We start from the raw sequence: 114161 nt of genomic DNA, 5'->3' as shown, positions 1-114161 counted from the left end.
ATGAGGGGGATTTCGCCCATGTAAACGCGTTCCTGTTTCGCACCCTGCTCGTCTTTGAGCTCATAGGTCACGTACAGCGGAGCGCTGAAAGTCTCGGCCTCATGGATGGCTTCGAGGGAGCTGAGCTTGGGTTCGCCGATTTCGTACATGGCGAAATCGAGCGTCATCTTCTCATCGTAACTGGTGATGGGGAAAACTTCCCGGAACACGGCCTGCAGGCCGAGATCTTTGCGCTTCGAGGGCGTGATGTTTTTCTGGAGAAATTCCTCGTATGAGCGGAGCTGGATCTCGATGAGATTCGGTGGCTCGGCGACTTCGTGGATTTTGCCAAAGTTGGTGCGCTGGGACATAAGGCAGTGATGAGGCGGTTAGGGGGCGATTGGCGGTGGCAGGATGCGGAGGGGTGAGTTCCGCGAAGCAACAAAAGCAGCGATGTCAGGCGGCCAGCCCGGCATCACTTACGATTGTCGCGAAAACGAAGCAGCCAGAACCCGGGTGTGAACCCAGACTCAGGCCATGAAAATTGTCAGAAGCAGCCGCAACACCGCGAGCAACCCCGGAACCGAAGCAACGGCTTCGGAAATTCAGGAGGTCACGGACGGTTGCGGGCATGCGATGGAACGAAACAAACGGGGGATTGGACTGACACTGACTTTGAGGCTCCTGACCGCGTGGCGCTGCTGTTGAGGGCAACCGCCACGCGGCAAAGAGCAGGAGGAACGTGAGATTACTTGATCTCGACTTTGGCGCCGGCGGCTTCCAGCTTCTTCTTGATTTCTTCCGCCTCTTCCTTCTTGACGCCTTCCTTGACCTTCTGCGGAGCGCTCTCAACGAGCTTCTTCGCTTCGGCAAGGCCGAGGCCTGGGACAACGCCGCGGACTTCCTTGATGACGCCAATCTTGTTGGCACCAGCTTCAGTCAGGATGACATCGAACTCGGTCTTCTCTTCAGCGGCAGGTGCAGCAGCACCACCACCGCCAGCAGCGGCGGCAGCCACGGGAGCGGCAGCGCTCACGCCCCACTTCGTTTCGAGGGATTTCACAAGTTCAGCGACTTCGATGACGGTCAAGCCACTCAGTTCTTCAACGATTTTATTCAGGTCAGCCATATTAGTTTGTCGGTGTCGCCGCTTTCCGAAGCTTCGGATGATTTAAGAGCAAAAGCTTTCGCTCCGGCGAGGAACCATTGGGTGTTTGGTTATTCAGGCCGTTTCACGGGCCATCTGGTCAAATTGGGGTGGGTTTAGGGGGCGACAGTTTCAGCAACAGCTTCAACCGGGGCGGCTTCGACGGGAGCAGATTCGGCAGGAGCACCTTCCAAATCAGCCTTGGCCTTGAGCACGCGGGCGAGGGCCGAGGCCGGAGCCTGGAGAACGCCAAGGAGCTGGGAGAGGAGGACCTCGCGAGAAGGCAGGTCGGCAAGTGTTTTGATGGTTGCGGCATCCAAAAGGCTGCCTTCAAGAACGCCGACTTTCATCACCGGCTTCTCAAACTCGGCGGTGAAGTTCTTCAAAACCTTCGCCGTGGCGCAGATGTCCTTCACGCCCGTCACATAGGCGCTCTGGCCGGTGAGATGGGCACCCAGTTCACCCGGGTAGCCGGCCTTTTCAGCGGCTTTCTTCACCAGGTTGTTTTTGAAGACGTGAATCTCCGCGCCAACGCCACTGAGGCGCTTGCGCAGCTCGGCGAATTTATCGACCTTAAGGCCGGTGTAATCGACGACGAGGAGAAACGGGGAGGCATTGACCCGGCGCAGCAGGTCATCAATGAGCAATGTCTTTTCAGCTTTCATGTGTCAGTGCTGCGAAGGTTAGAGTTTGATGTATTTCGACACGTCGATGCGGAGCGCGGGCGACATGGTGGCGGCGAGGGTGATGGTCTCGACGTAACGGCCGCGCGCGGAGGCGGGCTTGGCACGCACGACGGCCTCAATGAGTGAGGTGGCGTTTTCAGCGATCTGGCTCACCTCGAAGGAGGCTTTGCCGACGGAGGAGGCGATGTTGCCATTCTTGTCGAGCTTGAAGTCAGCGCGACCAGCCTTCACGGCCTTCACGGCAGCGGCGGTGTCTTCGGTGACGGTGCCGGTACGCGGATTGGGCATCAAACCACGAGGACCGAGCTGCTTGCCGAGCTTGCGGACTTCATTCATCGCGGCGGGCGTGGCGATGGCGACATCGAAATCGAGGAAGCCATCCTTCACCTTGGCGATGAGGTCTTCATTACCGACGATGTCAGCACCGGCGGCCTTGGCGGCATCGGCGGCGGCACCTTGGGCGAATACGGCGACACGCACGGTCTTGCCAGAGCCATGCGGCAGCGGGCAGGTGCCGCGGACCATCTGGTCGCTCTTCTTTGGATCGACACCCATGCGGAAAGACAGGGTGACGGTCTGGTTGAACTTCGTGCCAGGGAGTTTGCGCAGGAGTTCGGCCGCTTCTTCAAGCGTGAATGTCTTTCCTGCCGGAACCATCTCGGCGGCTTTCTTGTAGCGTTTGCTTCTCTTTTGCATGGTGGGTGTGCAGTGGTGGCGAACTGTGACGTTCTCCTGCTTCGGGTTGAGTGATTAGTCGATGATTTCGATGCCCATCTGGCGTGCGGTTCCTGCCATGATGCGGGAGGCGCGCTCGAGGTCGGTGGTGTTCAGGTCGGCAAGCTTGAGCTTGGTGGCTTCGAGAAGCTGGGCCTTGCTGATCTTGGCGACCTTCTTCTTGTTCGCCTCGCCGGAGCCGGAGGCGATGTTCGCCACCTTCTTCAGGAGGTTGGAAGCCGGAGGCTGCTTCGTGATGAAGGTGAAGCTCTTGTCCTTGTAAACGGTGATGACGGTGGGCAGCACATCGCCGCCGGCTTTCGCGGTGGCGGCGTTGAATTCCTTGCAGAACGCCATGATGTTCACACCGGCCTGACCGAGAGCAGGGCCGATGGGCGGTGCGGGGTTGGCGGCTCCAGCCTTGATCTGAAGCTTGATGAGTTTGACGATTTCCTTGGCCATGTGTTTGTGTTCCTTGCTTGCTTGTGATGAAATTCTGCGGACCTGACCGCTTTATGCCTTTTCCACCTGCCAGTATTCGAGATCGACCGGGGTGGAACGGCCGAAAATGTTGACGGAGACGCGCAGCACGCCGCGCTCGGGATCGATCTCCTCGACGATGCCGGTCTGGCTCTCGAAGGGACCGTCGGCCACGCGCACGGTGTCGCCGAGATTGAAGGCGATCTTGGGCACGGCTCCTTCGTCCTTGTCACGAACTTGGGCGAGCATGGCCTCGACTTCCTTCTGGCGCATCGGGATCGGATGATCCTTCGTGCCGGCGAAATTGAGCACGCCGTCGGTTTCCTTCACGAAATACCAAGTGCGGTCCATCAGGCGGTTGTGCTCGTCGAGCAGGTGGCAGTTGGCGATGACGTAACCGGGGAAAAACTTGCGATTGCTTTCGGAGCGCTTGCCTTTTTTAACTTCGGCCACACGCTCCATCGGCACGAGAACCTGGAAGACTAAATCGCCCATCTCCTCCTTTTCGATACGGCGGAGCATGCTGTCACGGACCTTCTGTTCAAGGCCGGAGCGTACGTGGATGACGAACCACTGATCGCGGGGTGCAGGGATGGCTCCCATAAGATTTCGGGGGAAAGAGGGGGTTGGGAAATGAAGACTACATGCCCAGCTTCTGCGCGGCCTCAAAGGCCCACTTGAAGCTGATGTCGAACGCGGCCACGAATGCTCCGAGCAGGATCATCGCGATGAAGACCACCACGGTGGATTCATTCAGTTCGCGGTATTTGGCGAAGCCCTTTTCCTTGGGATCCCACGGCCAGGTGGCCTTCTTGAGTTCGAGGATGACTTCGCTGATGTATTTGCGGATGCGGCTCATGTGAAGCGTTGCGACTTTCTGGGATGTTCTCGGGATGTTCGCTGGCAGGCCAGGAGGGACTCGAACCCACAACCAACGGTTTTGGAGACCGCTACTCTACCAATTGAGCTACTGACCTGTGTGAGCGAAAACGCTTCCCGGAATGAATAACGATGGATGGCGGTTTGGCAAGTCGCGGTCTCCTTCGTCCCTCCTGAGAGACGAAACCGCCGCCGGGTCTGTGCGCCAGACCCGGCGGGGCTCGAGACAAACGAACTGCGCGGACTAGTCGAGGATGTTGGCGACACGGCCAGCACCCACCGTCTTGCCGCCCTCGCGGATGGCGAAGCGGATGGTCTTTTCCATGGCGATCGGGGTGATCAACTCGACTTCGATCGAGACGTTGTCCCCAGGCATCACCATTTCCACACCTTCAGGGAGCTTCACGCTGCCGGTCACGTCCGTGGTGCGAAAGTAGAACTGCGGACGGTAGTTGTTAAAGAACGGCGTGTGACGGCCGCCTTCATCCTTGGAAAGCACATACACCTCAGCGGTGAACTTCTTATGCGGAGTCACGGAGCCGGGCTTGGCGATGACCTGCCCGCGTTCCACGTCGGTCTTCTTCGTACCGCGAAGCAGGAGGCCCACGTTGTCGCCAGCACGACCTTCGTCGAGCAGCTTGCGGAACATTTCGATGTCCGTGACGGTGGTCTTGACGGTGGGGCGGATGCCGATGATTTCGACTTCACCCATCTTCTTAATGATACCACGCTCGATACGACCCGTGCAAACGGTGCCACGACCTTCAATCGCGAACACGTCTTCCACAGGCATGAGGAAGTCTTTGTCGATCGGACGCTCAGGGAGCGGGATGTAGCTGTCCACGGCATCCATGAGCTTCAGGATGTTGGCTTCATGCACAGGATCGCCTTCGAGTGCCTTGAGCGCGGAACCCTTCACGATCGGGATTTCGTCACCTGGGAAGTCATACTTGGAAAGGAGGTCGCGAACTTCCATCTCGACGAGGTCGAGAAGTTCCGGATCATCCACCATGTCCACCTTGTTCATGAACACCACGAGGGCAGGCACGCCAACCTGACGGGCGAGCAGGATGTGCTCACGGGTCTGGGGCATCGGGCCGTCCGCGGCGGAAACAACGAGAACACCACCGTCCATCTGGGCGGCGCCGGTGATCATGTTCTTCACATAATCGGCGTGTCCGGGGCAATCGACGTGTGCATAGTGACGCTTGTCGGTTTCATACTCCACGTGGGCGGTGTTGATCGTGATGCCGCGCTCTTTTTCTTCAGGAGCCGCGTCGATTTGATCGTATGCCTTCGCCTGGGCAAATCCCTTCTTGGAAAGGACGGTCGTGATGGCGGCGGTCAGGGTGGTCTTGCCGTGGTCAACGTGGCCAATCGTGCCGATGTTGACGTGCGGCTTGTTGCGTTGGAATGCTTCTTTAGCCATGGGTGGAGTTAGTTGAGGGGGTGCGCTTGGGACTGGTTCGTTTGTCGTGTTTCGAAGATCCCCACGGTTCTGCCACTGGAGCTGTTAGAGGGATTTGAACCCTCGACCTCGTCCTTACCAAGGACGTGCTCTACCACTGAGCTATAACAGCTTAACCGGCGGCGGCCCTGTGAGAGACCTCCTCCTCTTTCGACAATAAAACCGGGACATGAAAATCTCTTACGCTGGCGTCAAGAGACAATACATCCCGGCCTTTTACCGAAAAAGTGGGGCGAAAGTAGGACGGCTGACATGACTGTCAAAGGTTATTTCCAAACTTTGCGAAAGACTCCAAAACCCTCCTCCGTGGCTCGAAAATCCCCCGTCCCTCCTGTGGGCCATTTTAGGCTTGGCTTGGCGGCGCCAGCTTCATATCCTTGCTGGAAAATCAACCCATCCAGCCCATGAAAACACTGCTTCTTGCCAGCTTCGCCCTTCTTGCCACCACCGCCTCTTCCCTGGCCAAAACCGGCTGGGATGACGATTATGAAAAGTCCCTCGCCAAGGCGAAGGAGGAAAAGAAAATGGTGCTGCTGGACTTCACCGGCTCCGACTGGTGCGGCTGGTGCGTCAAACTTGATGAGGAGGTTTTCTCCAAATCCGCCTTCAAAAAGTTCGCCAAGGAAAATCTCATGCTCGTCGAGCTCGATTTCCCACACGGAAAGAACCTGCCCAAGAAAACCAAGGAGCAAAACGACACCCTGAAAAGCAAGTTCGGCATCAACGGCTATCCCACCATCATCCTGCTCGACAACGAAGGCAAGGAAGCCGCGCGCTGGGTGGGCTACAAAGCGACGCTTCTCGATGAATTGAAGGAAAAGGCAGGCAAGCACAAATCAGACTCTAAATAAATATTCGCTCCAGCCATGCGCCGTGTCCTCCAATTCAGCGCGATGAGCATCGCGCTGCTCGCGTTAGGCTTGTTCGCAGCAGATGATGGCGAGGTTCTGCTGAAAGGCATCGTCAAAAATGTGCGTGCCGGCAATGAAGAGGCCCTGACACCGCTCAAAGATCTCCACGCCCACAAACTGGCCGGTGATGCTGTGCTCAGCCTCGTCGGCGATAAAAAAATGGGCACTGGCATCAAACTGCGCCTCGCCGAAATCGTCGCCGCATGGCCTGCGGGTGAGGCACGCAAAACGCTGGGCGACTGGCTGGCAAAACATCCCTCATGTGATAATGATGCCTTGATGTTCTTTGCCGGCATCGGCCACCTGGAGGCGCGTGCCTTCTTCTGGAACCTGCTCACCCAGATCAAAGGTCCGCTCTCCGAGGTGCGTGACCCCGAACGTGCAGCTCTCGCCGCGAAGGCGCTCGGTGCTTTCCAAGACAATCCCGAAATCGTCGTCTCCCGTATTGGCACCATGCTTGATCCTGCCAACGCCCATGTCATGCGTGCCTGCGCAGCAGAGGCGCTGGGCGGCATGCACCATGCACTGGCGATCCAGTCGCTCCTGCCACACCTCAACGATGACGCCATTGGAGGCATTGCCCGCTGCTCCCTCTACAGGCTGACCAGTCAGGATTTCGTGGACGATACTGACAAATGGAAGGCCTGGCTCGCCGAACAGGGAGCGAACGTCCCGTGGAAAATGCTCACCCGCACCGACTTTGGAAACCACCTTAAACTGCAGAAACTGCTCAAGCCCCTCGATGATGATCCCACCATGAACATGGCGTCATTTTACGGCGTGGAGCTTCGCGCCAAAGGCGCTCTTTTCATCCTCGATGTCAGCGGCAGCATGACCATCGACGACCGCATCAGCAAGCTCAAGGCGCAGATGAGCAACCTGCTCATCGCCATGCAGAACAAATCCAACAAACTGCGTTACGGCATTCTCACCTTCGGCGAAAACGTCGATTCTTGTTTCCCCGCCCGCGGTATTTCCGTGAATGATGAAAAGAACCACAAACAGGCCGTGCGCTTCGTCGAGCGCATCCAGGCCGATGGTGGCACGCCCATGTGCGAGGCGCTCAATCATGCGCTGACAAAGGTTCTCCCTGATGGCAATATCGACACCATCTACTTCCTCAGCGACGGAGCTCCCAGCGATGGCACGCCCGATCAGGTGCTCGATCTCGCGCAGCGCATCCATCAAAAGTTCCAGACGCGCATCCACACCATCGGCATTGGCGAAGAACCTGCTCAGAGCAGCGACAAACCCTCGCTGCTCAATCAAATCGCCAATGCCTGCGGCGGTACCTTCACCATCCCGCCATGAGAACACGTCGTGACATGCTGCGTTCAGCGCTGGCCGCCGTCCCTGCGGCCCTCACCGGCTGCATGCTGCCTGATTTGCAGGAAGTCCGCCGCACCAGACTCATTTCGCAATCCTCCGGCCCGTTCAGCGGCGCTCCCCTCCTTGTTGCAGGCAGACGTGCCGCCGCCCTGAGCGAATACAAACAGCGTTTCCTCGTCTCAGGAGCCACTTTCCGCTTCCCGGCCAAACCCGCCTTCGGCATGGCCTGGACTTCTGAAGCCCAACGCGGCTACGAAAGCATCAAACATGACACGCGTCTCGGCTACGCCGTGAAAAACCTCAGCACAGGCGCATATCTGGCCGAATGCCAGGCCGATCGCGTCCTCATCGGTGCCTCCATGCCCAAACCCGCCGTCTCCGCAGTGCTGTTGGAGTCCCGGCAGGGCCGTCTCACCCACGAAGAATTCCAGCACATCGTCAATGCCTGCGATCTGAGCATTAACGCCTCCTGGCGTGCAATGCTCAGCCGCTTCAGCGACTCCGACGAACGCGCCTTCGAGCAGAAATACAGCCTCCCCGATGTGCCCATCCGCGCCAACGGCCAGTCACCTCGCTTCTATGCCGAGTTCTTCGAGCGCCTGGTGAACTACAAGTTCGACTACGGCTGCGAGATGCTCATCGAGTCCTGCCGCCGCAATCAGTTTGGCCGTGGCCGTTGGTATCTGCCCGCCGAGATCACCTACATTGGCGGCAAAACCGGCACCGACGGCCCCTACAAGCACGAAGGCCTCTTCTTCGACTATCGCGGCACCCGCTACGCCATTGTTATGTACAGCGATGGCCATTTTGGCCGCCACGAGAATTTCTGGCGTGTCGGAGCCGTCTTTGGCGGACTGTTCCGAGAGTACATTGCGTAGCTATGCCACACTTGAGCGGGACATGTGATGCGATATTATGTCGTATGAAAACGCTGCTCATCCCCCTCTTCCTCGTCACTCTCACCCTGACCGCCTGCCGTGGCGGTGGTGGCCCCGCCACCCGTGTCGGGCGTGGAGTGGATCATGCATTCTCCAAAGTCGGCCACGGCGTGCAGAAAGCTGGCCAGGCCATCGAGAATACGGCCCACTGATGCCAGCATTCGCATCACGCGCATGCTCCCACCCTCTACATTCCTCATCGCCGGCCCCACGGCTTCCGGCAAATCGGCGCTTGCGCTCGCTTTGGCAGAGCGTGTCGGAGGAGAAATTGTCAATGCGGACGCTTTCCAGCTTTACGCAGGTATCGTCATCCTTTCCGCGAAACCCTCCGCCGCTGAAATGGCCCGCGTGCCTCATCATCTCTACAGCGTGGTGCCGCTCACCGAGTCCTGCGATGCCCAGCGTTACCACTCGCTCGCGCTGCCAGTGATCGCAGACATCGCCGCCCGCGGCCGGGTTCCAATCGTCGTCGGCGGCTCGGGACTTTACCTCAAGGCGCTCACGCACGGCCTCTCGCCCCTGCCTCCGGCCTCAGCAAGATTGCGTGAACAGTTCAGGCACCTCAGCCCCGGAGAAAAAGTCGTGTGGCTGCTACAGCGCGATCCCGAGGCCGCCACCACTGTGAACCTGCGCAACCCGCGTTATGTCGAACGCGCCCTCGAAATCTGCCTGCTCACCGGACGCCCGCAATCTGGCCTGCGGCGTTCGTTTGTGGAAAAGGAGCCGCAAGTGAACGGCGTCATCCTCGACACGGATCGCGAGACACTCTACGCGCGCATCAACCAGCGCACACTCGCCATGTTCGAAGCTGGCTTGATCGCTGAAGTCGCCGCGCTCGGCAAACTCTCGCCCACCGCTGAAAAAGCCATCGGCATCCGTGAGGTGCGCGAACATCTTGCCGGGCACCTGACCCTGGATCAGGCCATCGACGCCATCCAGCAGGCCACACGACGTTACGCCAAGCGTCAGGCCACTTGGTTCCGCCGTGAACGCTGCTTCCAAACGATTTGCCTCGATTCCCTTCCGACGACAGAGTACGCGCTGACACGCATCCTCGAACTCTTTCCATGCCTCCGCCCGTCCAGCCAGTCCGTCCCGTCTTTGTCAACCTAGGCCCGCGCAGCTACCTCGTGCAGGTCGGTCGTGATCTGCTCAAAACGTTGGGCGAAGAGGTGAACAAGAAACTGCCGGATCGCACGAGTTGCGCCGTCGTCACCGATTCCAATGTCGGTCCGCTGTATGCCGAGAAAGTCCTCGAAAGCCTGCGTGCCGTCGGCAAACAGCCGCATCTCATCACCGTGCCCGCTGGTGAGTCCTCCAAGTCGCTGACGTGGAGCGAATCCGTGCTCACTGAGATGGTACGTGCAGGGCTGGATCGCAAGAGCTTCGTCGTCGCCCTCGGTGGCGGTGTCATTGGCGATCTTGCGGGTTTCTGCGCCTCGGTTTACCAGAGAGGCATCCCCTACGTGCAGGTGCCCACCACTGTGCTGTCCCAAGTGGACAGCTCCGTGGGCGGCAAGACCGGCGTGAACCTGCCCAATGCCAAAAACATGGTCGGCTGCTTTCACCAGCCTGTGCATGTCATCGCTGATCTCGACACGCTCAGCTCCCTGCCTGAACGCGAATGGAACGAGGGCTTCGCCGAAATCATCAAGCATGCCTGCATCCGCGATGCCTCGATGTTTACCGCCATCAAAGATGTGGCGGAAGGCAAAGGCGACATCGTCGGCCTCATCCGTCGCAACATCGCCATCAAGGCGGTCATCGTCGAAGCTGATGAATACGAAACCATCGGCACACGTGCGTTGCTCAATTTTGGCCACACGCTCGGCCACGCCATCGAGGCCGCCGCCGGTTATGGCAGGCTGCTGCATGGCGAGGCCATCAGCCTCGGCCTGCGCGCCGCCGCCTGGCTCTCCGCGCAGATTTCCGACCTCACCAGCGAGGACTACGAACGCATCGTGACGCTGCTCAAGCTCTGCGAGCTTCCCATCAAACTCCCCGATGACCTCGACACCGAGGAGATCATGCGCATCGCCCGCATGGACAAAAAATTCGAGAACGGCAAGATTCGCTTCGTCCTCCTCCGCAAGATTGGTGAGGGCTATGTCAGCAAAGACGTGATCGAAGGCCATCTGAAGCAGGCACTGGATGAGTTGCGGAAATGACGCATGCGCTTCCTGAACCCCAGCTACCTGCACTTCGCATGGCTCGCGCTGATCCCGCTGGCGCTATGGTTGTTCCGTCGGCAGGCGAAGCGGGTGCCGGTTTCGACGCTGCTGTTCTTCAAATCGCTCGCGCGTGAGCATCAGGAGTCTGCGTGGCTGCGGCGCATCAAAAAATGGCTCTCGCTCCTCCTCACGCTGCTGGTGCTGGTCTTTGCCATCCTCGCCCTCGCACGCCCCAGTGGCAACCTCTCGGCCGATTCACCCGGCGCGGTCGTCATCGTCGTCGATCGTTCCGCGTCGATGTCTGCCAAAGACAGTCAAGGGCGCACACGGCTCGATGAAGCAAAACGTCGTGTTCAAGAGCGCGTCCGCTCGCTGCCTGATCAGGTCGTGCTTTCCCTCATCTCCTTCGATGCACGGCCTCATGTGCTGCTCTCCCGCAGCCGCAACCGCCGCGAATGCCTGCGCTTGCTCGATGAACTCACGCCATCTCCCATCGAAGGCAAAACCGAGGCTGCCTTGAACGTCGCCAAACGCCTCGCCGATCTCGAATCACGCTCCCGCATCTGGCTGGCGGCTGATTCCAGCGCTGCGGATGCTTCAGTCGATTCCATTCCCGTTGCATTGCCCGAACCGCTCAACGTCGGCATCACCGGCTTCCAAATCCGCCACAGCCCGCTAGCACGAGATCGCTACGAGGCCTTTGTCAAAGTCAGCGCTGCCGCCAGCAACAAGGACAAGACCACCTCAACCCTCGAAATCACCATCGCTGGCCGCATCGCCCAACTGCGCGAGCTTGAACTCGCACCCGGCACATCATCTTCACTCATCCTGCCGCTCGAAGGCGTGCGTGGTCAGCGTCTGGAAATGCGCTTGAAGACCGCAGGCGATTGTTTCGGCTGGGACGATGGCCTTGCGGCTCCGCTGCCCAAAACGAAGCCGCTCACCGTCGCTTGGTTTGCTGAAAAGCCCGACCCTTTCACCGAACTCGCACTCTCATCACTCATCGAGGCCGGGCGCATCGATATGAGGAAGGGCGATCCCGCTGCATGGCCGCCGAAGGAGCAACCTGATGTCTATGTCTTCGAAAACTGGCTGCCGAAAGAATGGCCCACGGACCGTCCTGTCATCGCGCTCACACCTTTGACCAACTCCGGGCCGCTGCGCACCCGACCGCTCAAAGGCCTGCCGCATGACAGCGTGCGCGCTGTGCAGCCCGATCATCCCGTGCTCTTTCGTGCCAGCAGCAGCCGCATCGCCGTCACGCAAACCACCGTGCTCGAACTTCCCGCATCGTTAGAGCCGTTGTGGATCGCTGGCACAGAGCCCGTGCTTGCTGCCGGTGAATCCGGCGGTCAGCGGATCGTCGTCACCGCCTTCTCACCCTCGCAGTCCGAGCAACTCGCGCTGTTGCCCTCCTTCCCGCTCATTCTCGGCAACGCTCTTTACTGGTGCGCTGAAAACAGCGAGGCCCTCGCTGACATGCGCACCTTGCACACTGGTGAGATGCTCAACGCCAGCAACCTTGTGCAATGGCATGCTTGGGATGGCGACACCTTCATCGAAGCCTCCGACGATCCCGCCAACGACCTGCTCGCCCTCAATCGCATTGGTGCCTGGGAAACAGGCGACCGCAGCGGCACCTGTGCCTTGATCTCCGACGCTGAAACGAATCTCCCTGCCCCGCCCTCCGATGTCGCAACTTCCATCCAGCCCGCCGCTCCCATCATCACTGCTTCAGCCTTCAGTACCTGGCCGCAGCGTTTGATCTGGCTGGTGATCGTCGTGCTGCTGCTTGAAAGCTTTCTGTTTCATCGCAAAGCGGTGTATTGAAACTTGTTCACACCTGCTGCGTTTATTCACAGCGAAACAGCTCGGAAAAAGCCCACATATTGTTTCGGAAGCATTAATTAACCCCAAGATAGGGTAAAAAAATGCCTTCAGCCTTGCGGGTAGTGGCTGTGGAATGGTTCAATCCACCTTAGCACTTCTTTTTCGCAGCCTTTTCCCTCTCCAGCCATGTATCTCAAGAGCCTCACCCTTCACGGCTTCAAGTCCTTCGCCGACAAGACCCACTTTGAATTCCACAAAGGCGTCACCGGCATTGTCGGCCCCAACGGCTGCGGCAAATCGAACGTGGTTGATGCCATCCGCTGGGTGCTCGGTGAAACGTCCGCGAAAGCACTGCGTGGTGATGAAATGGCCGACGTCATCTTCAATGGCACCGACAAACGCAAACCCGTGGGCCTCGCCGAAGTCACGCTCACGATGGCGGACTGCGAAGAGTCGCTGAAGGTCGATTTCAATGAGGTCGCCCTCACACGCCGCGTGTTCCGCGATGGTCGCAGCGAATACCGCCTCAACAACACCGTTTGTCGGCTCAAGGACATCCACGATCTCATCGCTGGCACCGGCATCGGTCGTGCGGCTTACTCGATCATGGCGCAGGGTCAGATCGACATGCTTCTCAGCTCGAAGCCTGAAGATCGCCGCACCGTCTTTGAAGAAGCCGCTGGCATCACCAAGTTCAAATCGCAGAAGCGGGAAGCGCTGCGCAAACTCGAATACACGGAAGCCAATCTGCTTCGCGTCGCCGACATCATCGCCGAAGTGAAGCGTCAGATGGGCACCTTGCAGCGTCAGGCCGCCAAAGCACGTCGCTATCAGGCCTTGCTCGAAGACACACGCCTGCTCGACACCCACCTCGCACACAAACAATACACCGAGTTCAGCGGTGAGAAATCCGAGGCCGAAACACAGGTGCGCATACTGGCGAATCAGATCGAAGAATTACAGCGCAAACTACAGGCCGCCGAAACGGAAGCTGCACAAACGCGCGAGGCCTACCACGCGCTCGAATCGCAGATCAGTCAGGCACGTCAACAGGCCCAGGAACTCCGCTCACAGATGCAGAGTGCTGAAGGGCGCATTGGTTTCAACAAAGAGCGCAGCGAGGAACTCGAGGGACGCATCCGTCAAAACGAGGAGCAGATCGCCGCGAACGAAGAACTGCTCGATCAGGCCCGCCGCGATCTCGCCAATGCCGATGAGCAACTTCTCGCGATCACCGACAACATTCAGACGCGTCAGCTCGCGATGAACGAGCACGCGAGCGTGCATCAGAGCATCCTGCCGGAGCGCAACCGCCTGGAAAGTGACCGCCGCGCCATCCGCGAGTCGATCCGCCAGTTTGAAGGCCAGATGGCCGCTAGTGAGGCCCGTGCGCAGTCCTTGAGCAATCAAATCTCCGCCGACCGTCAGCGTCACGAATCGCTCGCGCATGATCGTCAAACCGCCGCGCAGGCCCGTGAGAGCAGCCAGATCGAATACGACGAGTTGCAACGCAACATCCAGGAACTCGAGGAAACGCGCAACCAGCTCGACGAGAAGGCCAAGGACTGCGCCCGTGAGATCATCGAACGCCGCCGCCAGCGCGACGCGATGAACAACGAACTCAACGACCTCCAGCGCAATCTCACGCAGCGCAAGTCACGCCTCGAAATCCTCGAACAACTGCTGCAAAAAGGCGAGGGTCTCTCCTCCGGCACGCAGAGCGTCCTCAGCGGCCTCGACAATCCGGAAGTCTATTCCACCGGCGTTCGCGGCCTGCTCGCCTCCAGCATTGAGGTCGATCCCGATTTCATCCCCGCCATCGAAGCCGCGCTCAAAGATCATCTTCAGGCCGTTCTGCTCACCGAGAGCGAACTCGCCGCGCAGATCATCGACCGCCTCACCGATCACAAAATGGGCCGTGCCTCGCTGGTGCCGCATGATTTCTGCAATCTGCGCAATGCTGCGGATCGTGAACTCATGCCCGCCGGCGCCATCGCCTGGGCCACGGACAAAGTCCGCGTCAAAACTGGCGTGCAGAGCCTCATTGATCACCTGCTGCACAACGTGATCATCGTCGATGACCTGCACACGGCGCTGCGCTTGAAGCGTGAGATGCCGCACCTCGCCATCGCCACCATGCGCGGTGAATTCATCTCCACGGACGGCATCATCAACGGCGGTGCCAGCAAGGAAGAAGGCTCCTCGACCCTGCGTCGCGAAGCCGAAGTGCGCCAGCTCCGCACCGAGGTCGAGGCACTCGAACTCCAGTTCATGGAGAAGGAGGACGCGGTGAAAGCCGTCAGCGCCCAGCTCGAAGACATGCAGCGCGAGGAAGTTTCCCTCCGCGAGCAAAGCCAGCGCGCGCGTGAAGGCTTCTCGCAGTTCCAAGGCAAGATCAGCGTCGTCCAGCGCGCGCTGCAACAAGCCACGGCGAAGCTGGAGAGCGTCGAGTGGGACCAGAACCAGATCCAGGAGCGCATCGGCGGCTCTGAAAGCCAGATCAATCAACTTCGTGAGGCCGCCGCCATCGCGCAGGAGCAGCTTGAGTCTTCCCGCGTCCGCGAAGGCGAGCTCGAACTCGAAATGGAGTCCTTTCTCCGTCGCGAACTCGAATCCAGCGAGCGCCTCAATGAACTCCGCACCGCGCTCGCCCTCGAACAAAGCGCGCTGCATTCCATCGAACGTCAGAAAGCCCCGCTCGGCGTGCGTTTGCAGGAACTTCAGGCCGGCATGAATCGTTTCTCCGAAGAGATCAACACTTGGCGCGTCCGTATTCAGCAGAGCGATGCTGAAAACGCCCGCTTCCAAGAACAGATCGAATCCCAGCGCGGTGCCATTGCCGCCATCGAAGAACATCTCCATGCGCGCACGGAAGAACGCGCTGGATTGTTCGAGCAGGTCAGCCAGCTCGAAACCCAGCTCACACAGCTTCGTCAGAGCTACAACGGCCTCAACGAATCTCGCAACCGCGCCGAAGTCGCCCTCACCCGCGTCGATCTCCGCCTCGAAAACCTCATCAATCAGGTTCAAGAGCGCTACAGCTTCCACATCGACGCCTTCGAGCCCGATTACCACGTCCTCATGGTCACTATCGAGGAGCAGAAGAAAAATCGCAGTCGTGGCAAGAAGGCAGCCGCGAACGCAGCCGAGACTTCTGAGTCATCTGAAAGCACTGAAACAACGGTGTCTGAAGCGTCTGACCAGTCAGAAGTGTCCGAGGAGCCGGAGGCTAAAGAAATCCCCGCCGTCTCCAACCGCGATGAGGACGAAGAACTCGAAAACATCGTCATCCCCGGCGAAGAAGCACAACCAGACTGGGCGTTCGTCATGGAGGTCGTCTATGAACTGCGCCAGAAGCTGGAAGGCATCGGCCCGGTCAATCTGGATGCCATTCAGGAATTCGAGGAACTCGAAGAACGTCACAACTTCCTCGACACCCAGCACAACGACCTCGTCAAATCGAAGGACGAGCTGCTCCAGGTCATCGCGAAGATCAACGAGACCACGAAGACCATGTTCGTCGAGACGTTCACGCAGGTGCGCGGCTTCTTCCATGACAACTTCCGCGAGCTGTTTGGCGCTCAGGCCAAGGCCGACCTCATGCTCATCGACGAAAGCGACCCGTTGGAGTCCGGCATCGAAATCATCGCCAAGCCGCCGGGCAAGAAGCTGCAAACCATCAGCCTTCTCTCCGGTGGCGAACGCAGCATGACCGCCGTGGCGCTGCTGTTTTCGATTTACCAAGTCAAACCCAGCCCGTTCTGCGTGCTGGACGAGCTGGACGCCCCGCTCGATGAAACGAACATCGGCCGCTTCCTCAAGATGCTCGACAAGTTCATCGACAATTCCCAGTTCATCATCGTCACCCACAACAAGCGCACCATGAGCCGCGCGGACGTGATCTACGGCGTCACCATGCAGGAATTCGGCATCAGCAAGCCCGTCGGCGTGCGCATGACGACCGAGGACACCCGCAACACCACCAAATCCGTGGAGGAACTCCAGCTCGATGCTCCAGCCGACAGGCCACGCCTCGAAAGCATGGACGAACAGCAGGAACGTCTCACCGAGATTGAGGAGCAGGAAGAAGAGTCGCCTGCGGTGTTGGTTTGAGGAGGCGGAGCCTCGTCAAGAGGTCAAAAGTCAAGTTGGTCAAGGGTTGTGATCCTTGACTGCTTGACGCCTTGACCGTTGACGCTCCTTTCCTGCATGACCTTCACCATCGAGTCCTTCCAGTTTCATGTGCTGCCGATGCACACGCGGTTCCCGTTCAAGTACGGCATCGCCAGCATGAGCGCGCTGCCGCATCTGTTTGTGACGGTGAATCTGGTGGTCGATGGCAAAGCGGTGGCCGGACTCGCGAGTGAAGGACTGCCGCCGAAGTGGTTCACGAAGGATCCAGACACGCTGTTTGAGGTCGATCTGGCCGAGATGATCGCGGTGATTCAGAATGCGTCACGCATTGCACGACTGGCAGCGGAAAAACCGACGGAATTCTTCGCGTGGTGGCAGAACCTGTATGCGGAGCAGACGAACTGGGCACAGGTAAAAGCGGTGCCGCCACTGCTGGCGAATCTGGGTGTGAGTTTGATCGAGCGTGCGGTGCTCGACGGTCTGTGCAAGGCGCTGGGACAGCCGCTGCATGCGGTGTTGCGCTCCGACGTGCTCGACATTGATCTCGGTGCGGTGCGTGAGGAACTGCGTGGCATGCGCGTGAGCGATGTCATCGCGCCACAACCGCTCACACGCGTCTTTGCACGCCACACAGTCGGTCTCGGTGATCCGCTCACCGCTGCCGATGGTGCTTTGAATGACGGGCTGCCCTACACGCTGGAGGAAAACATCCGCGCCTACGGCCTGCGTTACTTCAAGATCAAGGTCTGCGGCAAACCGGAGACCGATCTGCCGCGTCTGCGTGAGATCACCCGCATCCTCACCACCCACTGCCCCGATGGCTTTCATGCCACGCTGGATGGCAACGAGCAGTTCTACGATCTGGCGAGCTTCCGTGATTTTTACGCGACACTGAGCGCCGATGCCGCGCTCGCGCCGTTGTTCCGCAGCCTGCTGCTCATTGAGCAGCCGCTGCATCGTTCCAAGGCGCTGAACGAAGCGGTGGGAGACAGTTTGGGCATGATCATTGATGAAAGCGACGGCTCCCTGGCCGATTTGCCACTCGCGCTGGACCTCGGCTATCGCGGCACTAGCCATAAGAACTGCAAAGGCATCGTCAAAGGCCTCGCCAACGCCGCCTTGCTCAAAAAACGCGCTGCCAGCATCCCCGGCGGGCCGATCCTGAGCGGCGAAGATCTCGCCAACGCGGGACCGGTGGCCTTGCTGCAAGATCTGGCTGTGATGGCCCTGCTCGGCGTCACCCATGTGGAACGCAACGGTCATCATTACTTCCGAGGTCTGAGCATGCACTCCTCCGCCACGCAAGACGCGATGATCGACAAGCATGCCGGCCTGTATCAACGCCACGTCGAAGGTTTTGCGACGCTGCGCATTGAGAAGGGCACGCTCGATTTGCATAGCGTGAATGCCGCACCGTTTGGCTGCGGCATCACGCTTGATGTGACGCAGTTCGAGCCGTTGAATGACTGGATCAAGCGGGGCGGAATGGGGGAGCTATGAAATGATGAATGGCATCACTTCGCAGGCCGGTTCACGCGCAAGAGCTGCCCATCAAGCACACCGGCTTCGCGAATGGCCTGATCAATCCGCTGCGCCAAGGCTGCCGTGTCGTGATCGGTCGTGCAGACGATGATTCCCGCGTGTTCGGCATTCGTGCTCCGGTGCAGGCGCAGAAAATGCAAGCGGTTGAAGGTCAGCACTGCCCGGCCTTCGCGCTTCGCAAACTCGATGACTGCCTCATCGGGGATGCGTTGATTGGCACGTCCTGCTTCCACGGAAGTGAGCACGTCATGCCCAAGCTCCCGCAAAGCCAGCACGACCTGCCGGTGAAAATTCTCGTTGGAGTAGAGGCGGGCTGGCACCGTTAATCAGGCTTCCTCGTTGTCGCGAATGGCTTGCTCGACCTCCACCTTGTGGCTCGTCACATAGGCCCAGGCGGCGGTCAGATCGCTGCCCGTGAGGCTGGGATAGTTGTCCAGCAGCTCGGCATCCGTGAAGCCGAGCCGCCGCGCCTGCTCCAGCGACCATACCGGCACGCGAGTGCTGGCGATACAGGCATCGCCGCCGCAGACGTTCGCGGTTTTCTCAATGCCCGGCCCGACCTCACTGTCATCAGCCATCACCAGCAGCACATGGCTGCGGCCTGGCCGCAGCCACGCAGGCATGGGTGCCAGCAGCTTCATGCTGCCATCGGTGCTGATCTCAATGTCCGTTTCAAGGGTGTTCATTTCTGTCCACAGTATCCCCAACGGCCAATCCAGTGTCAACTGCCGCAGCATCACGCTCCATGCGTTGGCTGATCCGTTCGCACAGAATGGCCTGCTGGATTTTCAAAGCGTGAACGCAGCGCCGTTTGGCTGCGGCATCGCGCTGGATGTGCCGCCGTTTGAGCCGCTGAATGACTGGATCAAGCGGGGCGGAATGGGTGCGTTGTGATGCCGGAGTCAGGAGACTCCGGCTTCTTAGTTGCAGCAGTTGCAAAGACGAAGCGGTGGATGCCTGGGAGGTCAGGGGCGGTGGTGGCGTTGAGGTAGCCGAGGGCGGCACAACGGATGGAAACAGGCGCACCCTGATCGTGGCCGACTTCGAGGGCGATGAGGGCGTTTGAATTGAGATGCGGCAGGGCGTCGGTGAGGAAGCGTTCGACGATGCGGAGGCCGTCGGGGCCGCCGTCGAGGGCGAGGGCGGGGTCGCGTTTGACTTCGGGGCTGAGGCTTTGGATTTCGGCGGTGGGGATGTAGGGGAGGTTGGCGGCGATGAGATCGAAGGTGCCGGTGATTTTTTCGAAGAGGTCGCTGCGCAGGAGTTTGATGTTGGCGCTGAGGCGCGAAGCGTTGAGGCGGGCGAGGTCGAGGGCATCCTCGCTGATGTCGGCGAGGATGATTTCGCTCAAGGGCCAGGCTTTGGCGAGACTGAGACCGATGCAGCCGGAGCCGGTGGCCATGTCGAGCACTCGTGCCGGTGGTGTGGCGAATTTTTTGAGGATGAGTTCGACGAGGGTTTCGGTCTCAGGGCGCGGAACGAGGGCACGATGGTCGCTCACAAACTCGTGGCCGCAGAATTCGACGGTGCCGAGGAGGTGCTGGAGCGGCTCGCCTTCGCCACGGCGGCGGAGGAGTTCGCGCAGGGTGGTCAACTGGGCCTCGGGAACGGTTTCGTTGAAGCGGAGGTAGAGATCAAGCCGACGGCAGCCGAGGACGTGGGCGAGGAGGTGCTCCATGTTGAGCCGGGCCTCCTCGATCTTGCGCTTCTCCAGGTAGGCGGTGCCGGACTGGATGATTTCGAGAAGGGTCTTCATGGAAGAAATGTCGAATGACGAATGCGGAATGACGAATGGCCTGCAACAGATGTTTTGAACCACTGATGGGCACTAATGGGGCACGGAGGAAGCAATCAAACTGGATTCGGTGATGATTTGGTGGACGCGCTGATCGTGGGGTTCGACGGGAATGGAATCAACGATCTGGAGATCGAAGGCGATGGCGATGCGTTGGGCGCGGCAGGCGGGATTCGCAAGAAGGCGGTCGTAGTAGCCGCCTCCGCGACCGAGACGGAGTCCATCACGAGTGAAGGCGAGACCTGGAACGAGGATGATGTCGAGGGCGTCGATTTCGATTCGTGGACAGTGCGGTTTGGGCTCCCAGACGTTCATCTGGCCGCGTTGGAGATCATCAAGCGAGCGGACTTGGCGAGGTTGCAGTTCAGAGGCTTCGATTTGGAAGAAGCATAAGCGGACTCCTTGCGCATTGAGGGCGGGAAGGAGATGCGGGAGGATATCCGGTTCGTTTTTGAGGCCGCCGAAGAGGGCGATGGTGGTGCCGGATGGCCACGCAGCAGCGAGGTGCAGGATATTGTCTGAGATTTGCTGGCTGGCACTGGCGATGAAGGCGGGATCGAGGGCACGAAGGCGTTCGCGCATGTGCTGGCGAAGCGTGGGTTTGTCGTGCATGCGCTGCTTTGATGCGGGCAGGAGTGCCCGCGCTCCCTTCTCAGAGCAGTTCGGGTTTTTGCAGGAGTTCGGCGACGCGTTTGAGAAGGCGGCCGGCTCCGCCGCCGTCGAGGACGCGATGGTCGAAGCTGAGGGTGAGTTCGGCTTCGGTGACGGGGATGAATTGCTTCACCTCTTCACTCCAGTGCGGGACTTTGCTGCCGGCGCCGAGGCCGAGGACGAGGTTTTGCTCGGGCAGCGGAATGGGCGTGGCCCAGACGATGCCAAAGGTGCCGAAGTTGGTGACCGTGGCGATGCCGGGGCGGTTGACGTCGTTGGGCAGGCGGCGGGCGCGGGCCTGCTCGACGAGTTTGTTGTAAGTGGGCACCAGTTTGACGAGCGGAGTCTTTTCGACTTCGCGCAGGGTGGGAACCATGACGCCGTCATCGACTTCGACGGCGAAGCCGATGTCGATGGCGAGAGGATGGACGATGCGGTTGCCGACGAGGCGGCCAGCGAAGGCGGTGTTTTCAGCGAGCGCCAAGGCGAGGGCGCGAATGACGTAGAGGGCGGGGCCGGGCTTGGGATCGGTTTTTTTGCGATGCGCGAGCATGGCATCCAGCATGATGGGACTGCCGACGGTGGCGAGAGGGCGCGTCCAACTGCGGCGCATGGAATCAGCAACAGCAATGCGCATGGGCGAGGCAGGCGTCATGCGATGCTGTTCGAGAGCACGAAGGAAGGCCTCGAAGTCTTCAACGGTGACACGGCCACCAGCGCCAGTTCCGGGAACGCCGGCGAGGTCGGCGGCGTTGAGGCCGAGCTCAAGCATGCGCGCGCGCATGCGCGGTGAGATGTAACTGGCACCGGTGGCACCGGCGGGCACTGGCAGGCCGCCAACGACGGGTTCGACGGTGGGCTGGCGCGTGGAGATGACGTCGGTGTCGCTGATCTGGAAGTGGAGATTCTCGACGACGTCGGTGGAACCTCGAACATTCGGCGCTTCGGAGGAGGGCTTGGTTTCTTCCCCCATGCCGAGCGACTGTGCGTCTTCTTCGGTGATTTCGAGCGCGGCAAGCGTGGCGCCAACGGCGTAGCTGGTCTGCGTGGTGGCGACGATCTGGCCGATCTTTCCTGCGCAAGGTGAGCTGACGGCCATGGTGGCCTTGTTGGTCTCCACCTCAAAGAGATCGCTGCCTGCCTCGACCATGAGTCCCGGCTCGATCAGGATGCGAATGATGGTGGCTTCGGCGATGGATTCGCCGAGCTGGGGCATCAGGATGGGGATGGTGGGCATCTCGAGAATGTTGAATGACGGAATGACGAATGCCAAATTTAATACCGGAGCAGACGGCGGAGCGCGCCGGCGATGGTGGAGGTGGTAGGGCGGTGCGACTTCCAGAGGTTCGGATGATACGGGATCGGCGTGTCCTTGGAGTTCAGGCGCATGGGCGGTGCGTCGAGCAGATGGAAGCCTTCGGTGGTGACGCGGGCGATGATTTCGGCGGTGACGCCGCCCCAAGGGAATGCCTCACCAAGAGCGAGCAGACGACCCGTGCGAGCGACGGAGGCGAGGATGGTGTCTGTGTCCATCGGCTTCACCGAACGGAGATCGACGACTTCGATGGAATAGCCATCGAGCTGGAGTTCCTCGGCGGCGCGCAGGGCCTCATGCACCATGGCGCTGTAGGTGACGATGGTGGCGTGACGTCCGGGGCGTGCGATGCGTGCTTTGCCGATGGGCAGTTCGTGATCGCCGATCTGGTCGGCCTTGAGATGGTAATAGAGGAACTTGTGCTCGCAGTAGATGACGGGGTCGTTGAGCTGGACGCTGTCGAGCAGCATCCAGTAGGCGTCCTCGACGGTGGCAGGGGTGACGATGACCAGACCAGGATAGTGCGCATAGATGGCCTCCATCGACTGGCTGTGAAACGGCCCGCTGCCCGCCGTGCCTCCGGAGGGCATGCGGATGGTGATGGGACAAGGCACATTGGTGCGCCAGTAGAGCGTGGCGGCCTGATTGACGATCTGATTGAAGCCGACGGAGGAGAAGTCGGCGAATTGCATCTCGATGATGGGCCGTGCTCCCTCCACGGCGGCACCGACGGCCATGCCGACCATGGCGTCCTCGCTGATCGGCGCGTCGAAAACGCGGTTGGGGAATTCTTTGCTGAGGTTCTTGGTGGCCTTGAACGCACCGCCGAAGGTGGCAATGTCCTGGCCGTAGAGGAAGACGGCGGGATCATTGCGCAATGCCTCGTACTGCGCCTCACGAATGGCTTCGAGGTAGGTGATGCTCATGCCTCGTGCTGGCCCTCCACGAGATCGGCGCTGGACAGCGCCTGCCAGTTTTCTTTGAAGGGGTCAGGCGCGGGTTCGTTGGACACTTTGGAGATGGTTTGATCGACGTTGAGGCGCACTTCCTCGTTTAGCTCACGCAGGTCCGTGGAGTTCATCCAGCCATGGTCGAGCGCGAATTTTTCCGCCACCGCGAGGCAATCACGAGCCGAGGTGCCCTGGCGTGCTTTGTCGGGGATGTAAGATGCGTCATCGTGCTCCCCGTGTCCTGCTAGGCGCAGCAGCGTACCAACAATCATCTGCGGGCCGCCACCGCTACGCGCACGGGCGACAGCAGCCCGGAAGGCTTTGAGACAGGAAGCAAGGTCCGTGGCGTCCACGCTGACACCTTCGATGCCGTAGCCTGCGGCGCGATCCACGAGATTCTCGCAGGCGTACTGGCGCGTGTTGGGCGTGGAGTAGGCGTATTGATTGTTCGCAATGCTGACGATGATGGGCAGCTTTTCCACCGCCGCCATGTTCAGACCTTCATGAAAAGCACCCGTGGAAGTGCCGCCGTCACCGATGCTGGTGGCGCCAATGCTGTCCCCCAGCGTTCCAGCCTGCCGACGTGCGAACAACCCACCGGCCACGACTGACAGCAGACTGCCGAGGTGGCTGATCATCGCCAGCAGGCCTTCTTTCGGGCGACCACGATGGATATTGCCGTCACGTCCGCGCATCGGACCCGTGATGGTGCCCAGATAAGTCCGTACACAATCGAGAATCGGCTCCCCATAGGCGATCCGGCCCGCCTGGTCACGAATCAGCGGACCATAGATGTCCGAACCCTTGCGAAGCTGCACCCCGAGCGCGGCACTGAACGCCTCCTGGCCTTTTCCGATATACACCCCGCCGACGATGCGCCCGCCAGCTCGATAGAGCGATCCGAGCTTCTCCTCCAGCACTCTGGCCAGCAGCATGTGCTGGTAAGTGAGGAGGAATTGGTCGCGAAAATCGGCCGTCAGGTCGGTTTCGGCGCAGTTGATCGATGGAGCAAGTGCCACGAGGCATATTTGGTATCAAGGGCGACAGATTCGTCAACACCCTCACCATAAGGAATCCTTCGAAAAAGCAGGATTTGCTATGTTGTGGCATCTCTTCCGCTTCTGGGAGGGGTAAAATTTTTTAGATTAGAAGTGACAAAATGTGAGCATGTGAATAATTTGTTTGAAATTTCAATAACAGGGTGCAAATTTAATAAAGAAAGCTGAATTTTTTAGAAATCCATGGAATCGCTTCTCGCCACAGCCGCTGCCGACCCTGTGTTCTCAGGCTTCCAAGTTCAAAGCTATGGGAGTCTGCTGCTACCCGATCACCCGATCCGCTTTGGGTTCCAAGTGGACATCGTTCCAGACAACTGCCCTTCGAGCATTATCTTTGGGCTCGTCAGCCGAGACCCCGTCAACGGCGGCCATGCCAAGACCACCGGGTTCGCCGTGCGAGTGGATTTGGAGATGCGTGAAATCTGGGATGTCTTGAACGGCAGCGGGCTTGTCGGCTGGGTGGAGCATCCCAACGGACTCGCAGGCTTCACGGACGAAGAGCCCCTATTGCTGGGATGGGAGATCGAGTGCCACGGCCAAGCATTGATTCCCAAGCTTGTAGTGGCCGACCAGCAGTGGCTTTACCCGGCCATCCAATGCCCGCATCCCATGGTCATGGAGACCGTGATCGGCTGGCAAGGAGAATGGGACCGCGATCCTCGCAGCACCTTCCTGCATCCGGCGCTCTGGCGTGAGCAACTGCCCGTCTTGACCGCTCAAGAGCCCGAGGCCATGGCCGCCTGATCAAGCTCCGGCTTGAATCCCGCCGGTTTTCCCGTTACCGGCAGGTTGCATGAACAACACGGAAAGTCGCATCCTCATCACCGGCGGAGCCGGATTCATCGGCAGCGCCCTCGTTTGGGAGCTGAACCGCCGGGGCTGCGAAAACATCGTCGTCTGTGATCGCCTCAGCACCGACGAGAAGTGGAAAAACCTCGTTCCGCTCAAATTCGCCGACTACATCGACGGTAACGACCTGCTTCAACGCGTGCTGAATGCCCCCGAGAAACTTGGCCGCTTCGACCTCGTGCTCCACCTCGGTGCCTGCTCCGCCACCACGGAACGTGACGCCGATTACCTGATGCGGAACAACTACGAGTTCACCAAGCAACTCTGCCAGTGGTCGCTCGCGAACCAGACCCGTTTTGTCTATGCCTCATCCGCAGCGACTTACGGCGACGGTGCCCACGGCATGGACGATCAAATGCCCGACATCCACGCGCTGCGCCCGCTGAACATGTACGGCTACTCGAAGCACCTCTTTGACCTCCACGCCAAGCGTGAAGGCTGGCTCCCAAACATCGTCGGCCTCAAGTATTTCAACGTCTATGGCCCCAACGAAGACCACAAGGCCGACATGCGCAGCCTCGTCCACAAGGCCTGCGGCCAAATCCTCGCCACCGGCAAAGTCCAGCTCTTCAAATCCCACCGCCCCGACTACAAGGACGGCGAGCAGATGCGCGACTTCCTCTACGTGAAGGACGCCATCCGCATGACCCTCCACCTCGCGGAGACGCCCAGCGCAGGCGGCCTTTTCAATCTCGGCTCCGGTGAAGCCCACACTTGGGTCGAACTTACCACCGCCATCTTCACCGCCCTCGGTAAGGAGCCAAATATCGAGTTCATCGACATGCCCGAGCATCTCCAGTCGAAGTATCAATACTACACCTGCGCCGACATCGCCAAACTCCGCGCCTCCGGTTTCACCACCGAAATCACCCCTCTGACCGAAGCCGTCCGCGACTATGTTCAGGGCTATTTGGTGCCAGATCGACGACTCGGAGACGAAGCATCTTAAGGCCGGATTTGCAAAGGGCCCCGGTTCACGCTAAACACCCGGCCCCATGTCCGCCCCAGCCAACCGCATCGACGCCCGTTTTGCCCAGCTTCGCACTTCGAAGAAGAAGGCATTCGTGGCCTATGTCTGCGCCGGTGATCCCACGCTCGATGCCACCATCGACATCGTGCTCGCGCTGGAACGTGCCGGAGTCGATATTGTCGAACTTGGCGTACCCTTTTCCGATCCGCTGGCCGATGGCGTGGTGAATCAAATGGCCGCCGACCGCGCGTTGAAGGCCGGAGCCTCCATGTCCGGCGTTTTGGAGATGATCCGAAAGCTCCGCACCAAGTCTCAAGTGCCGCTGGTGCTCTTCACTTACCTCAATCCCGTCTATACCTACGGCTACGAGCGATTCCACATCGACGCGGCTGCCGCCGGGGCCGATGGCGTGCTCGTTTTGGATCTCCCGCCCGATGAAGCGGCCCAAAACGCCGAACTCAAGCCCACCGCCGAGTTGCGTCATATCCAGCTCATCGCACCAACCTCGCCGCCGGAGCGCATCGCCAGCATCGCTAAGAGCGCCGAGGGTTTTGTGTATTATGTGAGCCGTCTCGGCGTCACCGGAGCGCAGGCGGAGATCGCCACCGGCATCGCCGAGCAGGTCGCCATCATCAAATCGGCCACTGAAGTGCCCGTCTGCGTCGGTTTCGGTGTCTCGAATCCTGCCCAAGCCGCCGAAATCGCGAGCAAGGCCGATGGAGTTGTCGTTGGCAGCGCTATCGTAAAGTTGATCGAACAAAACGGCTCCAGTCCCGATTGCGCTGTGAAAGTCGAAGCCTTCGTCAAACCGCTCGTGGATGCCGTCCATTCCCTCTGATTTACCCTTATGACACTCTCCTTCACCAAAATGAACGGGGCCGGCAATGACTTCGTCATGCTGGACAATCGCGATCTCAGCCTCGCGCTGACCAAAGACCAAATCAAACGCCTTTGTGATCGTCATCGCGGCATCGGTGCCGATGGTTTGCTCGCCGTCGAACCCGCAACGAACGGCGGCGATTTCAAAATGCGCTACTACAACGCCGACGGCGGCGAGGCCGAGATGTGCGGCAATGGCGCGCGTTGTTTCGGTCGTTTCGTCAATCATCTGCACGGTGACAAGCTGGTAAAAATCCAGTTTGAGACCCTCGCTGGCATGATCTCCGCCGAATTCGAGGGCGATCAGGTGCGCATCAACATGAGCGCCCCGCACAACCTCAAACTCGCGCAAAACCTGCCTGTGGTTGACACCAATCTCACCGTCCACAGTATCAACACCGGCGTTCCGCATGCCATCGTGTTCGTGGAAGATCTCGAAAGCGTGCCCGTGCACGAATGGGGTGCCGGTCTGCGCTATCACGAAGCCTTCAAGCCCAAAGGTACCAACGCCAACTTCGCTAAAGTCGTCTCTCCCGGCAGCATCTCCATCCGCACCTATGAACGCGGGGTGGAAGGTGAAACCCTCGCCTGCGGCACCGGCATGGTCGCCTGCGCCTTGATTCATCACGAACTCACCGGCGCTGCCAGCCCTGTAAGTGTCCTCGTCAAAGGCGGTGACACACTCAAAGTCGGCTTTGAGGAGCCATCGAAGAGCGAATACACAAATGTAACCCTGTTCGGCCCGGCAGATTTCGTTTTCCAAGGAACCGTTCAACTCTAAGCTCCACGCCCTTCGCTCCCCGCTTCCCATGTTCGCAGGCACCCACACCGCAATCGTCACCCCCTTCAAAAACGGCCAAATCGACGAGGCCGCGCTCAAATCCATCGTCGATTTCCAGTTCGACAACGGTGTGTCCGGCATCGTGCCTTGCGGCACCACGGGGGAATCGCCCACGCTCGATTACGACGAGCATGAGCGCGTCGTGAAACTCAGCGTCGAGTTCGCCAAAGGCCGCGGCATCGTCATGGCGGGCACGGGATCGAACTCCACGCGTGAAGCCATCGAACTCACCCAAGAAGCCGAGGCAGCCGGCGCCACCGCATCTCTCCAGGTCGCCCCTTATTACAACAAGCCGACGCCTGAAGGCCTGTATCAGCATTTCAAGGCCATCGCAGACAACACGAAGCTGCCGCTCATGCTGTACAGCATCCCCGGCCGCTGCGGCATCGAGATCGGTCTCGATGTGCTCGTGCGCCTCGCGGAGAATTGCCCGAACATCCGCTCCATCAAGGAAGCCGGCGGCAATCCCGAACGCGTCAGCCAGATGAAGCAAGTGCTTCCCGCTGATTTCGAGATTCTCTCCGGCGATGACGGTCTTACCCTGCCCTTCATGTCTGTGGGCGCGGTCGGCATCGTCAGCGTGGCAGGCAACTTGATCCCGAAACCACTCAGCGAGATGGTGCAGCTCGCCCTGAAGGGCGATTACACCGCCGCGTTGAAGATCCACACACGCTACTACCCGCTCTTCGCCGCGTTCCTGAAACTCGCCACCAACCCCATCCCGATCAAAACGGCGATGGCCCTTGCTGGACATTGCACGGACGAGTTGCGCCTGCCGCTCGTCGGCATGGAGAAGGAAAAAGTGGCCGAACTGACCGCCACGCTGAAAAAGCTGGGCATCATCAAGTAATACAGGCCATGAACCCGGCGCGACCTCCGGCATTTTTCATTCGGGGAGTGTGTTTGCTGGTGGTGTCACTGCTTTCCATCTCGTGCGCCACGCGTTCGAAGCCGGAAGCTGATTGGAACAGCCTCAAAATTTGGCAGCAGATCGCGACCCATCCGCCGACTTACATACCGGCGGGTTATGGCACCAGCCAGCCACGAACCGATCGTGACGGCACTTGGTTCACAGATCAGCGGGATGGCAAACGGCTCTTCGTTCCCAAACAAGCCGTGAGCGGATTAGAACCAGGTGTACTTATGGGCGAGGCGAAAAAGGCGACAGGCTACGATGGCAAACCGCGCCTGTCTCCAGGGCAGAAAATTTGCTGGGGCCTTCTCGCATTCATCGCCGCTTTGGGTCGCACAAACCTCCCTCCGCCAGACTGACGTCAAACCGGGCATCATCTCCTGAAAACCGGCAGCAACAGTGCCGCCATCACCGCGAGCACCAATAGCATCACGACAAAGAGCAGGCATAGGGACACGACTGACGTGCGTGGATTCACGTCAGGCGTGAAGGCGATGACGGCCTGATATTGCAGGGAGAAGATCATTCTGCCCTTGGCGGACAACATCAACCAGCCCACATACCCGTTCATCAACGGCAGCAGCACGGTAAAAATCGTGACCGCTCCCAGCAGACCCGAAACAACAGCCATCGGAATCCGCGCCCAAGCCCGCAGACGAAAAACGCCCGCTCCGAGAACCAGCCCACACGCTCCGATGATCGCAGCGAGTCCCATCGCGGCAAAATCGCCTTTGCTGGATGCCGCGCTCAAAGCCTCCAGCATTCCGATAATAACCGGCAGCAACATCAACCCACCAAAGAGCGCATACAAACCTCCAACGGCCTTGATCGAGGTTTCATGGCCGATGTGAGCACGCCGGATTGCCTCGGGTGATTCATCAACCAGCCTCGCCGCCTGTGGTGGCGCGTAGGGGTTGAACTCCGTTTCTTCCGTCATCATGCGTCGTTTTATCAGGAGCCGTCCGCGTTCAGCCAGCAAAACCGGTCCCGCCTCCAGGCTGGACAGCATGCCAAGCGTGCGCATCAATGCTGCATGCCGTGTTTTCGCATCATCTGCATCCTCGTGCTGCTGGGACTGCCCAGTTGCAGTTTTCTCATGGGCAAGGCGGTTGGTTGGAAGCTTTCCTCCAAAAAACTGCCTGCCGACAACCGCATGGGCGAGGCAAAACTCATCGGCGTGATCGAACTGGTGAATCCCGAGCAGAACTACGTGCTCATCAACTGCGAGCAGCGGCTGAACATCCCCGCAGGCACCGAGATCGTCTCGCAAGGCGCTGATGGTTCCAAGACGAAGCTCAAGGTGACTCCGGAACGCAAAGGCAACTACATCACCGCAGACATCACGGAAGGCACGCCGCAACTGCGAGACATCGTGTTATACAAGGTCAAGCCGGGGGATGTCCCCGCACCCGCTCCAGCCACTGTCTCGGCAAGTGGCGCGGTGGTTCCGCTGACGCCGGTCATGCAGGCGGATGTGATTCCACCGCTGGATGCGCCGTTTCAGCCGATAGCGCCGCTCAAACCGTCTCCAGCACCAACACAGCCACCCGCCAACTTGCCGACGGAAGAACCCGCTCCTGACCTCAGCAAGCTGCCGCCCGTCATCCGATGATTTCCGAAAGCGAGGCGCTCGAACGCATTCTGGCAGCAGTGGCACCGCTGAACGCTGTGCCGGAGTCGTTGTTTGCAACACTCGACCGTTTTGCCGCTCAGGATGTGACCGCCACGGTGCCGATTCCCGCCTTCGATCAATCGTCGATGGATGGTTATGCGCTCGTCGCGGCTGAAAGCGACAGCAAAACCGCGCTGCGCGTTACTGGCGAGCAGCCTGCGGGCCTGGATCGTGGATTGAAGCTCGAATCCGGCTGCGCCATTCGCATTTTCACCGGTGCTCCGCTTCCCGCCGGAGCCGACTCCGTGATCATGCAGGAGGATGTGCAACGTGACGACGATCACATCGTCTGTCAGGAGCCGGTCATCGTTGGTGAAAACATTCGTCGTGCAGGAGCGGATCTGTGCCAGGGCCAGTTCGTGATGAGGGCGGGAGAAAAAATCACCCCCGGTCGCATGGCGGTGCTCGCCTCCCAAGGGCTCGACCGGATCAACGCGCATGCGTTGCCACGTATCGCCGTGCTGAGCACCGGCGATGAACTGGTGCATCCCGGCGCAGGCCCGCTGCGAAGCGGACAGATTTACAACACAAACGGCCTCATGCTACGCGGCATGCTGGCGCGCCTCGGCATTCGAGAAAGCACGCACGCTCATTGCCGCGATGATCTGCAGGCCACCGTCGAGACGCTGCGGCGGTTGATGGATGAAAACGATGTCGTGCTGCTCAGCGGCGGCGTTTCAGTCGGCGACCACGATCAAATCAAGCCCGCTCTGAAACAGCTCGGCATCGAGCCGCAGCTCTGGCGTGTCCGTGTGAAGCCAGGCAAGCCGTTCCTTTTTGCCTCACGTCGTGAACCATGCACCACGCACCTTTTTGGCCTGCCCGGCAATCCGGTGTCATCCTTCGTGACCTTCCTGCTGTTTGTGCGCCCCGCCCTGCTCAAGATGATGGGCGCGTCAGACATGGCAGCGAAACCGCGCTGGTTTCCGGTGGTGGCCGGAACTGCTCTCGAGAATCCTGGTGACCGCCCGCACTATCTGCGTGGCACGCTCACGAACGGCCAGTTCATGCCTTTCGGCCTGCAACAAAGCCATGCTTTGCTTTCCTTGAGCCGGTCAGAGGCGTTGTTGCGGCTCGAAGCCGGTCAAAGCCTCCAAGCAGGCGAGGCGGCGCAGGCGTGGTTGCTGGATTGATTGGTTGCGCGCACAGCAAGGCCATTCATTCTGCGCGCTCTTCAATCATGGAACACGTTCTCGTCATCACCCGCCAGCTCTTCGATGAGCTGGGCAGTTTTCAAGGCTTTCAATCCGATGCACCGCGTTACTTGCATGCGATGCTGGCTCCCGGTGCCAATCACTTCATGGAGCGTCCTGCCGCTGAAAAAGATCCCACGCACAAGCAACTCATCCCCTACACGATCTTTCATCACGCAGGCCGCTATATCAGTTACACGCGCGGTGGCAGTTCCGGTGAAAAACGCCTGGTGGCAAAACGCTCCATCGGCATCGGTGGTCATATCAATCCGGTGGATGCCAGTCAGGACGAACTTGGCGAGACGATGTATTACAACGGCGTCGAGCGTGAGATGGCCGAGGAACTGGTCATCGGCGGCACACACACTCAGAAAGTCATCGGTTTGATCAACGACGATGCGACGGAAGTCGGCAGCGTGCATCTGGGCGTGGTGCATTTCTTCGATCTGAGCAGTGACGACGTGAAATCGAACGAGGACGCCATCCAAGACTTGCGTTTCCACACACTGGAGGAGCTGCACGCCATGCACGATCAGCTCGAAACTTGGTCGCAGATTTGTGTGGATCACCTCTGGCAGGCAAAGCATGGCTGAAATCAGCAACTTGGGAAGAAATGCTTGTCTGTTTGGGCAACGAGTGTTTTTCTTCCCTTAATGCAAGATTCATCCCTCAGCGCTCCGGCGGCCCCCATCGCTTCGCTGCCCGGGCCTGCACAGAACAGCAGCGCCGCGGAGGATCGCATCCTCGTGGACAGGGCGCAGGCGGGCGACACACACGCGTTTGACGACCTGGTGCGCAAATACACGCCGAAGCTCTACGGCCTCGTTTACAACATGACCTCGAACCGGGAGGACACCGCCGACCTGCTGCAGGATGTGTTTGCCAAGGCCTACCGCTCCATCAAGCGCTTCATGGGCAAGTCCTCGTTCTACACATGGATCTATTCCATCGCGGTGAACATGACTTTGAACTTTCTTAAGAAGCGGGGCCGCCATCACAAGGTCAGTCTTGACGATGTAGATACGGGCATTGAGAACGACCCGGAGTTCATCCGTGTGACCACGGCCAACACAGGCACGCTCCGCGAAGTGAACATCCATGAGCTGCAAAAAAGGTTGAACACAGCCATGATGAAGCTGTCGGAAGATCACCGCACGGTGGTGACCCTTTACGATGTCCAGGGTCTCCAGCATGCCGAAATCAGCAAGATACTCGGAGTCTCGGAAGGGACAGTCAGATCAAGGTTATTTTACGCTCATCGATTGCTCCAGACCTATCTTGAAGATTTTGTGAAATAATCACGCACCATTGACGAAATTAGAAATCAGAACCCACAGCACGCCATGAGTGAGTTTGAAGACATCCAACGGTTGATTCGATTGAAGCGGTTTGAACAGCCAGGGGAGGGATTCACCGAAGACTTCCTCCGCCAGTTTCACCAGCGCCAGAGGGCGGAAATGCTGAAACAGTCATCTTTGGAGCTTCTCTGGGAACGCACTACCACTTGGTGGGGCAATCTCTTGGTTCCCAAGTGGGGCATGGTGGGAGCAGCCATGGCTGTATGCGCCATGAGTGTCTGGATGCTCTCGCGCCCCGCCGGACAGACCTCTCCTGCTCTCACCTCAGTTCCTGTGATCGATGAGAAGCCCTTCATCCTCAAGATGGATCTCAGCGACCTGCCCTTGGCGCGCATGGCCGAACATGACGAGGCCACCCTAGCAGACATGCTGCTCCGCAAGCATTTGGAAGTGCGTCCCGCCCTCGAAGGGAGCGTCTCTCCGCTGCCCGCCAACGGCTGGCAGGTGCCTAGTCTCCAGCATGCAGTCCCTGCCATCCATGATGGCGCCGATGGCGGCTTGGGCAGGTAAACTCCCAATACTCCAACAGGCAAAGAAGCAGCAGATCACGTGTCTGCCCCTCAAACTTCTCTTTGCCATCAGGGCGGGCAGCGGTTAATCGTCGCCTCGCTCATGGGAAACCGCCCTGACATCTGCCAAATCATCCGAATTAGCATCGGACTCCTCCGCGCCTGACGCTGCCGGAAGAGTCCGTTATTGCATGCCTGCGCTTCAGGCACTTTTGGCATCCGGCGTCCCGGAACCTTTGGCAACCGCCATCCGGCCTGTTTTCTCATTGCACCCCCTTTCACCCTCTCCATTTCCATACCCACATGTCTCCAGTTACCATCTATGACACCACCCTGCGTGACGGCACCCAGGGCACCGGCATCTCCTTCAGCACCCTCGACAAAATCCGTGTCGCCGAAAAGCTCGACGAATTCGGCGTGCACTACATCGAAGGCGGCTGGCCCGGCTCCAATCCCAAGGACGCGGCCTTCTTTGAAGAAGCCGCCAAGCGCACCTGGAAAACCGCGAAAATCACCGCCTTCGGCATGACCCGTCGCGGCAAAATGAAGGTCGAGGACGATCCGCAGGTCAAAATGCTGCTCGATGCGAAGACCCCCGCCGTCACCGTGGTCGGTAAAACCTGGGCGCTGCATGTCACTGAGGTCTTCCAGGTCAGTCTGGAAGAAAATCTTGCCATGATCGCCGACACCGTGGCCTATTTGAAAAAACACGGCCGCGAGGTGCTCTACGACGCCGAGCATTTCTTCGACAGCTTCAAGGAAGACCCCGAATACTCGCTCAAAACGGTCAAAGCCGCCCAGGATGCAGGTGCCGACCTCATCGTGCTGTGCGAAACGAATGGCGGCGCGCTGCCGGAGTTCGTCGAAGACACCACACGCAAGGTCATCGCCCATCTCGGCCGCCCGGTGGGCATTCATACGCACAACGACGGCGGAGTCGGTGTCGCCAATGCCCTCGCTGCCGTGCGCGCCGGAGCCTGTCAGGTTCAAGGCACGATCAACGGCTACGGTGAGCGCGTGGGAAACTGCAACCTCACCACCATCATGCCCGCACTCCAGCTCAAGATGGGCGTCGCACTCGGCCTCGACCTCACCCGTCTGCGCGAACTCGCCCATTTCGTCGATGAACTCGCCAACGTGCCGCATGACATCCGCGCTCCATATGTCGGTCTGGCCGCATTCACGCACAAAGGCGGTTTGCATGTGCATGCGGTGCAGAAACTGGCCCGCACTTACGAGCACATCGATCCCGCACTTGTCGGCAACCAGCGCATCATCACCATCTCTGACATGTCTGGCCAGTCGAACGTGCTGGTGAAGGCCGAGGGCATGGGCTTCAAGTTCGCCAAAGGCGCCCCTGAAGTTCAGAACATCCTTTCCGAGGTGAAACGCCTCGAAAGCGAAGGCTATGAATTCGAAGCCGCCGAGGCCTCGTTCGAAATGCTCATCCGCAAGCAGACCGGCCAGCACGCACCGGTCTTCAATCTCATCGAATACCACTCCACGCACCGTTTCCACGGGGGTGCGCATGGTTTTGAAACCTGCGAGGCCACCATCAAGCTCGAAATCGGCGGCACGCGCGTTTACACCGTTGATGAAGGCGACGGCCCCGTGAATGCGCTCGACAATGCGCTGCGCAAGGCCCTCCTGCCCTTCTTCCCGGCGCTGCAACACATGCGCCTGGCGGATTACAAGGTGCGCATCATCGACGGCGGCACGGGAACAGCCGCAAAGACACGCGTGCTCATCACCAGCACCAACGGCAACGCCACCTGGAGCACCGTCGGCGTGAGCTGCAACATCATCGACGCGAGCTGGAAGGCGCTCGTCGATGGCATCGAGTACTTCCTGCTCAAGAAGGCGGCTTAAACTGCTTTCATCCCCGCTGCCTCCAACACCGCATGCAGATCTGGAGGCAGCGGTGCCTTCACACTCAGCGGCTGGCCTGATGCGGGATGCTTCAGGCTCAGTTCATGCGCATGCAGGAACAAGCGCTTCGCGTTGATCGTCTTGCGCAGTTTGCGGTTCAAATCGAACGAGCCATAGACATCATCGCCCACCAGTGGGAGCTGCCGTGAGGCCGCCTGCACGCGAATTTGATGCGTCTTGCCGGTGATCAGCTCGATCTCGATCAGCACGACGCGATTGGCCGCATTGACTTCGATCACACGATACTTGGCCTCCGCATTGGGGCGTGTGCCATGCCGGACCGTCGTACGTACCTGATGCTTGGCATGGGTCGTGACCAGATGATCCAACCAAACGCCTTCAGGTTTCAATCCGCCGCCGCTGCTCAAGGCGAGATACTTTTTCCGCACCTTCTCGGCTTCAAACGCCTCGCGGCATGCGGTGGCGGTTTTTTCATCTTTCGCACCGAGCAGAACGCCAGAAGTGTCCTGATCGAGACGGTGAATCAGCCACACGTTGCCCATAGATGTTTTGAAGCAGCGTCGATCATGATCATAACTGCCCTCAAACGCCGCAGGCTGCGGTTTGGCTGCCTTGGGATTCGGATGCGAAAGTACGCCATGCGGTTTGTTCACCACGATGATGAAGCGATCTTCGTGAAGAATCTCACAGCGCGTGATGGCAGGATTGGAACTCATTTCTGGCGGTGTTTTTCGACCAAGTGCTCCTCCAAAGCCTCTCTCCAATGGCGAATCTCGATGCCGAGCCGATTTTGCAGCCGTTCATTGCACATCACCGTCATCAAAGGTCGTGGTGCTTTGAGTTGAGTGAGGTCGGCCAGCTTGATGGGTTTCACATGGGTCGTTTTGACCGGCAAACCAAGTCCTGCAGCCACCTCCAACGCCGTCTCAGCCCACGAATGCCAGGAAGCGCTGCCGGTGTTGCACAGGTGCAGCACTCCGCTGGTTTCGGGATGCTCGTGAATGATGCGCTCAATCCAGTCACAGATGTTCACAGTGCTCGTCGGCACGGACACTTTGTCTGCAACGGCGGCCAGATCGTCCGTCTGCAAGGCACGTTGAATGATGTGGTCGGGATGACTCGGCTTGTCAGGACCAAAAAGCCACGAAACGCGTGCCACCAGGGCATTGGGTGACGCCTGAAGCACCGCCAGCTCCCCTTCACGCTTCGTCCGGCCATACACATTGACCGGGTTTGTCTCGTCATCCTCTTTCCACACATCGCGCGGCTCTCCACTGAAGACGTAATCAGTGCTGAAGTGAATCAGGCGCGCGCCGAGGGCGTGGCAATATTCGGCGAGCACCTGCGGACCAATGACATTCGCCATCCGCGCCTTCTCGGGCTGCATTTCGCAGACGTCCGGGCTGGTCATGCCGGCAACGTTGAGCAGAACATCAAAGGGCTGTGCTTTTAATTGGGCAGCAATGGCCTCAGGCCGCTCAAAATCCAATTCGGCCCGTCCCCAGAGCACCGTTTCGTGATCGGGGGCCAAATGCCGGTTCAGCGCACGACCCAGGCCGCCGGTGGCGCCGAGGATGAGGATACGTGGTGCTGGCATGATGCATGCTTGCCACGGCTCCCGCGCTTGCAAAGGCAAAAGGCACGCACAAGGTGGCGCACGATTTTTTTTGGATGAGTTCTCCCGAGCCTAGGATTGTGATTGTCGGCGCTGGCCTTGCAGGGCTGGCGTGTGCACGTGTACTGGCGGCGGCAGGCCGTCCCTTCACGATTCTGGAGGCTTCCAATGCCGTCGGCGGCCGGGTGCGCACCGATTCCGTCGATGGTTTCCTGCTCGACCGCGGCTTCCAGATATTTCTGCCGGCTTATCCCGAGGCGCGCCATGTGCTGGATTATGAGGCTCTCGACCTGCGCCCGCTTTACCGCGGTGTGGATGTGTTTGTGAAAAATCGTTTCCATCGCATGGCCGATCCGTTGGTCCATCCGCTGACCGCGATGAAGAATTTCCGCGATGAGATCGTCACCCTGCGCGACAAGTGGACGACACTGCTGCTGCGCAAGGAGGTCTTCGGCCTCCGTGTACCTCCGCGTGAAATCGCTGAAATGGAAGCAGAGGACTACTTGCGCGTTTTTGGCTTTTCCGAAGGCATGATCGACAAATTTTTCCGCCCCTTCTTCGGCGGGGTGTTTCTGGAGAAGGATCTGCGCACCAGCGCGCGCATGCTGCTCTTTTTGTTCGCCATGTTTGACCGTGCTGGCAGCGCGCTCCCTGCGCGCGGCATGCAGGCGATTCCCGATCAACTGGCAATGGCTCTCCCGCCGGGCAGCCTGCGTTTGAACGCACCCGTCTCCGCCATACGTGCTGGTGAGGTCACGCTTGGCAGCGGGGAGGTGTTGCACGCCGATCATGTCATCGTCGCTGTCAGCGAAGAGGTGGCGCATCGCCTGCTACCGTCCGCTGAAAACACAACTCTGCTGCCCAGCCGTTCGACCACTTGCATGTACTTTGCGGCCCATGAAATGCCTCCAGGCGATCCGATCCTGCACCTCGATGGTGATGGTCGCGGCCCCGTGAACAGCGTCGCCGTGCTCTCTCGCGTCTCACCGCATTATGCGCCGCCGGGACAGCACCTGATTTCTGCGTCGATCCTAGGTGCGCCGTCGAGCACCGAGCTGGAGCAAGTCGTACGCGAGCAGATGAAGGGCTGGTTTGGTGAAGCCGTGGTCGCGAAGTGGCGGCATCTGCGCACGTATCAGATCCGGCACGCGCAGCCGGAGGCCAGGCAATTACGATTGGGTGACGGCCCGCTTGCTGCCGTGATCGAGTCTGGATTGTATCGCTGCGGCGACTGGTGCGAGGATGTCTCGATCAACGGAGCGCTGCTCAGCGGCCGTCGGGCAGGAGAGGCGGTAATGAGAGCGTTGGGAGAGCCGATCCCGGGTTGACCGTGGCCGGACTCGACTCCGTGGGCAGCACAAAGGGATTGATCGTCGGCGCGGCATTGTTGAGCCGAATCTCGACCTTCGTGGGACCAAATTTCTCCGGGCTCTTCTCGGCGACCGTCCTCAATTCCTGCGCGACTCCCTCGGCATCAGCACGGTTCTTGAGCTCCTTGATGATCACCGTGGTGAATCCGGCACCTGCCTGCACCTCGATTTTGCGCGCCGGCACGCTCATCTTCACATGAATCAGCTCCTCCCATGCGCTGGCGTGCTGCAAATCGGGAAGCAAGATGAGTCCGGCCTTGTGCAGCCGCTCCTCTTCCTTCAGATCGCGGGCGGACGTGGTGGCGGCCGGTTTGCTCTGGCAGGCGGCGAGAGTGGCGATGAAGGCGAGAAGAAAAAAACGTGGGATCACAGCTTGAGGAAGGCTTTTTGCCGATACAGCCAAAAACAGACAAGCCAAAGGACAAACAGAACACCGCAACGTTCGATCACAGGCGTCCAATAAGCCGGGAAGGCGGCGTCTGGCAGATGCTTGTGCAGATTGTCCCGAATCCATCCGCCGCACAGGCTGTTCAGCAGATAAATCGTGATGCTGTTCATGCCGACGACCACCAGCGGAAACACCAGCCGACGCATGCCGATGATCTCGACCAGCCAGTGAAAGATCGAAAGCAGGATGAGCACCCAACCACCGCTGAGGATGGCCCATGAAGGCGTCCAGATGCGTTTCACCACCGGCAGCACCGTGAGGTGATCAAACTTGGCCCCAACAACCGGCAGCACCTTCAAATCGAGCGCTGTCCCCACCAGCACCAGCACGATGCCCGTAATGAATAGCGTGGCACACTTGCGTTTGTCCGTGTGCTGGCTGCGCATGAGAAAATGACCCGTCAACGCACCGCCGAGCATCGTGGCGAGTGCTGGAATAAAGTTCAGCGTCTGATAGCCCCCAAGATTGTATTGAAACGGCTGCGCCTGCGGCAGTTGATTCAAAAACCAGCGGTCGAACGCGGCGGCAGCATTCGTGTGGATGTTCCAATGACCGGAGAAGCCCTGCAGAATCGCATTCTCCGTGCCCTTCATGCCCGCAATCGAGGCGAGATCCTGCGCTGACGGCAGCGGATGCTGGATGAAGAACCACGAATAACCCGCCAGGATCAGAATGATCCCCGCCATCATGTATTCCCAGCCCATGCGCGAGAGCAGAAACAGGAAAAAGTAACCCAGGCCGATCTGCGCGAGCACGTTGGCAAACATGAACACCGTGTGCGTGTCACTCGCGCGTGTGGCCAGCATCACACCCAGCGCAACCAGCAGGATCGAGCGTGACAGCGCGTGCCAGGCCATGCCAAAGAACGACTGGCCGTGCTCACGCCGCTTCGCATACGAGAACGGCACCGCCACGCCGACCATGAACATGAAGCTCGGCTGAATCAGATCCCACAGCGAGCAGCCCTGCCAGGCCTGATGCTCAAACTGCGGCTTGATGAACTCCCAAACTGACCCCGGATTCGCCGCCGCCATCTGCACAATGCCAAAGCCTGAGGAGGCCATCAGCAGCATGATGAAACCTCGAAACGCATCGAGGGAAAGAAGACGGTTGGTGGTGGTCGGGTTCATGGCGTGAACCAGAACGCCATTTACCAGCACCTGCTATCGCAAGCCCGACAGGTATTGATTAAGCAGCCTTGAGCACTTCGTGCGTGTGAATTGCCGGGTTCACGATGTCGCGTACAAACTGCGCGGGTTCGGCCCCCTCGCCAAAGACGTAGATGCGGGTGCGCAGGGTGAGTTTTTTGATCTCAAAGCCCGGATTCGGCGTGCTGCGATAGTAATTGAGGATCGTTTCCTTTTCGAGATCGAGTGCGGCACCTTTCATCCCGTATTCGAGGACGAAGGAGGCTTTTTCAAAGGCTGGCTGGCCGCCCATGCGGGCCTCCTGGCTGATGGAATCGATCAAAACTTTCTCCACAAAGGCCTTCAGCGCCGCCTCATCGCCCTCGAACTCGATCTTGTACACACGCCCTTCCCGATACTTCAGCGGCAGCGGGTGTGGGGCGTAGAGCAGCTTGTGGCAGTCGCTTTCGGTGTCGAACTTGCCGAGAATTTCAAAGATTTGGGTCACAGAGGTGCGGGGATGGTTTCCTGCCTCCCTAGCGAGAACCCCGGTCCGCGCAAGCCCGCAGCCGCCGCGAACTCCCCCTTGCCTCCCCTGCCCCGGCCTGCTAGAACTTCGGCGCTATGCCTCGCATCCAATTCACCACTCCTGATGGTGCCTCCGGCGCTCTCGATCTCGACGCCGAACGCATGTCCCTCGGTCGCGCCGATGATAACCAGCTCATCATCTCTGATGATTCGGTGTCCAGCCATCACGGTGAAGTCGCCTTCGACGGCAGTTCCTGGACGCTGACCGACCTCGGCTCCACCAACGGCACCAAAGTCGGTGGAGCCCGTGTCGAAAGCGTCGATCTCACCTCTGGAGCCGCCTTTCAACTCGGCAATGTGAACTGCGTCTTCGTCGGCGATGGCGAAGAAGCCGCTTATGCCGCGCCGACCATGACGGTCTCCACACCGTCCAGTGGCTATGGCAGCCATCCCTACAGCAGCAAACTGCGCCGAGGTTTCGGCCCCAAGGTGAAGGAAAAAAATTCTGGCGGAGGTCTGCTCACATTGCTCGGCTTCGTCGGCCTCCTGGCCTGTGGAGCGGCCGTCTATTTTGCCATGCAAATGGGAGCCTCCTAAGCCAGCACAACGCACGCGTTCGCGGCCACGCTCCCGGTTTGGGGCATTCCTGCGGTCCCACCGGCCGCGATGGCACGGCTTGCGCGTCATGAAACCAACCCTTGCGGCCTTCTGAGTCCGCCACCCGAAGAAAAGAGAAATCCCATGTCTAACACGATCATTGTCGGCGCCCAGTGGGGCGATGAAGGAAAAGGAAAAATCGTCGATTACCTCACCGAGGGCACCGACGTCGTCGTACGTGCCGCAGGCGGCAACAACGCCGGCCACACCGTCATCAGTGGCGGCCAGAAATACATCCTGCACCTCATTCCCTCCGGTATCCTCTGGAAGGACAAAGTCTGCGTCATCGGCAACGGTGTCGTCATGGACCCCATCGGCCTGCTCGAAGAAATGGCCAAACTGCGCGGTCAGGGCGTCACCATCACGCCGGAAAACCTTCTCATCAGCGAAACCGCCCACCTCGTCATGCCCTACCACCGCGGACTCGACAAGGCCCGCGAGCTTCAGCGCGGCGACAAGAAGATCGGTACCACCGGTCGCGGTATCGGCCCCGCTTATGCTGACAAGGTCGAGCGCGACGGCATCCGTACCATTTTGATGACCCAGCCCGAGATCCTCGAAGAAGAACTCCGCGAACGCCTTGCCCGCCACAACGCCACTTTCGAAGCGCTTGGCGTAGAAATCGTCCCCGTCGAAGAAACCGTCAAAATGATCCTCGAAGCAGCCAAGACGCTCGCCCCGCACATCACCAACACCACGGTGTATCTGCATGAGGCCATCAAAGCCGGCAAAAACCTCCTCTTTGAAGGCGCTCAGGGCACCTACCTCGACATCGACCACGGCACCTACCCCTTCGTCACCTCGTCGAACACCACCTCAGGCGGAGCCTGCACCGGTTCCGGCGTCCCGCCGCGCATGATCGACAAAGTCGTCGCCGTCGGCAAAGCCTACACCACCCGCGTCGGCAGCGGTCCCTTCGTCACTGAAAACGAGGCCATCGGCGACATGCTCCACAACATGGGCCGCGAATTCGGTGCCACCACCGGCCGCGCCCGCCGCTGCGGCTGGCTCGATGCCGTCCTCGTCCGCTATGCCGTCATGATCAACGGCGCTGACGAACTCGCCATCACCAACCTCGACGGCCTCGACGGCCTCGAAACCATCCAAATCTGCACCGCCTACACCCTGCGTGGCAAAACCATTCATTACCCGCCGAGCACCGCTGCCGATCTCGCCGCTTGCGTCCCGATCTATGAAACCCACCAGGGCTGGAAGCAGGACCTCAGCGGCATCAAAAAGTTCGCCGATCTGCCCCAGTTGGCCAAAGACTACCTCAAGCGCCTCGAAGAACTCACCGGAGCCCGCGTCAGCCTCCTCGGCGTCGGCCCCGACCGTGAACAGACCCTTGTGGCATAGCCAAGAACGCCCCCTACATTCCATTTGACGGAAGCCGTCCTGCCCCTACTCTTTCTGCCCTTTTCCCAAACCATCCCAGACCCGATTTATGACCGAAATTCAGATCCGCAAAGGCGAACCCGTTGACCGCGCTCTCAAGCGTCTCAAGACCCGCCTCGAAATGGAAGGCATCCTTGAAGAAGTCCGCCGCCTGCGTGCCCACGAAACGCCGAAAGAGCGCACCAAGCGCAAAGCCCGTGCCTCCGCCAAGCGTGGTAAGATTCGCTATCGTTTCACCCTCCCCAAGGCCCCCGGCTCTCCTGAGACAACGTCTGCCGCTTAATCCGGCACTGGGAAAAGTCAGTTTCAAAAAGGGCGGGTTCATCCCCGCCCTTTTTTGTGCCCGCGTGCCTCAAGCATGCACCGGCATCGTAGCCACACTCGCCAGAGTGTGGTCTGTCTTCGCCACCTTACGTGACGCCCCACGAAAAGTAAACGCCACCAGCGACAGCGTGCAGAGCGAGCTCAGCGGCATCAAAATCGCCGCCGCAAGCGGACTCAGGTGCCCCATCAGCCCTGCCACTGCTGTGACGAGGTTGTAAGTCACCGAAAATGCGAACACACGCCGCGTTGCTCTGCGGTGCAGCTTCGCCACATGCATGAGGCCGCTCACAAAACGCAGACTGTGGCCCAGGAAGAAGAAATCCGCCTTCTGCTCCAGGAAACTGCGCCCCGTAACCGGGCTGCCCGCGCACAGCGCCTCGTCAAAGGCCAGGCTGTCATTCGCGCCATCGCCGACATACAGCGTGTCATCGCGATTTCGTTCCCTCAGCCACTCGGCCTTCGCTTCCGGCGTCAATGCAGCCCGCCAGCAAGATTCAGGCAGTTCCAGCTTTCGTGCGATGTCCGCCACCTTCGGCGCACGATCTCCGCTGAGCACGCAGACCTCGATTTGACGCTCCCGTAGATGCCTCACTTCCTGCAACGATTCAGCGCGCAGTTCATCGCGGAAACGAAACGCCGCCAGCACCAGACTATCCCGCGTCAGCACCGCATCACCAGCGATGGCCGCCTCCGGCCTGCCCAAGCGCCATTCGCGACCGCTCGTATCATGGAAGGCCAACCCATGCCCCACGGTTTCCTTCACCGTGCAGTCATCCAGCGCATGCGAATCGCCCTCAAACGCCACCGCGTCATACAAGCTGCGGCTCACCGGATGCAGATTCCCCGTCACCAGATGACGCAACGCCGTGCGGGATTCCGCATCCAGCGCTCGCAGCACCTCGGGATTCTCCAAAACGGGATTCTCCAGCGTTAGCGTGCCCGTTTTATCAAACACCACGCGCTTCATGCGCATCAGCCGCTTCCACAGGCCCAGCGTGCGCACAAACACGCCCAGTTTCTCCGCGCGTGACGCCGCCATCTCTTCCGCCAGCGGCACCGCCACACCCAGCGCGCACGGACACGACACCACGAAGATCGAAATCATCACCTGCAAGGCCTGCACAATGCCAGAGCCATGGCTCCACCACCAAATCGCTCCCGCGATGCCGACGATCACCACAACGGCCAGATACACCCGCAGCAGTTTCTCCAGCCGCACATCGCGAAACTCCGCCTCACGTCGCGCATCCAGCAGACGGCGCAAGGTCGAATCCTCCCACGTTTCCACTGCCTCGACGGTGAGAGCCTGCGTGCCGATGTTCAACGCGCCCGAAGGCAGCAACTGCCCCTCTTCACGCGACTGCGCCTCGCTTTCGCCATTGATCCATTCCAGGCTCACCGAAGCGCTCTCACTGACCAGCTTGGCCGCCACCGGCACGGTTTGTCCCGGCTTCACCACAAACTGCACGCCTGTCTTCAAGGCCGCCACGGGCTGCATCTCTTCCATGCCGGTTTCGTTGATCACGCTCACCGCGTCCGGGATCGACGTGTCACGCATCAAGCGCCTGCGATTGCGATCCACCGCCGCCTGCTGCGCCCAGCGGCCCGTCAGCATCAGGAAGATGAAGATCGCCACGAAATCAAAATACTTCAGTCCCTCCACTCCAGCGATCCAGCCGCCCATCGATCCCACATACGCCGCCGACACGCCCAGCGCGATTGGCGTGTCGATGTGCAGCACGCCTGCACGCAAACTGCGCCACGAGCGCTCGATGAAGTAACTGCCGCCCACCGCCATCGCCAGCGTCGCGGAGAATGCCGCGATCAGATCAAACCAATGCGCGAAGGCAAAATCACGCGGCATGCCGAAATACGCCGGCAGCGAAAACGCCATCGCATTCATCGCAAAGGCACCGCACACGCCCATGCGCCGCTCCAGGCCGGAGGATTCCTTTTTCTCGCCACCCTGACGCGGCGGACCGAGTAGATAGCCAAAACTTTGCAGATCACGCGCCACCGCCACGGCATCAAACTGCCCGCGCTGCCACGTCAGCCGCACCTCGCCATGCACCACGTCCACATTCACCCGCAACGCGCCCGCATGCCGCGCAAACAGCCGCTCGATCAGCCACACGCAGCCCACGCACGACAGCCCCTGCACCGCCAGCCGCAGTTCCACCGCCTCCTCTTCGCCAGTCACATCCGCCTCAGCCTGCAACAGCTCCAACCATTCATAATCCCGCTCCCGCAATGCCTGCGGTGCCACGGGCGGCAGCGCGGCGTTGCCTTTGAGGTCATAGAAGTGATCCAAGCCCTCCTGATGCAAAAGATCGTGGACATAGCTGCATCCAGCGCAGCAAAACCCATCGTCACGGCCCGCCGGAACCGGCGAGCCACAATGGGTGCAGTTAACTTGAGTGTGAGGCGCGTTCATCACACCTGCACTATCCACAGGAAGGCGTTAGGCTCTCGTCAGCGCTTGGCATTGAGAGTGCGTGTCTTGTGCGCGAAACAGGTCAAGGCTTCGCCTGTCAAGACGTGGTCAAGTGTCGTGCCAGCCCCCTTCTTGACCACTCCTTGACCTCTTGACCATCCCTTGACCGGCCCGCCGTTCCTCATCTTCCCAACGCACCCAAATACGCCACCAAATCCCGCAACTCCTCCCGCGTCATGTTCATGATCAGCCCCTCCGGCATCAGCGATCCCGCCTCCTGCTTCTCCGCGATTTGCGCCGCCGTGAACCGGCTCGTCTGGCCGCTCGCCAGCTCCCGCAACTGCAGTTCCCCGCCCGCCTCGCTCACCTTGTAGCCTTGCAGCTTGCGACCGTCCTTCAGCGTCAACGTTGTCGCCACATAGCCCTCCTTGATTTGTCGATTCGGCCACACCACGGCCTCGATCAAGAGTTCCACCGGCACGCCACGTCCTACCGCGTCCAGTTCCGGCCCCACGATGCCGCCCTGGCCGCCGATCTTGTGACACGCGACGCAGCCCGACAGCGGCGCATGGAAAACGGCCTTTCCCTTCACCGCATCACCATTGGCCTTCACTTCCGCCGCCAAAGCGATCACCCAGGTCGCGTCATAAGCCGGCACCACATTCTTCACGCCCAAAATCTTCCCGAACGCCGTCGTCAGCACCGCATCGCCACGGCCTGCCGCTGTCAGCACGGTCATCGCCAGCTTCGCCGCTTCAGAGGAGCACGGCTTGGTATCCAAGGCCTTCGCCAAGGCCGCAAGGGAGGCCTCACGCGACAACAACGATGCCAGCCACGCCCGCATCGCTTCCGCGTCTGTGATGCTCGAAATCGTCTCTGCCGCCAATTGACCTGCTACCACCGGCTTTTTCTCCGCCAGCACCGTCAAAGCCGCTGTGCGCACCGGCCACGATTGCTTTGCGTCCTTTACGAAGCCTTCAAACGTCTCCACCGGCTCACCCAATCGTGAGAGCGCCATCAAAGCCGGAGCGCGGGTGCCCTCACCCGCCTTCAAAAGCTCGCGGATGAGGGCATCCGCGCTCCTAAGCCGCCAAGCGCCCGCCAGCGCGCACGCCGCCACCTTTTGCGCCTCGTTCCCGTCCTTCAAAATCCCCAGCAGCACCGCTTCCGCCCCTTCCGGCGTCTTGAGGTCACGTTGCGCAGCCGCAGCCGCCAAATCCTCCAGCACCGCCTGATCTTTCACGCCCAGCTTCAGCGCCATCAGCATGTCATTCGGCTCACCCTTGCGCACCAGCGCCACCACCAGCCCACGCCGCGTCTCGGGCGGCATCGTCTCGCCCTTCTGCGCCAGCATCGTGCGCACCACGCCCAGCAACTCCGCGCTGCCCTCCTTCTCCACCAAAAACGCCAGATGCTTCGGCGGCAGCGAGTTCAAAATCTCGAACGGCGGCCTCTTCCACTGCGGTGCCGTCGCATGCACCGCCAGCCACAACGCCCGCTCAATGAAACTGTCCATCGGCTTGTCCAGAACTTCCAAAGCTGTTTTAATGGCTGTGGGTGAATCGATTTTCGCAGCGGCAACAACGGCTTCGAGACGAACAATGGCTACATCATCCAAAACAAGCCTCCTGAGATTGTAGTCGCCATCATCGACAGGATACCATTGTCCCAGACAACGGGCCGCCAGCACGCGCCGCCAGGGATCGTCGGAATGCAAACCTATTCGCAATTGCTCATTGGGCTGTTCATGAATCATGTGCATCTGCCATGCAACCCGGGTGTGGTCGTATCCAAGTGTGCCTTGCTCCCCAAACAGGTCGGATTCCGATACAACCGCCCGCTCCTTCACAACCTCAGTACCCGACCGCCCCGCCAACTCCCGCTGCGCTTGATACTGATGCCAGCGATCACCCCGTTCCAACGTCTTCAGCAGTTCCGCATTGCTCAACTGCGAACCGAGAACTGAGAACTGAGAACTGGCTCTCCCCTTCGCCACCACGCGCCAAATCCGTCCATGCTTCGCATCCCGGTTCGGATGCCGGAAACTCGCCTGATAGTGGCCGATGATCGGATCATACCAGTCGGCGATGTAGAGCGCGCCTTCCGGGCCGAAGCGCACGTCAATCGGCCGGAAGGCCACGTTGTCGCTGGTGATGAGCGCGGGCTGCTCCACCGCCTCCATGCCGCTGGGGAATTCGCTGTGCGGTATGAGCTTGTGGCGATACACCGCGTTCTCAAAGAACCCGCCGCTGATGACTTCCTCCTGCATCGACTCCGGCCAGTGCGTGTTCCCCACGATGTCTACGCCGCAGAACTTCCGCAGGCCGTCCGTCTTGATGATCTGGCCGCTGTAGGGCAGTTGAAAGCGCTCCAGCAGGAAATGGGGGATGCCGTGGCGATTGGAAACATGCGAGTCTTCCTCCAGCGACGTGCTCACCTCCATCGGCCGCGCCCAAAACATGCCTGCCGCGCCCGCCACCATGATTGGCTGGCCCCATTTCGTGAAGGCCGTGCCCCAGGCATTCGCCGGCATGCCGGTTGGATACGGATTCAGCCGACCGCTCTTCGGGTAGTAGTGCCAGAAGCCCGCGCCGTAGAGCGTCTTCGTGCCATGCACCGTTGTCACGCGCGAGTAGCAGTGCAGCCCCTGATGCATCACCAGCGCCCCATCCGGCGCCCAGATGAAGCTGTTCAGGCACTGATGTGTATCCCCCGTGCCGAAGCCGCTGAACACCACCTCACGCCGGTCCACGCGATCATCGCCATCGTCATCGTGCATCAGCCACAGCTTCTCGCCCTCGCCCACATACACCGAGTGCCCGTTGGGCGATTTCACCCCCGCATCACGCGGCGCGAGCTCCATGCCCATCGGCTGACTCAGTCCACCGGTGAAGACTGTGCTCTTGTCGGCGCGACCATCGTGATTCGTATCCTCCAGAATGATGATCTTGTCATCCGACACTGTCCCCGGCTTCGCCTGCGGATAGTCACTCGTCTGCAACACCCACAAGCGCCCGCGTTCATCCCAACGGATCGCGATCGGATTCGGAATTCCGTCCGCCTCGCTCGCAAACAGGTTCACCTCGAAGCCATCGAGCACCTTGAACGATTTTAGCTCCGCCTCCGGCGAATGATCCGCCGGTGGTTCGCCGACGGAGATGCCTTTCTTCTTCGCTTGCTGGGCGAACGCGATGCTCATCGAGAGGAGCGCGGGCACTCCTGCCCGCCACATAACGCTTCCAAAAGCGGACAGGAGTGCCCGCGCTCCCTTCATGAACTTCACGGCAGCTTGCCTCCCAGATCGTTCGCCAGTTTCCATATCTCGTTCTCCTTCGCTTCGATCAGCGGTTTGAATTGCTCCACTTCACCCGGAAACCAGCGCTGCGTCGGATCGGTGTGATCCCGGCTGCTCGGCTGCGCCGTGCGATCCCCATGCAGGAATGCCCAGTTCGCCGGACGCCAGTAGCGATGCCAAAGCGTGTTCTTCTCGCCGATCAGCGCCTTCAAGCGCGCATCCGGCGTTTGCAAATCGCCGCCCCGGGGTGGCGATTTTGAATCGCCATTCCACAACGCCGCCACACTCATACCAAGCTGTGCCGCTCCAGTGGAAGTCAGATTCAGGCCATCTCGTGTCGATCCCGGTTTCAAATCAGCATCTTGAGCCGCGAACAAGGCCGCATGCTGCTTCGCGATCTCAGCCATGACCCCCGCATACCTCTTCAGCGTCGCGTTGTGCTTGGTCAGCTCACCTTCAAACGCCAGCGGCTCCACCAACACCAATCGAGGTGTCACCTCCGCGCAAACGGCCACGATTTTTTCCAGCGCAGCCCGAAACTCCGCCAAACCGGCCTCGCCACGTTCTAAACACTCCTGTCGTCCGAACATCAGCATCACGGAAGTCGTCTGCGCTCGCTGAATCTGCTGCTTCAAGCCGCCGAAGTTCATCGGACGATCCATGCGGAACACCGTGTCCGCTTCCCATGCCAGATTCCGCACTTTCACGCGGCTGCCGGGAAACTGTGTCATCAGCATCGCCTCCATCGTCCCGTCTTCCATCATCGCCACAGCCTCCGTGCCACCGAGCACGGCGATGACTTCTTCCGTCATCAGCTTCATCGAACCTGCATAAGGCTCCAGTTTCGGCTTCAAACCCGCCATCGGCGGCATGGAAGCGAGTTCGAGGATTTCCGGGCGGGTCAAAGCGCGATTGTAGAGCCGCAGGTTGGCGATCTGGCCGCCCAGTCCTCGACTGGACGGATCAAACAAGGCTTTGGCGAGCACGATGGGAACAAGGGCTTCACGCCAAGAACTCATCTCGACACCGTTTACCCAAATGCCAGAAAGCGCCTGTCTGGCGTCTCTTTTCACATTGAGCACCACATGCCACCACCGGCCTTCCATCGGCGATGAGACGGAAACAGGATGCCCCAATCCCCGGCCTTCGAGCGTGATGGAAAAGCCCTTCGGACCAAGATGCCAGTCCAGCAGTCCGTTCTGAGATTCGTTGGCCATGGCCATAATGTGACTGCCGTGTTCGATGTCTGGCTGCTTTTCGACTTGGAACACAAACGCCACGGAGAAGTCCTCCAGCTTCATTCCCTCAGCATCCGCAGGCAGTCTCAAAATCTTTTCCGTGTCCAATGGCATCACCTCATCCCACTTCGCCACCAGCCCCGCCTTCAGGTCCGAAACATCACCGCTCACCTGCGCCATGGCGCTGCTGGCGAGAAGGAAAGTGATTGCGAGGAGACGGCTGAGCATGAAGGCGACAAAACTCGCGGCGTGGCCGCCTTCTTGCAGTTCGTTCTGTTCATGACGCGGCATTGCTGTTATGCCTGAGGAGCTCCGATCTCACTCTCATGAAACTCAAGCTCGATCTCGAAGACTTCCGCGTGCCCGATGGCAGACCGTTTCGCATCAAGAAGGCGCGGACCAAGGTGAAGGATGTGTACCGTGATGACGCGCACTACGAATCACTCATCGCCGAGTTCCGCATGGAGATCGACGACTTGCAGCAGAAGATGTATGCGCAGAACCGGCAGGGCTTGCTGCTGGTGTTTCAGGCCATGGACGCCGCCGGGAAGGACAGCACGATCAAGCATGTGATGAGCGGGGTGAACACACAGGGCGTGGAGGTGCATGCCTTCAAACGGCCCACGGATGACGAGCTCGATCATGACTTCCTCTGGCGCACCACCCGCGTGCTGCCGCCACGCGGGCGCATCGGCATCTTCAACCGCAGCTACTACGAGGAGGTGCTCGTCTGCCGCATTCATCCCGAGATTGTGACCAAGATTCAACGCCTGCCAGGCGCGACGACCAAGAGCTTGAAGAAACTTTTCGCCGACCGGCTCAAAGACATCGGCAATCTGGAAAGCTACTGTCACCGCAATGGCATCCGCATCGTGAAGTTTTTTCTGCATGTGTCGAAGGAGGAGCAGAAGAAGCGTTTTCTGGCCCGCATCGACACGCCCAGCAAGAACTGGAAGTTCGAGGAGGGCGACGTGAAGGAACGTTCCCACTGGAAGGACTACATGGTGGCCTACGAGGACGCCATCCGCACCACCGCCACCGACGAATGCCCCTGGTATGTCGTGCCCGCCGACGACAAGAAAAACATGCGCCTCATCGTCAGCGCGGCGATTCTGGCCGAGATGCAGACGATGAAACTGAAGTATCCCGAGCTGCCGGAGGAGCAGAAGAAGCATCTCCAGGCGGCGAAACGGCTGCTGCTGTCAGAGTGAAGCGTAGCACGGGCTTCCAGCCCGTGATTCGGACACGGACAAGAATGTCCGTGCTACTTCAAACTCCGCAGCCACGCCACGAGATCGAGCAGTTCCGGCTCGGGCAAGGTTTGATCAAGGCCCAGCGGCATGAGGCTGGTCGTGAGTGTTGTGTCTCCTGTGATGGCTTGATGGGCGATGGTTTTCTCCTGGCCGGCGACGTCCACGACGAGCAGGCCTTCGGCAGTGTGAGATTTAATGACGCCCATGGTGCTCTGGCCGTCACTGGTTTCGATGACGTGTGCTTCGTAATCGCGAGAAAGCGTATTGCTGGGAAAGAGGATGCTTTCGAGCAGATCGCGCTCGGTGCGGATCGCGCCGATGTGGGAGAGATCGGGACCGATGGGGCGGCCGACATCGCCGATCTTGTGGCAGGCGATGCAGGTGCCTTTGCCGGTGTCGAAATGCTTCCTGCCATTCACAGCGTTGCCGCTGGCGAGGACTTTGTCGGCCAGCGGACCAAGCTGGCGTTTTTTGGCTTCGGTGGCGGCGGCGGCGGCAGTGTAGGCGGGCAGGATGATCGTTTCGAAAATCTCCGGAGGCAAATCGGCGAGCGCGGTGCGGTACAAACTCTCCTGCTGGCTGGCAATCGCCGGATTCTTGGCGATTTCACGAGCGAGTGTCTTGGCGATCTCGGCGTCTTTGTGGCGTTTGAGCAGCGGCAGCAGCGTTTTCAGCTCCACCGGTCCCACCGAGGCCAAAAGCGGCGCGATGGCCGCCATCTGCTCCTTCGCGATGGGCGCAGTGGCGAGCATGCCCGCCGCCTGAATTTTCGCCGCAGAGGATGATCCAGCATCGGCGAGGACGTTTTTGACCATGTCGAAGGTTTCGCCAGTGAGTTTCACCGATTTAGCGGAGTCGAGGGCCTTCAGGCGAATGGCGAGCGGGCGTTTGGCGTCGTTCGCGATGGCCTGGAGCGCGGCATCGAAGTGCGGGGACTTGAGTTTCTTGATTGCATCGAGAACGAGCGGCGTGGGGGCGTCGGCCAAGAGTTTGTCGAGCGTGGGGAGCCAGGCGTCGTTGGTGGTGCCGGTGGTTTGGGAGGCGAGGATGTTGAGGCCTGCTGTTCGCGCAGTGGTGCTTTTATGAGCCAGGAGTCGCGCCACCGCGATATTGGCATTTGTCTGACCGATCAGTTTTACGCCTGCCACAGTCAAGGCATGCAGCTCAGCATCTGAGATCGAAGCCTTTGACGACCATTTTGCGATTTGTGCGCCGACGGTGTCGTCTGCATTGGCTTGGTTGAGGAGCATGTTCAGTGCGTTCGTGGCGGGATCGTCGATGAGCTGAAGCGCCGCATTTAAAAGCTGCCGATGGCCTTCCGATCTCTCCTTTTCGGCGATCTGGCTGGCCACGCGAAGGTAGCAACGCAGTCCTGAGGCACTGCTTACCTCCTTCGGATTGAGACCCAGTCGGACCGTGATGGCGGCATGAACGGCTGAATGTTCAGCGGGAGAATCGAGTTTGCCGCTGGCAAGGAGTCTTCTCAGAGCCTTTTTCTCGTCGTCGAGGATGCGGCCTCGGAAGGCAATGGCATCGCAAGCTCTTCTCACATCGAATGGGGCATCGGACGATATCGTGGCTGCCACAGATTGATCTAAGGGTTTACCGAGTGACGCTGCGATTTCATGGAGTTCGGGTGACTTGATCCTATGTTGCTTCGGCTTAATGCGATACACGGCACCAAGCAGATCCGACTTCGCCATCAGGCTGCTGGGGCAGCCGATGCGGAACCAGCCGCCGGTGTCGATGAGGAGGAGGGAGCCGTCGCGCGGGTCTTCCATCACGTCGGTGAGGTGGATGTCGGGGTTGTGGAGTTTGAGAAATTCGTTCTCGACGGCCTTGTAGGTACTGCCGCTGGGGGTGAGCTCCATGCGGACGAGGCGCTGGGTGTTGAAGTGGGTGACAAGAAAGTTCTCGGTTCGCTGTTCGCTGTTCGCTGTTGGATAGCCGCGCCAGAAGCAGCAGCCGCTCACGGCGACGTGGCCGAAGTTGTACATGACGGGCATCGTCTCCAGCGTGCGTGGCAGATGGGCGATGGCTTTGAGCTGGTCGGGGCGCTCATAGACGCCGCCGTAGAGCCAGTGGACAATGGTGTCGCCGCGTGGTTGCGAGTAATAGAGATTCTGGACTCCGATGATGTCGCCTTCGGGAGTGAAATCGACTTCGACGGGGTTGTCACCGCAACCAAGCGAGTGCCAGGCAACGTCGCTGCCATCGGGTTGGCAGCTCCAGATGCCGCAGGCGAGCGAGGCATCGACGGGCGTGCCATCCTTCTGCTTCACGTCGTGGCCTTTACGACCGTGGCACCAGTAGAGACGGCCGTTCGGATGCAAAAAGGGGCCGTGGATGTCGGCGGCGTTGCCGGTGTAGTCGAAGCCGCCGACGATCATCTCGCGCTGGTCGGCGACGCCGTCGTTGTCGGTGTCGGTGAGTTTCCAGATGCCGGGAGGAGAGCCGACGTAGAGGCTGCCGTTCAACCAGCACGCGCCCTGCGGGAAGGTCATCTTGTCGGCGAAGACGGTGCTTTTGTCGAAGGTGCCGTCGTGATCGGTGTCTTCGAGCATGAGAACGCGGTTGGGCGGACTCTCCTCGAGCTGTTTCTTGTTCCAATTCACGCCGACGCCGTCGCCGACGAAGAGACGGCCCTTGTCATCCAGACAGCCCATGATGGGATGGGTGACGAGCGGCGCGGCGGCGGCGACGCTGAGTGTGTAGCCTTCAGGCAGGTCGTGCTTCGGCAACGCGAGCGATGATTTGCCGGTCAAGACGACGGGACGTTTGCCGCTTTCGGGAATGGTGTTGCCTTTGTCGGGCGGGAGGTCGGCGGCGAGGGCAGGAACGCTGAGAAGGAAAAGGAGGCGGCGCATGATGGCGAGTCATACGCATGCAGGGGGGCACATGTGTCGGCCGGGCAGATGTGAATTGACAGTTTTAAACTGGAATGGGAGTGGTACCGATGGAGTTCAATCCCTACGCCGCACCGCAGTCCCAGGTTCTTCAGGTCACATCTCAAGCTGAGCTCGACCGCAGGCAGCACATCAACACCGAGGCGACGATCAAGTCAGTGGGCACCTTGTACTACCTCGGTGCCTTTGTGCTGATTCTGGTGGGCATCGCCGGGCTGGCAGGCAGCAGATTGGACAAGGATGTGTCTCCGCTGTTGCTGGGCGCGATACTATTGGCGGTCGGTGTCGGGCAGGGCGTGGTGGCTTATGGTCTGAACAGGCTGCAAAGTTGGGCGCGCATCCCAACCGTCATCTTTTCCTGCCTTGGTCTGTTCGCCTTCCCTCTGGGAACGCTCATCAATGCCTACATTTTGGTCAAAGTGCTGGGCAAGCAGGGGAAGTTTGTGATGACGCCCGAATACAAGGAAATCATTGCCGCGACACCCCATGTAAAACGAAAGACCTCCGTTGTGACATGGGTGCTGCTGATTCTGCTGATCATCGTACTGATCGGAGTCATCGCCGCCGTCACGATCAAATAATCTCCAAGCTACAACCGCCGCACTTCCTGAACTTCGAGGCCGGTGAGCTTCCATTCGCCCTTGGCGGGCGTGATGGTGATGCGGGCGTTGTAGATGTTCACACGGGGATGGCTATGGCCCCAGTGGCCGACGATGCCACGGGCCATCCAGTTGCAGTCGGCCATGAAGCCATCGCCTTTGGGATTCGCCTCGACTTTATCCACCGTGGCGGAAAATTCAGCGATGGTGACGCGGGTTCCTTCACGCCCATCAAGCGTCAGCGCCTGGATGGTTTCGAGATAAAGCCGGCGCAACAACTCGCCATCGACGCTGCGGGCGAGCACGTCATACACGTCGGATTCGGCATGGTGGTCGAAGGCGCGGTACACATTGCGCAGCAGTGGAGAGACAATTTTCTGCGCTTCTTCGACCTGCGTGATCTCCGGGCTGGCGGAGCCGCTTTGAACCGGAATCACCAGCAACTGGCTCATGAGCACAGCCCCGAGCAGCCAGACGGCGACAAAGGGCAGGCTGCCACCGGGAAGCTTGTGGTCCGTGATCTTGAGATAGAGGTAGAAGATCAGGCCCCCGAGCAGCCAGAGAATGCCACCGAGCGGGAGACGCATGGGCTGCGGAACTTCAAACTGCGGCACTGCTGCCAGCGGTGCCGGACGCGGCAGACGGCCCTGATTGCGCCAGCGATAGCTTTTGACGGTGGAATGAATTTCCCCCGTTTCACTCAACGGGCCAAAGAACGCACGCACAGGCAGTTTCGTGGTGCCTTGAAGCCAGCCTTTCCAGGTGACATTGAGCTCATCCGGACCGGGCGGCGTGGCGAACTCCCACATGAACCCAAGCATCGCCTGGTTCAGCGCCACCTCCTCATCTTCCTTGAGCGGCAGGGTGTTTCCCGGCAGGCCTTTGATCACAGCGACCAGCGGCTGAGGGACGGGCAGCGTTTCATCAGCGGTGCTGAGGGCGCACCATTCGGCGGCACGTGACGCCGCCTGCTGGCTCAACTGCTGCTGCTGTGCAGGCGTGAGTGTTTTCGGCAGCGGCTCGCCCGGTGCCAGCCATGCCAGCATGGTGGCGGCATCGAAAAGCACTTCAAACCGCGTCTGATACGGTTCCACGTAGAGATAGGCCTGCGCCACCGGCCCGGTGATGACGAGCGAGTTGTTTGTAGGCAGCGGCGGAGGCGCGGGCTGGACTGCGGGAGCCGCCGCTTGGGTTTCCGTTTTCGGTGCCGCCGGAATGGAAGGCGCGAGCGAGGGCAGCGTCTCCATGGGTTTGAGCGGACCGATCTTGATCGTCTCCGGCACCTGCGCTCCAGCACGCGAAGCCATGCCCGCGACCAGCATGGCCGCCAGGAAGGCTCCGCGCATGATCAGAGGCAGGAAAGGTTTCGACATGCGTTTGATGGGAGGATGAAGGGCGCGTAACACTGCATCAAAGCGTCCACGGCTTGCGCCATTCCTTGGAGAGCAGCTTCGATGCCGCGGCGTTGTCGGCGATGGTCTCGGTCTTCGGATCCCACTTCAGACCGGTGCTGCCGCTGCGCAGAGCGACGTTGGCGAGATGCGCGATGGTGATGCTGCGATGGGAGACTTCGACCGGTGTGGCGGTCGGCTTGCCGTCGTAGATGCAGGAGAGGAAGTTGTCGGAGTGATCCTTGCTCTCATAGAGATGGATTTCTTCCGGGCGGGTCTTTTCACGCAGGATCTCGGGGCTGCTGGAGGTGATCTTGCCGCGGTTCACGTAGATCCATTTGCCTTCGTCGCCTTCAAACATCACGCCGACATGGTCGAAGGGCTTCTTCGCGTTTGGAGCGGCCAGGGCGGCCTCGACCTCGGGCATGAGCTTGTGATCCGGGCTGGCAACGTGCATGACAACGCCGTTTTCATACACGCACTCAAAGGAGAACGCGGTGGCGGTGTTGTAGAGCGCCGCCTTGTCCAACGTGCCGCTGATGTTGCGCAACTCGACCGGGCCGGTGAGCTGCGTGCCCATGCCCCACTGCGCGATGTCGATGTGATGCGCGCCGAAGTCGGTGATCATGCCGCCGGAGAAATTGAAATTGTGACGCCAGTTGAGCGGCAGCAAGGCCGGGCGGTAGTCCATGTGCTCCGCAGGGCCGAGCCACATTTCATAATCGAAGTCAGCAGGCACGGGGGCGACGTTGACTTGATCGGCCATGCCGTTCCAGTTGGAATGACCGCCAGGAAGGCCGACGCGGACGCGCTTGAGTTTGCCGATGCGGCCGTTTTGCGTCATCTCACAGGCGAGACGGAAATACTGATCGCTGCGCTGCTGGCTGCCGGTCTGCCAAGTCACGCCCGCTTTGGCGACTTCATCGCTCATGAGGCGGCCTTCGGCGATGTTCAGCGCCAGCGGCTTCTGACCGTAGATGTGCTTGCCTTTGCGCGCGGCATACACGGCCATGTAAGCATGCCAGTGATCGGGTGTGGAAACCTGCACGGCGTCGAGGTCTTCCTTCTCCATCATCTCGCGGAAATCGGCATAGCTGGCGCAGGCTTTGACCGGCTTGTTCGCGGCTTTGGAATAATGCTCGTCGATGATCTTCTTTCCGGCCTCACGACCACCGGTTTCCTTGCCATCATAGCCGTAGTGGCCGTATTCCTTCATCGGATCGGCCACGGCGATGACCTGGCACTTGTCATTGTTCAAAAAGGAAGGCGTCCAGTCACCAGCGATGGTACCCCAGCCGATGGCGCCGATCGTGATGCGCTCCGAAGGCGCCGGGCGCCCTCCTTTGCCGAGCGCAGTGGCTGGAATGATCGTGGGAAAACCCAACGCAGCAGCGCTGGTGGTCAAAAAACGACGGCGGGAGAAGGTGGACGGGCTGGATTGCATGGTGGCGAACTTTATAGCGAGCCGTCCTCATGAGGCCAAGAAAGATTTCGTGATGAGGTTGCGGCAGAGGCCGCGCTCAACACCTTTCGCCCCCATGTCCCGCATCCCGGAAGAAACCATCCAGCAAGTGATTGCCGCCACTGACATCGTGGCGCTGGTGGGGCGTTCCGTGAAGCTGCGCAAGGCGGGCACGAACTACCTGGGGCTCTGCCCGTTTCACAACGAGCGCACGCCGTCCTTCAACGTCAGCCCCTCACGCAACACCTACCACTGCTTCGGTTGCGGCGCGGGCGGCACGGCCATCCGCTTCGTGATGGAGCATGACGGCCTGTCATTCGTGGAGGCGGTGAAACGACTCGCTGACGCGGCAGGCATCCGCGTGGAGGAGGAAGTGTGGGATGCGAACGCCGAGGCGGAGGCGAAGCAACGCAGCCTGCTGCTGCGCGCGAACCGCGAGGCGGCGGAGTGGTTTCACCAACTGCTGATGAAGCACCAACTGGCCGCTCCCGCCCGCGAATATCTCAAATCTCGCGGCATCACCGCCGAGGTGGCGAAGAACTGGCAGATGGGCTACGCGCCGCAGAGCACCACGTTTTACCGGGAATGGATGGCCCAGCAAAAACTCCCCGAGCAGGTGATGGTCGAGGCGGGCATCTTTGTGCAGCCGACCGAGGATGAAAACGGCCAGATCGGCCGCCCTTACGCCCGATGGCGGCACCGGCTGATGTTCCCGATCCGCAATGACAACAGCGACGTGATCGCCTTCAGCGGCCGTATCCTCAGCGCGGAGCAAAAAGGCGGAAAATACGTCAACTCGCCTGAGACACCGCTCTTCAGCAAGAGCAGGGTGCTCTTCGGTTTCGACCGCTCGAAACGCCCCATCTCAAAAGCGGGCGAGGCCATCGTGTGCGAGGGGCAGATCGACATGATCATGCTCTACGAGGCCGGATTTCAGAACGTGGTCGCCGGCCAGGGCACCGCCTTCACCGATCTGCATGCGAAGCTGCTCAAGCGCGTCTGCAACGAGATCGTGCTCTGCTACGACTCCGACAACGCCGGTTACGCGGCGGCCGAGAAAGCCTTCAAAATCCTCTCCCCCATTGGACTCACCGTGAAAGTGGCCGCGCTGCCGCAGGGCGAGGATCCAGACTCCCTGCTGCGCAAGCAGGGCAAGGACGCGCTGCAGGCCGTGCTGGGCAATGCGACCGATTTCCTGGAGTATCAGATCCGCCGTCTGCGCTCCAGCGCCAAATCCGACGGCATGGTCGAGCGCGTGCGCATGGCCGAGCAGGTGGCTGCCGCGATCAGCATCTTCACCGGCGTGGCCCAGCGCATCACCGCCGTGAACAAGGTCGCCAAGCTGCTCGAAATCTCGGAGGAGCAGCTCAACGCCATGGTCAAACGCGCGGCCAATGAGCAGAAAAGGAATGCCGGCCAGCAGAAGGCGGATTCCACCGTAAACGTCGTGGATGAGGCTAAAAAGCTGCTCTCCTCACAGCACAAGACCGCCGTGCTGCTCTGCCAGATGGCATTGAACGACGCCGAAGTGATGCACTGGCTGCGTGAATCGAACTGTGAGGACATGCTGCGCGAGGTTCCGGGCACAGAACTGCTCTCCCTGCTGGTACACAGCCGCCACAACCCCTCGGATGAGACTTCGCAGCTCGCATTCATGGCCGGGCTGGAGAAGCATCAGGAGGCGGCGTTTGCCCAGCTCCAGGCTGGTCCACGTCTGCCTGGCAGTTTGGAAGACGCAAAAGCGTCGCTTTACGCGCTGGAATTCGCCCGACTGCAAAGCCTGATCCAAGGCGCGCAGTCGAAACTACGCCAGCCGGGCCTGTCAGAGGCGGAGATGGAGCGTCTCCAGCAGCAGGTGGTGGAACTCAGCGCTCTGCGGAAAGAATGCCTTGACCGTACGAAAGGCACCCCGAATAGTTTCGTTCCCTGACCTGACGCAGTTCCCGGACCCCACCGAGGCATGTATGGCCGTCTCTAAAAAACACCCTAACGGATCCCATTCTTCAACCGCAGCCGGACAGGCAGGCGCTTCTGCCGCTGTCGAAGGTGTGGACGTTACTATGAAACGCGGCCGCGGCAGACCGCGCATTCATCCACCGAAGGAAAAGCCCGCCGTTTTGCTCGGACCCGATGGACAGCCCCTCAGACGCCGCCGCGGCAGGCCGCCGAAAAACGGCTATGCCGGAGGCATCACCCAGTTTGCGAACACCACGCACGATGACATTCACTCGCCCGACGTGCAGGCCCGCCTGCGCGATCTCATCCGCACCGCACGCGAACATGATCATCTGACCTGGGATGACATCAATGACGCCCTGCCCGCCGGTTTCGTCACGCCGGATCTCATGGACGCCCTCATCACGCGGCTGCGCGCGATGGAGATCAAGATCACCGACGAGGCCGATGTGGACGGTGTCGCAGCGCGCCACACCGCCGCCCGTGAGCGTGTCGCCGCAGAACGTGATGCCGCATCGGCCAAGCTGGATGTGTTTGATGATCCTGTGCGCATGTACCTGCGTCAGATGGGCCAGGTGCCGCTGCTCACGCGCGAGCAGGAAATCCTAATCTCCAAGCGCATCGAAAAGGCCGATCTCAGCCTGCGCCAGTGCTTGCACACCATCGGCTTCATCGGCCACGCCTACCTCCAGTTTGCCGAGGCCCTGTGCAACGGCGTCGAACGCTTCGATCGCCTCGTCAGCGACCGCAAGGCCGACGAACGGGATGCGTACTTCAAGAAACTGAAGCCGCTGCTGGATCAGGCCCGTGAGACGCATGAAAAGTCCACCAAGGCATTTGAATCCCTCTGCAACGCCGGGCCGCGCAAACGTGCCACCAGCCAGGAAGAGTTTGACACCTTGCGCACAGCGTTCTTCCGCCTGTGCGAAAAGTTTTACTTCAAATCCAAGATCACCGAGGACTTCGTCACGCTGCTGCAGCAGCGATTGACGGATCTGGACGGCCTGGAGCGCCATCAGCGCGAGCACCCGCGCAGCGAGGCCGCGAAAGAGACCGTGCGCACTTTCGAACGCGAATCATGGATGACGGCGAAGGACTACCGCACGCTGATCACCGACACCTTGAAGCACGTCAGTGATTCCACGAAGGCGAAGACCGAGATGATCGAGGCGAATCTGCGTCTGGTCATTTCCATCGCTAAAAAATACACGAACCGCGGCCTGTCCTTCCTCGACCTCATTCAGGAGGGCAACATGGGCCTCATGCGTGCCGTGGAGAAGTTTGAGTATCAGCGCGGCTACAAGTTCAGCACCTACGCCACCTGGTGGATCCGTCAGGCCATCACCCGCAGCATCGCAGACCAGGCCCGCACCATCCGCATCCCGGTACACATGATCGAGACGATCAACAAGCTCATGCGCGTGCACAAGCAACTGCTGCAAGAGCTTGGCCGCGATCCGACGCCGGAAGAGATCGCCGAGGAGATCCACCTGCCCGTCGAACGCGTGAACGCCGTGCTGCGCCTCTCCCAGCAGCCAGTTTCCATGCAGGCCAAAGTCGGCGAGAGCGAAGGCGACACTGAGTTCGGCGACTTCATCGAGGACAAAGAAGCGAGCAATCCCATGGAACTCACCGCCATGCACCTGCTGCGCGACAAGCTGCGCGACGTGCTCGACACGCTCAATCCGCGCGAGCGTGAGGTGCTGGAGCAGCGCTTCGGACTCGCCGACGGCGCGGGACGCACGCTGGAAGAAGTCGGCAAGCAGTTCCAGGTCACCCGCGAACGTATCCGTCAGATCGAAGCCAAGGCCCTGCGCAAACTGCGCCACCCCACGCGCATCCGGAAACTCGGCGGATTTTTCGGGGCGGCCTGATCACCAGTTCGCACCCGCATCCGGCCTGCCATCGACACTGCGCAGATAAAGATAGCCTTCCACGCGATCTCCTTCGATCTCGATCATCACGCGCTCGTATTCGCCACCTTCGATGTCTTCCAGCACGTCGAGCCGTGCCAGGCCGCCTTCATCGACCTCCCAAATCTCGCCTTCGACCGCCGCGCCGTTGTCATCGCGAGTCATGCCGGGATAACCGCCCATGTCGAACAGCCGGTAAACCGGCTTCGTGCGTGCTTCAGCGATGAATCGCTGCCCGGCGAGCCAGTGGTGGTTTTCTCGGCCACGTTTCAGCGTGCCATAGACAAAAATTCGCGTCATCCCAACTGATCCTCCCGTTCGTTGAGCCACGAACTCAAGCGGTAGCGCTTCGCGGTGAGTTCATCGGCACGTTGAATCATCGCGGGTGTCATCTCCGGCTTCACAAGCACGTTACCAGCCAGTTGCGCCGCCCAGCGCGGCCAGAAATCATCCTTCAACACCACCTGCTGCACACTGCCTTGATGCAGCAGTCCCAGCTTGCCACGCCGCTGCCCTGCCCCGGCGATTTTCACCTTCCCACGCACCACATCGTGCAAAGCTGGTGCCACAAAACAAAACGGTGCCTCGATCAAATCTTCCGGCCCTGCCAGCCTGCTGCCATCAGCCAGAGCCCTCGCCAGTGATTCATGGATCAACCGATAACTGTCCAGCGGGTTCGTTTGCGACCACGGCTGGCAGCCCGGCACGATCACGGAATACGTGAAATCGTTCTCATGCAGCACCACGCCTCCGCCCGTCCAGCGCCGCACCACCGGCCAGCCCGGCAATGCCTCGGCGAGTTTGGACAGATTCTGCGCATACCCAATCGTCACCGTCGGCTGATCCCAGCGATATATCCGCAACACCGGCAGCTCGCTCTGTTCCAACCATGCCTGGTCCGCCGCCATGTTCCACGCTCCGTCATGCGGCGAAGGATCGAAATGCAGGATGAGTTGGTCAAAGCTGGGAGCTAAACGGTTCACCGGCGCATCATGGCGCGAGTTTTTGGGCTTGCAGCCGCGATGTTAAACCCGTTCAATGACTGCATTCACCCCAGTCGGCGATGTCAGCCTCGATCTTCGAACTCCAAAATCACCTCAGCACTCATCCTGAGGACTGGGAGGCACGCCTCGCGCTGGCGGACGCATTGACTGCGGAAGGCAAGAATGACATGGCGGCAATGATTGTGTCGCTGGCTCCCGCAACTTCGGCGGCACCAGAACTGCTGGTTCGAGCCGGACGTCACCTGCTGCCAATTCATCCCGAAGAAGCGCTCCAATACGCGACCTTGGCCATGCAGGCCAATGAGATGGACGCCGAGGCCGCCCTGCTGGCCGCCGAGGCCTGCCGTGCTCTTGGCGACGGTGATGAGGCGGAGAAACACTACCTCGTGGCTGCGCAGCTTGATCCTGCGATCGAAGAACGTGCCACCGGCCTGAAAGAATGGATCGCAGGAAACACCACCGCTTTCGTCTCCAAGGCCACTGTGCCTGTTAAACTTCAGGTGCTGCGCCGCGAACATTCCATGCCCGCGCGGGATGCTGCCGTGGCGGTGGCGGTACTCGCAGATGACGATACGGAAGATGCCACTCCGGTGACTGTCGCACTGCCTGATCCGAGCAGCATTGCCATGCCCGCACCTGACATTGAGGAAGCGGCTCCGGTCGTGGCCACTCAAGAGGCGGACACTCTTGATGTACGTCCAAAACAACGCCGCCTGCTCGGCCCGAAGCTCGCCGCCGCAGCAGCAGCCATTCTGGTGCACGCGGGTTTGTTTTTCCTCCTTGGCATCGTGATGATCGTCCTGCCTCCGCCGCCTGCGGCCGAAATCACGGCCACCACCGCCACGGAGCAGGTGCAGGAGAAGCCCGAGACGAAAAAAATCGTCGTCCCGCAGCCCACGCCGGCCACCGCCGCCGTCGCCCGGCCCACCACCTCCGCCATGACTGCCGCAGGTGTGTCCGCCATCTCGTTGCCGGACTTTGATTTCAAAGCACCCAGCGAGGCCGTCGCTGAAGTCGCCACCACGGACCTTGGTTCGAGTTTTTCAGTCGCCTTTCAGCCCAAGGGCACGGTGCAGGTGAACTTCTTCGGCATCAAATCCAAGGGCCGCCGCATCGCTTTCCTCATCGAGGCGGAGCGTTACATGCTCACCGATCCCAAGGGCGGCATCCCGGCTTATCAAATCGTCAAAGAGGAGATCGCCAGCATGATCGGCAAATTCGGCGTCAGCACCGCCTTCAACGTGCTCATGTTTGACCACTTCCATCTCTCCGCCTTCAGTGAGAAACTCGTTCCCGGCACCACCGCCAACGTGAACATGATGAGGGACTGGCTGTATCCCGTGAACCGCGAGTTTGAAAAAATCGGCCTCGCTGCCACGAAATACCCGCCGCTCAAGGCCGCCCAGGAAATCGAGCCCATCCGCAACAAGCTGCTGCAAGGCTACATGCTCGCCATCCAGTACGCGCTCGAAAGTGATGTCGATACCGTCTTCATCATCACCAGCGGCTGGCGTCACATGGCACGCTGGGAGACCAAGGAGGAGTATGAAAAGTATCTCAAGGATGTGCGTTGGACGGATCGCGATGAGAAGGCATGGGTGGAGGCCGTGACGAAGGCGAACGCGTGGTTGAAAAAAGAAAACGAGGAGCGCAAGGCCAAGGGTGTCCCGCAGCGCGTGATCCGAAGCATGGGTGAAATCATTGCCGAGATGGGCATTCAGGTGCGTCACAAACCCGGGCCGAACATCGACGCCGAGGAGCGCGAAAAGCAGGTCATCAACGCCATCCGCGCCATTTACTCCAGCCAGGGCAAGACCAAGCCGCAGATCAACTTCGTGCTCTTCGTCGGCAAGGACGAAAAAAACATCCCCATGCAGGAACACTTCGAGGAAATCGGTTCCCGCGCCCGCGGCGGCAAGGTCCGCGTCCTCCAGGGCATGGCGGCCTTGAAGAACGTCACCGGCAGGAAGTAGAGAGGCACGCTCTCTTGGCGGCTTCGCCAAAACTTTGCCGGACTGGCGGCGTTTCGCCACGCTTCATGCCGCGTTCAATCCTCCACGGCGAAGCCGATTTTGAGAGTCACCTGCCAGTGCTGCACCTTCCCTTTGACGATGTTGCCGCGCGTTTCGATCACCTGGAACCAGCTCAGGTTCTTGACCGTTTTGTGCGCACGTTTGATGGCCTTTTCAACGGCATCCTCAATGGAGGTGGCCGAAGTGCCGGTGAGTTCGAGGAGTTTATAGACGTGGTCTTGCATGGTCGGTTGCTTGGGTTAGTCCACCACCAGCGTAACTTTGGCATCGCCACGCAGAGCCTTGGAATACGGGCAGGTCTGATGCGCTTCCTCCATGATGCGCTGCACCTGAGGACGATCCGTGCCAGGAATGTGTGCCTGAAGCTCCACGGCCAGATGATAGCCACCGTCATCATCCTCCAGCAGGCTCACCAGCGCCCGCACGGTGGAGTCCGCGACCGGTGTGCCGAGCTTTTTGGCCGCGCCTCTCACGGCACCGTGGAAGCAGGCGGAGTAAGCCGCTGCAAACAATAGCTCGGGATTGGGTCCCAGTTTCTCCGCGCCTTGCTCCAACGGATTGCCCAACGTGATGTTGAGCAACTGGTCCGGCGTCTCAATGGTGCCCGAACGTCCGCCTTTGGAAATCGCTTCGGCTGTGAACAAGGTTTTCATGGTGCTTGGAATGGTTGGTGTACACCACCTTGCGCCGTGAAGCACGACGGCGCGATGGGGTGTTACCCCACCGCGACGTTTTCCGCATGCTCAGAGCTTCAGGCTTCTCAGCCGCAGCGCGTTCGCGATGACGGACACAGAACTCAGGCTCATGGCGGCACCGGCGATCATCGGGCTGAGCAGCACGCCGAGCCACGGATAGAGAATGCCAGCGGCGATGGGGATGCCGAGGGCGTTGTAGAGAAAGGCGAAGAGCAGGTTCTGCCGGATGTTCCGCATCATCGCGCAGCCGAGCTGGATGGCGTGGACGATGCCGCGCAGATCACCACGTACGAGTGTGACGGGGGCGGTCTCCATGGCGATGTCCGTGCCCGTGCCCATGGCGATGCCGACATCGGCTTCGGCCAAAGCGGGTGCGTCATTGATGCCATCTCCCGCCATGCCGACGACAACTCCAGGCTTCTTCATCTGAGTGATGAAGGTGTGCTTCTCCTGCGGCGTGACACCAGCGTGGAAACGCTCGATGCCCAGTGTGCTCGCGATGCGCTTGGCAGTACGTTCATTGTCGCCGGTGAGCATGACCACGGAGATGCCAAGCGCGCGAAGTTGAGCCAGCGCTTCGGGCGTGGTTGGCTTGATGGGATCGCTGACGACGATGACCGCCGCCGCCTGACGATCCACCGCGAGGAAGATGGCCGATTTGCCTTCGCTTTGATGCGGCGACGCGAGCGCCTCGAGTGCGGCGAGGTTTTCGATGCCTTGTTCGCGCAGGAAGTCGGCTTTGCCCACCATCACGGGCTTGCCATCCACCTTGCCGCTGACACCAGCCGCAGGCGTGGCCTGGAAGTCGGGCACGTCAGGCAAGGCGATCTTCTTTTTCTCCGTTGCCTGGATGACGGCATAGGCCAGCGGATGCTCGCTATGACGCTCCAAAGCTGCTGCGAAACGAAGTGCGTCGTCGATGCTGAGCTGGCTCGTTGGCGAGAGGATAATCTCGGTCACTTCGGGTTTGCCGAGCGTGAGCGTGCCGGTCTTGTCCACGGCCAGCGTGTTCAGCGCGGCCAGCTTCTCGATGGCTTCCGCCTGACGAATCAGTACGCCCATCTTCGCCCCACGACCGATGCCGACCATCACGCTCATCGGCGTGGCAAGGCCCAGTGCGCAGGGACAGGCGATGATCAAAACAGCGACCGCATTCGCGATGGCATACGCCAGCGATGGTTCCGGCCCGAGCCACAACCACAACCCAAAGGTCACCGCCGCCGCGACCAGCACCGCAGGCACAAACCACGCCGCCACTTTGTCTGCCAGCGCCTGGATCGGTGCACGACTGCGCTGCGCCTGGCCGACAAGCTGGACGATCTGCGCCAGCATCGTGTCTGCGCCCACGCGCTCGGCCTGCACCATGAGACTGCCGTGTTGATTCAGAGTGCCGCCCGTCACTTGGGCTCCGGCGGATTTCTCCACGGGATCGGGCTCGCCGGTGAGCATGGATTCATCCACATGGCTGCTGCCCTCGATCACCACGCCATCGACGGGAATCTTTTCGCCAGGACGCACGCGCAGACGCTGACCGACCTGCACGGCATCGAGCGCGACATCCACATCGCCTTCGGGCGTGACGAGCCGCGCTGTTTTGGGCTGAAGCCCGAGCAGTTCCTGGATCGCGCTGCCAGTTCGCGCTCGTGCGCGAAGCTCCAGCACCTGACCGAGCAGCACTAGCACGATGATCACCGCTGCGGCTTCAAAGTAGAGCGGCACCTGACCATGCATGTCACCGAGTGATTTCGGAAACCAGCCCGGTGCCAACATGGCCGCGACGCTGAAGGCATAAGCCGCTCCGACCCCCAGCGCGATCAGCGTGAACATGTTCATGCTGCGATGCAGAAGCGACTGCCACGCGCGCACAAAGAACGGCCAGCCAGCCCACAGCACCACCGGCGTCGCGAGCACGAACTGCATCCAGCGAGTCGCCATGCCATTCGCCCATTCCGAATGACTCCACGCGGGCACGATATGCGCCATCGCCGTGACAAACACCGGCAGAGTCAGCAGCGCGCTCCACTTGAAACGCCGCGTCATGTCACGCAGCTCGGCGTCATCGTCCGCATCATCGGTCTCCGTCGCCGTCATCGGCTCAAGGGCCATGCCGCACTTCGGACAAGTGCCCGGATGATCCTGCTGCACCTCGGGATGCATCGGGCAGGTGTAGATCGTTTTCGCCGCTGGTTTCCAGGCCGGATTGCGCTCCAAGGCCATGCCGCATTTCGGGCACGCCCCAGGTTTGTCCGACTCCACACCGGGGCACATCGGGCAGAAATACTTCGCCGTTGATGGCGGCTTCACGGCTTCATCATGCGCGTGATGATCGTGCTGACAGCAGCTTGGCTTGGCAGGTTTGGGGGGCGCGTGGCAGCAGGAAGCCGTAGCCTGAGGTTCGTGCGAGTGAGAAGGCGTTTTCATGGAGTGAATGGGTGATGATGTGAGGTGGAGCCTGCATGGCCCTTCATCCTGTGCCCACGCACGAGGTGTAAACTTGTTACGCGCTGGTTTGCCGCGTGTCTGTGCGTATCTTGGATTCGACTCCCCGCCCCATGTCCACCGCTCCGCTCCTCCAGCATCTCGATGCCTTCATCGGTTTCGCCCGTTCCCGCACCGGTGATCCCGAACTCGCCGCTGATCTCGTCCAAGAATGCCTCATGAAGGCGCTGAAGGCCGACAACGTGCCCGAGGATGCTGAAGGCATCGTCACTTGGTTCTATCGTGTGCTGCGTCATGCCATCATCGACGCGCATCGCCGCCGTACCACGCGAGATCAGGCTTTGGAAAAGCTCGTGCATGAGCTGCCTGAGGCATTGGAGCCTGAAGACGAAAAAACACTCTGCCAGTGTGTGATGAAGCTCCTCCCCGCACTGCCGGAGGCGGATGCTGAGTTGCTGCGCCGCATCGACCTCGGCGGCGAATCCGCCACCGAGATCGCGAAGACGACGAATCAACGTGTGAACACGCTCAATGTGCGCCTGCTCCGCGCCCGCCGCAAATTGCGCGAGCAGGTGGAGCGCGTCTGCCGCACCTGCGCCACGCATGGTTGCCTCGACTGCGATTGCGGGTAAAAAACCGACGGCAGGGACAACCCGCCGATGGCTCAATGAATTCAAGCAGGCTGAGTGCCTTCCTCGCTGATTTCACCGCCGTAGCATCACGATCAGCTCATCCATCTTGTTCGCGATCTGCTGCACCTCGCTCTGCGTCGGTGGATCGCTCACCGGCATCCCGAGCGTGGCCACGTTGTTACTGTTGCTGCTGGTGGTGGCGATGGCGGCGGTGAGTTGCTGGAGCGAGACCTCGCCGGGAGCGCCCTGCCCGCCATCACTGCCGTTGGTGCCGTTGCTGCCATTCGTGCCGTCACTCCCACGCGGCAGCGCAAAATTCAGCCTTACGGCGGTACCGTCATAGCTCGCGCTGGCCGTCGCTGGCTCGCCGGGGTTGAGCGTCGTCACGCCATCGACGATGAAGTTGGTGAACGGCGGTCCTGTGCTGCCGTCATTGCCATGGGGAATTTGAAAACTGATATGAAGCGTACCGTCAGCCACGCTCAGCGTTACCACCGCCGGATCACCGGGATTGACGGTGGTCACCGCATCGACCTGCGCAGCGGTGATGCTCTGGATCGCGTCGATGAGGTCTTTGAGGCCGTTGAACTGCGCACGCAGTTCCTGCGCTTTGACCTGCACGTTGTTGGGAGGAAGATTGGGATCGTAGGGCATGGAGAGGGGGAAGTTTGCAATGGTTGACAGTGGTTGACGCTGGTTTGCAGTGGTTTCAAAACCACCGTCAACGGCGCGCCCGCCTGCATCGCTATGCGAAGCATTGCGGGCAGGTAGCGCCCTCAACCATGGCCAACCACTGCAAACACGAGCGCAGCGAGACTCACGGCACAATCTTCGTCGCAGGATCGCTCCAGGCACCGGGGCCGTTGGAGCCGATGGCACGCACGCGCGTCCACACGCGCTGGCCGCTGGTCAGGCCGGTCAGTTTGGTATACGACGTGGTCGGCTGCGCCGACGTCGTCCAGGGGCCGTCGATGGGATGGGTGGTGGTGATCTGCACTTCGTACGTTTTCGCCAGACCATCGGGATCGAAGGTGAGGTCCAGGGTGCCGGCGGCATCGCCTGCCGTGAGAGAGAGGTTGAGGATCTGTGCGGGTGGCGTGGAGGACTGCACCGCCGCCGAAGCCAGCGGATAGCCGGAGGCACCCAGCAGGGCGGCATCGCCGCGAGCCTCGGACTCGACGGCGCTGATGACGACGGTATGCTCATCACGCAGTGCGTCGGCGGCGGAATCACGCGTGGCTTTCAAGGCCACCAGGCCAGCCCGTGCGGATTCGTAGGCGTCGTTCGCGGTTTTCGCGGCATCGCGTTTCGTGGTCAGCGCGGTCACCTTGGTCGCCATGTTCGGGATAGGCGGCGTGGCAGGTGCGGTGGGGGCGAGTTTGGGGATCACGAGATCGGCCAAGGCGATGAGTAGCGAGGGGTTCTTGCGGCTGAGTCCGGCACTGATGGATGACATATGCTTTTTCCTGGTTGGTAGTTGTGGTGTTGTGTCTGGCACCCCATCCGCGTAGAAAAACCCGGCATCGTAGAAAACCGTTGGGTCGTCATAGTGAGGATTATGCGGATCTGACATTGCGGGATGGAATTACCAGCGATGGGTGCGTTTTATGCATTTCGCTAATCATCGGCAAGATTATTTTGCCCATCGACTTACCGTGCTTAGGTGAATCATTGCCTAAATTCCTCAGCATCAAGCCCTTGCCGGACCGATATTATTTTTCAGCGGCCCGACTGCCTGCGCCGTGCCGCCTCACCGCACGATGGCTAAAGGGGATCATTGACCCGGCTCCTGACGAACTGCGGCGGCGCTGAAGCACGGTCTGGCCATCCCAAGGAAACGCCTTGGCGTGCTGGCACACAGCCTTCGTGTGCTAGCACGCAGATCCTCGGTGCTGGCACACAGCCTCCATGTGCTAGCACGCAGCCTCCATGTGCTGGCACGCAGCCTCCATGTGCTGGCACGCCGCTCTTCGGTGCTGGCACGCAGCCTCCATGTGCTAGCACGCCACTCTTCAGTGCTGGCACTCAGCCTCCGTGTGCTAGCACAGAACTCGTGTGTGGGGCCACAAAAGCCGTTTGTCGGGTGCCGCAGCCTTAAAGTCAGCCACATTGGCACATTTGTGGCCTTGAAAAGCTCTTTTACCTGTTTGTATGAACAGTTCATGGCGCTTGGCCGGAGTTCGCCGAGACGCAAAAAGGCCGCCAGCGGTTCAACCGCTGACGGCCCAAACGACGACCCACAGAAATTAGTGGCTGGTGCAATGTTGCAGCGTGCCGCCGCAGGTCTTGCAGGTGTGCTGGGTCAGGCTGCCGGTCTTCACCCAGGCAACGACCTTGTTTTCGCAGTCAACGCAATCCATGCGGCTGGCGGGCTTCAGGCTGACGAAGCCTTTGCCGCCGGAGCCTGACGAGGTGGAAGGGGCTTTGAAATAAACCGTGCCGCATTTGTTGCAGCTCACGGCGCTGGTGGGCGTGGACGACGGCGCCGCGCAAGAAGCGAGCAGCAGAGTGGCGAATGCCGCGAGGGACAGGAGGGTGGATTGGATGAGTTTGGTCTTCATGGATGTGATGTGGTTGCAAAGAACCGGTGTTTTCATTAGCAGACATTGTGCCAAAAGAAATGCCATTTAGGCGGGCCGCTACCGTGACTGCGTCGGAACGAGCAAATGGCAGTTTGGGCGGAGTTGCAGGCCTGCCTGCATTCCATCGGCAGCTCCGTTTCAACCGCCTCCATGGAGAGCAGGCATTTGGTCTCCTCCCTGTTTCCCTTTTCACGATCCGGCCGTCTTCGAGCGTGATTACGCGGCCGACAGGGTGTCCGTGGGCGGGGTTGTGTGTGGTGATCGGCGAGCAGCGCCATGCCAGAGCTTCAGGTGCCTGGACTGCGACTGCCCGTGAGGTGAGCGTTTCCAATGCTCAGTTTTTGGCTTCGGGATGGTCTTTGTGAGCCTCCGCTGATTTGTGGTCCATACCCTTCATCATCGGGCACTTCGCCATGGAGTCCTTGCCCATTTCCATGTGCTTCATCATGTGGGCCATCATTTCCTCCTCCATCTTGGCCTTGCGCGCGCCCATGGCGATCCGCTGCTCCAGCATGTGGGTGACCAGGGCGGCCAGTTCGTCCACTTTCTTGTCCGCCGGGGCGCTGTTCATCTTGGCGGCGTGAGCGGTGAGCTCCGCGTCCTGAGCCTTCATATCGGCCTTCATTTTCGCCTTCTGCTCCTTCATCTTTTCACAGTGTTCCATCATTTTGGAGTCCGTCTTTTCCTCCACAGGCTCGGCGGATGGCGATGTGATGGGGAAGAGGACGGCCAGGGCCATCGTGAGGGCAAGGGTGGAGCGGGTGAGCAGTTTCATAGGGGTGCGATCTCGAGTTTGGGTTGTGGCTTCGGCGGGTTGCCTCTGCCGACGACCATGCTGCCTGTCGTGCTTAAACATTGCCATGGGGTATAATCCCACCGTGCCTTTGGCTGTCGCAACCCCGGCCCCGATCAGTTGCAGCAGCAGCCTGCCTTGCCTTCGGGCTTGGCGCCGACTGGTGAGGCCAGAAACTTTTGCTGACAGCCTTCGCTGCAAAAGTAGAACGTCTTGCCATCGCGTTCGGTATGAAGGGCGGTGGCCGGGTCCACGGTCATGCCGCAGACAGGATCTTTGGTTTGGGATGTCGATTCTTGCATGGTTTTGGTTGGTTAAGGGATGTCGTGAAGCAAGCGTGAGCTGACCCTTCACATTCTGGCGTGCTCGGCTGCGGACATGCCGGGCATGGACTGGTTCTGACTCGCAGGAGCTTTTTTGCTGGTGTTGCAACTGCTCACCGCGATGAGGGTGACAGCAGCAAGGGTGATGGTGATAAGTTTGTTCATGGTCGTTTGTGGGTGTGGTGTTCTGGTCTCCGGTTGGTTTGAGCGTCGGAAAATGTTGTCATGATCAATCATGCGGCGCGTGCTGATGTCGGGCCTCCACCGCAGCGGGCGGTGGGGCATCGCGAAACTCGGGGTGTCGTACCTGCCCACCTGCATAGCTGATCCAGCCGCCGACACCCACGCTGGCGGCGGCGAGGACCAATGTCACCAGTGCCAACGGCACAGCGGTCTTGGGCTTCCATTTGTGCACAGCGAGCGCTGCCCCGGCGACGAGCATCAAAGCGTAGTAGATGTAAATCGTGCTCTCCGCCCGCTCCATGTGGACATCCAGCCATTGCTGGCCTTGCTCATCGGCGATGCCACGCACGGATTTGTAGGCTTGTTGACCGAGGAACAGCACCGGATAGGCAGCGGCGGAACTGACCAGAACGACGGCCAATGCCACGATCTGCGCTGGCCGGCTTTTCAGAAGCAGGGCAAGAATGAGTGCGAAGATTCCCAGCCCTACGCCAATGACGAGCACATGATTGGAAATAGCGTGGAGATGTTCAGGCTTCATGGGATGCGTGGGAATTGTCTTGAGTCGCAGCTCGAACTCCGCTGCCGGTAAAAGCCCTCGAACTAACTGCTGGGCAAAGTCTGTGCTGGAAAACATAAGCAGGCCATGGGGTGTTCACCCCATGGCCTCTGAGCACCGGACGCAGCCCGAGCATGAAATTATACCTCAAGCCGCGCCCGGTGTCGGCAGCATCAGTTCTTTTGCTTGGCTTGTGCCAGTTCGTCAAACAGGCGCAGCGTGTAGCCGCCTTGGGTGTCTTTGCCTGCCCCGGTGCTGTAGAGCCAGTCATCCACATCGGCGATGGCGATGTGCAGGTCGGCACCGCGCTTCACTTTGGTCAGTGTCTCAGGATCGCTGTCGAGTTTGCCATGAACCTGCGTGTCGTCGATGTCGTTGATTTGCAGCCACACATATTCACCGCTTTCACCTTCGATGATGCGGCCTTTGACCGCAAAATACTGGTCTTTGCCGCGTGCCTTGAACGCCTGCAAAAACTCCGGCCAGTGTTTTTTTGCCTCGGCCTGTGCTGCCAGGAGCTTCGGGTCATCATCATTGATGGTGACGGTGTTGCCAGTGGCTTCAGCGCCCGCCAGTCCTGCGGGTACGAGGTCATGCAGAGGATCAGGGCTTTTCAGATGGCCGATGAGGGTCGCATCATTGAGATGGAACTGGTCGGTGTCCGGGCTGTAAACCGCCAGGGTGTCTTTGCGCACCAATTGCACGATGATCTGACTGATCTGCTGATAGACGACCCGCAAGTCTGCCTTGTCGTCGTTTTCCAGCCAGTCCACCGACAGCCAGCCGCGGTGCTGGCGGATCGCCTCGGCGAGCGCGGGCTCTTTCAGTTCAGCGGCGAGCTTGGCGCTGTCCGCGAAATACGGCTGATCCACGTTGTTGATGGCGAACCGGCCGTGCGCTGATTTGAACACGAATGAAGGCGGACTGGCAGAGACGGCGCTCTCAGGCACCTCATTGCCCCAGGCGCGCGAAACCGCATGTGCCGCTGCCGCAGCATCAAGAGTGCGCGGCTCACTGAGCAGCAGGACCAGCGAAACCACGCGTTGCGCAGACGGAGCGGCGGCAGGTGTGTCTGCCGCAGGCAGCAGCGCCCCCGAAAGGAGGCCGAATGTTGTGAACAAGGCGAAGCGCCGGCTGATCAGCACGGAGGGATTGAATGGAGTTTTCATAGACGGCGGAGGAGTTGGTTCAGAAGTGAGTTGTGCTGGTTGCGGCCATAGTTGCTGCCGCCGTAGTAGCTGCGGCCGCGGTATTGCGGTGCATAGACGGGGTAGTCGTTGTAGTAGCCCTGGTAGTAGCCGTGGCGGGGATTGTATTGTTTGAAGTTGCTGTGGTTGGAGCGGCTATTGGAGTGGCCGTTAGCGCGACCGTTGGAGTGACCGTTGTAATGCGGGTTGTAGTGATGGCTGGAGCCGCGCTGCTTGTCTTTGGCACTGGCTGGCAATGCGAGGACAAACAACCCGGCGCAAAGCAGCAGGGCGAGCCGCCGTATCAGATGACAGGATGGATGGATGGATTTCATGGGGTTGGTGTTTTGGACTTTACGTTTGATGTTGTTTCATCGTCCCGATGCTATGAGACGCACCCGTCCTTCACCATGGGGTGAAACCCTGCCTTTCCGGTTAGAAGCGAAAGCCGACGCCCGCGCCCCAGCCATACTGATTGTGATACTGGCCGACGACGGAGAGGTTCTTGTGCAGGAAATAGGCGACTCCTGCGCTGGCCTCCCACTGCGCTTTGGTGTCGTATTGAGCGCGGCCAAAGAGTGAAAGGCGGGCGGTGATGGGGAAGACTTTGCTGACGGTGAAACGGAAGTCGCCGTCCGTGTCCAAGGATGCCTGGGATTGAATCAGGAAGGGCAACAGGTAGCGCGCGCCGAACATGCCGCGGTTGTCGTTGATGCCGTTGCTCCACTCATAGCTGGCGAAGGCGCTGAGGTTGCTGTTGATAAAGCGGTCGTAGTCGAGGCCGACCTCGTAGTCGGTGTCGCTGCCGTTGCCGAGACGCGATTGCCAATGAGCCATGAGGCCGTTGCGATTGTTTTCCCAGGAGACGGTGCCTTCGGTCATGTTGGAAAGCAGGATGCCTTCGGCAAAGAGGAGCTTCGGATCGTGTTCCGTCATCATGGCACCCGTCATGAGATGCGGATTCGGCGGGGCATCCTCGTAGTGGACGACGCGGGCCATGCCGATGGCGAGGTGATAGAGGACATGGCAGTGCATCATCCAGTCGCCCGGCTCATCAGCGGCGAACTCGATGGTATGGCTGGTCATGGGCGGCACATCAATCGTGTGCTTCATGGGCGAGAGGTTTCCGGCGCTGGTGACAAGGCGGAAGAAGTGCCCGTGCAGGTGCATGGGATGGTGCATCATCGAATCATTGATGAAGGTGAAGCGCACCTTGTCGCCTTGGCGCACGTTGATCATGTCCGCCTCAGAGAAGGTCTTGCCATCGAGCGTCCAGACAAAGCGGATCATGTCGCCCTGAAGGCGGAAGGTGTATTCGCGCAGCGGGCGTGAGTCAGAGATCACGGTGGACCGCAGGGCACGCAGTTTTTCATACGGGCTGCCGGGGCGCTCTGGGTCGTCCATGCCCTGCATTCCAGCCATCGGCGGCATGGCTTTCATGGTGGCACTGCTATGCTTCTCGGCGGGCATCGGCATGGTGCTGTGGTCCATGCCTTTCATGTCGGCCATGGCGTCAGGTTTCTTCGTGGGCGTGGGTGGCGACATGCCTTTCATGCCTGCCATCGTGCTGTGATCCATTGCGGGTTCGGGAGCAGCCATGTCACCCTCGCCCATGCCTGCCATGCCGCTGTGATCCATGCCCTTCATGTTATCTTTGCCTGTCTTATCAGACATGCCGCTCATACCACCCATGTCACCCATTCCAGCCATCGGCTTATAGACATTGGGCTTCGGCACATCAGGTGCGGCGTGCCGCTCGCCCTGGCCGATGAACAAGCTGCTGTGGCCGGTGCCATCCTGGGCGGTGGCGCGCAGTTCCCAGGCTCCGCCACGTTGCGGCACCTTCACCAGCAGGTCGTAGGTTTCAGCGATGGCAAAAAGGAAACGCCCGGTCGCCACGGGCTGAACATCGGTGCCATCGGCGGCAATGATCTTCATCGGCCCGCCTGCATATTCGAGATGATAGTAGCTCGCGGCGCTGGCATTGATCAAACGCAGGCGCACCGTCTCGCCCGGTTGTGCGGGAAACTCGGCCGCGGTTTTGCCATTGACGAGAAAGGCGTCATAGCCCACGTCGGAAAAGTCCATTGGTGGCATCCGTTTCATGGAGCGCTTCACCATGTCTGGCAGAGCGTCGTGCTGGATGGCACCGACGATGCTCTGCGCTGTGCCTTTCTTGATCTGCTGCCACTCGCGGCCCGCACGGAGCTGCGCCAGCACGTCGTATGGGCTTTCGTTGGTCCAGTCGGAGAGCACCACCACGAGATCACGGTCCGTCTTGATCCGCTCGCCGCCTTTGGGCGTGATGACAATGCTGCCATAAATGCCAAGCTGCTCCTGCAACCCGCTGTGAGAGTGATACCAAAACGTGCCGCCATGCCGTAGGCGGAAACGGAACTCGCGCGTCTCGCCGGGTGTGATCGGAGCCATGTTCACATGCGGCACGCCGTCCTGATCGTTAGGCAGCAGGATTCCGTGCCAGTGTATAGAACTGTCTTCTTTGAGGTCGTTCTTCACGCGGATGACCGCATCATCGCCCTCGGTGAAGCGCAGCGTCGGGCCTGGCAGGCTGCCGTTGATGGCCATGGCCGGGCGCTCTTTGCCGCCATAGTTCACCGTGATCGCCGAGAGGGTGAGATCATAGTTCACGGTCCTCGCCCATAATGCCGAGGTTGCGGACAGAAGGACGACCCACACGAGAGCGGGCATGGGCCGGTGATGCATGAATGGCAGTGGTTTGAGGTGAATAGGTCTCACGACGGCACCGCCAAGGGATTCCGCATTGAGGGGAGCATGGTTCCTCTTTCTACATCTTGGCGTGCTCTGCGGCAGACATGCCGGGCATGGACTGGCTCTGACCCGCAGGAGCTTTATTGCGGGTGGTGCAACCGCTCACTGCGATGAGTGTGAAGGCAGCAAGGGTGATGGTGATGAGTTTTGTCATGGCCGTTTGAGGTTTGAGGTTTGGCTTTCCGGCAGTTTGCGGTGCCGGCAAAAATAATCTCCAGAGTAAAAAAATTAACTGGGAAACAGCGGGAGTGCCATGGGGTGTTCACCCCAATCCAGACGGCCCATGGATTGCGCGCTGTGCCATGCATCAGGAGGGTGAGCCCTGTTGGCCAACAATCCTGTGTTGGTATTCGTGTTCGTGTTTCGGAGCTACATCAATTCTCGATGACTCCTTCGTTTTGCCGTCGCGCGTTCCGCAGGACTTTCACCAGTTCTAAAACCAGCAGCGGGATGACGGAAATGCTGAGCAGCATGAGGCAGTCGGAGAAGGGCATGAGGGAGGTCTTCAGGAACCCGGCAAGCAGGGCGTTGTGATGGCTCCAGACCTGGATGCTGAATGAAATCGAGACAACGAGGAGGAGGTTGAGGTTGGAGAGATGATTCATGCGCCAGAGCGGACGTGTCTCGCTGCGGGCACCGAAGGCACGCAGCAGCTCGGCAAAGACCAGCGCGGCGAAGGCGTGGGTGCGGGCCATTTCCAGGCTTTCGTGCTTCAAGGCGTAAAGATAGACGGCCAGTGACACACCGGCGGTGAGCAGGCCGGTGAGGAACATCGTGCCGAGGAAGCCACCGTCGGTGATGCGCTCGTTCCGCGAACGTGGCGGCTGTTTCATGACATCGGCGTCGATGGGATCGGTGGCGAGGCAGAGCGCGGGCAGGCCGTCGGTGACGAGATTGATCCAGAGCAGATGGAGGGCGAGCAGTGGCATGGGCAGCCCCATGATAATGGCCGCAGTCATGAGCAGCAGCTCGCCGCAGTTGCCAGCGAGGAGATATTGCAGCGTCTTGCGGATGTTGTCGTAAATGCCGCGGCCTTCCTCCACGGCCGCGACGATGCTGGCGAAGTTGTCGTCGGTGACGATCATGTCGGAGGCCTGTTTGGTGACCTCCGTGCCGCTGCGGCCCATGGCGATGCCGATGTCGGCGCCTTTGATGGCCGGCGCGTCGTTCACGCCGTCGCCGGTCATCGCCACGACGGCTCCGCTGGCTTTCCAGGCGCGCACGATGCGCAGTTTGTGCGCGGCGGTGACGCGGGCATAAACGGCCACCTGGGTGACGCGTTGATGCAGTTCGTCCTCGCTGAGCTGATCAAGCTCCGCGCCGGACAAGGCCACGGCGTCGTCGGTGGTGATGCCAAGCTCGCGGGCGATGGCCGCCGCCGTGTGTGGATGATCGCCGGTGATCATCACCACGCGGATGCCGGCGCTGCGGCATTTGGCGATGGCCTCCTTCGCCTCGGTGCGTGGCGGGTCATACATGCCGGTGAGGCCGACAAAGACGAGATCGCACTCCACCTCCTCCGCCTTGAGATGTTCTGGCGAGGCGGCGTCGAGATCGCGCTGTGCGGAGCCGAGCACCCGCAGCGCCTGGGCGGCCAGCGCAGTGTTTTGGGCGGCGATTTCGGCACGATCCGCGTCCGTGAGCGGACGAATGCCCTCGGTGGTGAGGATGTGAGTGCAATGCTGCAAGAGCAGATCGGGCGCGCCATTGATGAAGGCGCGGTGACGGCCATCGGGCATCAAACGGATGACCGTTTGGCGTTTGCGGTCGGAATCGAAGGGAATCTCGTGCCGCTTCGGCATCTCGTGTTCGATCTGCTCCTCGGTGACGCCAGCCTTGTGTCCGGCGGAAAGCATCGCGCCTTCGGTGGGATCGCCGATGACCTTCCACTGGCCATTTTCGAGTGCAAGATGCGTATTGTTGCAGCCGAGGAGGTTGTTCGCGAGTTCGCGCAGGAGTTTCGTCTGGCGTTCATCGGCGGCTTTGCCATCCACGCGCACTTCGCCATCAGGCCCGTAGCCTTCACCGGTGATCTCAAAGGTTTGTCCGGCGACGTAAAGCACGCGCACGGTCATCTCGCCGACGGTGAGCGTGCCGGTTTTGTCGGTGCAGATCACATTCGTCGAGCCGAGCGTTTCGACCGCAGGCAGCCTGCGCACCAGCGCACGGCGGCGTGACATGCGCATCACGCCCATCGCGAGCGCGATGGTGACAACAGTCGGCAGACCTTCTGGAACCGCCGCCACGGCGAGGCTGACCGCCGTCATGAAGAGTTCGAGGAAAGGCATGCCACGCAGAAGCCCGAGCACAAACAACAGCGCGACGATGCCGAGCGAAGCCCACACCAGGATGCGGCCAAACGAGGTGAGCTTTTGCTGAAGCGGCGTGTCTTCATCCGCCCCGGCTTCTGCAAGCAGGCCCGCGATGCCCCCGATCTCGGTCTGCATCGCCGTGGCGACGACCAGTGCCCGCCCGCTGCCTGCGGCCACGCTGGTGCCCATGAAGATCATGTTCTCGCGGTCGCCCAGCGGCACATCTTCCTTGTCGAGCGTGGCGGCGTGTTTCTCGACGGCTTCGGATTCCCCAGTGAGCGCCGACTCCGCGCATTTGAAGGACGCGGCGGTCAGCAGGCGCGCATCGGCGGCGACAAGATCGCCCGCTTCGAGTTCAAGAACGTCCCCCGTCACGATCTCCGCCGCAGGCACGGCCTTGATCGCGCCATCGCGCCACACCTTTGCCTGCGGCGCGGCCATCTTCTTGAGCGCGGCGATGGATTTCTCCGCGCTGTGCTCCTGATAAAACCCGATGACTGCGTTCAGCACCACGATGGCGAGAATGGCGATGGCATCGACCACCTCACCGAGCACGCCGGAGATGAGGCCCGCGACGATGAGAATCCACACGATGAGGCTCTTGAACTGCCCGAGGAAAATCTGCCACGGGCTGATGCGCTTCCCTTCCTTCAGCTCGTTCGGCCCGTTGGCGGCGAGACGCTGTGCGGCTTCCTGCGCCGAGAGGCCAGTTGCTGCGGAGCCGAGTTGTGTCAGCACTTCTTCGGCGGACTGGCTGTGCCAGGCTTTGGTCGGTGGTTGTGCGGCGATGGCGGGTGGCTTGGTCATTTCGGCAGGTGTTCTGGCAAGTCCAGCCGCGCAACGCCGATGCGTTTATCGGCCATGCCGTAGTAAACATCGAAGCGGCCCGGCAAACCGAGGTCGTCACGCCGGTCAATCGCGGTCGGAAAAACGACATTGGGCACGATGCCCTCGCGCTCTTTGGGCAGCTCTGGTGTCAGGATCGGCTCGGGCGAGCGATAACGGATTTGATGAGGCTGTTTCTCATCCAGCACGAGCAGCCCCGCAGAGTAACTCAGCTCGCACCCCGAGAGCTTGTTCAATGCCTCACACACGCCATGATAGAGGAACAGCCATCCGTGCGGAGTCAGCATCGGCGGAGTGCCGCCGCCGATTTTCAACTGCTCCCAAGCTGCCGTCGGACACGCCAGCCGCCGGTGCGAATCAAAGTGGCAAAGGTGATGGTGTTTGTCGCACACCTCATCCACCAACGAGTGATAGGAAATCCAGATGCTCTCCCGCAGGATGTCCATCACGCGGGGAAACCGGCAGTGCAGCTTTTCATCAGGTCCGGTGCCGGGGAAGAGCGGACGATGGATCAGTGCCATGGAGGGCCGTCCGTCAGGATCGGGGATGGCGACGGGAAAGAGCAAGGCATCTTTGTTGGCAACATCATTGAAGTCCACACCCTCATACGGCATGAAGATTGCCAGCCCCAGCCGGTCCCAGTGAAACAAATCTTCCGACATGGCCAGCGCGATGCGTGGCCCCCGAGATGAAAGTGCCGTGTAAGTCATCACATAACGATCCAGTGGCTCGATGAATGTGATGCGCGGATCTTCGCAACCGCCGCCATCGGGCCGCAGTTCGTAATCAGCCTGCGGCTCCAGCGCGATGCCGAGTCGCTCCACGCCCACCGGGTCGCCTGCCTCGTTGAAGCACACGCGCGCAATGCCAATGCGCGAGTAATTCCCCCGCGCCACCAACCGAGGAAAGAGATAGAGCTGCCCGTCGCGACCACGCGCCGATGCCGGGTTCAACACGCCTTCCACCTCCAGGGGATTGCCCGGCTCCGGCTCCATCACCACCCCGAGGCGCTGCAATCGCAAAGGGAAACTCGCGGTGTCTGGTTCAGGGTGTGGATTCATCATTTTCGGTTCACAAATTCACGTTAGGAGGAGCGCCTCTGGTGAATCATCGGCTGCACTTTTGTCGGTTTGAGTTTTGAGGGGCGGGTTGGCTTGAGCCCGTTTCCATTTCCATTCCTCGACGGCGGAGAACAGGCAGGGCACGATGAACATGGTGACGAGGCTCACTGCCATGCCGCCGAGGGAGGGCAGGGCGATGGGTTGCATGATGTCGGAGCCGCGACCGGTCGTCCAAAAGACGGGCATCAGGCCGAAGACGGTGGTGGCGATGGTCATGAGGTTGGCGCGGATGCGCTTCAAACCGGCCTGGACCACGGACTCGCGAATGTCGGCGATGCTTTGCATCTCCTTGCTGTCGAAGATGTCCTCCAGGTAGGTGGAGAGCACGACGCTGTCATCATCCACCACGCCGAGCAGCACGAGAAAGCCCACCCACACGGCGACGGAGAGATTCGCGTCCCACAGCGGCAGCAGCAGAAAGCCTGCGGCCAGCGAGACGATGACATCAAGGAAAATGACCGGCGCGATCCATTTGCGCCGGAAGCCGAGATAGAGCGACACGAACATGATGGCGATGCAGATGGGGACGAGAATCTGCATGCGCTTGGTGGCGCGCACCTGGTTCTCAAACTGGCCGCTCCACTCCCAGTAGTAACCGGCGGGGAGTTTGAGGCGTCCGTCCTTCAAGGCGGCCTGCAAGAGCTTCTCAGCATCTTCCACAACGCTGACTTCATCGCGGTCGCGCGTGTTCATGGTGACGTAACCGACGAGCAGGCCGCGCTCGCCCTTGATCTCCTGCGGTCCGAGCACGCTCTTGATGGTGACAACCTGCGCGAGCGGGATCTGCGCGCCGCTGCTGGTGGGGACGAGGATTTTCTCCAGCTCGGGGATGTCCTCACGGAACTCGCGCAGATAGCGCACGCGGATGGGATAGCGTTCGCGGCCCTCGACAGACTCCATGAGGTTCATGCCGCCGATGGCGACTTCGATGACATCCTGCACGTCGCGGATGTTGACGCCGTAACGGGCGATGCGGTCGCGGTCGATGTGGAATTCGAGATAAGGCTTCCCGACGATGCGGTCGGCGATGATGTCAGTGGCACCGGGCACTTCCTTGAGTAGAGATTCGATTTGCAGGCCGATGCGCTCGATCTCACGGAGGTCGCCGCCGTAGATCTTCACGCCCATCATGGCGCGGAAGCCGGTCTGGAGCATGATCAGGCGCGTTTGAATCGGTTGAAGAAAAGTCGGCAGCACGCCGGGGATGGCGGTCTTCTCCTGCAACTCGGTGAGGATCTCGTTTTTCGTGATCTGACGATGCTCCGGTGCGATCCAGGCGAGCGGCGTCTTGAGCCACGCAGGCCAGTCGGAAAACCACCGTTTCACGGGTAACTGACGCCACTCGTCCTCGGGCTTCAGGATGATGATGCTCTCCATCATGCCGATGGGCGCGGGGTCGAGCGCGGTCTCAGCACGACCGAGCTTGCCCACGACGCTTTCCACTTCGGGCACGGTGGCGATGGCCATGTCCTGCTTCGCATTCACCTCGATGGCGGGGCCGAGTCCGCCCTGCGGCAGCAGCGAGGGCATGTAGAGGAACGATCCTTCATCCAGCGGCGGCATGAACTCGCGCCCGATGCCGGGCACGATGCGAGTTTCCGAAACGACGGTGAGCCCGCCCTTGGTCTCGTTGTGCGCATCGGTCTCGCTTTGTTTGCGCCAGAGCATGCGGCGGGTGGGCGGTTCGTCGCCATGGCGGATTTTTTGCCAGCGCAGCTCGCCCAATTGCACGCGTGGCTCATCCGCGCCGAGGTTGGCGATCCACTCGACGGGCTTCAAGGTCACGCCGATGCCGAGCCAGATGCTCATGCCGACAAAGAAGATCACCACCGGGGCGATCATGAAGGTCTTCTTGTTATCCAGCACCCAGCGCAGCGCCGGGACATAGACGCGTGAGATTTTGTGAGAGACTGGATTTTCCTCCATCGGCAAGAAGCGCTCACGCGTCATGCGCACCACGGCCAGCACGACGATGACGCCGACGACGATGGACATGGGCCAGCCGCTGTAATGCGAGCCCGCCAGCGCCCACATGAATATGGCGTGCGTGGCAAACACGGAGGCGATGCCCATGCTGAGAGCGATCTTCCACACGGTGCGGCGCGACCACTTCACCGGTTGAAACAGGAAGTAGCAGATGAGCGGCACAACGGTGAGCGCGAGGATGACGCTGGCACCGATGGCGAAGGTCTTGGTGAATGCGAGAGGACGGAACAGCTTGCCCTCCTGGCCGAGGAGAAAGAACACCGGGATGAAGGAGACAATGGTGTTCGAGACAGCGGTGACAATCGCGCCGCCGACCTCCGTCGCGCCGTCATAAACCTTCTGGAAGTGACTCTTCTTCGGATCACCGGTGGCGATGTGCCGGTAGATGTTCTCCGTCATGATGATGCCCATGTCCGCCACATCCCCGATGGCGATGGCGAGACCGGCGAGCGACATGATGTTGGAGTCCACACCGAAGGCGAACATGAGGATGAAGCATAGACAGACGGACAGCGGCAGGGTGACGAGCACCGCCGCCGTGCTGCGCAGATGCAGCAGGAAAATGAGAATGACGATGCCAGCCATCAGCGCCTCCTCGCTGAGCGCGCTTTTGAGCGTGTCGATAGTCTCGTTGACGATGTCCGTGCGGTCGTAGAACGGCACGACGCGCACCTTTGAGATGCGACCGTCAGCGAGCGTCTTCTGCGGCAGGCCGGCTTCAAGCTGCTTGATTTGCGCTTTGACCTTTTCGACGACGTGCTGCGGGTTTTCGCCGTAGCGCATCAGCACCACGCCGCCCACGGCCTCGACACCGCCCTTGTCGAGAGCACCGCGCCGGAAATCCGGGCCGAGCGTCACGGTGGCGACGTGCTTGATCTGGATCGGCGTGCCCTGCTCCTGACGGATGACGACTTTCTCCAAGTCCTCCGTCGATTTGATGAAGCCGACGCCACGGATGAAGAACTCCAGGCCGTTTTTCTCCAGCACCTTCGCGCCAACGTCGATGTTGGCCTTTCGCACGGCCTCATACACGTCAAACAACGTCACGCGTTGCGCGCGCAGCTTGTCAGGATGCACGTCGATCTGATACTGCTTCACGAAACCGCCGATGCTCGCCACCTCGCTCACGCCTTCGACGGCATTGAGCTGATAGCGCAAATACCAGTCCTGGATGCTGCGCAGCTCGGCGAGATCGAAGCCCTCGCCCTCGACGGTGTACCAATAGACCTGGCCGAGTGCCGTGGCATCGGGGCCCAGCACGGGCACCACTTCCTTCGGCAGCCGCTGCTGAGCCACGTTCATGCGCTCCAGCACTCTTGAACGCGCCCAGTAGTAGTCCACGTCGTCTTTGAAGATGACGAAGACCATCGAGAAGCCGAAGCCCGACATGCTGCGGATGGTCTTCACGCCGGGCGTGCCGGTGAGGCTCGTGGTGAGCGGGTAGGTGACCTGATTGTCCACGTCCTGCGGTGAACGACCGGGCCAGTCGGCAAAGACGATGACCTGTTTCTCGCCGATGTCGGGGATGGCATCCACCGGCATGTTTTGCACCGCGTAGTAGCCGCCGCCGAGCAGGGCGAGCATGAAAAGAACGACCAGGAAGCCGTTCTTCAGGCACCAGCGAATGAGAGCGGTGGTCATGGCTTAGTGCTTGTGCTCGACAGGTTTCGGCGAGGCATGGCCTTCATGGCCTGTCGCTGCGGCAGGTGCGACGGCGGGCTTCGACTCAGGGGGGGCACCGTGTTGATGGCCTGCGGCGGGAGCCTGGCCTTTCGCGTAAAACAAGCTGGGTAGTCCCTGAATTTGAAACTGGCTGTCGAGCAGAAAATTGCCGCGCACCGCCACCTTCTCGCCCTCCTTCAAACCGGCGAGCACGGAGTAATAATCACCCGCACGCGGGCCGAGCTTCACCTCCATCGGCATGAACTGGCCTTGCGCATGCTCCACATACACGAGCTTGCGCGTGCCGCTGTCGAGCACGGCGGCGATGGGCACGGCGAGCACGTTCAGCTCGGCATCGGTGGACTTGGTTTTGCCACCGGGGATCACCGTCAGTGCCATGCCACAGCGCGGACAAGCACCGGCCTGAGCCTGTAGAATCTGCGGATGCATCTGGCAGGTGAACTGGCCGCCGAGGCCGGTGGGCGCGGCTTTGCCATCCGCCAGCACCCGCACACGAATCATGGCGCTGACAAACATGCCGGGCTTCAGCTTTTGATCGGTGTTGGCGATGTTCACGAGCACCTTCACCGTGCGGCTTTCTTCGGTCAGCACGGGATTGATGAACCAGATGCGTCCGGTGAACGATTCACTGGGATAAGCCTCCGCCTGGATCGTCACATCCTGCCCCTGCTGCACCCAGCCCAGCTCGGACTCGTAGATGTCGAGATAGACCCACAGGGACTCCAGATTCGCCAGCTTGTAGAGCATCTCGCCGCTTTTCACCATGGCCTGCTGCACGGCCATGCGCTCGGTGACGGTGCCGTTGATGGGCGAGAACAAGGTGACGCGCTCGCTGACTTTGCGCTTCTGCACTAGATCATCCACCTGCTCCTGCGTGAGGCCCCAGCGCAGCAGTTTCAATTTTGACGCCTCAATCAATGCGTTGTTTGCCGGACCTTCGAGACCGACGAGCAGTTCCTTCTGCGCGAGGACGAGGTCAGGGCTGTAGATCTCCACCAGATGATCGCCCTTCTTCACCTGCACGCCGGTGAAGTCCACATAGAGCTTTTCGATGTAGCCCTCGACGCGGCTGTTGATCACGGCGAGCGCAGACTCGTTGTACTGCACCTTGCCGACCGCGCGGATTTCATGCGTGATCTGGCGGCGCTGCACGGGCACGGTTTCCACGCTCGCCATGGCGCGGGCGTGTTCGGAAAGCGTGAGCATGGCCTCCGGCTCCGGGCTCGCCTGGCCTTCTTTCTTCGGTGTTGCTGCCGTGGCTTTGGTGAGGATCAGCGGCATCTCGCATATTGGGCACTTACCCGACTTTGGCAGCCTCACCTGCGGATGCATGGAACAGGTCCAGACCTGACCGGCAGGAGCAGGCGTTCCGGCATCATCGCAGCTCAAGCTGACAAACACGAGAGCCGCCGCGATGCTGGCGAGCAGGATGCGATGGATGGATGAAGCGGACATGATGTTACCTCCTGGATGGATCGAGAAAAGGAGCGCCCGAGGGCGGCACGCCCATGACTTGCAGTGACAGATCGGCCAGCGCCAGCTCGCGCTTGATGCGTGCCTCGACCTCGGCCAGGCGGAACTCCAGCAGCGTGCGTTGCGCGTCGATCAAGTTGATGAAATCCGTTCCGCCAGTGGAATAGCCCGAACGCGCCACATCCAGCGATTGCTTCGCCTTCGGCAGCAGGCTGTTTTGCAGCAGCGCCAGCAGCCGGGTGCTTTCGCGATACTGGTAGCTCTTCATCGCCACCTCCACGGTCAGCGCGAGACGTTCATTGGAGAGGCGGGCTTTCGATGCGCCTTCCAGATGGCGTGCGCCTGTGATCTCTGCCGCGATCTTGTCGCGCCAGATGGGCAGCGTCATGCCACCCAATGGCCGCACCATCACGGGAGACGCCTTGACATCGGCCATCACTCCCAGCGCGAAATCAGGGATGCGTGTGCGCTGCGCCTGCGTGATGGCGGCCTCCGCGCGTCGCACATCGGCCTCCATGGCCTTCAGGCGCGGATTTCGCGCCAGCGCCGTTGCGAGAACCCGGTCGCCACTGGTGGAAAGCGGTGACGATTGCAGCGCCCGAGGCAGCGGCGGGGTCGGATCACCCGCGCCGAGTCCAAGCGCGGCCTTGAACTGCGTCACGAACCACTGTCGCGAGTCGCGCAGATTGGTCAGCTCGGTTTGCAGCCGCTCTTTCTCCATCTGCGTGCGCAGCAGATCCTGCAACGTGCCCTTGCCCACCTCCGTGCGCGATTGCGCGAGCTTTTCGAGGTCTTGCAGCAGCGTCACCATCTCCTGGTTCACGCGGATGCGCTCATCCACCAGTCGCAGCTCATACCACGCCTTCTTGAAGCCATAGGCGACTTGCAGCACCGCTGTTTCAAACTGGAAATACTTCATCCCGCTCTCCGCCGTGGCCGCATTCGCCGCCGCGCGCAGCTTGCCCGGTCCTGGGAAATCCATCATCAGCCCCGGCATCAATGCCATGATGACCTTCGTGATGTCTGCCTGGAAAGTCAGCCGTGGATCAGGCAGCGAACGCTCGCGGGTGATCTTCTCCACCGACGCCAGCCATTCGTAATACGCCGCCTCGACCTGCGGATGCTTGTAGATGGCGTGACGAACAAACGTCTCCGGCGAACCACCGCCACGCAGCGCTGGCAGACTCGGCGCGGCATCTGCCGGGCGATACTTGCTCAGCACCTTCTGCACCCGCTCCCTTGAATCACGCTCGCCCGGCGTTTTGATGCCAACACAGGCGGCTGAAAAGCCACAGGCCGCTGCCAGAACGATGCGAGCAACTCGCACCGACGCCCGGCCATGTGTGGGAGATTTCATCATATCGAGTCAATGCCATGGGGCATCACCATCTTCCTTCAAGGCCATTGATAGGTCATGGTTTCAGCTTCGCCATGTATTTGGCGGGCTCTTTGTTAAAGTCATCCAGGCACGATTTGCAGCACAGGCGAACTTCGGTGCCCTCATGCATGAAGACATGGGGTTCTCCCATGCTGTCGAGTTTTTCACCGGAGACGACGCAGGTGGTGAGCGGGTAGGAACCGGCATTCGATGTTTTGCCGCAGGAAGAGAGACCGAGGCAGAGGAGGAGTATGGGAATGGCTTTCATGGTGTGGATGATGGCATGTTGTTGCATTGGCAGAGATACTTCGGCTTCGGGAAGTCCTCTGGTTGTCGTTCTTTCAGCACTGGTGCCCGACGGGAACGGATGGTGGCAATGGGGTATAACCCTGCTTTGGGTTGGCGCGTCATCTCAGCGGACGACCGGGCATGTCTTCATCGTCCATCGGGGAACTGGCTTTGGGGCCAACTCCCATGTTGTGCGTTCCTGTCCCGGAACCAGGATGGGAACTCTTACAGCCGGAGCTGGTGAAGCTCACGAGGAGGGCAACGCTCAGCGCGGCCAAGGTGGATTTCAGTGTCGTTTTCATGATGTTGGTGTGTTTCAATTTCTTACCTTTGTCTTTCTTTCTGTTTCTCTTTGTTGAAAAAATTGGGTTCGCACATTCACTACCCGTTATGCGACGGAAGCGGCGTGGTGCTGCTGCCTTCCCCGTCATCCTCACGCGGTGGATTAAGCAGCATGATCTGGCTGACGTAATCCGGACCGAACAGCGGGTTGTGGTGGCTAAGTTGAACACGCATACCGGCCTTCAAGTGAGCAGGCGAGATGTCAATGTGACCGTGCCTGAACTTGGCCCATTCCGAATAGACGAAGCGGCGCACTGGGCCGCCATCCTGCGCGAAAACGATCCATCGGGTGGAATGATCGACGCTTTGGATAACACCGGCCATGGCGATGCCAATGGGCCGACGTGCCGCAGCCGTGGATGGCATCCAGAGGGTGACGAAGAGAGCAAAGCCGCAGAGTTTGGTCAGGATGTTCATGGTGTTAGTGCCTTGGTTGTGAGGGAAGGGCCGCCCGCATCTGCAAGCGCAGGCGGCCCAAGGGGATTCGGTCACACGACTAGTGCTGCGTGCAATGATTCAGCGTGCCGCCGCAGGTCTTGCAGGTGTGCCGGGTGAGGCTGCCGGTCTTCAACCAGGCGACGACCTTGTTTTCGCAGTCTGCGCAGTCCATGCTGCTGGCAGGACGCAGGGTGACGAAGCCTTTGCCGCCAGGAGCTGACGAGGAGGCGGGGGATTTGAAATAGACGGTGCCGCATTTGTTGCAGCTCACGGCGCTGGTGGGAGTCGAGGACGGAGCCTGACAGGAGACAAGGGCGACTGCGGCGAGGCCGAGGAACAGGGAGCGGATGAGTTTCGTTTTCATGATGTGTGTTTGGTTTGAGCTTGCGGCAGTCGATCTGCCTTCACTGCGACAAACACCACCGGCGGTGCAAACCCTTGAAAGGGCCAAGAACAGCCTTCACCGCCGCAAGATCGGCTCAGGCGTCGAAATCCTTTAGCACGCTCTTGAGGATCTGCCGCGCGCGGTAGATGCGCGTCTCCACCGCCTTGCTGCCGCAATGGGCCGCCTCGGCAATCTGCGCATAGCTCAGGTCCTCATAGGTGAAGAGCAGCATGGCCTCGCGCAGATCCGGCGGCAGCGCCGCGATGGCGGCTTCGATGGCATGCAGACGCTCGCCATTGTCCATGTTCGCATCGGGAGAAGACTGGTGGTCGGGCGTTTCGCTCCCGGCTCGTTCTTCGTCCTCAAGAGCCACGGTCGGATGACTGCGACGCCAGCGCTGATGATTGCGGGCGAGATTGGCGGCGATGCGGAACAGGTAGGTGGGAAAGGCCGCGCTGGGCGAGTAGGAGCCACAGTGCTGGTAAAGGCGCACGAAGGTCTCCTGCGCCAGATCCACGGCGGTGTCAGGATCACCGGTCATGCGTTTCAGGAAGGCGGCCACCTTGTCCCGCCAGCGGTTCATGATCTCGTTCAAGGCCAGATCGTCCCCGGCAGCGAGGCGCTGCATGGCGAGGATGTCGGCGTCGGGAGGAGCCTCGGGCATCAGCGGGAACGGGAAGATTCGCTGTCACGCGGGAGCCTGAGGCCCAGCACATGGGGCAGCAGGGTGTCGAGATAATGCTTCGCCTGCTCCGGCGTCATGCAGGCGGCGGTCTGCCGCACATGCGCCAGCATGGCCTGCTGGCATTCGACCTGGAGTTCGGCACGGGTTTTAAGCGCTGCCGATGGATCCTTCTGCGGATCGCGCATCACCGCCCTCAGCGCGGCTTCCGCCTCTTGGGCGCGCATGCACAGCTCCTGGCATTTGGGCCGATAAGCCAGATGAAGCGCCTTCACCTTCTCAAACTGCGCCTCGTCGAGCCGCAATCGCTGTCGCAACCACTCCAGTTCCGGCAGCAGGCTTTCACGCTCCTGCGGCATCGCATTCGAAACCGGCTGCTCACGCAGCCAATAGTGCGAGCAGAAGAACATGCACACACCAAGAGCCAGGGCGATGACCAGGATGAACTGCCCGCGTCTCATGGCATATTCTCCTCGATGCTCTGCAGCAGCGGGTGAATGGACTCGACATAGGCCATTTCAGCGGCTTCCGCATTCTCCACCTGTCCCCATCCACCCAGCAATGCACCCAAGGCGATGCTGGCAGCAATCGTCAGCGCAGCAGGCAGCGGGCGTGCCAGCGTGGCAAACAGCGACTGCGCAAGCCGGCTGATGCAGGCGCGGAAAGTGAGGGATGCCTCCACCTCGATGCGGGACCAGACTTCACGCCCGAAAGAGTCCGGCAGTTTGATCTGCGCAGGCGTCTGGCGGAGCACACGGTGGAGTTCATCATCATTCATGACAGGGGTGTTGGAAGACGATTTCATCGTGAGACTGGTTTCGCCGGGATTCAATCAGACAAACACCGCCGGTGCCTCAAACCCTCTGAAAACATGGCCCCCTGCGGCGCTTTACCAGCAACAGCGCAAGGGAGGCACATTCCAGAGCAATTGCCGCAGCGGGTGAAGCCTATTTCTTGAGCTTCGCCAGATACTTGGCCGGATTGGCCTCGAACTTCTTGATGCAGGGCTTGCAGCAGAATTTGATCTCCTGGCTGTCGTAAACCTTGGTGATCGGCTTGCCCATGCTGCCGAGTTCGTTGCCGCTCACGAGGCAGGTTTTAAGCGTGTAGGGCCTCACGTCGGCTGCGACCGCAGGTGTAGGCGATGAACAGGACGCGAGGGCGAAGCCAAGCAAGGCAGTGGTGAGCAGAGTGCGGAGTTTTGTTTTCATGATGTTGGGTGGTTTGGGGTTTTGACATGATGACGTGCGTCATCAAAAGCGGAACAGCAGCCCGGCCCCGAGGCCGAACTGCGAATGATACTGGGCGATGAGCGAGGTGCGGCGCGTGAGCGTGCAGTCCGCGCCAGTGGTCCATTCCCAGCGCGTGTTCGTGTCATACTCCACGCGGCCCCAGACACCGAGACGCGGGGTGAGCTGGAAGCGCTTGGCGAGGGTGAACCTGGCGTCGCCTTCACTGTCGAGACTGACATTGGCCCAGACCATGAGCGGCAGGCGGTAGTTGATGCCTACGACGGCCCGGTTTTGCGCATCGGGATCGTTGGTGAAGCGTCCGCCGACGAAGGCCTGGAAGTTCATGTTGAAGTAGCGCTGGTAGAGCGCGTCGATCTCGTATTCAGGATTGTCCACGCCCTGCCAGCCGACTTCCCAGGCCAGCAGGAGATCGTTCTTCGGATTCATGAGCGTGAGCAGCCCCTCACTCATGTGCGACTGGATCGAGGCCGCGCCCCAGACGTAGGCCATGTCGTGGCTGTGCTCGCCGAGACCGGCGGAGTGATGCAGGCTGTGGTTTTCGGGAGTAGGTTCGGCCTGCGTGGGCGTTTTCCGGCTAAAGCCGGGACTCCGAACTTCATCCTCATACCGGAACACCCGCGCCATGCCGCTCATCATGTGATAAAGGATGTGGCAGTGAAACATCCAGTCCTTGGCCTCGTTCGCCTCGAACTCGACCGTGCGTTTGCTCATCGGCGGCACATCCACGGTGTGCTTCAGTGGTGAGTGGCGGCCGTTGCCCATCAGCAGGCGGAAGAAGTGGCCGTGCAGATGGATCGGGTGATGCATCATTGTGTCGTTCACCAGCTCAAGCTCGATGATCTCGCCACGCTTGATCATCACATAGGGCTCTTGCGCGATGGTCTTGCCGTCGAAACCCCAGATGTAGCGGTTCATGTCGCCCGTCAGGTGCATCGTGATCTTACGGCGTGGCAGTTTCGCAGGCAAAGTCGTGTCCTTCACTGACCGCAGCACACGATAGGGCGATCCAGGTCTTGGTAGCTTCAAAGAGGCGCGCGCATCGTCCTCCTGCTCCTCCAGAGCGAGATTCAACATCTCGTCCATTTGATAGAGATTCGGCTTCGGCGGATCGGTGGCCGGTTTGAGGCCTCCAGAGCCAAAAAAGGCCGAAACATGCCCGCTGCCATCCTGCGTGGTGGCCCGCAGCTCATACTCACCACTGGCCGGAATGGTGATGATCACATCATACGTCTCCGCAATCGCCATGAGGAAGCGATCCACCTGCACCGGCTGCACCGGTGGTCCGTCAGCAGCGACGATGGTCATCGGTCCGGCCGAAGAGTTCAGATAAAAATACGAGGCCGCCGAGGCATTCACGATCCGCAGCCGCACACGTTCGCCGGGCTTGCCCTCGATCTGTGTCTGGCGCTGGCCATTGATGAGAAACGCGTGATAGCCCACGTCGGACACGTCCATCGGCATCATGCGGTCCCATTCACGCTGAAAGTAGTCCTTCAGGTTGCCGCGCTGCCACGCGCCGAGGATGGACTGCGAGTTCCGCCGCATCAGCCCGAAGTAATCGCTGCCGCGCATCAGCATGCGCATGACCTCCATGGGGTCCGTGTTGGTCCAGTCAGACAGCACCAGCACCTGTTCGTGATCCGCCTTCACCGGCTCGCCGCCACGCGGCAGCACCACGATGCTGCCAAACACGCCGTTCTGCTCCTGCAAGTGCGTGTGTGAGTGATACCAGTAGGTGCCGCTGTGCCGCAGATCGAAGCCAAACGTGTGCGTCGTCCCCGGCTGAATGGGCGGCGTGGTCACATGCGGCACGCCATCCTGCTCATTCGGCAGCAGCAGGCCGTGCCAGTGAGTCGAGGTCGTTTCGTGCTTGAGCTGATTATGAACACGGATGCGGGCGAAGTCGCCCTCACGAAAACGCAGCGTCGGCCCTGGAATGCCGCCATTGATGGTGAAGCCGCGCACCGCCTTGCCCGCCGGGCTCACAGTTTGTTCAGCGATGATGAGATCGTATTCCACCACCCGCTGGCCGGCGGCAGGTTTCGGAGTTTTGCAGTTGTCACAGGCCAAGACGGCCAAGGGAGGCCAGAAGAGGGCGAGAAGGAGAAAGCGTTTCATGGGGAATCGAGTCGTTGAAGGTTCACGGAACCACGCCCGTGCGCTCTGATGTCCCTGAGGGAATCGCGATGCGCGGGCACAATGCGTCTGTCAGAGACGCCAGCTCAATTCAGGAGCGAGCAGAACAGCACTGGCAAGCGGACCTGCTGCGGCTGTTTCGCGAAATCACGCACCACAGAGCGCGCTCCGTCATCATCCAAACTTCTCGGCGGGCGTGCGGAAAGCTTCGACTCATGCGAAACCACCCAAACCACCTGCTGCATCAGCTCGCGTCCGCTCGCAGGCGGCACCTGGGCCGGTTCAGCCGGAACCGGAGCCCCCGCACAGCCGCAGGCATCCATGTCCGTCTCCCCCAGCGAAGCGCAGCAGCTCATCCCGCATTTTTTCACCGCCGTCTCACGCAGCATGGCCTGCGCAGGCCACGCCTGCGCCAGCAGCGCGAAAAGAACAACGATGGAACGGAGGAGTGTCATGGCTTCAGCAGTGCAGACGCACCTTGTGATGAATGGTTACGCTAAAAATTCCCGCACGGCCTCTCATTTCTTGGCTTCTCCCCGGCTTGCGCTGGCACCGGCAGGATCTGCCAGAGGGCATGAATAGACCGCCCACAGGATCGTCGAAGCCCGGACTCTCTGCTCCCCACAGAGCTGCGGGTCGCTTCAACCACAGCCAACATCCATCATGAACACATCCAGCAAACTCAATCGCCCGCTCACCTGGGCCGGTGCGGCGCTCGCACTCGTCACTATCATCGCCTTTGCCATGCCGGCTCAGGCGGCTTCTCTGTTCGACAAGGCCACATCCACGATCCACGAGCATCTGTGCCGGCGCTTCTGCGGCCATCACCACCATCACCACGGCCATCAGTGGTGTGGCGGTTACGAGCACTTCTGGTGCCCCGGGCACCATTAAAGCATCTGCGGTGCCACCCAACCGGAGGCCGCCGGCGGGAAAACGCAGGCGGCCTCATGGATGAGGCACCGTCAAGACTAATGCAGTGCACAGTGATTCAAGGCACCGTTGCAGGACTTGCAGACGTGCCTCGTCAGGCTGCCAGTCTTCACCCACGCGATGACCTCGTTCGCACAGTCCGGGCAGTCCATGCGGCTGCTGTCACGCAAAGTGACGTAACCTTTACCGCCCGAGCCTGGGGCGCTGGAGGGAGCCTGGAAATAGACGGTGCCGCATTTGTTGCACGTCACGGCACTGGTGGGCGTGAGCGCGCGGGCCGGAGCCTGGCAGGAGGTCATGAGACCGGCAACGCAAAGGCCGCAGATCATCAGGAATGTTTTCATCAATGTTTTCATACGTTTTTTGGGTGTGCTTGTTGTTCGTTACTCTTCCAGCGGTCTGGAAAGGAGGCGAAAAGGCGAAAATAGATTCTCTCGCCGTTTCGTGGCAGACTGCACGTTGCCTGACACGCCTGGCTTTATGCCATGGGGTGTAACCCTACCGTGGTAGCCAACACCAAAAAGCCGCAGATAGGCAGGACAGAGCATGCCGCGACAGACGTTAACAGACAGACGGGAAGCCCCTGTCTTCCCCCATTCCAACCCATAACCACAATCGATATGAAACTGACATCCATCCTGACCGTCCTTGCCATGAGCTGTGCTCTCGCCATCGGCGCCCCGGCGGAGAAGAAGTACAAAGAAGGCGGCTGCTGTGACAAAGCGCAGAAAGCGGGCGGCAAGTGCGAGCATCCCTGCTGCGTGAAGGCAGAGAAGGACAACAAGGTCTGCGAGAAGTGCAACAAGTAGCGCGCTCCCCCATTCCTGTTGGTGTGAAGAACCAGCCTGCGATGCAGGCTGGTTTTTTTGTTCCCCTTCCCGCCCCACCTTCCCCTAGGTCACACTCAAGGGCGGCGGAGACGCGAAGAAAAGGAGCGCGGGCTTCAGCCCGCAGCGGGTCGTCGGAGTGATGACGTTGGGAAGGTCGTGGGCGCTCCCGAAGTGGCGGAGCGCTGCGGGCTCGGAGGCCCGCGTTCCTCAGAGCTGCGGCGCTTCGATGCAGCCGACCCTTCCCGCGCACGATGCGCACAAAGATGTCGATCTTCGGCCTGCGCACCTGCTTCTCCACATAGCCGACCATTTGCAGACTCACCTTGCCGGTGGCGGCCACCTGATTCTGTGAGAGTCCGGCCTCCATACGCATGTCTTTCAAGATCTCGGCGATCAATTCGCAGAGGAGGTCGCTTTCGATGATGGCAGGATGTTTAGGCATAGCGCGCATTCAATGCCACCCCTCCGCCTCTCGGCATTTCACAGTTGTGAATCAACGGCTGCAACACGCATTATTTCTTCATTGGATGTCCCGCACGGACGTGTCACCGCCGCGCAGAAGTCGCAGCGAGTTCACAATGACGAGCAACGTGGCTCCCGTATCCGCCAGGATGGCGAGCCAGAGACTGGTGTGGCCGGTGAAGGCGAGGATGAGGAAGACAGCCTTGATGACGAGTGCGAAGGCGACGTTGAACTGGATGATGCGCAGCGTGCGACGGCCAAGCGCGATGGCTTCAGCCACGCGGGTGAGGTCGTCTTTCATGAGCGCCATGTCGGCGGTCTCGATGGCGGTGTCGCTGCCGATGGCCCCCATGGCAATGCCGACACTGGCGAGCGCGAGCGCGGGAGCGTCGTTCACGCCATCGCCGATCATGCCGACGTACTGGTGCTCGGCCATGAGGCGGCGGATGTGCTCGATTTTTTGCTCGGGCATGAGGTCGCCATAGGCTTCGTCAATGCCAGCCTGTCTGGCGATGGCATCGACGGTGCGCTGGTTGTCGCCGCTGAGCATGACGACTTTTCGCACGCCTGCGGCATGAATGAGCCGCAACGCCTCGGGTGCTTCGGCGCGCATCGTGTCGCCGATGGCGAGGATGCCGAGGATGGCTCCGGCGCAGCCTTCATGCGGCGTGTGACCGAGGATGGCGAGGGACTGGCCTTTGCTTTCTATTTCGTTGAGTCGCGCCTCGATCTCCGGGCTGCACAGGCCCAGTTCATGCGCCATCTTGTGATTGCCGATGAAGTGTGGGTGGCCTGCGATGACGGCGGTGGCTCCGCGACCGGTGACGGATTGATATTGCGAGGACTCGCTCCAGGAAATGTTTTTGCTTTTTGCGGCAGCGACGACGGCCTGCGCCAGCGGGTGCTCGGAATACGCATCTATCGCGGCGGCACGCCGCAGCACTTCCCCTTCATTCAAATCGCTGACCGGAATGACGCCGGTGACCTGCGGTCTGCCCTGCGTGATGGTACCAGTTTTATCCACCGCGAGCGCGCGCAGCTTGCCGACGGCTTCCAGATGCGCACCGCCTTTGATGAGCACGCCGCGCCGTGCGAGCGCGGTGAGGCCGGAGACAATCGAAACGGGCGTGGCAATGACGAGCGCACAGGGACAGGCGATGACGAGCAGCACCAGCGCACGATACGTCCACTCTGACCATGCGGCACTCGTGAGCAACGGCGGCAGCAAGGCAACCAATAGCGCGACCACGAACACAGCGGGCGTGTAGATGGCAGCAAACTTGTCCACGAAGCGCTGCGTGGGTGCTTTCTGCTCCTCAGCTTCTTCGACCAGCTTGATGATGCGGGCGAGTGTGGAGTCACTGGCGGCTTTCGTGACGCGCACCATCAGCGAGCCTTCGCCATTGATGGTGCCCGCGAAGACGGGATCGCCCGGTTTCTTCTCCACCGGCACGGACTCGCCGGTGATGGGCGCTTGATTCACGGCGGAGTCACCCGTCATGACCTCGCCGTCCAGCGGCACGCTGCTGCCGCTGCGCACACTGATCTCCGCACCGACCGCCACTTCAGTCACTGGCTTTTCGTTGAACGCGCCGCCCTCACCACGCACCATCGCAGTCTGGGGTGTGAGCTTGAGCAAAGCAGCGATGGCGCGTCTGGCCCGGCCGACGCTCCAGGATTCGAGCAGTTCCGACAGCGCGAAGAGAAACACCACGGCGGCGCCTTCCGCGCCTTCACCGACGAGCCATGCGCCCGTCACAGCCACGGTCATGAGCATATTCATGTCGAGCCGCAGTTTTTTCAGCGCTCCCCATGCCGCAGGCACGACGAGCAGCCCGCCTGCAACGGTGGCAATGGCGAAGCAGATCATTTGCACCCCAGCGGGTCCGATGCCGAACCAGCCCAGCAGCAACCCGAGTGTGAGCAGTGTGCCTGAAGTGATCACCAGTGCATTGCGCGGCAGCGATGTGGCATCATGCCCGTGCTCACAGGAGCCGCAGGACTTGGATTCGGCATCAGCGTGTTCATCGGTGTTCATAAAAAATAAATGCGTGAATCTCGAATAGCCGCGGCAGCCCCTCGTCTCATGATCACGCCGCAAGAATGCGGCAACAAATCAAAAGCAAACCACCACTCCTCATGAAAAAGATCATCACCCTGCTGGCTGTCGTCGCCGGCTTTGCCGTCCTCACTCCTGCCACCAGCCAGGCACGCGATGGACACGGTTCTTACAGTCGCAGCTATTCCCACACCTGCGGTTCCTGCCGCACACCGGTTTACCGCGAACGCGTCTGCACCGGCCATGACCGCCACGGCCACCCCGTCTATGGCTATCGCACCGCGAGCCATAGCTGCCGCCCAAGCTACGGTCATGGCAGCCACGGCCATGGCTCCAGCCACGGCAGCAGTCGCGGCCGCTTCAGCCTGCCGGGTTTCTTGTTCGGTTTTGGCCGGTAGTCGCCATTCATCGGATCTGAGAGACAGCACACACATCAAAGCCCATCAGAGAGTGATCTCCGGTGGGTTTTTTGCTTGGAGGGGGAATGAATCAGCAGCAAAAAACCGGCGCGGGATGAGCGCGCCGGTGATGGAATGGTGGGTTATTTCTTTTCGGCTGCCGGTTTGCACTCGCAGAGCCATTCGGCCTTTTTGCATTCCTCGCAGGTGCTGGTGTTGTATTCCAGACGGGCGGTGACGGCCTTGGCGTCGGGGCTGTTTTTGTACTGGAGGATGAGCCATTCGCCGGCTTTCACGACGGGCACGACGAAGCCCTTGGCATCCTTTTCCACGGCGAGCTTGACGGGCTTGTCGCGTTCGCCGGTGGTGGCGGTGAGCGTCTGCTTGTCCATGGCGACGGGCTTCTTGTCCTTGTCGAGCAGGGCGATGTGGAACTTGTCGCCTTTGACGATGACTTCGCCGTGCATGGTTTCGTTTTTGCTGAATTCAAGGATGCGGCCTTTGTTGGGACCGAGTTCGACGCCCTCATGCGCGAACGCGACGGCGGTGAAGAGGCTGAGGAGGGTGATGAGTCTGGCTTTCATTGGGTGTGTGGTGTGTTGGTTGGGTTTCACTGCGCTGCGAGAGTAGGCCCCGTCACAGCAGATTCGGCGGCCTTGCGGCCAAAGAGGTAGAACACGGCGGGTGTGATCATCAGATCGAGCAGCGTGCTGCTGATGAGGCCGCCGACGATGACGACGGCGACGGGATGCAGGATTTCCTTGCCCGGCTCATGCGCGGCGAGCAGCAGCGGGATCAAAGCGATGCCGGCGCTCAGGGCGGTCATCAGTACGGGCACGAGCCTCTCCAGCGTGCCGCGCACGATCATCTGACGGGTGAAGCCTTCGCCCTCATACCTCATGAGGTGCAGGTAATGGCTGATCATCATGATGCCGTTGCGCGCGGCCACACCGCCGACGGCGATGAAGCCGACGATGGTGGCGATGCTGATGTTGTTGATGAGCACCCAGGTCAGTCCGAGCGCGCCCATGAGCGCGAGCGGGATGTTCAGCATGACTTGCAGGGCGAGCGAGACGCTGCGGAAGTAGCCATAGAGCAGGATCGTCACGGCGATCAGCACCAGGAGGAAATAGAAGGCGATGCGCTTCGCCGCGGCCTGCTGGGCCTGGAACTCGCCCTCAAAGCGGAGAAAGTAACCTTCGGGCAGCTTCACTTTTTCCTTCACGGCGGCGTCCCATTGCTCCACGAGGGATTCGAGATCGCGCACGGCGGTGTTGGCACCGATGACAATGCGGCGCTGGGCGTTTTCGCGATTGATGACGTTCGGGCCTTTGCCTTCACGAATGTCGGCCACGAGCCGCAGCGGGATGCGCTGGCCGCGATCCGTCTCGATGAGCAGCTCGCCAAGTTTCTCGGGTGAATCGCGGAAGGACTCCGGCAAACGCATCACGAGATCGACCGTACGCTGGCCTTCACGCAGTTCGGCCAGCGTTTTGCCGCCGAGGAGCGTCGAGACTTGTTCATTGAGTGTTCCAGGCTGCACCCCGTATGCGACGGCCCGCTCGCGGTTTACTTCGATCTTTATTTGGGGAATCGGCACCTGGGCTTCAAGATTCACATCGGTCAGGCCAGGAATGGTTTTGGCGAGATCGCGGATCTGCGCGCCCTTTTCGCGCAGCACTTCGAGATCAGGGCCAAAGATCTTCACGGCGATCTTCGCCGACACGCCGCTGAGCATGTGGGACAAGCGGTGGCTGATGGGCTGGCCGACATTGAGGAAGGTGCCGGGGATGGCTTTGAGCTTCGTGCGAATCTCGGCGAAGACCACTTCACGCGATCTTCCTGTGTCGTTGAACTCCACATCGAACTCGTTCACGCTCACCGGCATGACGTGATCGTCTTTTTCGGCACGTCCGGCACGGCGGCCCACGCTTTTGACTTCGTCGATGCTTTGCAGCAGCCGCACACCGACCTCGCCGACTTCATTCGAGTGAGCGAGCGAGGTGCCGGGCGCGTTGGCGAGCGAGATGGTGGCGCTGCCTTCATTGAAGGCGGGCAGGAATTCTTTGCCCATCATCGGATACAGCATGAACGCGGCGATGAGCAGCACACCTGCAAAGGCGATGACGAGCACGGGCACACCGAGTGCGACACGAAGAAAAGTGCGCTCAACAAGCCACTTCATGCCTCGAACGAGGAATCCATCGTGATGCCCGCCTGACTGGGACGGTTCGTTCTTCATGCGCAGCAACAGCGAGCAGAGAACGGGGATCACGGTGAGACTCACAACGAACGAAGCCGCCATGCTGGTGATCGTGGCGATGGCAATGGGCGTGAAAAGTCGGCCTTCAATGCCTTCCAGGCCCAGCAACGGCAGGAAGACGAGGATGATGAGCACGGTGGCGTAGAGGATGGAGTTTCTCACTTCACCGGAGGCGGAGGCGATGACTTCCAGCGCTGGCTTTGGCGCAGTGCTGGCAGCGTTCTCCTTGAGCCGGCGATAGACGTTCTCCACATCCACGATGGCATCATCCACGACCATGCCGATGGCGACGGCGAGGCCGCCGAGCGTCATGGAGTTCACGCTGATGCCGAAGAGCTTGAAGATCAGAATCGTGACCGCAAACGACAGCGGCATGGCCGTAAGCGTGATCGCGGTGGTCCGGAAGTTCAGCAGGAAAAGGAACAGGATGATCGTGACCATGATCGCGCCGTCGCGGATGGCCTCTTTGAGATTGCCAATGGCGTGCTCGATGAAATCGCCCTGACGGAACATGATCTCGGCGGTGACTCCGGCGGGCAGCGTGGGGCGCAGCTCCTCCAGCGCGGCTTCGATCTGCGAGCTAAGCTTCAGCGTGTCGAAACCAGGAGCTTTATCGATGCTGAGCACCACGCCCATCGTGCCATTCACGCTGGCGTCGCCGCGCATCGTCTGCACGGCATGTTTGACCTCCGCCACATCGCTGATGAGCACGGGGCGGTTGCCGACGGTCTTGACGACAGTGTGGGCGATGTCTGTCAACGACGTGGTCATACCGAGATTGCGTACCATGATCTCACGCGGCCCGGCTTGCAGGTAACCGCTCGTCGCATTGCCCGCCGCACGACTCACAGCGGTCTCGACTTCTTCAAAGGTGATGCCAAAGGCCGCGAGACGGTTTGGATTTGGCTGCACCTGGATCTGCTTCACGCCACCGCCGATGGTCAGCACCTCCGCCACACCACCGATGCTCTGCAAACGCCGCTTGATCGTCCAATCCGCCAGCGTACGCAAATCCATCGGCGCTATCTTGCCATCCATGCTGCGCAGACCGACGAGCAGAATCTCGCCCATGAGCGAGGACACGGGTGTCATGCCCGGCTTGGCACCTGCGGGCAGTGTGTTGAGCACGGATTGCATGCGCTCCTGCACGAGCTGGCGTGCGCGATAGATGTCCGTGCCCCAGCCGAACTCGGCAAAGACGAGTGAGAGACCCACGTCGGAGTTCGAGCGCAGTCGATCCAAGCCACCGACACCTTGCACCGCACTTTCCAGCGGCTGCGTGACGAGGGTTTCGACTTCCTCCGGCGCAAGCCCGGGCGCTTCGGTCAAGATCGTGACGGTTGGCTTCGTCATGTCCGGCAGCACTTCGACGGGCAACTGCGTGAGCGTTTGCCAGCCGAACAACAGCACCAGCAGCGCCGCCATGAGAACCAGCGGGCGATGATGCAGCGAAAGGCGGATGAGCTTGTTGAGCATGGGATCAGGCGATGGCTTTTTTTCGTCCGATCACGAGCGTGACGATCAAGAGCATCAGAAGCAGCCCGCTGGTGCCTGCGAAGAAGGTGGTGAGCAGTGTCCAGCCACCTTCCGCATGGTCGTGATCCTCATGACCGCCACCGGCGGCGATTTGCTCCTTGGTCATCTCACTGCCGTCTTCGTTGTGTGGATGGCCGTGCGCGGCGTCCATCGCCTCTTTGAGGCTGACGCTGCCCTTGCCTGCGAAACCAAGCGCATAGGCCCCACGCGTGACGACTTCATCACCGGGAAAGAGACCCTTCACGACTTCCACGAACTGATCGTTCTGCGCACCGAGCACGACGCTGGTTTTCACGAAGGCGTTCTTCAGTTCATAATCTTTGATATAGACGAAGCGCTCCGCCGCATCGCCCTGCACCGCGCCGCGCGGGATGGACATCACGCCTTCGCGCGTGCTGGCGACGATGCTGAACTCCGCCTTCATGCCGGGGCGCAGCAGCTTGTCGGGATTCGGCACATGAAACGCCGCCTCAATCGTGCTGGTGTCCGAATCGGCCACGGCGGCGATGTGGGCGAGCTTTGCCTCGAAGACCTTGTCCGGCAGCGCAGGCACGCGGATGTGCGCGATCTGCCCCGGCTTTAACTGGCCCGCGAGGTGCTGCGGCACATGCGCGGCAGCTTCAATGATGCTCAGGTCGATGATTTCGATCAGCTCGGCATCCGGCGACACCGGCTGGCCTTGCGCGATGTTCACTTTGGAAACCACGCCGCTGATCGGCGCGGTGAGTTTGATCACGGGTGGAGGATCTCCGGGCTGGCGGCTTTCCACCCACGCGACCTCGGCATCGACATCGACCTCCTGATGCGGAATGACGAGCACGGAAAACGCACGGCCGGGAATGCGGCTGCTGACGACGGCTTTCTTGCCGGGCAGCACCTCGATGTTGCCGAGCGCAAAGACCGTTTCCTCAAACGTGGTTTCCTCGGCTTCGGTGAACTGGAGCTGCAGATTCGCCACGGCCGCCTCTTCGAGGATGATGGTGTTGTCCTTCCGCTTGGGATCAGCAGCGTGGAGAGCAAATTGCAGGAAAATGAGAACGAGCAGGATGGATTTCATGGCTTGATGGCTCCGGTGGCGGCTTCGTAGCGGATGCGGGCGAGGTGGAAGTCCCGCACGGCGTCCAGAGCGGCGGCTTCGAGCTGGAGGCGTTGATCGCGGACGCGGAGAACGGTGAGGAGATCGGTCTGGCCGCTCTCGTAGGCTTTTTCGAGCTTGCTCGTTTGTTCAATGACCAGCGGAAGCAGCTTGTCGCGTGTTTCGCGGGCCAGATCGGCATTGGCCTGCATCTCGCGGCGCGCGGTGTCGGCCTCGCTGGCGATTTGTTTTCCAAGAGCCTCGGCTTCGAGGCGCTGGCGCTCAGCGGCGGCTTTCTTCTCGGCGATCTCGCCCTGATTGCGGTTCCAGAAGGGCAGCGGGATGGAAACGCGGAAACCAATGAAGCCGGTGCGTTCACGCTGGCCATTCGACTGGTCCTGCATCTCCTGAGCGCTGAAAAAGCCGGCGCTGACGTCTTGCAGACGTTTGGAATGAGCCAGCGCGGCATCGGTCTGCGCGACGGTGATTTTGGTCTGCGCGAGCTGGAAGTCGGCCCGTTGCTGCCACGGCGTGATGCCGGGCAGGACAAGCGCGGGAAGATCACCGCTGATGCTAAGTGACTCTTGCGTGCCGACTCCAAGCATCGGCTTCAACTGGCCGAGAAGGCTGACACGCTCGGTTTCGAGCTTTTTGCCCTCCAGGATGAGCCGCTGTGCATCGACCTGGGCCTGCGCGGCATCAAGCGGTGACAACTCACCTTTGTCCGCGCGGCTCTTGGCGAACTCGGAGAGTTTTTTCGCCAGCGCGGTCTGTTGCTGACGCAGCGCACGCTGCCGGTCGAGCGCGAGCATCCGGACGGCATGAGCACGTGCCTCGGCGATGAAACGGCGCTCCGCATCACGAACTTCGAATTCAGCAGCGATGACGAGCTGACTGGTGAGCTGCTTTTCGAGGCTGAGCCGTTTCGTGATCGGAAACGACTGGTCGATGCCAAACTGCAGCGTGCGAGGGCTGACACGGCTTTCGTTTTGAAAGCTGCTCTCCAGCGTCGGATTGGCGAGTCGGCCGCTGCCAAGCTGCCGTCCTCGCGCTTCCTCGACGGCGAGGCGCGCCGCTTTAAGCATGGGATGATGGCTGCGAACGCGGGTGGCGATGCCGGAGAGCGAAAACTCTGCCGCGAGGCAGAACGCGGGCAAACTGAGGAACAGGAGAATACGGAACATACGAATGAGCGGTTTGAGATTTGAGGCAGGCAGGCATGACGGAGCGCCATGCGAACGAACACGTCGGCAGGCGCCGGAAGCGTGTCCGGCACCGACGTTGTCTCTCTCAAATCCTCAATGCGATGGTCTGCGCGAGCCTGCGCGGCCATGCCTGCGCCTGCAAACTTCGTTGCGGCGGCTTTTCTGTGACAAAACGAACGCCCGCAAGGGTCTGGCGGCTGGTTTCCCAAAGATCGAGCGTGCCGAGCAGATGCACCGGCGCGAGGATTTGAAGCGCTGTTTCATTCTGCTGCTTGGCGACGAGGGGATCGATCACGGCAGCGTGCTGGTGCGTGTCGCCATCGTCTTCCTCATCCTGATGAGGGATGGAATGATCCTCTTCCTCGTGACAGGCGGAGGAATGCGGCCCGTGGCAGTGATCCACCTGCGTGATTTGCTCCACACCGCCGCAATCACATAGCCAGCCGCGATGCAGGCCAAACGTCTGCGCCCAGCCGATCGCGAGCAGCGCGATGAGGCCAAAGGTGAGATGTTGAAGACGAAGGGCAGCCATGCAGGAGGGAAGATAGTTCCAACAGACGGAAAAATGCAAGTTCGCATTCACGGCACCGCCGCCTGACGCTGTTTCAGCTCCACGAGCGCGTTCAGGATCTTCACACGGTTCATTTCGTGAACTTCGAGCTTCGTGCCGATCTCAGGCACGAGGGTGACGGTCAGCTCACCGCCGAGGTGTTCGCGGAATTCTTCGAGGCCTTCAAGGATGGCGGGCTCGCCGCTTCTGCCGGTATCGAGCAGGTGCGGGGAGAAGGTGGCGAAACCGATGCGCTCGATGAGCTGAAGCACGCGTTCGCAAGTCTCGACATCGAGGATGCCCTGCATGCGCGAATAAACGAGATCGACGGCCATGCCGATGGCGACGGCCTCGCCATGCGCGACGGCAAACTTGGAAATCTGCTCCAATTTGTGCGCGGCCCAGTGGCCGAAGTCGAGCGGGCGGGCGGAGCCGAGTTCAAAGGGATCACCACCGGTGGCGATGTGCTCGACGTGCAACTCGGCGCTGCGCTGGATGACTCTTTCGAGCGCGTCCTGCTTCAGCGCGGCGAGATCATCGGCCATACTCTCGATTTGCTCGAAGAAGGCACGATCCCGGATGAGAGAGACTTTGATGGCCTCGATGATGCCGTTGCGGCGCTCACGCTGCGGCAGGGATTCGAGGAAGGCGAAGTCATTCACCACGGCATAGGGGACGGCGAAGCTGCCGATCCAGTTTTTTTTCCCGAAGTAGTTCACGCCGTTCTTCACACCAACACCGCCGTCGCCTTGAGACAGTGTCGTGGTGGGGAAACGCACATGACGAATGCCACGATGCGCCGTGGAGGCCGCAAAGCAGACGAGATCGAGCACCGCACCACCACCGATGACGAAGACGTAGCTGTGACGGTCCAGCGCGGCCTCGTTGATGGCGTCCCAGCAGCATTCGACGAGGCGCAGGTCGTTTTTGCAGGACTCACCGCCGGGAATGACGATGGGCGTGTCCGTCAGCGTGAAGGCCTCCGCATGGGCCTCGCCATAACCGACGATGTCGTCGATGAGATCACGATTTGCATTGGCGACGGCTTCATCGACGAAAACGAGGACGCGCGGCAGCTTGTGCGGCTGGTCGAGCTTGAGAAGATCGCGGATCGTGTTGTTCCGGGGCGCGAAGACTTCTCTCGTGAACAAGATGCGGTGGGTGTGTTCGAGCCTGATTTGTTTCTCCAGCATTGGGGGCGGGTTCTTTGCCCGTGACCGGGGTTGCGGTCAAAGGGAAAGGCTAAACGGCCAGTGTTGGTTGATTCCATCACGTCGCGGCCACCCAGCGCTGCCAGAGGCGTAAAACGGGGGCGAGAGCGACGAATCCGAGCGCAACCGTGGTAGAGACGCTGGAAACGGCGAGGGCATCGACGATGGCAATGCCGGCGAGCAATGTGCCAACGGCCTGGCCGATGGCGGGACCACCTTTGCGCAGCATTTGAGTGGCGTAGGCGATGAGGATGGCAAAGGCGGCAAGGATCACGAGCTGCATCGGATAGCCGCCCGCTGAGGCAAAACGCATCGCAAAGACGATTCCAGGCGTGTACAGCAGTGCGAGGGCGAGCATGGATGATGCGGCGGGCAACGCGCCGTTTTTGTGCTCCAAACGTGCGGCGATGGTGATGCCGACAACGTAGCAGCCAAGGGCGGCAGCGGCAGGCAGGGCGGCGGCGGGTGCGGCGCTGGCGGCCATCAAATAAAGGAGCATGCGGCATGCGCCCATGATGATGACGGAACCGGCCCACTGCTTGTGATAGAGGTCGTAGAACACGATCGCGGCCACCAGAATGGCGGTGATGCGGGGATTGGCTCCGAACCAGGTGGCCAGTGTCGCGCCGACGATGAGCATGGCAATGCTGACGATCCAGGCGGTGTTCAGACTGACCTGGCCGCTGGGAATGGGTCGTTCTTTGCGATGTTCGCGGTCAAACTTCACATCGGCCGCGTCATTGAGAATCATGCCGCCGGTGTAGAGCAAGGAGCCGGCGAGGATGAGCCAGTAGAGACGTGGATCGGTGAGCGTGCCGCCGGTGAGGAGCCAGGCAGCGGTGACGTTGGTCCAGACCGTGGGGAGGTTGGAGATGCGGGCGAGATGGAGCCAGGGGCGCATGTGATGGATTGAATCTTTTTCCTCCTCCTACTCTTGCTCCTTCTCCCTGAAACGAGAGTCGGAAAATATTCGGAAAGGGAGGAGGAGTAGGAGAACGAGTAAGAGGAGGATTAATTGAGCATGCTGCGGACGAAGGGTAGCATGCTGGAGTAGAGCGTGCTGCCGTGGAAACGGGAAAGCTGTTCGCTGACGAGCTCTGCGTCGCTGTCCACGTCGGCGGGGAGGAGGTCTTTGTGCTCATGCTGGCCGCAGGAGGTGCAAACATGAATGAAGGCGGAATCGCAGTCGCGGCGCACCTCGCCACGGACACCGTCGCCTTCAAGCACGACGCTCTGGAGGGCGGGACCGCTGTCTTTTTCGATCAGTTCCAGCTTCAACGTGGTGCCTAGTCGCTGATTGATCCACACAGCGAGCAACAACGCGGCGGTGCGCTGGCCTTTGAGATGAGTGATGTGGATGGCCTGCAGCTTCGCGAGGTTTTGCAGCGCGGAGGCGTCCTGGAAGCAACTGGCGAGCGCGGTGCGCATGAAGTGCGAGCGTGTCCAGGCGAGATCGCGCACGTCGAAGTCGGCGGTTTCGGCGTGCATGGCGGTCAGCAGCGCGTCGAACTGCCGCGCAGGATCGCTCCAGCGGCTGCTGTCGATGATGAGTGTGTCGATGCGCGAGTAAAAGCGCTCCTCGAAGTGCTGCGTGAGGTCCGCCTGCCACCAAACGACGAGGGGGAGATCGCTGTCGAGATGGGCAAAGACGATGTTTTGCACCTGTGCGGCATCACCCCCTTCGAGAACAAAGCTGAGCTGCTCGCTGCACACGGTTTGCTTGCCTTGATACGGACGGCACAGCGCCTGAATCCACGCACGTGCGCGCGGTGGCTGTGACTCGGGCAGTGCGAGAATGAGCAGGGCGCGGCAGGCGTGCTCGGCGGCGACGTGATCGAGCAAGTCGTTGTCAGCGGCAAGCAGGCTGCTGTCCTCGGTGTAGATGGCCAAATTGATCAGCGAGGCCCGCGTTTTGGCCTCGTCGCCCTCCCAGAGCTGCTTCAAGGCACGATCAATGCGCGAGATGGGCGTTTCAAGGCCGAGGCGGCCGAGGTCGGAGTCGTTGAGGATGGGGAAGAGCATCGGGGGCATGATGGCGAAAGGAGGGGGCCAGACAAGTGTGCATGTGATAGCACTGGCTTTTGCTCCGGCAGAGCAGGGTCATTTTTTTACGAGTACACTCTTGCCAAGACATCACTTCTTTCGCTACAACGGTCAAAATGAAATTTTCACCTCTAAAATATTGGCTGCCTGTCGCCTCTGTTCTGCTCCTGCTGGCACTGGCCCTATTATGGATAAGGCTTAAACCATACGAAGCACCGGAAAAACCAGGCGCAAGGCCATCGGTTGAGACCGTGGCCGAGGCTGCCAAGCCCGCCAAAAAAAGCCTCTTCATCCTTGATCGAAAAAAAGAGCGGCTGGGCGAGATGGACAAACGTGAATCGAAAGCCGTCACTACGACAAGTGTGGAACGTGCCGAAGCACTGGCGGCTCTACGCCGTGAGGTGCCCGGAGTACAAGTGGATTTTGACCCGATTACGGGCGCGCCCAGCCACATCATGGCGGCAGGCAGATTTCTGGCGAAGGCGCAGCCTGATGTGAAGGATCCACATGCACCGGTGCGCGTTTTTGTGACAAAGCATGCGGCGTTGTTCGGCCATGGCGCAGCGGCGTTGCAATCAGGAAACGCACGAGTGACGAGGGAGGATGTGACCGCACACAGCGGGATGCGGACGGTGGTCTGGCAGCAGGAGGTGGCAGGCGTGCCGGTGTTCCAGACGATCCTGAAGGCGAATCTGACGAAGAACGGCGACCTGGTGACGCTGGGAAGCCATTTCATGGGAGATCCGGTCAAAGCAGCCGGAGAGCAAGTCAAGCTGGTGCCGCAGCCACCGCTGAACGTTGCCGATGCGATGACCCACGTGGCAAAGAGCCTGGGCGGTGATCTGCAACAGGCCGCAGTTACGCCGAACTCGACCGTACAAGGTGCTGAGCAAGCGCAGAAGCTCACCGCTCCCGGCTTCAGCGACACAGCAGCACACCTGAGCTGGGTGCCGATAGATGAGGACACGCTGCGACTGGCGTGGGAGATCGAGACATTCAGTTTGCAGCAAAACGAGATGTTCCGTCTGCTCATCGATGCCGAGGACGGAAAAATCCTCGTGCGCCAGAGCCTGACGGCTGACATCAGCAACGCTTCGTATCGCGTGTTCACCGGTGACAGCCCCACGCCGATGACGCCGGGCCACAACACGCCGCTCTCGACGCAGCCAGCGGAAGTCGCGCGTTCTTTGGTGACGACGCAGGCATTGAACACCACCGCATCCCCCGAAGGATGGATTCCCGACGGTCAGAATGAGACGGTGGGTAACAACGTCGATGCGCACCTTGATCTGAACGCGGACAACATTGCCGACACGCCGCGTCCGCAAGGTTCACCGAGCCGCGTGTTTGACTTCTCCTTCAACTCGGCCTCGGAACCGACGGCTTACCGCGACGCGACGGTGACGCAGCTCTTTTACTACAACAACTGGATTCACGACCGCATGTACCAACTGGGTTTTACGGAGAGCGCGGGCAACTTTCAGACCAACAACTTCGGACGTGGCGGCAACGGCAACGATGCTGTGCAGGCGGATGCGCAAGACGGCAGCGGCACCAACAATGCGAACTTTTCCACGCCCAGCGACGGTTCTCCAGGCCGCATGCAGATGTACATCTGGCCGGGGCCGGCACCGGACCGCGACAGCTCCTTTGACGGAGACATCGTGGTGCATGAGTACGGCCACGGCATCAGCAACCGCCTCGTAGGCGGTGGTGTCGGCATCAGCGCATGGCAGTCCCGCGGCATGGGGGAAGGCTGGTCGGACTTCTACGCCATGTCACTGCAGAGCGAGGCCACGGACAATGTGAACGGCGTGTATCCGATGGCGGGTTACTCGACCTATCTGCTCAGCGGGATGACGACGAATTATTACCATGGCCTGCGCCGCTATCCTTACTGCACAGACATGACGAAGGCACCGCTGACCTACAAGGACATCGACCCGACGCAGGCCAGCCCGCACACCGGCATCTCGCTCAGCCCGCGCTACGGTTCATCGAATGGTGATCCTTCGCAATACCACGCTCAAGGGGAGGTCTGGTGCAACATGCTCATGGAATGCCGTGCCAACATCATCACTGCACGCGGCTGGGCGGTGGGCAATGAACTGATGCTGCGCATCGTGACCGACGGCCTCAAATTGACGCCCGCGAACCCCACCTTCATCCAGGCGCGTGACGCCATCATCCAGGCGGACTTGGTGAACAATGCGGGCACCAATGCCAACTATTTGTGGGCCGGCTTCGCCAAGCGCGGCATGGGCGCCAGCGCCAGCGGACCTGTGAACAGCACGACGACGGGAGTGGTGGAGGCCTATGACATCCCGGATGACTTGCAGGTTTCACCTGCCACACCATTCGTGGCCACGGGCGTGCTCGGTGGCCCGTTTGCGCCGGCCTCGCGCGCCATCACGCTGAATAACATCGGCACCGCAGCGCTAAACTGGACCGCCAGTGCCAGCCAGCCCTGGCTGCTGCTCTCCCGCACCGCAGGCTCGCTCGCTGGTGGTGCGAATGACTCGATCACAGCCTCCTTCTCCGCTGCGGCGAACAATCTGGCCCCTGGCAGCTACAGCGCCATGATCGATTTCACCAACACCACCAGCGGCGCGGTCATCCAGCGGCAGGTGTCACTGACTGTTGACCCGCTGCGCGTCACCATCCTCGCTGAACCGTTTGATGCGCCCACGCTCTCCGGCGCGTGGACGGTCACCGGCACCGGCCCCTTCCGTACGCAGGTCACTGCCGCCAATGCCCCGCGCGCGAGCAATCATCTCACGATGGATTCCTCCATCGACACCACCTACGCTCGTAATGAGGCCACGCTCACCGTGAACCTCGCCGGCCAGAACAATGTGGAATTGGTTTTCTGGGCCAAGGGCTTCGGCGAGGATTCGCACGGCCCGCCCACCAGTCCGTTCATCAATGGCGCGGACTTTGACGGCGTGGCCATCAGCGCGGACGGCGGCACCACCTGGTATGAAGTGCAGGGCCTGCGCAGCCTTTCGAGCTCCTGGACCAAGTACACCGTCGATCTTGATGCCGCCGTCGCAGCACGCGGTCTGAACTACACCAGCAGCTTCAAAATCCGCTTCAACCAATACGACAACTACGGCATCAGCACGGACGGCATCGCCATTGATGATATTCTCATTGCCCAGTCCATCAGCAACAACCTCGCCCTCTCCCTGCCGGTGCAGGCGGTGACGGAAGGTGCCTCGGACGTCACCGCCACACTCAATGTGACGCCAACACCGACCTCCGCGCTCACTGTGACGCTCAGTGCCAGCACGGCGGATGTTTTGCTGCCCGCCACCGTCACCGTGCCGGCCAATACCAGCCAGATCACCATACCCGTCACGATCGTCGATGACGCGCTGCTGGATGGCAGTCAGACGGTGGTGCTGACAGCCACTGCAGCCGCCTTCCCGGCCGGCACGGCCGCGTTGACTGTACATGACAATGAAACGGCGGTGCTCACCGTCGATGCGCCGCTCAATGGCATCGAGGGCAGTTCCTCGCTCACCGGCACGGTGTCCGTTCCGGTCGCTGTGGATGCTGCCGTCACGATCACGCTCGAGTCCTCGAACCCCGCCGCCGTCGTGACGGCCACCGTTGTCATTCCTGCCGGGCAGAGCTCCACGCAGTTTTTCATCACCCTGACCAATGACGGCCTCATCAACGGCACGCGCAGCGCCACCTTTACCGCCAGCGTGAACGGTTGGACCACAGGATCTGACACCCTGAGCATGCTGGACGATGAAAACGCGAATCTCGTGCTCTCGATGACAGTCCCGGCCATCAACGAGACGGATGGCCTGCGCGCAGGAGCAGGGCGCATCTCGGTCAACGGCTTCACGCAGAGCAACGTGGTCATCTCCCTTGCCAGCAACGACACCAGCGAACTGACCGTGCCGGCGAGCGTCACCCTGCCCGCCGGAGCCACGCAGGTGTCCTTTGACATGACTGCGGTGAACGATCCGGACCCCGACGGGCCGCAAAACGTCATCATCACCGCCAGCGCGCCCGGTTTTATCGACGGCACGCTCGTCACGGCGGTAAATGACGACGAGGCCGCCCCCGCTGCGTGGAACCCGCGTCCGTCTCACCTCTCAACGAACAATCCGGTGACCGCCGACCTGGCCTGGAGCACCTCGGAGGGCAATTTGATCGCCAACGGCGGCTTTGAGAGCGGTTTGAACGGATGGAGCTTCAATGTGCCGGGCGGACCGATGTTCAAGTTGCAAAACGGATCGCTGGATCCTTCGGGCAACGACACGCCCACGCCACCTTACGCGGGCACGTCGTCGATGATTTTCGCTCCGGGCAATTCCAGCGGCACATGGAGCATGTGGCAGGATGTGGCGGTGCCGCCGGACGGTCCCGCGCCGGTGCTGCAATGGATGCAGCGCATCCGCAACACCGGCACCGCTTACTCCTCCACCCAGCAGTATCGTGTAGAAATCCGCGACCCGTCCACCGACACGGTGCTGACGACAGCCTACACGACCGCGCCAGGGGACGCGTTGTTCCAGGACTGGGCGGCCCGCTCGGCAGATCTGTCCGCATGGCGTGGGCGCAATGTGCGCATCGCCTTCGTCGTGGCCTCCGGCAGCGCCATCCTGAACGTCCTGCTGGATGAAGTCACGCTGCAGCAGCGCCCCGTCAGTTCGACCTACGATGTCTATTTCGGCACGAATCCAGCACCCGGCCCTGCGGAACTGCTCGGCAACACCGCCACAACCTCCTGGACACTGTCGGACCTCACCCTCGACACGACTTATTACTGGCAGGTCGTGACCAAGAACGGCGCGCAGATTATTCCCGGGGCGGTATGGCAGTTCAGCGTGCCTGCCGCAGGAAATGTGGCCTCGTTCGCCTGGGGCGGCATCGCCTCGCCACAAAACAGCAGCACCGACATCCCGGTCACGGTGACGGCTTTGGACGCGCTGGGCCATGTGGCGGCGGGTTTCACCGGTACGGCAAATTTAAGCGCCGTGCTGCCACCGGTAACGCAGCCAAGCGTACTCATCACTGAGCACAGCACCTGGACGACGGACGAGTTTGAGTTCACCAACGTCACCAACGCTCCAGTTGATGTCTCCGGCTGGAAGGTGCTGCTCACGCAGTTCAATTCCTTCCCGGCGCCCTATCTGACTTTCACGATTCCGAATGGCACCACCGTGGCGGCAGGCGGCATTTTCCGCGTTATGGAGTCCGGCACCGCGCCGGGGGCTTATCCGCTTTTCCGTACGGGGCTTCCCCTTCAGCAAAGCATGGCAACGTCCTCCTTCGTCATCCTCAAAAATGCCCGTGACGAAGTGGTGGACTTTGTCTGCGTGGGCGGGGATCCGCGACGTGTCACCGTGCCGCTGCCCGTTGAAGCTTGGAATGGATCGAGCCTGCCCACCGTGACGACCAATCCTGCTAGCATGACTTACCAGCGCACCGGCAGCCGCGACAACAACAGCGGCGCGGACTGGCAGTTGCTCGCCGCCACACCCGGAACACAAAACGCCGGTCTCACACCTCCTTTCACCGCTGGCACGTCCGCACCCGCTGTCACACCGCAGACCACGGCCAGTTTCACCGCCGGTGTGTGGAGCGGCAGCATGCAGGTGCTGGGTGCCGCGCAAAACCTGCGCCTGCGTGCGAGTGAAAACGGCGGGAAATTCGGCGAGAGCGGCCAGTTCATCGTGAACGCGCCGAACGGCCAACTCACGCTCACCGCAGGCGCCACGGCGGCGGAGGGAGCCGGGACGTTGGCGAATTTCGGCACGGTGAGCATGCCCGCGGCGGTTGCGACGGACACCACGGTGAGCTTCCTGGTGAACTCGTACACACAGGCCGGCGTGGCGAATGTCACGATCCCTGCCGGGGCCATCAGCGCGGGCTTTGACCTCAGCATTGTCGATGACGCGCTTGTGGAAGGCACGCATAGCATCACGATCACAGCCATCGCGCCGGGTTGCGCAGCATCAGCTCCAAGCACGATCAGTATTACGGACAACGAAGGAGTCGTACTGACGCTGACCGCGCCCGAGAGCGTGACGGAAGGACAGACGGTGCAGAACATCACCATCACCTCCGCCTCCGCGCCGTTGAGCACGCTGATCATCACACTGGCCAGCAGCGACACGACAGAGGCCACCTTGCCGGCCACGGTCACACTTCCCGCCGGACAGACGAGTGTAACGGCGAATCTGACGGTGGTGAACGACACACTGCTCGACGGGCCGCAAACCGTCACGCTCACCGCCAGCGCGGCTGGTTTCATCAGCGGCACGGCCAATGTGACGGTGAATGACAATGAACCGGCGGTGATCACGCTGGCAGCGCCGGCCACCATCGCGGAAAATGCGGGAGTGGTGCCTGCCGCAGGCACCGTGACGCTCGGCGGGCAGGCGGTGGCAGACACGATCATCACGCTCAGCTCGTCCGACACGTCATCGTTGACTGTTCCTGCCACAGTGACGGTGCTGGCGGGTCAAAGCAGCGCCACCTTTGCGATCACAGCCGTGGATGACAGCACGGTGGAAGCGAACGCGCCTGTAACACTCACCGCGAGCCTCGAAGGCCTCACCAGCGGCACTATGAATGTGAGCGTGCGTGATGATGAGCTGGCGGTGTTTGCCTTCGCGACGATCAGCAGCCCGCAAAAGGCCGCCACAGCCTTCCCGGTCACGATCTCCGCCCGCAACACCAGTGGCGATGCTGTCAGCGGCTTCACCGGCACCGCGTTGCTCACCGCCGCAGAAAATACCATCACGCCCGGGGCCACCACCGCCTTCACCGCCGGCTCGTGGACTGGCAATGTGACGCTCAACAACTCATCCGCCGCCCAAACGATCACGACCGCCTCGGGAGCCGCCACCGGAACAAGCAACACCTTTGTCGTGGATGCCGGAGCACTGGCCAGCTTCGCGCTCTCACCCGTCTCCAGCCCGCAGGAGGCGAACACGCCGCTCACGCTCACCGCGACGGCAAAGGACGCGCTCGACCAGACTTTGACCACCTACACCGGCCCGGCGCGGCTGGTGCAGCTCGGCGCGGCACAGACGGTGATGGTGGGATCGTTTGCTGGATCGACG

Annotated in this window: 102 protein-coding genes, 2 tRNA genes and 1 pseudogene (2 of these 105 running past the window's edge); 35 read left to right on the top strand and 70 right to left on the bottom strand. The window is 60.5% G+C overall.

Translation table 11 applies throughout. From position 1 onward, the window contains the following. The 10 genes from rpoB to U1A53_RS23390 form a co-directional block, all read right to left on the bottom strand. Nucleotides 1-350, bottom strand: partial view of a DNA-directed RNA polymerase subunit beta gene (rpoB, locus tag U1A53_RS23435; protein WP_322284298.1) — the 5' portion only. 3511 nt of this gene lie to the left of the window's left edge; the window shows 350 of its 3861 coding nt (coding positions 1-350); the start codon lies at nt 348-350; its stop codon lies beyond the left edge, outside the window. A 377-nt stretch (nt 351-727) separates the two neighbouring features. After that, complete coding sequence (gene rplL, locus U1A53_RS23430; RefSeq protein ID WP_322284297.1) at nt 728-1108, bottom strand: 50S ribosomal protein L7/L12; 381 nt, start codon at nt 1106-1108, stop codon at nt 728-730. A 134-nt stretch (nt 1109-1242) separates the two neighbouring features. Continuing rightward, complete coding sequence (gene rplJ / locus U1A53_RS23425) at nt 1243-1791, bottom strand: 50S ribosomal protein L10 (protein ID WP_322284296.1); 549 nt, start codon at nt 1789-1791, stop codon at nt 1243-1245. Between the two features lie 18 nt (nt 1792-1809). Further along, nucleotides 1810-2508, bottom strand: a complete 699-nt coding sequence (rplA, locus tag U1A53_RS23420) for a 50S ribosomal protein L1 (protein WP_322284295.1) — start codon at nt 2506-2508, stop codon at nt 1810-1812. A gap of 54 nt (nt 2509-2562) precedes the next feature. Further along, nucleotides 2563-2988, bottom strand: a complete 426-nt coding sequence (gene rplK, locus U1A53_RS23415) for a 50S ribosomal protein L11 (protein WP_322284294.1) — start codon at nt 2986-2988, stop codon at nt 2563-2565. Nucleotides 2989-3039: 51 nt separating this feature from the next. After that, complete coding sequence (gene nusG / locus U1A53_RS23410) at nt 3040-3609, bottom strand: transcription termination/antitermination protein NusG (RefSeq protein ID WP_322284293.1); 570 nt, start codon at nt 3607-3609, stop codon at nt 3040-3042. Between the two features lie 37 nt (nt 3610-3646). After that, nucleotides 3647-3865, bottom strand: a complete 219-nt coding sequence (locus tag U1A53_RS23405; protein ID WP_322284292.1) for a preprotein translocase subunit SecE — start codon at nt 3863-3865, stop codon at nt 3647-3649. A gap of 42 nt (nt 3866-3907) precedes the next feature. Further along, a tRNA-Trp gene (locus U1A53_RS23400) sits at nt 3908-3983 on the bottom strand. A gap of 146 nt (nt 3984-4129) precedes the next feature. Next, complete coding sequence (gene tuf, locus U1A53_RS23395; RefSeq protein ID WP_322284291.1) at nt 4130-5314, bottom strand: elongation factor Tu; 1185 nt, start codon at nt 5312-5314, stop codon at nt 4130-4132. 76 nt (nt 5315-5390) lie between these two features. Then, nucleotides 5391-5465, bottom strand: a tRNA-Thr gene (locus U1A53_RS23390). 292 nt (nt 5466-5757) lie between these two features. Here U1A53_RS23390 and U1A53_RS23385 point away from each other — a divergent pair. The 9 genes from U1A53_RS23385 (at nt 5758) to U1A53_RS23345 (ending at nt 18166) form a co-directional block, all read left to right on the top strand. Then, the gene (locus U1A53_RS23385; protein WP_322284290.1) at nt 5758-6204 is read left to right on the top strand and encodes a thioredoxin family protein; all 447 of its coding nucleotides are present in this window, start codon (nt 5758-5760) and stop codon (nt 6202-6204) included. Between the two features lie 15 nt (nt 6205-6219). Continuing rightward, a complete protein-coding gene (locus U1A53_RS23380) occupies nt 6220-7575 on the top strand; it encodes a vWA domain-containing protein (protein ID WP_322284288.1) in 1356 nt (451 codons plus the stop codon). After that, nucleotides 7572-8471 (top strand): hypothetical protein, encoded by a 900-nt coding sequence (locus U1A53_RS23375; protein WP_322284287.1) that lies wholly within the window; start codon nt 7572-7574, stop codon nt 8469-8471. Before U1A53_RS23380 ends, U1A53_RS23375 begins: the two co-directional genes overlap by 4 nt. A gap of 44 nt (nt 8472-8515) precedes the next feature. After that, a complete protein-coding gene (locus U1A53_RS23370; protein WP_322284286.1) occupies nt 8516-8683 on the top strand; it encodes a hypothetical protein in 168 nt (55 codons plus the stop codon). A 22-nt stretch (nt 8684-8705) separates the two neighbouring features. Then, on the top strand, nt 8706-9644 hold the full coding sequence (miaA, locus tag U1A53_RS23365) for a tRNA (adenosine(37)-N6)-dimethylallyltransferase MiaA (protein ID WP_322284285.1): 939 nt from the start codon (nt 8706-8708) through the stop codon (nt 9642-9644). Further along, nucleotides 9599-10699: a 3-dehydroquinate synthase gene (gene aroB, locus U1A53_RS23360; protein WP_322284284.1), complete on the top strand. Its 1101-nt coding sequence runs from the start codon at nt 9599-9601 to the stop codon at nt 10697-10699. The genes miaA and aroB overlap by 46 nt, the downstream gene beginning before the upstream one ends. 3 nt (nt 10700-10702) lie before the next feature. Continuing rightward, complete coding sequence (locus U1A53_RS23355) at nt 10703-12532, top strand: BatA and WFA domain-containing protein (protein ID WP_322284283.1); 1830 nt, start codon at nt 10703-10705, stop codon at nt 12530-12532. Between the two features lie 186 nt (nt 12533-12718). Further along, nucleotides 12719-16645: a chromosome segregation protein SMC gene (smc, locus tag U1A53_RS23350; protein ID WP_322284282.1), complete on the top strand. Its 3927-nt coding sequence runs from the start codon at nt 12719-12721 to the stop codon at nt 16643-16645. A 96-nt stretch (nt 16646-16741) separates the two neighbouring features. Continuing rightward, on the top strand, nt 16742-18166 hold the full coding sequence (locus U1A53_RS23345) for a hypothetical protein (RefSeq protein ID WP_322284281.1): 1425 nt from the start codon (nt 16742-16744) through the stop codon (nt 18164-18166). A gap of 14 nt (nt 18167-18180) precedes the next feature. On the opposite strand, the gene U1A53_RS23340 is transcribed toward U1A53_RS23345, so the two are convergent. Both U1A53_RS23340 and U1A53_RS23335 read right to left on the bottom strand, forming a co-directional pair. Continuing rightward, nucleotides 18181-18528: a DUF5615 family PIN-like protein gene (locus tag U1A53_RS23340; protein WP_322284280.1), complete on the bottom strand. Its 348-nt coding sequence runs from the start codon at nt 18526-18528 to the stop codon at nt 18181-18183. A 6-nt stretch (nt 18529-18534) separates the two neighbouring features. Beyond that, nucleotides 18535-18894, bottom strand: coding sequence for a DUF433 domain-containing protein (locus U1A53_RS23335; RefSeq protein WP_322284279.1), 360 nt, complete (start codon nt 18892-18894; stop codon nt 18535-18537). Between U1A53_RS23335 and U1A53_RS23330 the strand changes: the two genes are divergently transcribed. After that, nucleotides 18887-19102 carry a hypothetical protein gene (locus U1A53_RS23330; protein WP_322284278.1) on the top strand — a complete coding sequence of 72 codons (216 nt, stop codon included), beginning with the start codon at nt 18887-18889 and terminating at the stop codon, nt 19100-19102. The two genes, U1A53_RS23335 and U1A53_RS23330, sit on opposite strands and share 8 nt — an antisense overlap. Here the strand turns inward: U1A53_RS23330 and prmC are convergent. The 5 genes from prmC to U1A53_RS23305 form a co-directional block, all read right to left on the bottom strand. Then, nucleotides 19074-19964, bottom strand: a complete 891-nt coding sequence (gene prmC / locus U1A53_RS23325) for a peptide chain release factor N(5)-glutamine methyltransferase (protein WP_322284277.1) — start codon at nt 19962-19964, stop codon at nt 19074-19076. The two genes, U1A53_RS23330 and prmC, sit on opposite strands and share 29 nt — an antisense overlap. A 72-nt stretch (nt 19965-20036) precedes the next feature. Further along, nucleotides 20037-20615 (bottom strand): 5-formyltetrahydrofolate cyclo-ligase, encoded by a 579-nt coding sequence (locus tag U1A53_RS23320; protein WP_322284276.1) that lies wholly within the window; start codon nt 20613-20615, stop codon nt 20037-20039. A 40-nt stretch (nt 20616-20655) separates the two neighbouring features. Continuing rightward, the gene (locus tag U1A53_RS23315) at nt 20656-21891 is read right to left on the bottom strand and encodes a 2-oxo acid dehydrogenase subunit E2 (RefSeq protein ID WP_322284275.1); all 1236 of its coding nucleotides are present in this window, start codon (nt 21889-21891) and stop codon (nt 20656-20658) included. A 38-nt stretch (nt 21892-21929) separates the two neighbouring features. Next, nucleotides 21930-22895: an alpha-ketoacid dehydrogenase subunit beta gene (locus U1A53_RS23310; protein ID WP_322284274.1), complete on the bottom strand. Its 966-nt coding sequence runs from the start codon at nt 22893-22895 to the stop codon at nt 21930-21932. After that, nucleotides 22892-23938, bottom strand: coding sequence for a thiamine pyrophosphate-dependent enzyme (locus U1A53_RS23305; protein ID WP_322284273.1), 1047 nt, complete (start codon nt 23936-23938; stop codon nt 22892-22894). Before U1A53_RS23305 ends, U1A53_RS23310 begins: the two co-directional genes overlap by 4 nt. Nucleotides 23939-24160: 222 nt before the next feature. On the opposite strand from U1A53_RS23305, the gene U1A53_RS23300 reads away from it, so the two are divergent. From U1A53_RS23300 to dapA, 5 genes are read left to right on the top strand one after another with little or no spacing between them, the layout of a single operon-like run. Next, entirely contained in the window at nt 24161-24721 is a 561-nt protein-coding gene (locus U1A53_RS23300; protein WP_322284272.1) for a hypothetical protein, read from the top strand. A 49-nt stretch (nt 24722-24770) separates the two neighbouring features. Continuing rightward, nucleotides 24771-25775, top strand: a complete 1005-nt coding sequence (gene rfaD, locus U1A53_RS23295; protein ID WP_322284271.1) for an ADP-glyceromanno-heptose 6-epimerase — start codon at nt 24771-24773, stop codon at nt 25773-25775. 46 nt (nt 25776-25821) lie between these two features. Then, nucleotides 25822-26634, top strand: coding sequence for a tryptophan synthase subunit alpha (trpA, locus tag U1A53_RS23290; protein ID WP_322284270.1), 813 nt, complete (start codon nt 25822-25824; stop codon nt 26632-26634). Between the two features lie 9 nt (nt 26635-26643). Beyond that, complete coding sequence (dapF, locus tag U1A53_RS23285; protein ID WP_322284269.1) at nt 26644-27456, top strand: diaminopimelate epimerase; 813 nt, start codon at nt 26644-26646, stop codon at nt 27454-27456. 28 nt (nt 27457-27484) lie between these two features. Then, complete coding sequence (gene dapA / locus U1A53_RS23280) at nt 27485-28366, top strand: 4-hydroxy-tetrahydrodipicolinate synthase (RefSeq protein WP_322284268.1); 882 nt, start codon at nt 27485-27487, stop codon at nt 28364-28366. 436 nt (nt 28367-28802) lie between these two features. Here the strand turns inward: dapA and U1A53_RS23275 are convergent, their stop codons facing one another. Then, nucleotides 28803-29438 carry a hypothetical protein gene (locus U1A53_RS23275; protein ID WP_322284267.1) on the bottom strand — a complete coding sequence of 212 codons (636 nt, stop codon included), beginning with the start codon at nt 29436-29438 and terminating at the stop codon, nt 28803-28805. 24 nt (nt 29439-29462) lie between these two features. Here U1A53_RS23275 and U1A53_RS23270 point away from each other — a divergent pair, with 24 nt between their 5' ends. From U1A53_RS23270 to cimA, 6 genes are all read left to right on the top strand, one after another. Continuing rightward, nucleotides 29463-30041 (top strand): hypothetical protein, encoded by a 579-nt coding sequence (locus U1A53_RS23270; RefSeq protein ID WP_322284266.1) that lies wholly within the window; start codon nt 29463-29465, stop codon nt 30039-30041. Next, nucleotides 30038-31234 (top strand): gephyrin-like molybdotransferase Glp, encoded by a 1197-nt coding sequence (gene glp / locus U1A53_RS23265; protein WP_322284265.1) that lies wholly within the window; start codon nt 30038-30040, stop codon nt 31232-31234. The genes U1A53_RS23270 and glp overlap by 4 nt, the downstream gene beginning before the upstream one ends. Before the next feature lie 47 nt (nt 31235-31281). Further along, nucleotides 31282-31887 (top strand): hypothetical protein, encoded by a 606-nt coding sequence (locus U1A53_RS23260; protein WP_322284264.1) that lies wholly within the window; start codon nt 31282-31284, stop codon nt 31885-31887. Nucleotides 31888-31947: 60 nt separating this feature from the next. Further along, on the top strand, nt 31948-32592 hold the full coding sequence (locus U1A53_RS23255; protein WP_322284263.1) for a sigma-70 family RNA polymerase sigma factor: 645 nt from the start codon (nt 31948-31950) through the stop codon (nt 32590-32592). A 45-nt stretch (nt 32593-32637) separates the two neighbouring features. After that, on the top strand, nt 32638-33162 hold the full coding sequence (locus U1A53_RS23250; protein WP_322284262.1) for a hypothetical protein: 525 nt from the start codon (nt 32638-32640) through the stop codon (nt 33160-33162). Between the two features lie 302 nt (nt 33163-33464). Continuing rightward, nucleotides 33465-35030 carry a citramalate synthase gene (gene cimA, locus U1A53_RS23245; protein ID WP_322284261.1) on the top strand — a complete coding sequence of 522 codons (1566 nt, stop codon included), beginning with the start codon at nt 33465-33467 and terminating at the stop codon, nt 35028-35030. Here the strand turns inward: cimA and U1A53_RS23240 are convergent. Further along, on the bottom strand, nt 35027-35767 hold the full coding sequence (locus U1A53_RS23240; RefSeq protein ID WP_322284259.1) for an RluA family pseudouridine synthase: 741 nt from the start codon (nt 35765-35767) through the stop codon (nt 35027-35029). The two genes, cimA and U1A53_RS23240, sit on opposite strands and share 4 nt — an antisense overlap. Beyond that, nucleotides 35764-36648: a dTDP-4-dehydrorhamnose reductase gene (gene rfbD, locus U1A53_RS23235; RefSeq protein WP_322284258.1), complete on the bottom strand. Its 885-nt coding sequence runs from the start codon at nt 36646-36648 to the stop codon at nt 35764-35766. Before rfbD ends, U1A53_RS23240 begins: the two co-directional genes overlap by 4 nt. A 74-nt stretch (nt 36649-36722) precedes the next feature. Here rfbD and U1A53_RS23230 point away from each other — a divergent pair, with 74 nt between their 5' ends. Then, complete coding sequence (locus U1A53_RS23230; RefSeq protein ID WP_322284257.1) at nt 36723-37994, top strand: NAD(P)/FAD-dependent oxidoreductase; 1272 nt, start codon at nt 36723-36725, stop codon at nt 37992-37994. Here U1A53_RS23230 and U1A53_RS23225 read toward each other — a convergent pair. Genes U1A53_RS23225 through U1A53_RS23215 form a run of 3 tightly spaced genes read right to left on the bottom strand, consistent with a single transcriptional unit; the run spans nt 37933 to nt 40119 of the window. Continuing rightward, nucleotides 37933-38406, bottom strand: a complete 474-nt coding sequence (locus U1A53_RS23225) for a hypothetical protein (RefSeq protein ID WP_322284256.1) — start codon at nt 38404-38406, stop codon at nt 37933-37935. The two genes, U1A53_RS23230 and U1A53_RS23225, sit on opposite strands and share 62 nt — an antisense overlap. Continuing rightward, nucleotides 38403-39614, bottom strand: coding sequence for a DUF5009 domain-containing protein (locus tag U1A53_RS23220; RefSeq protein ID WP_322284255.1), 1212 nt, complete (start codon nt 39612-39614; stop codon nt 38403-38405). The genes U1A53_RS23225 and U1A53_RS23220 overlap by 4 nt, the downstream gene beginning before the upstream one ends. A gap of 58 nt (nt 39615-39672) precedes the next feature. After that, the gene (locus tag U1A53_RS23215; protein WP_322284254.1) at nt 39673-40119 is read right to left on the bottom strand and encodes a hypothetical protein; all 447 of its coding nucleotides are present in this window, start codon (nt 40117-40119) and stop codon (nt 39673-39675) included. 116 nt (nt 40120-40235) lie between these two features. Between U1A53_RS23215 and U1A53_RS23210 the strand changes: the two genes are divergently transcribed. The 3 genes from U1A53_RS23210 (at nt 40236) to rpsU (ending at nt 42474) form a co-directional block, all read left to right on the top strand. Next, the gene (locus tag U1A53_RS23210) at nt 40236-40736 is read left to right on the top strand and encodes an FHA domain-containing protein (protein WP_322284253.1); all 501 of its coding nucleotides are present in this window, start codon (nt 40236-40238) and stop codon (nt 40734-40736) included. Between the two features lie 144 nt (nt 40737-40880). Beyond that, complete coding sequence (locus U1A53_RS23205) at nt 40881-42152, top strand: adenylosuccinate synthase (protein ID WP_322284252.1); 1272 nt, start codon at nt 40881-40883, stop codon at nt 42150-42152. Between the two features lie 88 nt (nt 42153-42240). After that, the gene (gene rpsU / locus U1A53_RS23200) at nt 42241-42474 is read left to right on the top strand and encodes a 30S ribosomal protein S21 (RefSeq protein WP_322284251.1); all 234 of its coding nucleotides are present in this window, start codon (nt 42241-42243) and stop codon (nt 42472-42474) included. A 69-nt stretch (nt 42475-42543) separates the two neighbouring features. Here rpsU and U1A53_RS23195 read toward each other — a convergent pair whose 3' ends face one another. From U1A53_RS23195 to U1A53_RS23185, 3 genes are all read right to left on the bottom strand, one after another. Beyond that, nucleotides 42544-44949 carry a heavy metal translocating P-type ATPase metal-binding domain-containing protein gene (locus U1A53_RS23195; protein ID WP_322284250.1) on the bottom strand — a complete coding sequence of 802 codons (2406 nt, stop codon included), beginning with the start codon at nt 44947-44949 and terminating at the stop codon, nt 42544-42546. A 181-nt stretch (nt 44950-45130) separates the two neighbouring features. Continuing rightward, a complete protein-coding gene (locus tag U1A53_RS23190) occupies nt 45131-48148 on the bottom strand; it encodes a PVC-type heme-binding CxxCH protein (RefSeq protein ID WP_322284249.1) in 3018 nt (1005 codons plus the stop codon). Nucleotides 48149-48228: 80 nt separating this feature from the next. After that, a complete protein-coding gene (locus U1A53_RS23185; RefSeq protein WP_322284248.1) occupies nt 48229-49773 on the bottom strand; it encodes a hypothetical protein in 1545 nt (514 codons plus the stop codon). A 35-nt stretch (nt 49774-49808) separates the two neighbouring features. Here U1A53_RS23185 and U1A53_RS23180 point away from each other — a divergent pair, with 35 nt between their 5' ends. Next, complete coding sequence (locus tag U1A53_RS23180; RefSeq protein WP_322284247.1) at nt 49809-50693, top strand: polyphosphate kinase 2 family protein; 885 nt, start codon at nt 49809-49811, stop codon at nt 50691-50693. A gap of 53 nt (nt 50694-50746) precedes the next feature. On the opposite strand, the gene U1A53_RS23175 is transcribed toward U1A53_RS23180, so the two are convergent. Then, complete coding sequence (locus tag U1A53_RS23175) at nt 50747-53602, bottom strand: PVC-type heme-binding CxxCH protein (protein WP_322284246.1); 2856 nt, start codon at nt 53600-53602, stop codon at nt 50747-50749. Nucleotides 53603-53691: 89 nt separating this feature from the next. On the opposite strand from U1A53_RS23175, the gene U1A53_RS23170 reads away from it, so the two are divergent. After that, entirely contained in the window at nt 53692-54222 is a 531-nt protein-coding gene (locus tag U1A53_RS23170; protein ID WP_322284245.1) for a hypothetical protein, read from the top strand. 8 nt (nt 54223-54230) lie between these two features. Here the strand turns inward: U1A53_RS23170 and U1A53_RS23165 are convergent, their stop codons facing one another. Next, on the bottom strand, nt 54231-55613 hold the full coding sequence (locus U1A53_RS23165; protein WP_322284244.1) for a hypothetical protein: 1383 nt from the start codon (nt 55611-55613) through the stop codon (nt 54231-54233). A 37-nt stretch (nt 55614-55650) separates the two neighbouring features. Continuing rightward, nucleotides 55651-57075: a Gfo/Idh/MocA family oxidoreductase gene (locus tag U1A53_RS23160; RefSeq protein WP_322284243.1), complete on the bottom strand. Its 1425-nt coding sequence runs from the start codon at nt 57073-57075 to the stop codon at nt 55651-55653. Nucleotides 57076-57169: 94 nt separating this feature from the next. Here U1A53_RS23160 and dnaG point away from each other — a divergent pair, with 94 nt between their 5' ends. Together dnaG and rpoD are read left to right on the top strand one after the other, a co-directional pair. Continuing rightward, a complete protein-coding gene (dnaG, locus tag U1A53_RS23155; RefSeq protein WP_322284242.1) occupies nt 57170-59023 on the top strand; it encodes a DNA primase in 1854 nt (617 codons plus the stop codon). A 130-nt stretch (nt 59024-59153) separates the two neighbouring features. Further along, nucleotides 59154-60923 carry an RNA polymerase sigma factor RpoD gene (gene rpoD, locus U1A53_RS23150; RefSeq protein WP_322284241.1) on the top strand — a complete coding sequence of 590 codons (1770 nt, stop codon included), beginning with the start codon at nt 59154-59156 and terminating at the stop codon, nt 60921-60923. Here rpoD and U1A53_RS23145 read toward each other — a convergent pair whose 3' ends face one another. Together U1A53_RS23145 and U1A53_RS23140 are read right to left on the bottom strand one after the other, a co-directional pair. Next, complete coding sequence (locus U1A53_RS23145) at nt 60924-61262, bottom strand: gamma-glutamylcyclotransferase family protein (protein WP_322284240.1); 339 nt, start codon at nt 61260-61262, stop codon at nt 60924-60926. Further along, entirely contained in the window at nt 61259-61945 is a 687-nt protein-coding gene (locus U1A53_RS23140) for a hypothetical protein (protein WP_322284239.1), read from the bottom strand. Before U1A53_RS23140 ends, U1A53_RS23145 begins: the two co-directional genes overlap by 4 nt. Nucleotides 61946-62025: 80 nt before the next feature. Between U1A53_RS23140 and U1A53_RS23135 the strand changes: the two genes are divergently transcribed. Continuing rightward, entirely contained in the window at nt 62026-63939 is a 1914-nt protein-coding gene (locus U1A53_RS23135; RefSeq protein ID WP_322284238.1) for a hypothetical protein, read from the top strand. A gap of 74 nt (nt 63940-64013) precedes the next feature. Here the strand turns inward: U1A53_RS23135 and U1A53_RS23130 are convergent, their stop codons facing one another. The 3 genes from U1A53_RS23130 to U1A53_RS23120 all read right to left on the bottom strand — a co-directional run bounded on the left by U1A53_RS23130 (nt 64014) and on the right by U1A53_RS23120 (nt 67115). Then, the gene (locus tag U1A53_RS23130) at nt 64014-64223 is read right to left on the bottom strand and encodes a dodecin (protein ID WP_322284237.1); all 210 of its coding nucleotides are present in this window, start codon (nt 64221-64223) and stop codon (nt 64014-64016) included. Between the two features lie 15 nt (nt 64224-64238). Beyond that, nucleotides 64239-64652: an Ohr family peroxiredoxin gene (locus U1A53_RS23125; RefSeq protein ID WP_322284236.1), complete on the bottom strand. Its 414-nt coding sequence runs from the start codon at nt 64650-64652 to the stop codon at nt 64239-64241. A 90-nt stretch (nt 64653-64742) separates the two neighbouring features. Further along, entirely contained in the window at nt 64743-67115 is a 2373-nt protein-coding gene (locus U1A53_RS23120; RefSeq protein ID WP_322284235.1) for a copper-translocating P-type ATPase, read from the bottom strand. Between the two features lie 131 nt (nt 67116-67246). On the opposite strand from U1A53_RS23120, the gene U1A53_RS23115 reads away from it, so the two are divergent. Then, a complete protein-coding gene (locus U1A53_RS23115) occupies nt 67247-67765 on the top strand; it encodes a sigma-70 family RNA polymerase sigma factor (protein ID WP_322284234.1) in 519 nt (172 codons plus the stop codon). A 72-nt stretch (nt 67766-67837) separates the two neighbouring features. On the opposite strand, the gene U1A53_RS23110 is transcribed toward U1A53_RS23115, so the two are convergent. The 26 genes from U1A53_RS23110 to U1A53_RS22985 all read right to left on the bottom strand — a co-directional run bounded on the left by U1A53_RS23110 (nt 67838) and on the right by U1A53_RS22985 (nt 92960). Continuing rightward, the gene (locus U1A53_RS23110) at nt 67838-68419 is read right to left on the bottom strand and encodes a hypothetical protein (protein WP_322284233.1); all 582 of its coding nucleotides are present in this window, start codon (nt 68417-68419) and stop codon (nt 67838-67840) included. Between the two features lie 163 nt (nt 68420-68582). Continuing rightward, the gene (locus U1A53_RS23105; protein WP_322284232.1) at nt 68583-69221 is read right to left on the bottom strand and encodes a fibronectin type III domain-containing protein; all 639 of its coding nucleotides are present in this window, start codon (nt 69219-69221) and stop codon (nt 68583-68585) included. A 790-nt stretch (nt 69222-70011) separates the two neighbouring features. Further along, nucleotides 70012-70326 carry a hypothetical protein gene (locus U1A53_RS23100; RefSeq protein WP_322284231.1) on the bottom strand — a complete coding sequence of 105 codons (315 nt, stop codon included), beginning with the start codon at nt 70324-70326 and terminating at the stop codon, nt 70012-70014. 355 nt (nt 70327-70681) lie between these two features. Then, complete coding sequence (locus U1A53_RS23095; RefSeq protein WP_322284230.1) at nt 70682-71122, bottom strand: hypothetical protein; 441 nt, start codon at nt 71120-71122, stop codon at nt 70682-70684. 134 nt (nt 71123-71256) lie between these two features. Beyond that, nucleotides 71257-71442: a YHS domain-containing protein gene (locus U1A53_RS23090; RefSeq protein WP_322284229.1), complete on the bottom strand. Its 186-nt coding sequence runs from the start codon at nt 71440-71442 to the stop codon at nt 71257-71259. A 48-nt stretch (nt 71443-71490) separates the two neighbouring features. Then, a complete protein-coding gene (locus U1A53_RS23085; protein WP_322284228.1) occupies nt 71491-71628 on the bottom strand; it encodes a hypothetical protein in 138 nt (45 codons plus the stop codon). A gap of 64 nt (nt 71629-71692) precedes the next feature. Then, the gene (locus U1A53_RS23080; RefSeq protein ID WP_322284227.1) at nt 71693-72187 is read right to left on the bottom strand and encodes a hypothetical protein; all 495 of its coding nucleotides are present in this window, start codon (nt 72185-72187) and stop codon (nt 71693-71695) included. 191 nt (nt 72188-72378) lie between these two features. Then, nucleotides 72379-73374 carry a DUF2314 domain-containing protein gene (locus U1A53_RS23075; protein ID WP_322284226.1) on the bottom strand — a complete coding sequence of 332 codons (996 nt, stop codon included), beginning with the start codon at nt 73372-73374 and terminating at the stop codon, nt 72379-72381. Next, complete coding sequence (locus tag U1A53_RS23070; protein ID WP_322284225.1) at nt 73371-73727, bottom strand: hypothetical protein; 357 nt, start codon at nt 73725-73727, stop codon at nt 73371-73373. The genes U1A53_RS23075 and U1A53_RS23070 overlap by 4 nt, the downstream gene beginning before the upstream one ends. A gap of 100 nt (nt 73728-73827) precedes the next feature. Next, nucleotides 73828-76116: a multicopper oxidase domain-containing protein gene (locus U1A53_RS23065; RefSeq protein WP_322284224.1), complete on the bottom strand. Its 2289-nt coding sequence runs from the start codon at nt 76114-76116 to the stop codon at nt 73828-73830. An 82-nt stretch (nt 76117-76198) separates the two neighbouring features. Then, nucleotides 76199-76336 carry a hypothetical protein gene (locus U1A53_RS23060; RefSeq protein ID WP_322284223.1) on the bottom strand — a complete coding sequence of 46 codons (138 nt, stop codon included), beginning with the start codon at nt 76334-76336 and terminating at the stop codon, nt 76199-76201. A 220-nt stretch (nt 76337-76556) separates the two neighbouring features. After that, nucleotides 76557-79301 carry a cation-translocating P-type ATPase gene (locus tag U1A53_RS23055; RefSeq protein WP_322284221.1) on the bottom strand — a complete coding sequence of 915 codons (2745 nt, stop codon included), beginning with the start codon at nt 79299-79301 and terminating at the stop codon, nt 76557-76559. Continuing rightward, nucleotides 79298-80404 (bottom strand): hypothetical protein, encoded by a 1107-nt coding sequence (locus tag U1A53_RS23050; protein WP_322284220.1) that lies wholly within the window; start codon nt 80402-80404, stop codon nt 79298-79300. The genes U1A53_RS23055 and U1A53_RS23050 overlap by 4 nt, the downstream gene beginning before the upstream one ends. Before the next feature lie 15 nt (nt 80405-80419). Beyond that, nucleotides 80420-84088, bottom strand: coding sequence for an efflux RND transporter permease subunit (locus tag U1A53_RS23045; RefSeq protein ID WP_322284219.1), 3669 nt, complete (start codon nt 84086-84088; stop codon nt 80420-80422). A gap of 3 nt (nt 84089-84091) precedes the next feature. Beyond that, a complete protein-coding gene (locus U1A53_RS23040) occupies nt 84092-85585 on the bottom strand; it encodes an efflux RND transporter periplasmic adaptor subunit (protein WP_322284218.1) in 1494 nt (497 codons plus the stop codon). 4 nt (nt 85586-85589) lie between these two features. Beyond that, nucleotides 85590-86963: a TolC family protein gene (locus U1A53_RS23035; RefSeq protein WP_322284217.1), complete on the bottom strand. Its 1374-nt coding sequence runs from the start codon at nt 86961-86963 to the stop codon at nt 85590-85592. A gap of 52 nt (nt 86964-87015) precedes the next feature. Next, a complete protein-coding gene (locus U1A53_RS23030) occupies nt 87016-87249 on the bottom strand; it encodes a hypothetical protein (RefSeq protein ID WP_322284216.1) in 234 nt (77 codons plus the stop codon). A 139-nt stretch (nt 87250-87388) separates the two neighbouring features. After that, nucleotides 87389-87571 carry a hypothetical protein gene (locus U1A53_RS23025; RefSeq protein ID WP_322284215.1) on the bottom strand — a complete coding sequence of 61 codons (183 nt, stop codon included), beginning with the start codon at nt 87569-87571 and terminating at the stop codon, nt 87389-87391. A gap of 79 nt (nt 87572-87650) precedes the next feature. Next, entirely contained in the window at nt 87651-88028 is a 378-nt protein-coding gene (locus U1A53_RS23020; protein ID WP_322284214.1) for a hypothetical protein, read from the bottom strand. Between the two features lie 79 nt (nt 88029-88107). Then, nucleotides 88108-88413, bottom strand: coding sequence for a hypothetical protein (locus U1A53_RS23015; RefSeq protein WP_322284213.1), 306 nt, complete (start codon nt 88411-88413; stop codon nt 88108-88110). Between the two features lie 115 nt (nt 88414-88528). Continuing rightward, complete coding sequence (locus U1A53_RS23010; RefSeq protein WP_322284212.1) at nt 88529-89098, bottom strand: sigma-70 family RNA polymerase sigma factor; 570 nt, start codon at nt 89096-89098, stop codon at nt 88529-88531. Next, nucleotides 89098-89577 (bottom strand): periplasmic heavy metal sensor, encoded by a 480-nt coding sequence (locus U1A53_RS23005; protein ID WP_322284211.1) that lies wholly within the window; start codon nt 89575-89577, stop codon nt 89098-89100. The genes U1A53_RS23010 and U1A53_RS23005 overlap by 1 nt, the downstream gene beginning before the upstream one ends. Then, on the bottom strand, nt 89574-89921 hold the full coding sequence (locus tag U1A53_RS23000) for a hypothetical protein (RefSeq protein ID WP_322284210.1): 348 nt from the start codon (nt 89919-89921) through the stop codon (nt 89574-89576). The genes U1A53_RS23005 and U1A53_RS23000 overlap by 4 nt, the downstream gene beginning before the upstream one ends. 142 nt (nt 89922-90063) lie before the next feature. Then, nucleotides 90064-90327: a hypothetical protein gene (locus tag U1A53_RS22995; RefSeq protein WP_322284209.1), complete on the bottom strand. Its 264-nt coding sequence runs from the start codon at nt 90325-90327 to the stop codon at nt 90064-90066. 42 nt (nt 90328-90369) lie between these two features. Then, nucleotides 90370-92487 (bottom strand): multicopper oxidase domain-containing protein, encoded by a 2118-nt coding sequence (locus U1A53_RS22990; RefSeq protein WP_322284208.1) that lies wholly within the window; start codon nt 92485-92487, stop codon nt 90370-90372. Nucleotides 92488-92591: 104 nt separating this feature from the next. Beyond that, nucleotides 92592-92960 (bottom strand): hypothetical protein, encoded by a 369-nt coding sequence (locus U1A53_RS22985; protein WP_322284207.1) that lies wholly within the window; start codon nt 92958-92960, stop codon nt 92592-92594. 208 nt (nt 92961-93168) lie between these two features. Between U1A53_RS22985 and U1A53_RS22980 the strand changes: the two genes are divergently transcribed. Beyond that, nucleotides 93169-93399, top strand: a complete 231-nt coding sequence (locus U1A53_RS22980; RefSeq protein WP_322284206.1) for a hypothetical protein — start codon at nt 93169-93171, stop codon at nt 93397-93399. A 77-nt stretch (nt 93400-93476) separates the two neighbouring features. On the opposite strand, the gene U1A53_RS22975 is transcribed toward U1A53_RS22980, so the two are convergent. After that, nucleotides 93477-93782, bottom strand: coding sequence for a hypothetical protein (locus U1A53_RS22975; RefSeq protein ID WP_322284205.1), 306 nt, complete (start codon nt 93780-93782; stop codon nt 93477-93479). A 276-nt stretch (nt 93783-94058) separates the two neighbouring features. Here U1A53_RS22975 and U1A53_RS22970 point away from each other — a divergent pair, with 276 nt between their 5' ends. After that, nucleotides 94059-94247: a hypothetical protein gene (locus tag U1A53_RS22970; protein ID WP_322284204.1), complete on the top strand. Its 189-nt coding sequence runs from the start codon at nt 94059-94061 to the stop codon at nt 94245-94247. Nucleotides 94248-94788: 541 nt separating this feature from the next. On the opposite strand, the gene U1A53_RS22965 is transcribed toward U1A53_RS22970, so the two are convergent. Beyond that, nucleotides 94789-96768 (bottom strand): heavy metal translocating P-type ATPase, encoded by a 1980-nt coding sequence (locus U1A53_RS22965; protein WP_322284203.1) that lies wholly within the window; start codon nt 96766-96768, stop codon nt 94789-94791. Nucleotides 96769-96869: 101 nt separating this feature from the next. Here U1A53_RS22965 and U1A53_RS22960 point away from each other — a divergent pair, with 101 nt between their 5' ends. Next, nucleotides 96870-97187 (top strand): hypothetical protein, encoded by a 318-nt coding sequence (locus U1A53_RS22960; protein ID WP_322284202.1) that lies wholly within the window; start codon nt 96870-96872, stop codon nt 97185-97187. A gap of 143 nt (nt 97188-97330) precedes the next feature. Here the strand turns inward: U1A53_RS22960 and U1A53_RS22955 are convergent, their stop codons facing one another. The 8 genes and pseudogenes from U1A53_RS22955 to U1A53_RS22920 all read right to left on the bottom strand — a co-directional run bounded on the left by U1A53_RS22955 (nt 97331) and on the right by U1A53_RS22920 (nt 107058). Then, a complete protein-coding gene (locus U1A53_RS22955) occupies nt 97331-97771 on the bottom strand; it encodes a hypothetical protein (protein ID WP_322284201.1) in 441 nt (146 codons plus the stop codon). 26 nt (nt 97772-97797) lie between these two features. Next, the gene (locus U1A53_RS22950; protein ID WP_322284200.1) at nt 97798-100926 is read right to left on the bottom strand and encodes an efflux RND transporter permease subunit; all 3129 of its coding nucleotides are present in this window, start codon (nt 100924-100926) and stop codon (nt 97798-97800) included. A gap of 4 nt (nt 100927-100930) precedes the next feature. Beyond that, a complete protein-coding gene (locus tag U1A53_RS22945; RefSeq protein ID WP_322284199.1) occupies nt 100931-102043 on the bottom strand; it encodes an efflux RND transporter periplasmic adaptor subunit in 1113 nt (370 codons plus the stop codon). Continuing rightward, the gene (locus U1A53_RS22940) at nt 102040-103245 is read right to left on the bottom strand and encodes a TolC family protein (protein WP_322284198.1); all 1206 of its coding nucleotides are present in this window, start codon (nt 103243-103245) and stop codon (nt 102040-102042) included. The genes U1A53_RS22945 and U1A53_RS22940 overlap by 4 nt, the downstream gene beginning before the upstream one ends. Before the next feature lie 106 nt (nt 103246-103351). Then, nucleotides 103352-103798, bottom strand: a complete 447-nt coding sequence (locus tag U1A53_RS22935) for a hypothetical protein (protein WP_322284197.1) — start codon at nt 103796-103798, stop codon at nt 103352-103354. A 47-nt stretch (nt 103799-103845) separates the two neighbouring features. Then, a pseudogene (locus U1A53_RS22930) lies at nt 103846-105018 on the bottom strand (3-dehydroquinate synthase); the annotation flags it as partial. A gap of 67 nt (nt 105019-105085) precedes the next feature. After that, nucleotides 105086-105928, bottom strand: coding sequence for a UbiA family prenyltransferase (locus U1A53_RS22925; protein WP_322284196.1), 843 nt, complete (start codon nt 105926-105928; stop codon nt 105086-105088). 110 nt (nt 105929-106038) lie between these two features. Further along, entirely contained in the window at nt 106039-107058 is a 1020-nt protein-coding gene (locus tag U1A53_RS22920; protein ID WP_322284195.1) for a glucose-6-phosphate dehydrogenase assembly protein OpcA, read from the bottom strand. 263 nt (nt 107059-107321) lie between these two features. Here U1A53_RS22920 and U1A53_RS22915 point away from each other — a divergent pair, with 263 nt between their 5' ends. Next, nucleotides 107322-114161: the 5' portion of a M36 family metallopeptidase gene (locus U1A53_RS22915; protein WP_322284194.1), read on the top strand. The gene runs 12612 nt beyond the window's last position; only the first 6840 of its 19452 coding nucleotides appear in the window; its start codon is at nt 107322-107324; its stop codon lies off the right edge, out of view.

It is taken from the genome of Prosthecobacter sp., assembly GCF_034366625.1.
In the GTDB taxonomy this organism is placed as follows: domain Bacteria; phylum Verrucomicrobiota; class Verrucomicrobiia; order Verrucomicrobiales; family Verrucomicrobiaceae; genus Prosthecobacter.
The sequence above is the reverse complement of the archived record's forward strand: the minus strand, read 5'-3'. Positions and strand labels throughout refer to the sequence as shown.

What these genes read in the sequence shown, in the direction of transcription:
- rplL (WP_322284297.1), bottom strand. Translation starts at nt 1,108, where the DNA reads ATGGCTGACCTGAATAAAATCGTTGAAGAACTGAGTGGCTTGACCGTC.
- rplJ (WP_322284296.1), bottom strand. Translation starts at nt 1,791, where the DNA reads ATGAAAGCTGAAAAGACATTGCTCATTGATGACCTGCTGCGCCGGGTC.
- rplA (WP_322284295.1), bottom strand. Translation starts at nt 2,508, where the DNA reads ATGCAAAAGAGAAGCAAACGCTACAAGAAAGCCGCCGAGATGGTTCCG.
- rplK (WP_322284294.1), bottom strand. Translation starts at nt 2,988, where the DNA reads ATGGCCAAGGAAATCGTCAAACTCATCAAGCTTCAGATCAAGGCTGGA.
- nusG (WP_322284293.1), bottom strand. Translation starts at nt 3,609, where the DNA reads ATGGGAGCCATCCCTGCACCCCGCGATCAGTGGTTCGTCATCCACGTA.
- U1A53_RS23405 (WP_322284292.1), bottom strand. Translation starts at nt 3,865, where the DNA reads ATGAGCCGCATCCGCAAATACATCAGCGAAGTCATCCTCGAACTCAAG.
- tuf (WP_322284291.1), bottom strand. Translation starts at nt 5,314, where the DNA reads ATGGCTAAAGAAGCATTCCAACGCAACAAGCCGCACGTCAACATCGGC.
- U1A53_RS23385 (WP_322284290.1), top strand. Translation starts at nt 5,758, where the DNA reads ATGAAAACACTGCTTCTTGCCAGCTTCGCCCTTCTTGCCACCACCGCC.
- U1A53_RS23380 (WP_322284288.1), top strand. Translation starts at nt 6,220, where the DNA reads ATGCGCCGTGTCCTCCAATTCAGCGCGATGAGCATCGCGCTGCTCGCG.
- U1A53_RS23375 (WP_322284287.1), top strand. Translation starts at nt 7,572, where the DNA reads ATGAGAACACGTCGTGACATGCTGCGTTCAGCGCTGGCCGCCGTCCCT.
- U1A53_RS23370 (WP_322284286.1), top strand. Translation starts at nt 8,516, where the DNA reads ATGAAAACGCTGCTCATCCCCCTCTTCCTCGTCACTCTCACCCTGACC.
- miaA (WP_322284285.1), top strand. Translation starts at nt 8,706, where the DNA reads ATGCTCCCACCCTCTACATTCCTCATCGCCGGCCCCACGGCTTCCGGC.
- aroB (WP_322284284.1), top strand. Translation starts at nt 9,599, where the DNA reads ATGCCTCCGCCCGTCCAGCCAGTCCGTCCCGTCTTTGTCAACCTAGGC.
- U1A53_RS23355 (WP_322284283.1), top strand. Translation starts at nt 10,703, where the DNA reads ATGCGCTTCCTGAACCCCAGCTACCTGCACTTCGCATGGCTCGCGCTG.
- smc (WP_322284282.1), top strand. Translation starts at nt 12,719, where the DNA reads ATGTATCTCAAGAGCCTCACCCTTCACGGCTTCAAGTCCTTCGCCGAC.
- U1A53_RS23345 (WP_322284281.1), top strand. Translation starts at nt 16,742, where the DNA reads ATGACCTTCACCATCGAGTCCTTCCAGTTTCATGTGCTGCCGATGCAC.
- U1A53_RS23335 (WP_322284279.1), bottom strand. Translation starts at nt 18,894, where the DNA reads ATGAACACCCTTGAAACGGACATTGAGATCAGCACCGATGGCAGCATG.
- prmC (WP_322284277.1), bottom strand. Translation starts at nt 19,964, where the DNA reads ATGAAGACCCTTCTCGAAATCATCCAGTCCGGCACCGCCTACCTGGAG.
- U1A53_RS23320 (WP_322284276.1), bottom strand. Translation starts at nt 20,615, where the DNA reads ATGCACGACAAACCCACGCTTCGCCAGCACATGCGCGAACGCCTTCGT.
- U1A53_RS23315 (WP_322284275.1), bottom strand. Translation starts at nt 21,891, where the DNA reads ATGCCCACCATCCCCATCCTGATGCCCCAGCTCGGCGAATCCATCGCC.
- U1A53_RS23310 (WP_322284274.1), bottom strand. Translation starts at nt 22,895, where the DNA reads ATGAGCATCACCTACCTCGAAGCCATTCGTGAGGCGCAGTACGAGGCA.
- U1A53_RS23300 (WP_322284272.1), top strand. Translation starts at nt 24,161, where the DNA reads ATGGAATCGCTTCTCGCCACAGCCGCTGCCGACCCTGTGTTCTCAGGC.
- rfaD (WP_322284271.1), top strand. Translation starts at nt 24,771, where the DNA reads ATGAACAACACGGAAAGTCGCATCCTCATCACCGGCGGAGCCGGATTC.
- trpA (WP_322284270.1), top strand. Translation starts at nt 25,822, where the DNA reads ATGTCCGCCCCAGCCAACCGCATCGACGCCCGTTTTGCCCAGCTTCGC.
- dapF (WP_322284269.1), top strand. Translation starts at nt 26,644, where the DNA reads ATGACACTCTCCTTCACCAAAATGAACGGGGCCGGCAATGACTTCGTC.
- dapA (WP_322284268.1), top strand. Translation starts at nt 27,485, where the DNA reads ATGTTCGCAGGCACCCACACCGCAATCGTCACCCCCTTCAAAAACGGC.
- U1A53_RS23275 (WP_322284267.1), bottom strand. Translation starts at nt 29,438, where the DNA reads ATGCTGTCCAGCCTGGAGGCGGGACCGGTTTTGCTGGCTGAACGCGGA.
- U1A53_RS23270 (WP_322284266.1), top strand. Translation starts at nt 29,463, where the DNA reads ATGCCGTGTTTTCGCATCATCTGCATCCTCGTGCTGCTGGGACTGCCC.
- glp (WP_322284265.1), top strand. Translation starts at nt 30,038, where the DNA reads ATGATTTCCGAAAGCGAGGCGCTCGAACGCATTCTGGCAGCAGTGGCA.
- U1A53_RS23260 (WP_322284264.1), top strand. Translation starts at nt 31,282, where the DNA reads ATGGAACACGTTCTCGTCATCACCCGCCAGCTCTTCGATGAGCTGGGC.
- U1A53_RS23255 (WP_322284263.1), top strand. Translation starts at nt 31,948, where the DNA reads ATGCAAGATTCATCCCTCAGCGCTCCGGCGGCCCCCATCGCTTCGCTG.
- U1A53_RS23250 (WP_322284262.1), top strand. Translation starts at nt 32,638, where the DNA reads ATGAGTGAGTTTGAAGACATCCAACGGTTGATTCGATTGAAGCGGTTT.
- cimA (WP_322284261.1), top strand. Translation starts at nt 33,465, where the DNA reads ATGTCTCCAGTTACCATCTATGACACCACCCTGCGTGACGGCACCCAG.
- U1A53_RS23240 (WP_322284259.1), bottom strand. Translation starts at nt 35,767, where the DNA reads ATGAGTTCCAATCCTGCCATCACGCGCTGTGAGATTCTTCACGAAGAT.
- rfbD (WP_322284258.1), bottom strand. Translation starts at nt 36,648, where the DNA reads ATGCCAGCACCACGTATCCTCATCCTCGGCGCCACCGGCGGCCTGGGT.
- U1A53_RS23230 (WP_322284257.1), top strand. Translation starts at nt 36,723, where the DNA reads ATGAGTTCTCCCGAGCCTAGGATTGTGATTGTCGGCGCTGGCCTTGCA.
- U1A53_RS23220 (WP_322284255.1), bottom strand. Translation starts at nt 39,614, where the DNA reads ATGAACCCGACCACCACCAACCGTCTTCTTTCCCTCGATGCGTTTCGA.
- U1A53_RS23210 (WP_322284253.1), top strand. Translation starts at nt 40,236, where the DNA reads ATGCCTCGCATCCAATTCACCACTCCTGATGGTGCCTCCGGCGCTCTC.
- U1A53_RS23205 (WP_322284252.1), top strand. Translation starts at nt 40,881, where the DNA reads ATGTCTAACACGATCATTGTCGGCGCCCAGTGGGGCGATGAAGGAAAA.
- rpsU (WP_322284251.1), top strand. Translation starts at nt 42,241, where the DNA reads ATGACCGAAATTCAGATCCGCAAAGGCGAACCCGTTGACCGCGCTCTC.
- U1A53_RS23195 (WP_322284250.1), bottom strand. Translation starts at nt 44,949, where the DNA reads ATGAACGCGCCTCACACTCAAGTTAACTGCACCCATTGTGGCTCGCCG.
- U1A53_RS23190 (WP_322284249.1), bottom strand. Translation starts at nt 48,148, where the DNA reads ATGAGCATCGCGTTCGCCCAGCAAGCGAAGAAGAAAGGCATCTCCGTC.
- U1A53_RS23185 (WP_322284248.1), bottom strand. Translation starts at nt 49,773, where the DNA reads ATGCCGCGTCATGAACAGAACGAACTGCAAGAAGGCGGCCACGCCGCG.
- U1A53_RS23180 (WP_322284247.1), top strand. Translation starts at nt 49,809, where the DNA reads ATGAAACTCAAGCTCGATCTCGAAGACTTCCGCGTGCCCGATGGCAGA.
- U1A53_RS23175 (WP_322284246.1), bottom strand. Translation starts at nt 53,602, where the DNA reads ATGCGCCGCCTCCTTTTCCTTCTCAGCGTTCCTGCCCTCGCCGCCGAC.
- U1A53_RS23170 (WP_322284245.1), top strand. Translation starts at nt 53,692, where the DNA reads ATGGAGTTCAATCCCTACGCCGCACCGCAGTCCCAGGTTCTTCAGGTC.
- U1A53_RS23165 (WP_322284244.1), bottom strand. Translation starts at nt 55,613, where the DNA reads ATGTCGAAACCTTTCCTGCCTCTGATCATGCGCGGAGCCTTCCTGGCG.
- U1A53_RS23160 (WP_322284243.1), bottom strand. Translation starts at nt 57,075, where the DNA reads ATGCAATCCAGCCCGTCCACCTTCTCCCGCCGTCGTTTTTTGACCACC.
- dnaG (WP_322284242.1), top strand. Translation starts at nt 57,170, where the DNA reads ATGTCCCGCATCCCGGAAGAAACCATCCAGCAAGTGATTGCCGCCACT.
- rpoD (WP_322284241.1), top strand. Translation starts at nt 59,154, where the DNA reads ATGAAACGCGGCCGCGGCAGACCGCGCATTCATCCACCGAAGGAAAAG.
- U1A53_RS23145 (WP_322284240.1), bottom strand. Translation starts at nt 61,262, where the DNA reads ATGACGCGAATTTTTGTCTATGGCACGCTGAAACGTGGCCGAGAAAAC.
- U1A53_RS23135 (WP_322284238.1), top strand. Translation starts at nt 62,026, where the DNA reads ATGTCAGCCTCGATCTTCGAACTCCAAAATCACCTCAGCACTCATCCT.
- U1A53_RS23130 (WP_322284237.1), bottom strand. Translation starts at nt 64,223, where the DNA reads ATGCAAGACCACGTCTATAAACTCCTCGAACTCACCGGCACTTCGGCC.
- U1A53_RS23125 (WP_322284236.1), bottom strand. Translation starts at nt 64,652, where the DNA reads ATGAAAACCTTGTTCACAGCCGAAGCGATTTCCAAAGGCGGACGTTCG.
- U1A53_RS23120 (WP_322284235.1), bottom strand. Translation starts at nt 67,115, where the DNA reads ATGAAAACGCCTTCTCACTCGCACGAACCTCAGGCTACGGCTTCCTGC.
- U1A53_RS23115 (WP_322284234.1), top strand. Translation starts at nt 67,247, where the DNA reads ATGTCCACCGCTCCGCTCCTCCAGCATCTCGATGCCTTCATCGGTTTC.
- U1A53_RS23110 (WP_322284233.1), bottom strand. Translation starts at nt 68,419, where the DNA reads ATGCCCTACGATCCCAATCTTCCTCCCAACAACGTGCAGGTCAAAGCG.
- U1A53_RS23105 (WP_322284232.1), bottom strand. Translation starts at nt 69,221, where the DNA reads ATGTCATCCATCAGTGCCGGACTCAGCCGCAAGAACCCCTCGCTACTC.
- U1A53_RS23100 (WP_322284231.1), bottom strand. Translation starts at nt 70,326, where the DNA reads ATGAAGACCAAACTCATCCAATCCACCCTCCTGTCCCTCGCGGCATTC.
- U1A53_RS23095 (WP_322284230.1), bottom strand. Translation starts at nt 71,122, where the DNA reads ATGAAACTGCTCACCCGCTCCACCCTTGCCCTCACGATGGCCCTGGCC.
- U1A53_RS23090 (WP_322284229.1), bottom strand. Translation starts at nt 71,442, where the DNA reads ATGCAAGAATCGACATCCCAAACCAAAGATCCTGTCTGCGGCATGACC.
- U1A53_RS23085 (WP_322284228.1), bottom strand. Translation starts at nt 71,628, where the DNA reads ATGAACAAACTTATCACCATCACCCTTGCTGCTGTCACCCTCATCGCG.
- U1A53_RS23080 (WP_322284227.1), bottom strand. Translation starts at nt 72,187, where the DNA reads ATGAAGCCTGAACATCTCCACGCTATTTCCAATCATGTGCTCGTCATT.
- U1A53_RS23075 (WP_322284226.1), bottom strand. Translation starts at nt 73,374, where the DNA reads ATGAAAACTCCATTCAATCCCTCCGTGCTGATCAGCCGGCGCTTCGCC.
- U1A53_RS23070 (WP_322284225.1), bottom strand. Translation starts at nt 73,727, where the DNA reads ATGAAATCCATCCATCCATCCTGTCATCTGATACGGCGGCTCGCCCTG.
- U1A53_RS23065 (WP_322284224.1), bottom strand. Translation starts at nt 76,116, where the DNA reads ATGCATCACCGGCCCATGCCCGCTCTCGTGTGGGTCGTCCTTCTGTCC.
- U1A53_RS23060 (WP_322284223.1), bottom strand. Translation starts at nt 76,336, where the DNA reads ATGACAAAACTCATCACCATCACCCTTGCTGCCTTCACACTCATCGCA.
- U1A53_RS23055 (WP_322284221.1), bottom strand. Translation starts at nt 79,301, where the DNA reads ATGACCAAGCCACCCGCCATCGCCGCACAACCACCGACCAAAGCCTGG.
- U1A53_RS23050 (WP_322284220.1), bottom strand. Translation starts at nt 80,404, where the DNA reads ATGATGAATCCACACCCTGAACCAGACACCGCGAGTTTCCCTTTGCGA.
- U1A53_RS23045 (WP_322284219.1), bottom strand. Translation starts at nt 84,088, where the DNA reads ATGACCACCGCTCTCATTCGCTGGTGCCTGAAGAACGGCTTCCTGGTC.
- U1A53_RS23040 (WP_322284218.1), bottom strand. Translation starts at nt 85,585, where the DNA reads ATGTCCGCTTCATCCATCCATCGCATCCTGCTCGCCAGCATCGCGGCG.
- U1A53_RS23035 (WP_322284217.1), bottom strand. Translation starts at nt 86,963, where the DNA reads ATGATGAAATCTCCCACACATGGCCGGGCGTCGGTGCGAGTTGCTCGC.
- U1A53_RS23030 (WP_322284216.1), bottom strand. Translation starts at nt 87,249, where the DNA reads ATGAAAGCCATTCCCATACTCCTCCTCTGCCTCGGTCTCTCTTCCTGC.
- U1A53_RS23025 (WP_322284215.1), bottom strand. Translation starts at nt 87,571, where the DNA reads ATGAAAACGACACTGAAATCCACCTTGGCCGCGCTGAGCGTTGCCCTC.
- U1A53_RS23020 (WP_322284214.1), bottom strand. Translation starts at nt 88,028, where the DNA reads ATGAACATCCTGACCAAACTCTGCGGCTTTGCTCTCTTCGTCACCCTC.
- U1A53_RS23015 (WP_322284213.1), bottom strand. Translation starts at nt 88,413, where the DNA reads ATGAAAACGAAACTCATCCGCTCCCTGTTCCTCGGCCTCGCCGCAGTC.
- U1A53_RS23010 (WP_322284212.1), bottom strand. Translation starts at nt 89,098, where the DNA reads ATGCCCGAGGCTCCTCCCGACGCCGACATCCTCGCCATGCAGCGCCTC.
- U1A53_RS23005 (WP_322284211.1), bottom strand. Translation starts at nt 89,577, where the DNA reads ATGAGACGCGGGCAGTTCATCCTGGTCATCGCCCTGGCTCTTGGTGTG.
- U1A53_RS23000 (WP_322284210.1), bottom strand. Translation starts at nt 89,921, where the DNA reads ATGAAATCGTCTTCCAACACCCCTGTCATGAATGATGATGAACTCCAC.
- U1A53_RS22995 (WP_322284209.1), bottom strand. Translation starts at nt 90,327, where the DNA reads ATGAAAACAAAACTCCGCACTCTGCTCACCACTGCCTTGCTTGGCTTC.
- U1A53_RS22990 (WP_322284208.1), bottom strand. Translation starts at nt 92,487, where the DNA reads ATGAAACGCTTTCTCCTTCTCGCCCTCTTCTGGCCTCCCTTGGCCGTC.
- U1A53_RS22985 (WP_322284207.1), bottom strand. Translation starts at nt 92,960, where the DNA reads ATGACACTCCTCCGTTCCATCGTTGTTCTTTTCGCGCTGCTGGCGCAG.
- U1A53_RS22980 (WP_322284206.1), top strand. Translation starts at nt 93,169, where the DNA reads ATGAACACATCCAGCAAACTCAATCGCCCGCTCACCTGGGCCGGTGCG.
- U1A53_RS22975 (WP_322284205.1), bottom strand. Translation starts at nt 93,782, where the DNA reads ATGAAAACATTCCTGATGATCTGCGGCCTTTGCGTTGCCGGTCTCATG.
- U1A53_RS22970 (WP_322284204.1), top strand. Translation starts at nt 94,059, where the DNA reads ATGAAACTGACATCCATCCTGACCGTCCTTGCCATGAGCTGTGCTCTC.
- U1A53_RS22965 (WP_322284203.1), bottom strand. Translation starts at nt 96,768, where the DNA reads ATGAACACCGATGAACACGCTGATGCCGAATCCAAGTCCTGCGGCTCC.
- U1A53_RS22960 (WP_322284202.1), top strand. Translation starts at nt 96,870, where the DNA reads ATGAAAAAGATCATCACCCTGCTGGCTGTCGTCGCCGGCTTTGCCGTC.
- U1A53_RS22955 (WP_322284201.1), bottom strand. Translation starts at nt 97,771, where the DNA reads ATGAAAGCCAGACTCATCACCCTCCTCAGCCTCTTCACCGCCGTCGCG.
- U1A53_RS22950 (WP_322284200.1), bottom strand. Translation starts at nt 100,926, where the DNA reads ATGCTCAACAAGCTCATCCGCCTTTCGCTGCATCATCGCCCGCTGGTT.
- U1A53_RS22945 (WP_322284199.1), bottom strand. Translation starts at nt 102,043, where the DNA reads ATGAAATCCATCCTGCTCGTTCTCATTTTCCTGCAATTTGCTCTCCAC.
- U1A53_RS22940 (WP_322284198.1), bottom strand. Translation starts at nt 103,245, where the DNA reads ATGTTCCGTATTCTCCTGTTCCTCAGTTTGCCCGCGTTCTGCCTCGCG.
- U1A53_RS22935 (WP_322284197.1), bottom strand. Translation starts at nt 103,798, where the DNA reads ATGGCTGCCCTTCGTCTTCAACATCTCACCTTTGGCCTCATCGCGCTG.
- U1A53_RS22925 (WP_322284196.1), bottom strand. Translation starts at nt 105,928, where the DNA reads ATGCGCCCCTGGCTCCATCTCGCCCGCATCTCCAACCTCCCCACGGTC.
- U1A53_RS22920 (WP_322284195.1), bottom strand. Translation starts at nt 107,058, where the DNA reads ATGCCCCCGATGCTCTTCCCCATCCTCAACGACTCCGACCTCGGCCGC.